The sequence below is a fragment of the candidate division Zixibacteria bacterium HGW-Zixibacteria-1 genome, from assembly GCA_002838945.1.
In the GTDB taxonomy this organism is placed as follows: Bacteria; Zixibacteria; MSB-5A5; order GN15; family PGXB01; genus PGXB01.
Genome location: PGXB01000013.1, coordinates 1 through 81,250 on the forward strand (window position 1 = coordinate 1; position 81,250 = coordinate 81,250).

Below are 81,250 nucleotides of genomic sequence, written 5' to 3' on the forward strand. Positions count from 1 at the left end.
GTCATTCTACGCTGAATTATCTCAGCCCGGTTGACTTCGAACGGTTAAACCAACAACCTTATTTAATTGTCCAATAAAACAGGGCAAGATCAAATCCCCTGCCTTTGACCCGAAGGGTCGAAGGTCACGAGTGAAGCCCATGAGCATAGCGAATGGGTTAAGCGAGTGAGGTTTCGACATCCTGACCAATAGATCCGGTTCCGAATGAGTCATCAGACGAATGAGAAATCCGAAATTATCGCTTAATAAGCCTGATTAATATAAAAATCAACAATCCTAATGTTGATCCTAAATAAATCCAACGGATATATTTTCTCCCCTCAACATCGCCGGCTTTCAATAATCTGATCGAGGAATAGACAATTGCCGAATCCATGACAACGAACGGTATTAAATAAATGGTTGAAAACCAATTCATTATGATGGGAATGCTCGTTAGGAAAACAACCAGAAAGAATATATAAATACTTATTCTGAGAGCCGTATCGCGCCCATATTTAATGGCAATTGAATTCGAATGTATAAGAGTATCTCCATGTATATCCATTGCATCAGCAGCAATTTCTTCTCCAAGATCTATCAGTGCGGCAATTATGGAAAAAAACAAGACAATTTTATTAAACGGCAATCCGACTGAAACCCCTCCATAAATAAATGTCATTCCGACCGAAAAACTTACCATAATATTCCCAAGTAATCCGGTCCTTTTAAATCTCCAGTTATAAAGAAATCCAACAATAAATAAAACGATTGAGCATAATAGTGCAATTATACTGATCAAATAACCGAAGATAAGACCAATGAATAAAATAATTATTGAAAGTAATAGAGCTTCCGACGGCGTAACCAGACCCGCGGGAATCGGCCTGTCGGGAGCATTTACTTTATCGGTCTCAACATCGAAATAATCGTTTAATACTAATATTGAAGCAGAAACAAAAAATACCGCTCCGAAACCAAGTATTGTTTGGGAAAGGGAGGCAAATTTCCCCAATGCAAACAATTGCCCCATAACCACGCACACTCCGGCCGAGAATGGCAGTTCAAATCGGAATAATCCTGCAAGACCCTTGATTTTAGCCATAAACATCATATCACTTTACCTAATTCCAATTTCAGCCCAAAACCCAAAAATCGGCCGAATACTGTATGTCCAAATAATAATAACCCGGTTAATGTTGATTAATCCAGTTTAAAAAACAAAGTTCCAGTAGAGAAGGAGTTTCCGTCGAAGATCCCGCGTTTCGCGGGGGACTCCTGCCATCCTTTACTGCAAATAGTCCTATTTGACAAAATCACTACCACTTTGATGGTAAATTGGGCACCGGGGGGTATTATAGAGGAGTCTTTCTTTTATTATGGCTATATATGCGTCACAAATACGGATTGTCCTCTGGGTAGCCGCGCCAAATTTATTTGGGGCGGGTTTTCTCACTAGCAATTATACCCTAATTGGGGCAGACCATTTTTTTACCGGGGAATAACTTTTGAAATTTTTTAAAAACGCAAAAACAAAGCCGATTCCGTGCAACCGAAAGGAAACAAACAAAGTGCATGGAAAATTATCGTCAAAATCGGCCTCATAATCACATTTAAACAGGGTGGCCTTCGCAAAATAAAGAAACCCGCCCATGACGGGCGGGTTTCGATGCGGGATGTGACATCCCTGTCCAGGGCTTAGCTGTCCTTGCTATGATGAACCTGATGTCGAAACCTGCCTCGCTGCGCTCGGCATCTTCGGCCCCTAAAGGGGCCGAAGACAGGGGATTTCGACCTTCTCAATCACCCCTGCTTGCGTTTGTTCGAGAAAAAGTCCATGAAAACATAATTGCCCAGGTCCTGCGGCGAGGCGAAATACGCCCGCCCCTTGTTGAGCTCGGTCAATTGCATGACAAAATCCTGAAGGTAATGATCCTCGGCAATCATGAAAGTGGTGATCGGAATTATTTTCTTGCGGCATATAACCGCCTCATCGAGTGTCCGGTTGACAATCATTGGATCGAGCCCCATCGGGTTCTGGTAAGTACTGCCGTCGCGGCGCTTGATCATCGACGGTTTCCCGTCGGTAATCATGAATATTTGCTTGTTGGCGTTTTTCTTGCGCAGGAGAATGTTACGCGCCATCTGCAGCCCGGCTTTGGTGTTGGTCAGGTACGGCCCGACCGACAGGTACGGCAGGTCTTTGATCTGTACTTCCTCGGCATCATTGCCGAAGGTTACGATATTGAGGCTGTCTTTCGGGAAACGGGTCGTTATCATCTCGGTGAAAGCCATCGCCACCTGCTTGGCGGGGGTGATACGGTCCTCGCCGTACAGAATCATCGAATGCGAAATATCGATCAATATCACCGTTGCGGCGCTGGTGGTTTTGGAAGTGTCATACACATCGAGATCGGATTCGGACAGATCCATGCCCAGCGAGCCGGAACGGGAAATCGAATTGAGGAGCGAACCGGTGATATCCAGATTGCGCATATCATCACCGAAACCATATTTCCTTTTTTCGGGGAGAATCTCTTCGGATTCACCGCCGCTGAAACGGGTATGATGTCCGCCCGGGCCGGAGTTGCGAAGGTTATCGAAAACATAATCGAAAGCATCCTTGCGCAGGCCGCGTTCCCCTTTGGCGGTCAGCACCGAGCCGTCTGTATCGGTATGAATCAGGCTCTCTTTCTCGAGTCGGCGGCGGAACTCTTCCGGATCGAAATCCTCGGGAATATAGCCCATGTCGCGGAGCCGTTCCATTACTTTGAGCGCTTTCTCGACATCGCCGCTGACCTGAAGGAGGATATAATTGAATATTGCCATCAGGTTCCGGAGCGATTTCAGTTTATCGAAAAAGGCGCTGTCGAGCCTGGAGTAAATATATCGCACGCTTAACCCCTGAGGATGTTTTCCAGCATGTCGGCATAGATAAACTTGTTATCCGGCGACTCTTTGGCGATGACATTCGAACGGTGCAATCCTTCGAGAATCAGTTCCATGGCCAGGTACGTTTCAGGCTCATCCTTCGGCTTGTAGTATTTCTGTGCCAGTTTTTTGAGGCCGACAATCTGGTCGAGGCTTGCTCGGTAATCTTCATTCGACATCTCGTCCGATATTTCGAGGTGCTTGCCGGAGGCGAAGAAATCCTGCACCGGTTCATAAATGTTTTCATCGACGATCGTATCATTGCCGCGCTTGCGTTCGCTCCGGGGAGGCGGGAAGGTGCGGTCGAAGGCGTTCTTGACGGCGCTGCCGATAAGGTTTACGGCCAGGGTGGTCGGACCCTCGAGTTCCCCTTCATAGACCAGCTCGATCTTGCCGACGATGGAGGCGATAAGAGAATACAGGTCGCAGATGCGCGGGAAAAGCTCTGTTTCGTTGTTGATGGCGGCACGCCGTTCGATATTCGACAGCAGGTTTTCATAGGCCGATATCGATAATCTGGCCGAGACACCTGATGTCTGATCGACATATTCGCTGTTGCGGGCCTCGAAGGAAATTTCCTCGATAATATCGCGGATCACTTCCGGTACGTCGATTTTGGAGGTCCGCTCCGACCAGGCTTCCTGAGCGGTGATTCGTTTGGCATCCTCGAGGCTGTCGGGGTAATGCGTATTAATCTGCGATGCAATACGATCTTTGAGCGGCGTAATAATATTGCCGCGGTTGGTATAGTCTTCGGGATTGGCCGTGAAAACCAGGAGCATGTCAAGCGGGATACGAATCGGAAAGCCGCGAATCTGGATATCGTTTTCCTCGAGAATATTCAACAGCGAAACCTGAATACGGGGCTGCAGGTCGGGCAGTTCATTGATGGCAAAGATGCCGCGATTGGTGCGGGGAACTATACCCCAATGGATAACGTCTTCATCCGAGAGGTCGAGCCGCTCGCGGACCGCTTTGATCGGGTCGATGTCGCCGATCAGATCGGCCACCGAAACATCGGGTGTGGCCAGTTTTTCGTGATAGCGTTCGGACCGGTGAAGCCATTCGATTTCGAGGTTATCACCCGTTTCGGAAGCCAGATTCTTGTATTTCGATGAAATGGGCTGAAACGGATTCTCATTGAGCAGGCTGCCTTTGATGACAGGAATATATTCATCCAGCAGGGACATTAACTCCCTGAGAATTCTGGTCTTAGCCTGTCCGCGAAGACCGAGGAGGATAAAATCGTGACGGGACAAAATGGCATTCTCGATCTGCGGCAGGACGGTCCGGTCATAGCCGATTATTCCGGGAAAGCGTTTCCGGCCGGATTTGATCATTTCAATCAGGTTTTTGCGAAGCTCGTCTTTGACGGAGAGCGGTTTATAGCCTGCTTTTTTCAGGCCGCCGAGAGTCTTTATGTCTTTCATATTTCCCTTACTGTTTATTTTCATTTTGTTATACGCATATTCGGAAACAAGAAATAAGGGAGAAAGTTCTCAATTTACGGACTGATTAAGTCTAAATAAGGGTTTATAAAAAATGCGGGTGTCGAAGGTTTCGACACCCGCACCTCAAGGTAGTAGTAAATGATGCCTTATGGCATTTATCGCTTCAGCAAATCGCTGACTTAATTCGCATACGAAACCAGTTCGTACCGTTTCATCTTGGCCCGAAACGTCGATTCATGAATCGACAGCAGTCGCGCCGCTTCGGACTTATTGCCGCCGGAGGCGATAAGGGCCTGGATAAGCAGTTGCTTCTCGAATTGGTCGACCTGCTCAAACAGCGAATGTGATTCCTGATCATTCCCGGTTTCAAAAAATGATCGGGACAGTTCCACAATCGAGCCCTCTTTGGCCATCGATGCCAGCACTGACAACTGTTTGACCTTATTCTCCATCTGCCTGATATTGCCCGGCCAGTCGAAATTCACGAACATCCGGATCAGTTCGCTTTCCGGTTTCTGGCCGTCGGGCAGAAGACCGAATTTGCTCATGAAGAGTTCGAGCAGATATGGTATATCTTCACGGCGCTCTCTCAGCGGCGGCAGTTCGAAGGTTATGCCGGCCAGCCGGTAATAGAGATCCTGGCGGAAGGTGCCATTTTCGACCATTTCAAAGAGATTTCGGTTGGTCGCCGCAATGAGAATAATGTCGAGCGGAAATTCCCTGGCCGTGCCCAGCGGCCTGAGTTTCTTCGTTTCAAGTATACTGAGAAGTTTCGCCTGGAGCGAAAGCGGCAATTCGCCGATTTCATCCAGCAGCAAAACTCCTTTATCAGCCGCCAGGAAAAGCCCCTGCCGGTTTTCTTCTGCTCCCGTAAAGGCGCCTTTCCGATAACCGAACAACTCCGACTCGATCAGCGTATCCGGGACGGCGGCGCAATTGACGGCGACAAAGGGTCCATCCGGCCTTATGATGGAATGAAAATATTTGGCCAGATGATCCTTGCCGGTTCCCGTTTCACCGGTCAACAGAATAGGCAGATCGCTGTTTCCCAGCAGTTTCAATTGAGTGGTTATCTCTTTCATTCTGGCATTTCTGGTCGGGAATTCCGGCACATCGGTCATGATGTCACCCGCCGTATGAAGAGAGGACCGGTCGGTCAGTTCGAGGCTGCCGATCAGTTTTTGAATCTTCAACGCCTTTTCGGTAATGCCGCAGATAGTGTACAGCTCTTCGGCCCGGCACAGGTACATGATTCTCTGATTCAATCCGAAGGCGGTGGAATTTCCTGCGGAAGCCAGACTATCGGCCAGTTCAAACCGCGCCCGACATTCTTCCAGAGTCGAGATCGAATTGATAAAGGCATCTTTAGCCTTCTGTCCGTTTTCCAGATAGACGTGGCATCGGGCCTGGATTCTCTGCAAGGCTCCAATCTCGACCGAATCCTCGAGTTTTTTCATGACGATCATAGCCTTGTTGGCTAATTGAAGCGCTTTGCGGTACTGACCGCTCTTGAGTGCCACTTTGGCCAGATGACGCAGCGGGCGGGCCGCCAGAAGTGAATCGGGAGCAATCTTGGAGGCCCCGGCGGCCGCTTTTGACAGAAGCGATTCCGATTCGGCCGTCCGTCCTGTCCTGTGCATCAGTTCTCCGGCATAAGTCAGATAAATGATTTTCTCTTTGGGCATATTATTTTTTTCGATGTACTCCCGGCCCTGTTCGAGAGCCGCTTCCGCTTCTTTATAATACGCCTGCTGGATTTTGACGTATCCCAGGGAGAGATAAGCTTTACCCAGCTCGACTTCATCACCGAGCTCTTTGGAAAGCTCGATATTGAAACGGATATTCTCGGCCGCCTGATTAAGTTTGCCCATAAGAGTATAGACACGGCCGATATTGCCGAAGAGATAGGCCAGTTTTTGGTTATCATTTTCTATTTTGGCATATTCGACTGCCTCTAGCAGGCATTTCAGCGAGCTGTTGAACTCGCCCTTGCGAAAATGAATAGCGGCAAGGCGGTTAAGGGCCGTGCCTGCTTTGGTCAGGTTGTCACTTCGTCTGAACATTGATTCCGCGTCACGGAACGCTTTTTCGGCTTCACGGAATTTACCCATTTCTCTTAGTGTATCGCCCAGAATGATGTAGCATTCTGCGGCTTCGACCGTTTCTCCGATTTCACGGGAGAAAATATTAATGGCCGTCCTGATTAATGTGAGAGCTTTGGGTAAGTTATCCGATGAGCCATAAGCCTGCGCTCCAAGACGCAGAATGATACCGTTTTCCAGATCCGACTTGTTTTCCCAGATATCCCGAATCGAATCGAAATACCTGCAAGCGGCCTGGAAATCCCGGCGAGCCGTCATACCTTCGAGGTATTTTCGACAACTCCGGCGGTATTCCATTTCTGCGTTTTCGAGTTGGCCCATATTATCTTACCCCTCTCCCATCAGTGCTGTTTCCGACCTGATTTTCGTTAAAGGTACCGGGAAGAAGCGATTCGCTTTTTTGCCCGGAATCGGAGCTTCTATCGAAGTAAAAATCAGGAACCCAGATAATGCGGATCAGGTCAAGGAAGAAGATTCCGCCGGAATTAAGGGTTCCGCCGGACTGGCTGGTTCTGTTGACACTTCCGCCACCATTGGGATCGACTTCTCCGCCCCACGGATGGTCATCACCTTGATAGATAATGGGGATTTCAATTCTCTGCGGGTCGTAAAACCCGCTGACCGGCGGTGCAAAAAACAAAAAGACCAGCACCGCCAGAAACGGCAAGAATTTGAGCGATTTCATTTTACTACTCCTTGATTGAGTTTAAAACATCTATTCTAACACCATAGAATATACTGCTTCTTATAGTATGAGGGGTAAAATTGGTCTAGAGCCGAGGTGGTCACTCACTCTAATAAAATTTACATAATTTAATCCACCTTGTCAAGTGTTTTTTGTTATTGTACAACAGGTTAATAACTTAAAGATATTTTCAAAGCATGTGCGAAAACGATAAATTCCGCCCATAAAAAAAAGCGGCCGGAGCCGCCTTTTTTATAAATAAGAAATATTATTTCTTATTTTCTGTTTTTTCTTTTGTTTTGAAAAGCAATGTCCTGTTTTGCTCATGACTGTCGGCCAGCAGCAACGTCCGCAGATCGGGCCATAGTCCGGGTTCGATATCAATCCGAGAAATGTATATTTCCCGTTTGACATCAAGCCGGTTATCATCCTGCTTTACACTCATGGCAAAGCCGCCCGCTTTATTTTCTACTTTTATTTCCGAGGGAAGATAAACCGAGACCATGTCATTCAATTTGATTCTCAGTTCGATACTGCAACGCATCAGGCATTGCAGGCTCACGGGTGACATGCGTGTGGCTTCATAAAGCAAAATATCGGCCGGCAGATGGTCATAAAGGCCGCCGGCAGGGTTGCCGATTTTAAGAGGCAGTCGCTCGAAGTCGTCCTTTTCCGGTTTTTTCATGCCGAATTCAAATCCGGCGGTGACATTGAAGATATCGAAGCGGTTGAAACTGTAGTCGGTTACCTCAGCGCCATCGATCAAACCGCTCATTACCTCATTGAGAAAATCCGCGGCTTCACTATCCAATCCCTCCATCCGTTCGAATACATTCAGGCAGTTGTCGGTGTAAAAAAATCCCTTTCCGGTTATGGAATCGCCGGTCGAATCAATGTCCAGGTCGATGATAATTTCCATGCGGCTGTACTCACTGGATCCCCTGATTCGTATAACCGGTTTTTCATCGGTTCCTGGCGACCAGATGGTTCTTCCGGTAATTTGCGCTAGGCCTCTTTGCAGAACGCTTTCCTCGGGGTCATAGTACGCTTCAATATCCGGCCCGGAAACCCAGACACCAATATTACCCAGGCGGGCCAATGATGGCACGGTGTTTTCAATTACACCGAATTCATTGCTGATGAAAACGGGAAGGGCGGTCAGTCCCGCTTTATTGAAAAGCGCCGCCGCCAGGACGGCCCGATCGAGCCGATGACCATAAGCGGAGCTATAAACGCTTATGGCTGCCCGAGGCGAAGCCGGCCAGAATTTATCGGAGTAATTGATGAAGGAAGTTCTCTCGCCGATAAAGGCCGCAATCAGGCTCGCTTTCTCCGGGCCGGTCCGGCTGTCGCGCAGTAGCGAGTCCAGCGATGTGGTGAGAGAGCTGTCGATGACCTGCGCCAGCCCAAAGGAACCTTTTATATAATTTCCAAGTGTGGTCCAATCCGGCCAGGTGGACCAGATTATATGAGGAGTATACCGGGCGGGATCATCGGTATGGGGAACCGGCAGGGCCGGAAGCGGCCCCATGGTCCAGCTAAGGGTCTCATATTTCCCATCTTCCGATAAGCCTTTTTCCGGATCCGGGACGCCGGGCGATGAATAAACAGGTCGAACTTCATCCTTCGGCATGGCCAAGCTGAAGCGCGACTTCACCACCGGATGTTCTTTGGCGAAAAGCCACATTCCTTCAGTGCCGCCGCGGAATGATCTGTTGTCTTCGATTGTGTACGATACTTCGAGAATACACGGAATTTCGATTCCGTTATGCAACAGCATCATTTCCCGCATATTGGCATAAGCATAAGCCGGCCTGAGCTGAGACGGGAGCGTTTCCACGATGCCGGTTTCTCCGGTTTCCCACCATTGATTATCGCGCCATGTCCTGAGTGCATTAACTTTGAAGGTGCAGTTATCATGATCGTACGGGATACGGTGATCGCCGTAAGTCTCGACCCCGATATCGGTCCCGATCCTGATAATTCGATGCACCGTGATGATCAGGCGATGGTCGCTTGTCCATTGATTGGAGATTTCGTCCAGCAGTATGACGGCGTCATATTTGGTGAGATCAAATTCTTTTTCGGCGGCGGCCAGGAGTTGCGCGATATCATCCTCACCGGTGATGGATTGCTGCGCAAGAACGGGAGCGCCTGACAAGGTGATTGTCACGGTCGCGATAACCAGCAGGTACAATTTAATCGTTTTCATCGGGCGCCTCCTTTCTCGGCACGGAAGACCGTTTTGGCATAGTCTTTGGCTTCCTTGACCGCCTTTAAGAAACCACCATATCCGTCGGGTGGAATCTGTCGTCGTCGAATTTCGATATTCTGGGAAATTTGCAGTCCTTTGGCGGTCATCTCGCCGGTTCCTTTGAAGTAGGCATAAGTCTCGTCGATCACCTCGCTGCTTTTCGGCTCGGCGACACTGTAGCCGCGCGGCAGATGAATTGTCTCGGTGCCGTTAATCATCTGGGTGAAGTAAAAGAAAACATCATCGTGGCGCTCATCCGGCCAGTCATAATTGCCGCCGCGGTACAGCAGCCGGTTGTTCTGGACCACGGTCATCATCGGACTGATGAATTCCAGCCCGCCGTCGATGGGGAAGGCAAAATCGGGGATTCGATAATTGATTCGCCACCACATCGGTTTTTTGAAATCGTGCGGGTCGCCGTGATCGTACTTGATGATTTCGATGCGATCGCTGACCGCGCTGAATAATCTGGCCATGCTCTTATCCAGATCATAACGCGGATACCAGACCAGCATGCCCCGCAAATAATAATCACCGGCGCCGTCACCGCTGAGCCGCAGACTTCCTTCCAGCGTACCGTCAGGGAGAAGCGTCGCATCATTCTGTACTTTGAGGGGCGACTCACCGGGCGGGCTGTAGGCTATGCGGCTGAGCGTTTCGCCCTGCGGGGAGCCGATCAGGTAGTGTTGCTCGGTTTCGAGCTTGCTCCAGATGTCTTTGTCATTGGGCACCCAGGTTGGATCATACATGACGAATGACCCATCCTTCATCCGAAGCGCCACGACGCAGTGATTGAACTGGTCGGCCGGGATATCCTCGATCCTGCTTCCGGCCATGGTCATGGCGCCGTATGAGTCCAGTCCGGCGGCACGCATCATGGTAATAAGCATCCCGGCAATGTCCTTGCACACACCGCTGCGCTGTTCGAAAATCATGGCTCCCGGATGCAGGGTATAGCCTTCGCCTTTGCCCATTGTCTGGCCGCTGTAGCGGATATTCTGGGCCACCCAGTGGACCAACTCGAATGCCTTTTCCTCTCCGGTACCATTAATGACACCGGCTTCGCTTAGAATCTCATCGACTTTAGCCTTGATGGCGTCGTTGTACTCGAATTGGCTCTCGTTGACGTCAAAAAACCAGCGACTCTTGGCTTCCCAGTTTTCGACAGTGGCGATCACCACTTTTGTCAGCAGGTCGGTTTCATCGGGACGGTAACGCTCCGGCTCCCGGGCCGGAACATTTTTTGTCCACCACGAATAAGTGGTCGTGTCTTTGACGTAGCCGGTGTGGCTGTACATCGGGCCGTTATAAACCTGGGAGTGTATTCTTTTGCCGGCCGGCATTTTCAGAATATATTTTTTTTCGACAATCGGTTTGGCGGATTCGAAAAGGACAATATCGAAATATTCACCCGGCATGGGCGGTGTGAATTTTTCATCACCGGAAGCGTTTTCATCGGCCGACTGATCATCAAGCAACGCGTAGGAAAAACCCTTCTTCTTCATTCTTACTTCGACACCATCGCCGATATGAAGGCGCGGAAGCTGGATGCTTTTGATTCGGTCCGACCAGTAGATAGCGCTCTGCGGCGCGGGAAGATCTTTCAAAGACTGGAGGCCCACTTTTATGGTGCTGTCGTTCCGAAGGATATTTATTTCCTCTATTTCAACCATATTGGTCAGCGGCTCATAGCCCCAGGTGAGCACCGCCAGTTCCAGACATCCCTTTTCCGTCAATATTTTATACAAAATATAGCTATCCGTATAAGTGATTCCCGATTCATTAATGGTATTAACGGTCTGATCATAAACAATGGCATAGGCGGCGCTGTCGAAATCGGCCGCGACACCGGCATTTTGAATACGATCGAAGGCGGTCGGCGGCGGGGTGTCGCCGGGTGGAAGCGGGGCGGAACCGGTTGAATCCGCATGAATTATGGGGACGCAGAAAAGAGCCATAAGCAGCAATATGGTCAGTTTCATAAGCTTCTCCTCAAATGCCGGAATGGGGGCAAATGTTTTTGGCCTTATATGGCCGGTTTGCGAGATAATATGATAGCAAAATTATATACAACAACGGTTTCCCTTTTTCGTCAATAATATATGAGATTATGTCGCATTTTTGAATTAAAAGCTAACAAAGATGGCGTTTTTTTTCAAGACCTTTAACCCGAATTTATTTCCGGGCTGTTTCCCGGACATATATATTTGTAAGAATCACAATCATGCCGTAAATTATATCAAATGACTTGTTCCGGTTGAAGCGATATAACATGAAGGCGGTGTGTATAGAAAAGGCCATGAAAGCAATATCTGCACTAACCCTGCTGCTTGTGATATTCGCGATTGTCCCCGCCCCGCAGGCAATGCAGGGAATTACCTCACCAAAAAATAATCCCGATTCTCCCAGTCGAGTAATTGTGAAATTTTCCCCGAATTCGGGCCTGAATTTCTCGACCGGCAAAAGCGGCGCTGCGGTGTCAGGATTGGCGGCTATCGATGAAATCAACCGGCGCTTACGGATTAAGGATATAAAACCGCTGTTGAAAAAAGTGGCCGTGGCTTCCGGCGAACGGCGTTTCGACAATGTCTTCCTTCTGACCGTCCCGCCCGGTGTCAGCGCCGAAACAGCCGCGGCCGAGTATGCCGCTCTGCCCGGTGTGGAATATGCCGAGCCCGATTATGAGGCCGAGCTTCATGCCATTACCAACGACACCTATTTGTCGCATCAGTGGGGTTTACACAACTATGGCCAGGGGCATTACTTAATTATCCGCAATCCCGGTTATGAAAACGATAAAATGGTCATTGTCTTTGGCAAGCCTGAAGCCGATATCAAGGCGGCTGATGTCATTGTCAACCCGCCCGACAATACGGTGACCACGGTTGTTGCGATTATCGATACCGGAGTGGATACCGATCATCCCGATCTGGAAGGGAAGATGTGGAACAATCCGAGAGAAATTCCCGATAACGGTATCGACGACGACAACAACGGTTATATCGATGATATTTTTGGCTGGGATTTTTCAACGTCAAATGAGTTTTTTGAAGCCGACATGGAGGATAATGACCCGACCGATTATTTCGGACACGGCACCCATTGCGCCGGCATTGTGGCGGCAACCGAGAATAACGGCATCGGTATCGCCGGAACGTCGCCGAATACAAAAATAATGGCTTTGAAAATTTTTCCGACCGCGCTGACTTCGAAGATGGCCCGTGCCGTGATCTATGCCGCGGATAACGGCGCCGATGTGGTCAGCATGAGTTTCGGGCTGCCGTACCGAAGCTATCTATTGGAAGAGGCGGTCTCCTATGCCTATGAAAAGGGCGTCGTCCTCTGTGCATCATCCGGCAACAGTGGAACCGAAGAGTACAACTATCCGGCGGCTTTTGACAAAACGATCGCCATCGGCGCCAGCAATGATTCCGATTTTGTCGCCTACTTTTCGACCATCGGGGATCATATCGATATCGTCGCCCCCGGACTGGCTATCCTTTCGCTGCGGGCCGACACCACCGATATGTATCAGGACGACGAACCGTGGGTGCATATCGTCGGCGAGGATTATTATCTGGCCTCCGGCACCAGCATGTCATGCCCGATGGCCGCAGGTGTCGCGGCTTATCTGAGATCGGTTTCGTCCGGTCTGATTCCCGAAAAAGTGAGAGAGATCATGCAAGCGGCGGCCGATGATATAGTTGATCCTTACGGTCAGGGTCTGAATTTGCCCGGGCCCGATATTTACAGCGGATATGGCCGCATCAATCTCATGCAAACGCTGGCCATCGCTCCCAAAGTGCGGGCCTATATCAATGCCCCGGAAATCGGTGAAATTATCAGCGGAGCTGTGGATATTACGGGAAGCGCCGATGGAGACGATTTTGTTTCTTACTCTCTGGAATACGGAGCCGGCGCCAATCCAACGGAGTACAATACTATTTCAAGTTCCTTCGATCCGGTAACCGACGGACCGCTGGCGGTATGGGATACCGACGGTATCTCGGGCCGTTATTCCATAAAATTGAAAGTCGGCGAATATAACGAATACAAGAGGAGCATTTTTATTGCCAATGAAGCTATGGCGCGAATCAGGTATCCGGAAGAGGGCGATACCCTGTCGAATATCGTCAATATAGTGGCCGATGCCTATTCGACCGACTTCAGTCATCTGGTGCTGGATTATGGCAGTGGAACCTCGCCGACCTCCTGGACGGAAATTGTTACTGTAACGGCGCCCGCTTCGGGCGATGTTATTGCCGGCTGGCTGGTGGAGTCGCTTCCGGAGGGTCAGTACACCCTGCGCCTGTCGGTTTATTCCACCACCAAACTTGAGATGCAGACCGAACTACATGTAAACATTCGTTCGATTTTTTCTTCGGAAAATGCCTGGAAATTAAAAATTGACGCAGATGTTGCACTGCTGGCCAATTATGGTGATATTGATAATGACGACATAAACGAAATTATCCTGGGGACAACCGAGGGCGTAAAAATATTCGAACCCGACGGCACCCCGGATAACACCAGCCCGGCCGTAAATATCGCCAATAATTTTATAGTGCCGCCCGCAGTCGGCCGCCTTGATAATGATAATATCGAAGATTTTGTCGTTGTCGGCGCCGATCCCGCCCGACTGTACGGTTTTCGGTCCGGCGGCGCCGATTTTGAATATCCCTTGAATTCCCCGCCGAATATTGAAGACTATTCCGGGATGGAATATGATTTTACGACGCTTTTTCTAAAAGACATCGACGGCGACGGCCGCGATGAAATTCATCTGGTCATCGTGGACCGGTTCGGGGCGGTCACTTATATGTTTGATGCCGAATCGGGATTGACGCAGATATTCAGCGGAGTATCGATGCATCTGCCGATGGATATGAATGATGACGGGCAGGATGAGCTTTATCAATACCTCAATACAACCGGTATGATCAGACAACTGGATCTTGACGGGAATGTTGTGGCGAATACCGCGCCTATGTTGAATGGGAAGCGCTTCTATTGCAGGGGATTGACCGCTTACGATATAGATAATGACGATCGCCCGGAACTGATCGCGTCGGGCTTTTACACCGAAACCGGATACTGGTTGTATGCCTATGACGAAAATCTTGTCCTCAAACCGGGCTGGCCGCATCCGATGGGTATCGATGATTTTATTGTTCCGACGGTTCCCATATTCGGGGATATTGACGGAGACGGTGCGCCGGAGTACTTTTGCGCCGATTTCGATGTCAGTTACAGTTATGTACATGCCTGGAACCTGGATGGTTCCGCTTTTGTACCGGGTAATCCCGATGGATTTTTTACGATAATTCCCCGTCCCGGCCGAATCAACATGCTTGTCCTGAGTGATGTCAACAATGACGGCCGGGCGGATATCATTGCCTGTACCAATGATGATTTGTTTTTCACGTACCGCGTGCAGCGTATTTACGCCTGGGATCTGTCGGGCGATTTAATCGGCGGATTCCCGATTATTACCGCCCCCGAAATACCTTTGAGTTCGGGGAGCAGCTTCCGATTTATCCCGACGCTTGGAGATATCGACAAAAACGGTTATATCGACCTGGTGATGCCCGCCGCCGACAGTTCATTGATTTTTATGGATTTCGTCGGCATGTCATACGATTCGGCAAATTCTCTGGCGCCGGTCTGGAGATATAATCGCCGCCTGAACGGTATCGGTCAATATGTCGAATCACCGGTGACGGTCAATGACGGGCAAAACGGACGGCCCGGAGAATTCCGGCTCGGACAGAATTATCCCAACCCCTTCAATCCCGATACGCGGATCGAGTTTGCGCTGCCGGCAAAGGGGCATGTGACAATCAGTATTTATGATATTCTGGGTCGAAAGGTAAAGACGCTGCTGGATGAAACAATCCCGGCCGGCAGTCATGCGATTGACTGGAATGGTCAAGATGATGAAGGAAATTCTCTGCCATCAGGGATATATCTGTACGGCATAAAGGCCGGGGAATACAATCTGGCGAGAAAGATGGTGCTGATTAAATGATGACGAGGCGGAAGGAATCATATATGCACGGACCCTTGCGCAATCTTGCTGTTGCTATACTGTTGATTGTATGTACGGCGAGCCTGGTTTCGGCGCTTCCGCCGCGGTACACACCGCGGATCAGTTCCGCCGCCGGATATGAGAATTATGACCTGCGGACATTTTACGATGTCAATAATCTGCTGATGTTTGTTACCAATTCTGGTTCGCTGGCCATGGATCAGACACTGTTATTCGGGCGGGCCGAAGGTTTCTATTATCCGTTTGCCGGTGATACCAGCGAAATCAGCAGCGGTGTTCTCGACAAAACCGTGGTCTATGCGGCGGGCCTGGTCCTTGCCGGAAAAGTTGACGGGCAAATCAGAACCGCCGTGGCGATGTACGACAACCCGGAGTTTGTGCCGGGTCCGATGGAGGAAGGAAGCTGCCTGCCGTTTCAGGAATCATTCAAGGTGTACAAAATCGACGGAAACTCCGCTCCGGGTGAATATGATTATGACAACTGGCCGGATTCATTGGGCGCTCCGGTCGATACCGAAGGTAACCCGCTTCTGATCGGGGCCCAGACTCTCTGGACGGTTTTCAATGATGCCGATCCGGGACTGCATGATAATTATTACGGGGGCGGCACGGAACCGCTGGGTATCGAGGTGCAGCAGACGGTATGGGGTTACGATACGCCCGAGGAGGAAAACTTCCTTTATCTCAAGTACAAATTTTATAACCGGGGGCCGAATATCATCGACAGCTTTTACATAAATTTATGGGCCGATCCCGATATAGGCGGGGCCAATGATGATTTGATCGGCTGCGATACGGTGCATGATATTTTCTTCGGGTTCAACGGCGATATGTACAGTTATGTCTATGACACTATCCCGGCCGCCTGGGGGGGAAAAGTCATCGCCGGGCCGGTGGTCGAATCACCGGGGGATACCGCCCAATTTGACGGTGTGTCGATGCCCGATTATAAAAATATCGGAATGTCGTCTTTTATAAGCTACATGAACGGCACCGAGCCGGATACACCGGAGGAGCTGTTGCTTTATGCCCGCGGGTGGGACGGCTTTAACGGTGTTCCGCTGGTGAACCCGTTCACCGGCGATACCGTGACATATTTTGCCTGCGGCGATCCGCTCTCACGGCGGGGTTATATCGACGATGAACAGGGTGACAAACGAATCATGGTCGGCTTCGGGCCGTTTACTTTCAATCCGGGCGACAGCCAGCAGGTTGTCTTCAAGCTGGCCGCCTATGCCGAGCGCGATAATTTCTTCTCGCTCTCGGTCCTCAGGCATCTGCTCGACTCGAACATCGCCATCGACTCGGTCATGGATACGATAAATTATGTTGCCGCCGATTCGGCGCAGATTATTATCGAGAATTCGGGCCTGGATCGGGTGGCTTTTTATCCGCTGAAAGAGCGGTGGCTGTCATCGTACAGCTGGGGCGGGAATTTCTACTATGGCGGGGCCGACTATGCCTCGGAATTTTTCGGAAGTGCGCTTGATTTTAACATCGTCCCCGATTCGTTTCATTCGGTCGAGGTGCGTTTCTCGAATATCGTGAAGCAAAAGGCCTATCGGTATGATAAAGGGCCGGAGTCGGCGTACTCGTATGCCGGCTATTATGATGTCCCGTTCACCGTCTGGGATATCGACAACGACCGCCAGCTTAATGCCGCTTTTGTGGAGTACTATCTTTCGGATGTTTATGATTCCACCTGGAGTCCCGGACTGGTCGAGGACAAGGGGGGTTGGGAATGGCTGGTGATTTTCAATTCCGACTACTCCGGGGAGAACCCGGTCAACAGCGGCGGATACGATTATACCACCGTCTCACTTCTCGATAACCCCGACTCGCTGGATATTCTGTATTTCTTCTGGCCCGGTCTGGAACAGACGGACGATATGTCCCGCCTCAAGGATGGACAGAAGTTAATCTTTACCGGGCAATTTTTGAATCCGATGGGCCCGGTCGATACCCTGCAGTTTCCGACGGTCGAAATCGGGAGCACTATTGACCAGCCGATTACGGTCAAAACTTATGCCGATGGCCCGACGTTTCTGGCCGTCGAAGCCTCCGACCCCGGCGCCTTTCAGGTGTCGAGCCCCGTGCTTCGCTTTATTGAGTTTGACCAGGCGCGGATTTCGATCAGTTTTACACCGTACCGGGAGGGAGAGTATAATGAGTACCTGTATGTGGTGGATTCAGTAACCAATAAAGTCATTCACACGGTCAGCCTATGCGGCAAAACGCATCTCTATACATCGGTCGCAGAAAACAATGTAACGCTTCCGGACAGGTTCTTGCTGTTGCAGAATTACCCCAATCCCTTCAATCCGGCCACGACTATCGAATACAGTCTTCCGGCGCGGGCTCATGTCAATCTGAGCATATTTAATATTCTTGGCCGGAAGGTAATAACACTGGTCGATGAGGCCCGCGGCGCCGGGACTCACCGTGTAATATGGGACGGGGCCAATTATGCCGGCAACAATGTGGCCAGCGGCATTTATTTCTATCGCATGGAAGCCGGCGAATATATCGAGACGCGAAAAATGCTGTTGATAAAATAGGTTATATTTTCTAATCTTCCATTATGAATAAAGAACCAATTAGTCTGACCCCGGCAGCAGAGGGTGATATTCAGTTGATTCGGGCGCTGCTTGAACAAAACGGCCTGCCCGGGCAGGATATTGACGACAAAATCGGCTGTCTCTTCATGGCTTATCACGGTTCGGAACTGGTCGGAATCGGCGGGATGGAAATTTACGGGCGGTACGGTCTGCTGCGGTCGTTGGTGACACTGGATAAATTCCGCGGCGGGGGATATGGTAAGATAATCACGCAGCAATTGCTTGACCATGCCAGGGCTGAAGGCTTGTCCGCAGTGTATCTTCTGACCACCACGGCGGCGAAGTTTTTCGAGAAGATGGGCTTTGATTATATCGAGCGAGCGGCGGTGCCGGAGCCGATCGCGAACACGACCGAATTCACCAGCCTATGTCCCGACTCGGCCGATTGCATGATGCTGAAATTGCGACCATAGCCAGCTCAATTAGTTTGAACATTCTTTTATAAAATAAGACTTGCTAATCGAATATCCATAAATTATATAACTATTATGAGAATAGCATTTTTATTTGGAGCCGGGATTTCTACGCCACTGGGCGTGTCTTCGACCATTGAAATCACAAAAGAAGTCATGAGTGGGAAATGTATTACGACTCATACTGAGGAGAATGTATCACAATACATTAAGCTACTTAAATTATTAAAGATTGAAGTAGAAAATTATTATTCAAATCAAAATCAGTATGAAGCCAACTATGAAGACTTATATTATATGGCAAGTCAAATTAGAGATTCCAAATCCAAAGAGTATGATAATCCTGCAATAGCAGCATTATATGACAGAATTAATCGGTTAATAAAGCCCATTCTTAATGAGAAACCTGGAGATGCTCAAATTAATATGAATTTAGGCAATCTGGCAAAAGAGACTACAAATTATATTGCAGACATTGTCTGGCATTTATTGAAACGACATAAGAATGAGGTAAATCATTTAAATTGCCTCGCCGGAGCATATCGGGATACCGATATAAGTAAGATTGATATATTTACATTAAATCATGATTTAATGATAGAGGCATTTTTAGATAAGAGTGGCATTTCTTATATTGATGGATTCAGCGAAAGGACTAATGATGTTAGATATTGGAATCCAAATCTGTATGATGGTGATGATTTTAAGATAAACCTTTTTAAGCTACATGGATCAATAAATTGGTTTCTTTGTCGCCCGAATATGGGATCAATTTATGACGACAATGCTTGCTTAATTTCCGGCAGAGACCCCTATTTGTTAATGGATATAGTGTGTGATTATCGACCCCTAATATTAATAGGCCGATTTAATAAAATGCTAGAGTACTCTAGGTGGATCTATTCAGAATTGTATTGCATTTTTCATAATGTGTTAAAGACAGCTGTAAATATAATAGTCTCCGGGTACAGTTTTGGCGATAAAGGAATAAACAATCGTTTGATAGAATGGATGCGTTCATCTCGTCAAAATAGACTTGTAGTTATCCACCCGAAGCCGAAAGACATTGAAGATAAGGCACGGCCTTACTTCGCGAATCGATGGGACGATTTTGTTTCTTCCCACAAAATAGTTTTCATAAAAAAAGGGATTCAAGACACATCTTGGTTAGATATACAAAACCTCCCACAAATAAGAAAATAGCAATTTCAATTATCCGTAGACTGCCTTGATAGATTGTCTACTTCCCTCGGTGGGGCGTTCTTGACGTACTTCTCCAGCCAGCGGTCGGACTCCCAGAGAACGTGCATGATAGACTCCCTCGCACGATAGCTGTGACTTTCGTAAGGAAGCATCACCAGCCGCACCGTCGCGCCGTAGCCCTTGAGTGCATTATAGAAACGCTCACTTTGCATCGGGTACGTTCCGGAATTGTTGTCGAGTTCGCCGTGAACAAGCAGGATCGGCTCATTGATACTGTCCACATGCATGAACGGCGACATTTCATAATAAGTCTCGGGCGATTCCCATAAGGTCCGGTCCTCATTCTGAAAACCGAACGGTGTCAGCGTGCGGTTATAGGCGCCGGAGCGCGCCAGACCGGCCCGGAACAGATCGGAATGGGCCAGCAGGTTGGCGGCCATAAAGGCGCCGTAGGAGTGCCCGCCGACAGCGATTCGGTTACGGTCGGCGACACCGCGCCGGACGACTTCATCGACGGCAGCCCTGGCATCGGCCACCAGTTGTTCGACGAAGGAATCATTGGGTTCTTCGTCGCCTTCGCCCACGATCGGCATACCGGCATCATCAAGTATCGCATAGCCGCGGGTCACCCAGAGGATGGGCGACCACCAGCCGACGCGAATAAAACGATAGGGTGAATCGGTCACCTGCCCGGCGGCATCGGCGCTTTTGAATTCTGTCGGGTACGCCCACATGAGCATCGGCAGGGGACCGCTCTCCGGCGTGTATCCGGCCGGAAGATATAACGTGGCGGTCAGGGAAAGCCCGTCCTCGCGCGCATACCGAATCTGCTCCTTTTGAATCTCCATCAATTGCGGTGTCGGGTTCGGGAAGAAGGTTATTTGCTCGAGTTTCGCATTATCGAGATCACGCACGAAAGCATTGGGCGGTTCCGTAATCGATTCCCGCATGGTCAAAATTTTCGAATCACCGGGATCGGGCAGGTCCAGGACCGTTTCATAGTACGGGGCCTCCGACTGCCACAGCCGCGTCTTTTCTTTGGTCACCAGATTCAATTTATCCAAAAAAGGCCGGTCTCCCTCGGGCGAGCCGCCTTCGCCGGTCAGGAACATGCTTTTGCCGTCTTTGCTCAGGAGGAGCACTTCTTTACCGGCCTCATTGTTATGGGTCATGGGTGTTCCGGGGTGATGGTAGCGATCCTCACGGGAATAATCGAAAATAAGCTCCGGATCGACTCTCATGGAACCGGGCGCGAAGGCCCAGGCTTTTATATTTCGCGTTTTCCACCATTTTTCATAAATAATGGCCAGGTCGTCACTGCTCCAGATTATGAAATTATATCTGAAATTGAGGGCAAAAAGCGGAATCGGATTCCCTTTAAAGGGTGCCACCAGTGTGTATATCTGGTCCCTTACCTCCGCTTCCAGACGCGGGTCGCCGTTATCGAGAGCCTCGGCCCAATAAAGCATGGCTGCCTCATCGCTGCGCCAATTGATATCCCTTGGCCCGGTCCGGACAGCATCGCTGACCGTTGGAATATTTTCGGCCAGCGGCTGATCGACGACTTTGCGGACAACCGTGCCTTCCAGATTCCAAACCTCCACCAGCCGGGGAAAACGTGAAATCGGCACCGTATAGGAAAACGGGCGGTGAATAGTTTCCACCAGAATGTACTGACCGTCAGGCGACGGTTCCGCCCCGGCAATCATTCCGGATCGGCCGATGTTCCGCATTTCGCCATCCAGTGAAATTATGGTGAGCTGGCATTGTAGAAAATATTCGAGAAGAGCCTCATCATGACTGTTCATGAGAAGGTCGGCATAGGTCACAGCGGGCGCGATTTCACCGTCGTTTTGCCGAATGACCGGGCCGGAAGGTACCGGGGATGCTTCCGGAGCGTCACCCCGGTCGGGGGGTATAATTTTGCATATAAGAGTTCTGCTGTCAGGATGCCAGTAGTAGGGACTGCCGTAGATATCATTGAGATAAAATTGCCCGAGCCGCATAGCTATTGCTTTATCTATGTCGGCGACCCATAACTCGATGCCCTCCGGTGAGGTATTCGTAAAGGCTATTTTTTGGCCGTCGGGCGACCACGAAAAATTACCGATACGAGCTTTTTCCGGCAGACCGGCCAATTCTTTATCATCAAGACTGGCTATTTTTTTGAAAGTAATCCCGGTGTAGTAAGAAATCCGGCTTGGCCCGCTTACCTTCGGGTCGATGCGAAGACCGGCCAGGCGTAATTCCGGCAGTGCCAACTCCTCGATCGAAGGGTATCCCGGCCGATCCAGAATTGCCATCCATTCCCCGTCCGGGCCAATCGATATTCGGGGTGTGGGGGGGGCATCAATCAGGGCCGCAATTTCATCGGGGGGCATTTGGTACACCGGCTCCGACAGTGAGTTATCCTGCGCGGCAGCGGTCAGGCAGATAAGCATCAATAAAATCAGGAAAGATATAGATCCGAATTTGGGCGTAAAACGACCCGGAAAATAGAAATGATTCATTTTTGACTCCCTTCGCACCTGGAAATATGGCAGACTACCTCCTTAGATTAACATTTTGACCGATTTTCGTCAAGTAATTAGAGAATTTTTGTTTTTATGAACAGTCAGTCGAAAAGCATCTTATTAAGTTATGTTGCAGGGGAGAAGCTAAGCAAATCCGGCAATTATGCATGAGACGGGATTTTATTTTTATCCAGCTCTTTTCTTATGGCCAGACCAAGTTGTTTTAACGTATAGGGCTTTTTGATATATTGTCCGGCCCCAAGTTCCATAGTCTGGCTGACCCGTTCGGTGGCCGAGAAGCCGCTGACGATAACAGCCTTCTGCGAAGGGTGATATTTAAGGATACTACCATAAGTATCAAGGCCGTCAAAATCCTTCTCCATGATCATGTCGAGTATAATAATATCGACACTGTGTTTACTCAGATACTTGATCGCTTCGCGGCCGTTATTGACGGTGGTCACGGCGTACCCCAGTGACGAAAGCAATTCCCGGGCGATTTCGCGCTGTTCCGCGACATCATCGATTACCAGGATCGTTTCGGTCCCGCCGATAGTATCCTGGGCGTCATGGTGCCTCTCGACTTGGGTGGTGCAAAGGGGGAAATACAGAATAAACTCGGTTCCCACTCCGACCGTTGAATTGACGTCATAATAACCCCGGTGATCCTTGACGATTCCGTAGACGACCGATAATCCAAGACCGCTGCCGCTGCTGCCCATTTCTTTCTTGGAGTAATAAGGCTCGAAAATATATTTGAGATTTTTCTCTTCGATTCCGATACCGGTATCGCGGACCCGGACAATGATATAATCACCCTTTTCGATAGTGGAGAGACCGCCGTACAGCTTGTCCAGCCTGGCCTGACCGGTTTTGATGGTCAGTTTCCCGCCTGAGGTCATGGCATCAAAAGCGTTTATGACCAGGTTCATGATTACTTTAAGAAGGTGGGGCGTCGATCCCGAAATGCATCCGATATCTCTATCGAGCGCAGTTTCCAGAAGGATATTGGGATTCCGGGATTTCAGTTCGGCCAGATTGGCGGATTCCAGATATGATTCGATGACTTCGTTAATATCGGTAGGTTTCATTTCATAGCGGCCGCGGCGCGCCAGGGTGAGCAAATCCTGTATAACATCGGCCGCTTCACGGGCCGATTTGCCGAGCATCGCAATCTGTTTTCGGGCCGGAGAATCGGGCGGTAATTTCATCAGGATCATCTCGGGGTAGGCGACCAGCGGCCCCAGAATATTATTCAAATCATGCGCCACGCCACCGGCCAGAATAGCGAGTGACTCCATTCGCTGGGCCCGTTCCAACTGATCCTTGAGTTTTTGCCTTTCCTCTTTTTCTATTTTACGCTCGGTAACATCCGAAAACAGGCCGATTGCCCCTTCAACATTTCCATAGGTATCCTGGTATGGAGTCACCGAAATATAGAGGTGTCGTATCTGATTGTCCCTGCGCCGGATGGAAAATTCATATTTACTGGTAATGCCATTTTTTCTTTTTCCGGTCTCCGCAAGAATCTTGTTGAAATCCTCCGGCAAAATTATCTGCCTGAGGTTGATGCCGATCAATTCCTCGAGAGTATATCCGAATATCTTACAGGCGGCGGAATTGGCAAAAAGAATATTCTCATCGAAATCGACAATTGCCATGCCCTCGGTGATAGTTTCCACCAGACTCCGATACCGACGCTCGGACCTTTTCAGGAGTTCTTCGGCTCGTTTGAGCTCGGTAATGTCCCGTACGAAGGCCCACATACCGGTCGGTTTTCCGGAAGCATCCTTTAACAGGTACGTTCGCAGCTCGACCGGAAATATGGTCCCGTCTTTTCGCCGGTATTCCTTTTCGTAATTTTCCGAATAGCCATTGGTCAGGACCTGTTTGTTGATTATGCCGGCCTCTGCCGCATGCCACTTGGGCGGAGTGATATCATTGTATGAAAGATTGGAAATTTCCTCTTTGGAATAACCGAGCATTTTTCTAAAGGCCGGATTGCACTCAACTATTCGGCCATCCATATTGACCGTGGCGGCGCCGTCACGCAGGTTTTCATAAAGGTTGGAATAATTATTGATGGCCCTGTTGAGAGCCTCAAGCGTCTCTTTGTGATCGGTGATATTTATGACACTGCCTTCGACAAAACCTTTTTCAGGATAGGCTCGGGCCGATAGAAGCACCGTTCTTTTCAATCCATCACGAAGCGTAAGATGCGCCTCATAACGATCAACCTGACCGTCTTCTTTAAGCATTTTGAGCAACTGCTGTCTTTCTTCAGCAGGATAAAAATCGGTTGATCTATATTTGCCTATCAGGTCCGATTCGCTTTCAAAGCCAAGCGCATTAACGGCGGCCAAATTGGCCTTTAGAAATATTCCCTCTTTAATACTGGTTCGCCACCAGCCAATCATGGATGATTCGTAAAGATGGCGATAGCTCTTTTCGCTTTCAATTAAAGCCTGTTCGGCTTTCTTCTGGCTGGTGATATCCTGGGTCAGTTCCAGGGCGCCGATTATCGATGTGTCTTTGCCGCGAATCGGGTAGCTGCGAATATTCCAGTATCTCCCGTCCGGAGTCTTGATTTCACTTTTTGAAGGTCGGCCCGATTTTAGCGCTTCTACTACCGGACAGCCGGCGCAGGGGATATCACGTTGATGCCAGATTTCATAACATTTGCGGCCGATCAGGTCGGATCTTTCGGTGGTGACTGATTGTCCGGACGCCTTATTGGCCCAGACAATGCGCATATTAAGATCTTGAATAGTAATAAGTTCGGAAATGTTATCCAAAATCTCAATGGTGTCAGGGAAAAAATCGCTGAATATGTCGAGTTTTTTTGATTCCATATCCATATAATTCGGCCAATATCTATATATTTCAGCCGGGTCAAAATTGTCCCGAATGCTCTTTTTATCGTCCAAAATCTTTAAAAATTAACAGCTTAGAATGATTGAAAGACTTCCGTGGTACAAGAAAAGCCCTGAATCTTTATGAAGATTCAGGGCCTTTTTCGGGATTAACAGCTATTTGTTATTCTATTCTTTTGTCATGCATTTTTGCTTGGATTTCTTTAATTCTCTTCTCGGCCAGGAAAAATAATATACCAGTAAACCCAGACCGGCGGCTACCAGCATTATTCCGATGGCGGTTTCGGCCGGTATATAGTCGGACGCCAGGCGCATAAGAACCATGGCAATGCCCAGGAAGGTAAGGACAATACCCCATTTGAGTGAAGAGGGCAGAAAGCGGTCGGCCCCGTCCTGGAAAAACTTCTTAACTTCCTCGCCCACAAGGCCTTTCTCAATCAGTCTTTTCCGCGTATAATGATCCAGAATCACTCTTAACATCATATACATGACCGGAAAAATGACAAATACCGGCGCAACATCAGCTAATCTTTCGAGTGGTGTCATCTTCGTTAAACCTCCGGGTTAAATATTTTCTTTCTTGTTCATCAAATTAGACCGGATTATTATTATTATGTTGCAGTAAAAACCGGCGGATTAAGTAACATTTTTCCAGAAATCCGGTCTTATTAATCAGGAAGATAATGTGGAAGACACGGCAGCAATAATCCAGAGGATACTGTCCGGTGACAATCGAGCCTTTGAAAGAGTGATAAATGACCACCAAAGGCTGGTAAATCACATTGTTTACAGGATGGTATCCAATCCGGGGGACCGGGAAGATGTTTGTCAGGATATTTTTATGAAAGTTTACCAGAATCTGGTCGGATTTAGACTGGACTCGAAACTTTCGACCTGGATTGCCAGAATTGCATATAACAGATGTATTGATTATCTTAATAAGAACAGAGTGCCGGTAATTGATGAGGAATTCGATGAGGCGATTGCGGAGATCACCGATGAGTCAGCGACACCGGAGAAAAAGCTGATGGAGGCGAACTTATCGAGTCTGTTGCAGGAGGAAATAAATCATCTTTCGGTGCAGTTCCGAACAATCGTAACTTTGTATCATCTCGATGAACTCAGTTATGCCGAAATCGGCGATGTGATGTCGATACCCGAAGGGACCGTCAAGAATTATCTTTTTCGGGCGAGAAAGTTATTAAGAGAGAGGCTGACAGCCAAATATACAGAGGAGGAGTTTCGGCCGTGAAACATTTGACTGATGATGAAATCCAGGGATATCTCGACGGCGATTTACCCGGCCGCCGGAAGGAATGTGCGGCTCATCTGGAAATCTGCCCTGACTGTCGGCTGAGACTCGACCAATATAGAGCAATTGCCGCGGAGTTGAAAATCGATCGAATCCCGGCGCTGTCGCCGAATTTTACAGCATCAGTAATGGCCGGCATAGGGCCCGAAAAACCGGTCACGATATTTCCAAAGGCGACTGTCTGGCTGTCGTATGCCGCCCTGTTTATTTTCGGTATTGCGGTTTCGATATATTTTATGGGGACATCCGCAGTTAAGCAAATGGTACTGGCGCTGGCTCCATCAAACATGACGGAGCCGTCATTTATTTCCACATATAAAAGTTACCTGGCCGGGCTGGACATCGATATCTCACTGATTCTTACCGTGGCGCTGGTGCTGGTCGTGATTGCCCTGATCGATCAGATGATTCGCAGGCGCCAGCATAAGCCGATATCTTTCATGATCTGATCACGCCGTTACTTGATAAAGACATTAAGCGCGGTATTGAATTGCCCCACGAAAAAAAGCGCATCTTCGGAACCGACTTCATTCAGTTTCTTGACCGCCTCGCCCAGTTTGTCGCGCCCTTTCTCATCGCCCGATATGATCATGGTCACCCCGATAAATCCCTCCGCCAGAAGTTCATTGAGCCGGTTGCCGGCGCTGATGGCATACTTTCTTGATTTGTCGAAAGCATCCAGCGCCTGGTCATATTGTTGGGTTGCGATCAGTTGCGCCCCCAGACCCCAATAAGCGATTGATATCGCCTCATCACCATTATTAAGCTCGTGCACCAGCCGCACATTCAACCGGGCGGCATCCAGCCCGACCAGAATATCCTGATGCGTGATAACATATCCCTTTTCATCCCAGCCGGGCCAGGTGAATGAGGCCAGGTTGTATGACATCTTTTTGGCGGACTCTTTGAGTGCGGCCGCTTCCTCAGGGTTTTCCTGCTTTATCCGTTCCGCTTCTGTCAGGCAGTACTGAAGTCCGGCGCGGGCGATAGAGACAACATCGGGAATCGATTTTGCCTTCCAGTAAAAATCGAGGACCAGCTTTTCGTAAACCTTGGCGACTTCTTCCGGTTTGCCGAGCGACTGAACATAAGTCACCGCCCCGAAAAAATTCTGATCTTCAATCAGCGTTTTGACCTTCTCGTAGGTCCTGATCCGGGTCGAATCTTCATCCTGCAGTGCCATTCCTGAACTCCATGAAAGTATTAATACAGCAAGCGCATATAGAGAAACATGAATGATCTTTGCTCCAGCCATAATGTCTCCTTTTGATTTATTTGTATAACGTAAGAAATGAGAGGGGTGATTGAGCCGATAATGCCCGAAACCGTTTAAAAAATCCTTTTCAGAAACCCATCCGCTTCAATAAGTTTCTCTTCCGCTTCATCACGCGAGACAGATAATTTTTTCATCACGATGGCCGTTTTGACCGAGTCACCGGCTTCTTTGAGCAGCCGGTCCGCCTCGTCATAATCGATTCCCAGAAAATCCATCAAAATCTTGCGGGAGCGGGATTCGAGCTTTTCCGACCGGGCCTTGAGATCGACCATAAGGTTGCCATAAGTCTTGCCAAGCAGGATCATGGCGGCGGTGGTGATCATGTTGAGCGTCATCTTTTGGGCAGTTCCGGATTTCATCCGCGTCGATCCGGTAATGGCTTCGGCACCCACCGGAAGCTCAATTAAGATATCCGGCTTTATCTTCAAAATATCGGTTTTATTGCAAACAATCAGAGCGGTGCGGCATCCTTGGGATATGGCATACTCCACTCCGGCAAGAGTGTACGGGGTTCTGACAGAAGCGGCAATGCCGATCACAAAATCAGACTTATCCAGCCTGATACGGTCGAGATCCTCCACCGCCCAGTCGGTATGATCCTCGGCGCCTTCTATGGAAAGAAGGAGCGTGTCATAACCGCCGGAGATAAGGCCGACCACCTGCGAGGGATCGGTGCCGAAAGTGGGCGGACATTCGGCGGCATCGAGCACGCCCAGCCGCCCCGATGTGCCGGCGCCGATATATATGATTCGCCCGCCGTTCTTAAGAGCTGCCGCGGCCGTCTCGGCGGCAACGGCAATCTGCGGAAGCGTCTTCTCCACCACCTGGGCCACTTTTTTATCTTCATTGTTGATTTTACGGACAATCTCGAGCGGCGGCAGGGTATCGATTTCAACCGTGTCGGGATTGACCTGCTCGGTTCCCAGTCGCGAGAGGATGTCGATCAAATCTTTTCTGGCATCGGAATTCATTTGCAGAACAATATCGCAATTCTTAATGGAGATGCAAAGATTAAAAATGAATAAACGAGAGCTTACTCGAGGGCGACATGAATCGAGTCATGGGGGGTGACAACAATGGCCCCGAAACGTCCGGTCAGGCGTAATTTCGAAATATTGTTGTTCAGGCCGTCCGGAATGACCGTGGGAAGCAGGTAATCATTGGACGGTGAGCCGGAATAACTGCACACATAAACATAGTACCATCCGGTATCAAGGGCGCTGTATAGCTGAAAGGCGTCCCGGGGAATTGTAACCGAAGCGGTCCCGGTAGTGACAAAATCGGAATATCCGGCCGTTGTATAAGCCGAATCCTTGAGAACGACACTGAAAAAGTACCCGTCTCCGCCAAGCGCCAGGCTCCATATAATCGGAACCGGATCACCGCCGTTGTTGATGCGGTCATCGGGAAGTTGGATGGAGGTTATCTGGAAATTACCGGGAATGGTGAATTGTATTGCCTCGTTCAGCCAGGGGAGATCCTTGGCCCTGAGAGTATAAGTCCCTGCGGGAAGTACTGAAGCCAACTTTTCAAATGCATATATTTCACCAAGGCTGTCATAATCGAGCGTGTCGGTACCTATAGAGAGAATTGCCTTGGAGTAGAGACTATCGTCCTTTTCCATGTAAATAATAGTCTGGGCCGAATCGAGGTCGAGATTTTTAATCAGCCCGCCGCTGAGGAAATATTTACTGGAAGTGGCACCATCGGTGACACCGCCGTCGCATCCCATATTGGGCACCAGCAAAAGCAGGACGATTAATATCTGAAATATACCCGTTTTATTCATATCATTCTATACTTCGGTATTTTATGTCAATAAGTTAAGTATAATTTTCGGGCTTCAATTTAACCAGAGAAAAAGCAACAATATTCAAAATTATATAATAATAATTATCATTACAAAAAAATTTCTCTACTAAAATTGGTTCAAATATTCACATGTTTGCTTTGTAAGTCACAGAATAGCAATAGGTAAGATTAGCTTACAGGTCTTTTTAATTGCAAAATCCCATTTGTTTATGTAGATTAGAATTGAGGGATTAGCCGGTTTGAAAAAATAAGCGTATAAACTGTAGAATCATGTATTTAATAATGATGCAGGACATAGGATTAATTAATTTGAATTCCCAAAAGGGGAACAAGAGTGGTGCCGGAAATGTTATACAACTTGAGTGTAACGATTGTCCGGCCCTGCGAAGGTTTAAGGATTATTAATGAGCAGCCGGCAATCAGAAGAAGCAAGAAACAAGGAAAGATTCGAAAAAGAGGCGTTGGTTCATATCGAATCGCTCTTTAGAACCGCCTTGCGGATGACAAAGAACGAGGGTGATGCCGACGATCTTGTTCAGGAGACTTTCCTCAAAGCGTGGCGTTTCTGGGATAAGTTCCAGGAAGGTTCTAACTGCCGGGCGTGGTTGTTCAAGATAATGACCAATATCTTTATCAACAACTACCGCGCCAAAGCATGGACGCCACAGACGATTGACCTCGAAGATGTTGATGATGATTTCCTTTTCGGTCAATTGTCCGCGCTGGGTCCTTCCGATGATCCCGAGAAGCATTTTTTCAACAAGGTATTTGACGATGATGTTAAGAAGGCGATTGAAGAGCTTCCGGAAGACTTTCGACTGGTTGTGGTGCTTTCCTTCCTTGAAGGATTTAGTTATCAGGAGATCGCTGATATCGTTAACCTTAACATTGGCACAGTTAAATCCCGTTTACACCGGGGGCGGAAACTCCTTCAAAAGTCATTATGGGAGTATGCGGTGAAAAATGGTTTTGTTAAGGAAGCAGCTAAATGACATGTGAAGAAGCGCTCAGGTTGCTCTATGAAGTAATTGATAAAGAAGCCAGTGACTACGATGTAAAGAGAGTCGAAGAACATCTGCATAAATGCAAGGATTGCATGTCTCGTTATCAATTCGAGGAGATGTTCAAGGCGTTTGTCTCGGAAAAGGCTTCTGCAAAATCAAAATCCGACCGGTTAAAATCAAGTATATTAAGATCCATCGAAGTATCCCACCGGCACCCGCGCCGGGCGCCGGGCGGTCATTTCCGCTTCGGGCTGGTTCTTGCCGCCGCGGCCGTGGCGCTCGTGTTTTGCGTTGTCGCGGCTTTCTCCGGGGCCAAATACTATCGGCACAAAGTCAATGTATATCCTCTTGAAAAAATACATATGGACAGTTCCGCCGGAATTATCAATGCCTCGGCATTGTCGATAGCCGATGTTGTCTCGGCCCGGAACTATCTCGCCAATGACATGCATTATAATTTCAACGGCGGATTCTCCGGTTTCAGCCTGGTCGGGGCCGGATTCAAGGATCTGTCGGGTCATCGGTTCGTCCACCTGAAGTACCTGACGGGCGATGATTATATTTCGCTCTTTATCGGGAAAGCGGGCGATGTCAATCTTCCCGACTTCGAGAAGGTTACAGGTTCCGGATTGGTATATTTCAAACATATCTGCCGGGATTGCCAGGTTATTTACTGGATAAGAAATGACACGATATCGATTGCCGTCACCGAAAACAAGAATATCGATCTGTCGGTTCTGGTACCTTATCTGGATTCCATTTAATAAATAAAAATAAGTTGCCAATCATTTTCCAAATTCTTTATCTTGGAAGTGTGTAAAAGGTTATTATGATTGGTAAAAAAGCATATTTATTTTTATTTATAATATTTTTTGTCTTTATTTCTTATCACCAGGTATTATCTCAGACCCGCCTGAAAGATTCATCCGTCCATGAAATCTCCGTGGCGGTTTCGACCAATCGATTCGACGATGCCGTAACCCGGTCGCAGAGAATCATCGATAGTGAACCGGCCAACCCGGTCGGGTACTTTCTTCTCGGGGCGCTTGAGCAGACACTTTCGGAAGAGTTCCGGAGTGATGGCTATAATAAAGAAATCGACAGTCTTCTGACGCTGGCCATCGAGCGAAGCGATGAGATGAAGGATCTCGAACCGGATAATTCTGAACTGTATTTCATATCCGGGGCGTCATATGGATACCGCGCTATTCACCGCGCCTTTCACGGTCATTGGTTTAAGGCTTTCCGCGATGGTTTGAAATGCAGTTCGCACCTCGGCCGGTCCCTGGAACTGGACAGCACCTATTATGATGCTTACTGGGGAATGGGATCGTACCTGTACTATCGGACCATCAAAGCCAGGGATTTTCTATGGCTGCCGTTCATATCCGACCAGAGGGAAGAGGGAATGACCATGATAAAAGAGGCCATTGCCAACGGTCAGCTGGCGGGGCAGCTTGCGCGCGAATCGTTTTTGAGAATATATTGGACGGAAGAAAGATATGATGATCTGGTCAACCTGGCCGATTCGCTTTATGCGGGACTTCCCGAGGACGCCTATATTCTTATCTATTATGTCGAGGGTCTTTTGGGGCTGGATCGGCTTGACGAGGCCGAAATGAAGATAAATGAATTGAAGACGGCGTGGAAGAACTCGCCTTATTATGATATATCGGGTGCGTTAGAAGGAGATTTCCTGGCGGCTCGACTGGCTCATAAAAGGGGCGAAACCGAAACAGCGAATAAGCTGCTTGAACAAATTCTGAGTCGGAAGGATCTTTGTGACTCCAATGCTTATTTTCGCGAGACCTATGATAAAGCCAAAGCTTTTCACAAAAAAATCAGATGAATTTTATTTTTAATTTTGCCTTTCTATTGGCCGCCGGTGTCTCATCGCTGCAGTCTCCCGAAAAAATCGAATTAATCTTAAGAAGCCAGGAAGCTGTTTTCAACTGCCGGTGGGCGGCGGCCGACAGCATTATCACCGAATTATCCCGCCTTGATGCGGCTGATCCGGCCGGATTGCTTTTTCGTGCGGCCGCATTGCAGGTCGAGATGACCGACAGGGAAGAGAATCTCTACGGTAATCGATTTCTCGCTTTGTGTGACAGCGTCAAAAGTCTGGCGGAAGAAAAGCTGACAAATTGCAGCTCCCGCGATTCGGCGCTGTGTTATTTATATATCGGCCACCAGGACGCCTACCACTCATTATGGGAGTCGCGTTTCCGGTCCAATTTCTCCGCCGTCAAGCTCGGTATGAAGGCCAAAGGCGCCTACCAAAATGGGCTTAAGGCTGATTCCACCCTTTATGATTTGTATGTCGGTCTGGGGACCTATCATTATTGGAAGTCGGTGAAATCGGGTATCCTGCGGTCGGCGGGATTGTTCAAAGACGAGCGGGAGAAGGGCATAGATGAAATAGAAACGGCGGTCGATTCCTCGCTTTTTTCCAAAGACGCCGCCCGGTCGGCCCTTATATGGATTATGATCGATCGCAAGGATTATGATTCGGCGCTCGCTCTGGCGCAGTCGCTGTATAAAAAATACCCGGAAGGCAAAACTTTTCTCTGGCCTCAGGCTGAAGCCTTTATCGAGTCGGGGCGCTTTGAAGAGGCCGCACAGGTTTATTCGCGTCTTCGCTTGTCCCTGCTGGAAGAACCCGGCAATTACTATAACCTGATCGAATGTTCTTACCAGCTTCACAAGGCGCTGACTGAAATCGGCGACAAAGACAATATGAAAAATATCATAAACGATATTCGGGCGAATTATGAAAACATCCCCAGGGAAACCAAAAGAGTGCAAAAGCAAAAACTTGGTTATTTGCTGAAACAGGAAGATTAATGTTTTGCTTCCCTGATTGAATTGTATAATTGGCATTGAATTATGAATGATAAGCGTAAAGAAACGGAAATAAAGCTGACGGCTGAAGTTTCCTGTGCCGGCTGAGCCTCGAAACTGGGGCCAAAGTTTTTGGCCGAAGTTTTGATGGAATTGCCGGTGGAAACGAACCCCAATCTGCTGGTTGGTTTCAACAAGGCGGATGATGCCGGTATTTATAAGATTAATGACCGGCAGGCACTGGTCCAGACGGTCGATTTTTTCCCGCCGATTGTCGATGATCCGTATGCCTTCGGACAAATTGCCGCCGCCAATGCTCTGTCGGATATTTATGCCATGGGTGGGACACCGCTGACGGCCCTGAATATTGTCGGTTTTCCGGCCGGGATGGATCCAAAAATTCTGACCGAGATTCTTCGCGGCGGCTCGGACAAAATTCATGAAGCCGGGGCCGCCGTGGTCGGCGGACATTCCATCAAAGATAAGGAACTTAAGTACGGGGTGGCCTGTACCGGAATTATCGACATCGATAAAATTATTAAAAATGACGGGGCCAAGCCGGGCGACATTTTATTTCTGACCAAACCTCTTGGAACCGGAATCATTGCCACCGCCATCAAGCAGAACCGCGCCTCGCCGCTCGATATCAGCACCGTTACCGCCCAAATGGCCCAATTAAACAAACCGGCGGCCGAGCTGATGGTGAAACACCAAGCGCATGCCGCCACCGATATTACCGGCTTCGGGCTACTTGGCCATGCTTTCGAGATGGCCGATGCTTCCGGGGTCACGATCGAATTCGACTATTCCTGTCTGCCGCTGCTTCCGAATGCCGTCGCTTTTGCCCGCGCCGGGGCCCTGACCGGCGGAGCCTCCGCCAACCGAGATTATCTGAGCGATAAGGCGAAAATCAGCGCAGCATTGAAAATGGAAGAAACCGATATATTATTCGACGCCCAGACATCCGGCGGGCTCCTGATTGCTTTCGCCGAAAGCCCGGCGGCTGCTTTTAAAGATGAGGCTGTTAAGGCCGGCATTGAGGTATGGCAAATCGGCCGCGTCGTCGAAAAAGCGGACCCGGCCATATTAGTGAAGTAATCTTACAACTTGCCAATAAATTTTAGATCGTTATCTTCTATGGTTAATGGCCGTATCGATTCAACATAACGATAAATATCGCATAGCTGTCTGGCTGTTTGTTGCAGTCGTAAGCATTATCGGCCTGTACCTTTGGGTTGACGATCTTGATGCCGACCCGCCGATGTATTTCGACGGCCAAAGCCAGTCGCTCTCTACCGATCCGCATCATTATTCATATTTCGCCAGAAACAAGATTCTTTTCGATAAATGGGAGCTGTTCGACACCGGCCAATGGCGGGTTTTCGAGGTTACCCTGATTTCGGCCTTCAGTTATATTCTCTTTTCATTTTTCGGTATCAGCCGCACAATCGCCAATATACCGGGTCTGTTTTCCATCCTGGCCGCAATCTTTATCTTTCTGGCCGCCCTCCGGAAATATCTCAAACCGTGGGCATTGGCGGTCATTCTGATATTGCTCTTATTCAATAAGGTACTTTTTGTTTACGGGCGGCTGCCATATACCGAAAACGGCATGATCCTGATATTGGCCCTGTTGTATTATGTCTTTGTTCATTACCGGGACCAGTCATGGGGCATTCTCTCGATGGGCGTTTTAATCGCTTTAGCGGCTTTTGCCGGGAAAATTTTCGGCATCATCATCGCCGTACCGGTCATTATCTGCCTCTGGATCGAAAATAAACCGGATCGCATTAAAAATATCGCCGGCTTGTCGCTGTCATCGCTGGCCGTGGCCATTCTCTGGATATTGATATTCTATGGCGGCAATCTGGGGCATTTCTATGACTATTACCGGTCCCAGACCGTCGGGCTGTACGGCTTCCCGGATGCTTTCAAATCGCCGGTCACTTTTTTCGAGAAACTGATAAATTTCGGCAACGATTCCCGTTTCTTTTTCCATGCGCCGGTCGTCGGACTGGCCGGCTTTGTAGCGCTGGCAAGTTCGATCGTCTTCTTGACAAAGAATAAAATGAAAGAAAACATGCCTCTGTTGTTTTTGATAATCTGGTTTACAGCCGGACTGCTGTTCTTTATGCCCGAAAATTACCGCCCGCTAAGATATATATATATGCTTTACCTGCCGTTGGCTGGGATGTTCGGCCTGCTGTTGTCTTCTTCGTTTCAAAATGAATATGGTACTAATAATAAAAAGAACTATTTCCGGTATGTGTTGATGTTTTTCCTGATTTGGATACTGCTGGAACAACTGGCTTTCAACATTTTCTATATCGGGCTTTATGGCACCATGTCCGATCCAATGGTTATTTACTCATTACCGCCGGCCGTTTTGATCACCTACCTTGTATTCAGGTTCGATTTACTGAGAATCGTCAGAAGCAGGCTGTTTATTGGGATTATCGCGGTTGTCTCGGTGCTGGCGGTCTTTATTAATTTCGGTCTGCCGTATCGTGATTGGCAGCAGCAAAAATCTTTCAATATCAAAGAGGCCGGGGAGGATCTCGCGCAGATTTTGGGCGAGAATGCGGTTATCTGCGGCCCGATGGCGCCGTCCCTGCTGCTTGAGAACAATCTCAAGGGTTCCATCTATGCGGTTGGTGTCTCGGATCAGGATCCGCGCTTTTTCCGAAAGAACCCAATCACGCATTTTGCCATTGATGCCGATGCCTCAGGAATGATTCTTGATAAATATGAGGAGCTGACTTCAGCCATCACGACCGCATTGTACTGGATTCGAGACGGCAAAATCGTGATAGTCAACATCAGTCACCTTACCGGCAACAAAGAGGCGGCTCGATATCAGCCGACCGATTATGAAATCGCGCGAATCTTTATGCAGGATAAGGTTTATGACAGCGCCCTATACTATATGGAGCGTTTCACGGCCAAATATCCGGGCAACAAATCGGCGCTTAAGTCTTTGGGTGATCTATATCCGCTTAATGGCCGCCCCGACAAGGCCATGGCGCTGCTTCAGAGGGCGGACTCGCTGTATCCGCGTGACTTTTCGGTCAAATTTGCGCTGGCCATGTATTATCAGAGACGATTCGTGGCTTCCGGTGATGACAGGTTCCGTCATTTGGCGCGCCAGACATATGAGCAAGTCGTCGCTATGAATCCTTATCAGGCCGATGAGGTGACCGAAATTACCCGCTGGATCGCCAGTTTGAAGCAATAAATTATCATTACCGATTCATAGTACAAATTTAATAAAAATTTTACATTTAAATTAAACCTTTTGGCTGCGTAAATTGTTTAAAGCAACAGAGGGTCAAATAAGTGCCCCGCGGATTTGGCTGACCGGACTTTCAGGGCTTCCTCGGCCGGTAACCCGCCAAAAAATGTTTTTGTTGACATTGATTTTATAAAAAAGGTATTCTCGATTAGAGGTAATCTATTATGGAAATCGCTCTATTTTATTCGAAAGAGAATTCTGACCACCTTAAGGCGGCTAATCTCGTCAAAAGGGCGGTGAGGAACCTCGGCATCTCCGCTATGATTACCGAGCGCGATACGCTTACGCCTGACCCCAGGATCGTCATCAATGGTTTCGACCTTGTCAATTTAATAGAGCAGCCAGGGAAAGGCAGCGGAGCAAAGTTTTCTTATGATTCGGTTTTGAAGGCGCTTGAGAGCACCGCCTGGTAGAATTCTTACATTACGTTTTAAATCGATACAACCATATTGGGGCTATACGTCTGTTTGACGTTACAGGTCTGCCCGGTATCTGTCCCTCAGAGAACGGATTGATCGCGATTTGTACCGAGCGGTACGTAAAAAAACAAATAACATAATTCCCGCCTAATCCTAATCTGTTGTAGTCCAATAGCTTGATGTCTAACTCCGGCATTGGCACAAAGTTTGTATGTAAGATTGGTGTTTGATGAGAACCTAGATGAAAAGAGGAGCAATGAAATTAAGAAACCTTTTACTTGCGGCACTGATTCTCAGCCTGGTCGGGTTTCTTGCCGGATGCGGTGAGGACAGCACCTCGCCATCCGACGATGATCTGCTGACGATTGCCGATGAATTCGGTGGCTATACGCCGACCGATGAACAGGCGGCCTTCGGCGATCCTGTTTTGCTGGATGATATGGACGCAGACAAAATTTATGACGACGAACTGCTGGCTTCGCCGGCGGTCGATTCCATTATCGATGAATCGATCGCGGGGGCCTATGCGCTTCGTATTGTCTGGGGATCGCTTCGGTATGATTCGACCATAACCGAAATTACCGACTGGTCCGGTTCGCTGACGGTCAGTCGGGGGGCTGAGATTGTCCGACGGACAATCAGGTTCGAGGATGGCCAGGATTATATTCTCGATCGCACCGACCGGACCTTGATCGAGTGGGTCTCGCTGACCACGGTCCACTTCGATGGCATTTTTGTCAACATCTATATTCCTCCGGTCGTGACCGATGATTCGGCCATGATCGCGGAAGAGCCGGTGACGGTGACCTTCGAGACCGGGCCGCTTATGGTCAGTTTCAGTACCGACCAGCTTCCCGCGCTCGATACCGTTTTCTATCTCGAGGATTCGGTCAATGCGGTCGCTTTCCACGGCTTCAAAGTGGAGCCGATGGGTTGTCCGAACGGATTTCTTGACGGCCGCTGGGGAACTGACACGACCGGCCTGGGCGTTTTCAACGGCCGCTGGATCGCTTCCAACGGCATGCTGGCCGGGTATATCCATGGCGAATGGGGCCAGGACAGCGCCGGCGCCAATTATTTTGTCGGAAAATATATCGATATCAACGGCCAGTTCGAGGGCCTTCTGAAAGGCACCTATCGCTGGATGCCTTTCGGCAACATGAATGGTCTTCAGAACGGCCGGGTTCCTTGCCACGGCGGCGGCAAATTTTACGGACATTTCTATGATGCCGAACGTAACCCGATCGGGGTCCTCAAAGGGCGCTTCCGCCTGCCGAAGGACAACACCGATGGCGACATGGGTTATTTCTTCGGACGCTGGAAAAAATTCTGTTCGTCTGTTGCCACGGTCAACGATGGCATGGAGGAGCAGTAGTGTACCTCTCTTAGGTGGTTTGTGCATAGAGAGAGGGCCGGGTTCGTTTACGCAACCCGGCCCGCTATTTTTGTACGAGAGGCAATGGTTTTAAACAAAGTTAGGAATAACCTACCTTGACTAAAACGGCAAATCATCTTCATCGTCCACTTTATTTTGCTTCGCAATATCCTGAATTATTTCCGATACTCCAAACGCCCCACTAACTTGGGAATTTCTTCTATGGGCAGCAACCATACGTGCGATTTGTTCAGGCGTAAAGGAATCAATCCCCGAAATTAGCCGCCCGATCGCAATTGAGGCAAGGTACGATGTTGACTTCTCCAGAGCCACAACTAAACCTTCCCGCATTTGAAAGCCTGTGGAGTCATTTTTAACAAGAGCATTCACAATTTTAGGCGCTAAAGATTCTATTTCGTTAAAATTTCCCGGCAATGCTTGGTGAGCTCCAAGAAAACCGTAAGGATTAATATCTATGCGAATCGGAATAATCATGAATCCCCTTCCGAGAGCAAACCCGACTTCCTGATCTGTCCATTTACTATTATGAAAATCTTGTGTAAGTAGCGCTGCTAAGGCGTGCATTGAACACAACGCCTTCTTGATTTCAAGCTGCCATTCAACAGTAGGTTTAATATCTTCATGGGCAACAAATGACGAAATACCGTATATATGCAATTCCTGTTTTAATCTTGAAACGGCAGTCCTATGCGCTGAGACATGGCTTATAAATAATCTCAACATTCCCGGTTCCCATAAATGCTTTCCTTTTTGTTCAGCCTCATTGTGATCACTAATAAAACTGGTAGGCTCTATAATTGGCGCAACAACAACATTACTGATATGGTCTCTTTCAGCCGTCCGCAAAATAGATTGTGCCGTTTGTGTTATAGTCTTCTGAATTTCTTCTAATTTCAAATCGACTTCGGCAAAGAGCTCCATTGGTATGTGCAGATATAAAGTATATAGATAAATTCCGCCGTTCCAATTATCATAGTCAGTCTGCTCTATTTGTGCGGAGGCAGCTTTTAATATTTCTACAATATTATTTTTACGTTGCTTTTGGAAATATTTGGTAAGTGCAGAGATAACTACTTCTGTGCTCTCTGGAAATGGGACTTCCGCCATTGCATTATTAAGAGAATATTCGGTACCAACAAGAATTCGGCGGGCAGAGAATACCGGAGCACCTGAAATTCTGGTTTTTTCTACTATTTCCCACCCATCCTCCCCAAGATATTTATTGAATATTTTCACCAGACTTGAGACTTCATCGGTATCTGGCCTTACAATAGGGTTCACTATTTCGCAAAGAAATCTTAAGAAATCGTCATCATTCCCATACAAGAGATTGAAGCGCTTATCATAAAATATCCAATTATCTTCCCAATCGTGATTACTTACTCGATGCTGCACTATGTCTTCATGCGCATTCTTAAAACGGTGATCTTCTGATGGCAGTTTTTCCAAATCAAAAAGCTTTGTCAGGAAACCAAGCTCCTCCAATCGGCCATTCCAGGAAATTTTTTGATTTTGTAAAGCATCAAAGATATTTCGGCGGGTTACTTCAGAAATTTTCATTTTGGTTTTCCTGAATCAAACTTGCTATTGTCGATCCTTATCTCACTCTTCAGAAACATTGGCAGTCTGAGTACGTCGGGTTTCTCGCTTATTCGCCGGCACTCATGCGCTCGGAACACCGACCTACTTTTGCTTCTCCAAATGTCTTAATATTTCCCAGCGATCATTTATCTTATCCTGGTCAATATCCAATCTTAATCGCCTGGGTTTTATTTTGCTGCCGGCTTCGGGCAATCGTGAGGAGTATTTATTTTCCGGCAATCCGTCAGTGCTTCGACAAAAATATCTAAGATTGTTATCATCATCGAAAATCATCGAGCATCCTATTGCCTGTGTAAGGTGGTTGTTATCAAACTCGCCATTTTGCATTAAAATAAGAGTGATTCTATGCTCGTCCCTGAATGACATGGGCACGATTTTAACGACGTAAAGAATCTCTTGCCCCTTATAAAAGGGAGGACTTAATTTATCCGGTGGGATCGGCAATGTCAGACCAAAGGTATGCAGATCGATCCTGCAGCCTTCCGGAATATCTTTATTAGCCTTCAAATCGAAAAGGATTGTCGAAGTGTCTCCGATTTTGGGTAGTGGAGCGACCATGATTTCATACTCGAAAGACTCTTGTCCTCGTTGTTCCGGAAATAACTTGAAAAATACTGAATCTTTCGAGAAAAATGAGACGCGGGCATTTTCACAAGTCCTTTCAATATCATACCTTTTGGGTCCCAAATAGTGAATTGTGCCATCTTCATCAATGCACCACTGTAACGAAATACCTTTGAGATAGTTGCTGGGCAATAAATATCCCTCATGACCCTGATAATAAAATGTTATATCCCAATTGCCCGAGACCAGCGGCATAAATTCAAATGACCCGGTATATATCTGTCCCCGGTAATGTGGCCCCGGCCATACAAACAACGTATCACCTAAGACCTGTACGACATTATCATAATAATAGAGCCTGAGAGCCCAATCCTCTTTGGCAAATGCGCTTTCAGGCAATTCCTTAATTACTTCTAATGTGTAGCCAACCTTTACACGTTTATTTGGTTCGGGAATGTCGCGAATGGTAAATGTTCCCGTAAATACCGACGAGCGAGTGTCGGACCACACCGGGGCTCTGGTTACATCTACGGTAAATTGCCGACTAATCTGCGAATTTGCAGTGGCAGCAAAAAAAAGTAGAAGTAAGATCGGGATATTATATTTCATATATATTTTGTGCGTTATAGATCCTCCGGGCCACACAGTTTTATTGCTACAATGTGGCTCCGTGGGTTTTCGCCATGGAATCACTCAATGATGTATTGACCCACTTATGAAAGATAGATTATTTAGAAAAATTGGCAAGGGAAAAAGTGTTTCGGCGGCAGGTCACACGCTCACATCGGCTCGCGCCCTTCATTTCGTTCAGGGTCTACGACAAGACCTGCCGCAACTTTGAAAGCTTAAATTTGCATCCAATAAACTGTTATCGGCGGGTTTGTAACCCGCCGGGCGATTGTCTAAAAACCGTCCCCTACACAAAATCACCACCACTTTGTTGTTAATTCCGGCCGAGGGGTATTATAGAGGAGTATGAATATTATTATGGCTATAGGTGCGTCAAAAACACGGTTTTTCCATGCCTCATTTAGGACAGATATTTTCTCCACGGGGGAATAAGTTTTGAATTATTTTAAAAACGCAAAAACAAACCCAATTCCGTGTAATCGAATGAAAATAAATATAGTACAAGGAAATATTTATGAAATATGGCATCGCCAAAACATCAATTTGATGGTAATTTGTTACGCAATGGTATATGTAATTAATAAATGGCCGCACACTACCCCAAAATGCCGGCGGTCTTTTATTTTGTGGACAATGCTTCCACTATGCCATTATCTTAATTGCGGGAAACAGGCAAGGTTTGGAATGTTTAACCGGAGAATTGATATATGAAATGGGTAACACGTTCTCATGTCCATGTCGACCGGGTGGCGTGCCCGTGGCTGATAATTCGATTCGTTGATTCCGACGCGGAGTTCCTCTTCGTGGCGAAATCGCAAATTGAAGACATGGTCAAAAAGGAAGGAGCCATTCCGTTCGATGCTCCCGGTGTGGAACTGGGTCATCATGACGGCAAATGTTCCTTCGAAGCCATCATTGAAAAGTATGGTTTGACCGACAAGGCGCTATTAAGAATGGCAAAAATCATCCATGCCGCGGATACCGACCAGCTTGCCAGCGATCCGCTTGCCGCCGGCTATGAAGCGATAGCGGTCGGCTACAGTCTTCGCTTTCCGGATGATCTGGAAAATCTTGACCATCAATTCGAGGTGCTCGATGCCCTCTATGCCTGGTGCCGTCTTGATGCGGCCAAAAACGGATGACCCGCGGGTTAAACCAGTCTAAAATGGGCGGGCGCACACACGGATGCGCCCCTACTCAATTTATAAGCTGAAATCTATGTCTCTACTCGGCTTTATTTCCACCATAAATAAAACGCCGGCAAATGACGCTGCGTCCTTTCTGCGACACTCGCCGGCCATACGCTGAGGACGACGCCCCCCCTCAGGATAAACCGACGGCTGGGCCGGATCATCGAAGAACATCATCCTCACCTATAAGAGTAAATTGAAGCCTAAAAAATACAAGTGGATGATAAATAATTCGAAAAAGATTAACTATAGATTAAATATTCGTTAGAACGAAATTGATTAATCAACGGATAGTCTTTTAAGATCGACCGGATGTCGCCGATTGTCGAATATTTCGCATATATCGGGCGATACATGTCCGGTTTCGTGCAACCGGGCAAAATGTTCCCGGCAAACTGCATCCATGAAGGTTTCAAAATTATCACGGAACCGTGCGACAGAAAACCTGATGGCATTGTCGCGGATTACATAAGGATTGAACGGCCGAAAATGCTCGAACTGCCTGACCGCATCGACAATCGAAGCGCTGTCCTGCCGGTGGAAAAATATTCCGGTGACACCATCGATAACCGTTTCCCTAGCGCCGCCCGCTTTATAGGCAATTACCGGTGTCCCGCAAGCCTGCGCCTCGATTGGGAGAATGCCAAAATCCTCCTCGGCGGCAAAGACGAAGGCTTTGGCCCTCTGCAGGTAATCTTTCAAGACTGCCGTAGGCTGGAAGCCGAGAAATTCGACATTATCGGAAGCCTTGCTTTTTATCTTGGCAAATTCCGGCCCGTCACCGATGACGATCAGTTTTTTGTCCGGCATTTTGGAGAAGGCTTCGACAATGATATCAATTTTTTTGTAGGGCACCATCCGCGAGGCGGTCAGATAGAAATCTTCCTTTTGCGTGTGGACGGCGAAGTTGTCCACATCGACCGGTGGATAGATAACATCCGCTTCGCGGCCATACACTTTTTTGATTCGCCGCCGGATATAATCGGAAATGGCAATAAACCGATCAACCCCGTTAGCGGTCCGGTAATCCCACAACCGTATCCGGTGGAGAATAAACCGTGCCAGCCAGCTTTTAAGACCCCTGGTCAGGCCGGATTCTCTTAAGTATTGATGGGTCAGATCCCAGGCATAACGCATGGGGGAGTAGCACATGCAAACATGAAGCTGATCCGGGCCGGTGATGACCCCTTTGGCGACGGCATGACTGCTGGAAATGATAAGATCATAACCGGACAGGTCGAACTGCTCGACGGCAAAAGGCATCAGCGGCAGATATGAACGGTATTTTGTTTTCGCTTTGGGGAGCATTTGAATGAATGATGTCTTTACTTCTTTATTCTTAATGAATCCTTTCAGATGATCCGGCAGAAACTCTACCTGCGCATAGAGATCGGCGTGCGGGAACAGGTTGAGCATCTGCTCGACCACCCGCTCCGAGCCGGAATAATCGACGAACCATTCGTGGACTATGGCCACTCTCAAATGACTGAAATCGAATCCGGATTCGGTACTCATCGGGCAGTTTCCTTCTCTTTGGCAGGATCATTGCCCGTTTTCAATTCGGACGCGGTCAATTGTTCGATTATTTCAGGCGGTCTCTTCAGGGTGATTTTGTCGCGGCGAACATGCTTTTTCTTCAGCGGCATATCGCCGAAATCTTCGGGAGCAACCTTGTGCCAGTGGTGCAGTGAGCTTTCGAAGGTGTATCTGAAATAAAAGCCTTTTTCCATCAGGGCGCCGGGGATAATATGCGTCGGAGTGGCCGCCTTCTTGACTCTGACCGGATGAATCGGATTGCGAAATCCCAGAATCTTCTGAATGGTTTTAGAAACCGGCAGCAGAATCCAGAGCGGTATCGGCAGTACCAGCGCATTGGTGCCGTTGAACCGTTTTATCACATCGACCACTTCGGCGAGCGGCTGGGTCGGGGTTTCGACATAATTGTAGCAGAAAAAATCACGGTTTATGCCCATGGTAAAATCGATGCTGTCGAGAAAACCGTAAATGTAGCCGTACGATTTATATATTCCGGGAGAGCCGGGGAAAGCAAAATAGCCTTTTTTAATGGCCCGAATCATCCGCATGATATTGCCCGGATCACCGGGACCATAGAGCACACCCGGTCGGGAGATGATCAATCTTCGATGTGGATAGGCCCGTTGCCACATCTCATGAATCAATTCGGCGGGATATTTGGAGCCGCCATACGGGGTGGAGGGCTGTATCGGCGAAAATTCATCGGTGGGGCCGGTGGTCGGCCCATAAACCGAAATGCTGCTGGTGAAATAGATACTGTCACAGCCGACCGCATCGGCATAGGCGCAGACATTATGCGCACCCTTTAGATTGGTTTCGAAATATTCTTCGCGAATATGTCCCGGCTCGCGGTGCACCGCCGCCAGATTAAAAATCCATTCCGGCCGGAAATTAATTAATTCGACCGGGATGGATTTGCGGACATCGGTGAATGAGGTCGAGATGCCGGGTTGGCCGGCAAGAATGCTTGGCCTGATGTCGGCCAGATGAACATGGTCGAATCTTTGGGTTTTTAGCAGATGCTGCGCCAGATGTGTCCCGACAAAACCGGCGCCGCCGAAAATAACACAGCTTCTCATGCTTCGATCTCTTCCCTGAGAGCAAGCCGCCGGCGAATAACATCCGGCAGTTTGAAATTGATTTCGGTTTTCAGTCCCTTTTTTGCGGCGGTGTCTGTTGCTATTATCCAGAACGCAGCCAGGAATAATGTCAGGAAGCCGGTCAGAAAAGTAGTGATCATTCGACGCGGGCCCGATTTCAAGGTCGGCAGGGAAGGATTATCCAGAATGCGCACGATCGGAACATCTTTTTGAACATCGAGCCGGGCCAGTTCGTACTGCTCGAGAACCAGCATGTAAGTTTTCGATTTTATTTCCACTTCGCGCTTAAGCTGCATCAGGTTTTTCAAAATTTCCGGATCGGAGGTCATATCCCAGTCACGGTTGACGGTCTGGTATTCCTGAAGCTTTTCTTCGGACTTCCTGAGTTGTTGCTCGCGGTCGGCCACCTCGCGTTCAAGATAGCGGACATTGTCCTTGGCCTGAGAGCGGCGTTTGTGGAGATTGAATAATTCCAGCTCTTCCAAATAGCGGCTTAGTATTGCCTTTGAAAGTCGGGGATATTTGGTTTCCACCGACAGACTGATCACTCCCGTTTTCTTATCCATTTCGAACGATGAAATGTTGGACAACGCCCGTCTGAGCTTTTCCGGGTTGTCCTGATTGAAATATTCGGGGAGGGTCAGTTGCATGACCTGATCGTTATGAACGAACGAGTATTCGCCGGCCAGGACGGCATCAACCACCGTCCGCGATGTCAGAATGGTCGGAAACAGTTCCGAAGAGTTCTCATCCTGCGACATGAAACCATCAAGACCGGCCAGACTTTTCAATTGAGCCATTTTGTCGACTTTGCCGGAGGGAAGAATCGAAGCGGTGGAACGGAATTGATTGGGCATAATGAAAACAATAACCGCGGTGAGGATCATGACTGAAAGAACACACCCGCCAATTAGCTTTTTTCTCGCAAGCAACAGGCGGATTATTTCTATCAGGTTGATTTCACCGGTTTGGTTTTGCCCGGTTTCCGTTTCGCCGTTGTTCTCATCCCTGAGTCCGGCGTTTTTAAGCGTAATTTTTCTATTCTGCATTAGCTACTCCATTAGCTCAACACCTTTTGTTTATGCAACAGCCGTGCCGAAGAAAACAGTGATGTTATTATATTGTCTTGCAACACCTTGCGATGATTGAGGTAATGCCAGATGACTATATTACATATAAAGAAGGAAATTTATTCTTTGGCAGGGTGGAAAAAATTTCGAAAATAAGCCGGGGGTTGCCGGACTAATCGGATGGTTTATCGAGGCTTAGGATTGCTTCAAGAAGTTCCGAGGCTGATTTATTCCAGTCGAATTTTTGCGCATGCAGTAAACCATTTTCTATCAAGTTTTGGCCAAGAACATTGTCTGACAAAATCATGTCCATCTTCTCGGCGATGTCGGCAGGGTCATACGGATTGAAATAAAGCGCCGCCTTGCCGCACACTTCAGGCAATGATCCGGCGTTCGAAACAGCACACGGGCAGCCGCAGGCCATGGCTTCCAGCGGCGGCAGTCCGAAGCCCTCGTACAGCGAGGGGTAAACGAACAGCCGCGCTTCTTGGTAAAGCTCGATTAATCGATCGTCATCGATATATCCGGTAAATTCTATACGTTTACTGTCATCAAGCATCTTATGCAATTTATTATCCGCAAAAATGCTGCTTGAACTGCCGGCGATTACAAGTTTCAGATTATGGCTTTTCAAGTGATTGAAAGCCTTGACCAGTCGGATGAAATTTTTCCTCGGTTCCAGCGAGGCCACGCACAGAATATAATCCTCAGGCGATATATTTTGTTCATCTGATATGGCACTTTGAAATTGCTGCCCCACGCCGCAGTAAATGACTATGATTTTATCGTGGTCGATTCCAAAAAGATCCGCTATTTCACTTTTGGAAAAGTTGCTGTCCGAAAAAATGATTCGTGATGATTTCGCCACGCGCGGTATGAGCAGTTTATAGGCAGCCGCGAATTTCCATGAATACCATTCAGGATGGCGCAGCGGGGCGGTATCATGAATGGTCGCCACTTTATTTTTAGAAGCAACAGGGGCGGTGTTGGCCAGATTGATTAGAATTTTCCCGGACGCATGCTTTTTCATGTACATCGGAAGTTCGTACTGCTCCCATAAATATCCGGTGAAACGCCCGATGACTTTTGCCTTCAATTGTTCTGCAATGTCCTTATGAATGATATTTTTCGGTGCGACAAATTTGATATCGGGATGAATTTCTTTAAGCGCCAGCGACATCTCGATAGCGTGGCGCTGGACGCCGGTCAGCCGCTGAGTCAGAAAACGCGCATTAACTATCACCGTTGTCACCTCTGTCCCACAAAGCCAGCAAAAAGCCGAGGCAGATCATCAGGGTGGGTGATTCGATGACATTCAAAGTCGCTCCATAGGAGAAAAATATCAGGGCAAATGTAAGGAAGAATACACTTTTTCGATCATTAATCTTCATGGATATGATTTTGAAGAATAGAATTCCCAAAATCATCAACAGAATAATAATTCCGAAATCGACCAGCAGATAAACATAAACATTGTCGGCGGCATTGTACAGCTCCGGCTCGAAATATTTTTGCGATGCCCCGATTCCGCCCAGGCCGCGGCCGGTGAAATACATGTACCCGTCGGATAGTAATTTATAGGCATCGGGCCACATGATTTCCATGCGCTCCACATATGAGGCCGATATGGCCGCCATGATGAGATCATCGGAGCTGAGATAGCCGGTTACCGTTTTGGGTGAGGTGACCGCCAGGACCGGTGGTATGACACCGTAGAGCAAAACCAGAACCAGAAGAACCTTGATGACAAACCCGGCTACACGGTTGAAACGGCTTGTGGCGGCGGTCGCTTTCTTCAGGAAATAATAAAACAGGATCAATATCAGGAAGGCAAAGATCGATGACTTGGCGGTGGTCAGGATGATGCCGATGAAAGACAAGAATAGAAAAATTCTATCAAGGATTTTCCAGCTTCCTGCAAGAAGACTTTTTCCGTATACATTCGCGGCCAGATACATCGCCGAAAGACAGACCAGCAGGATGGCGGTTTCATATGAGACCCGTCCAAAGCCGGACAGACGCGGCAGGTCCAGCGTCCACCATGAAATCGACCCCGGGATGATGACTCCATATGCTTCATACTCGAACCCGATCCAGGGCAGATCAAACAGCAGTTCCAGAAGAAGCCCGAACAGAATAAGCGGTACAAAAAGACGGTACAGGCCGATGAAAAACTCTTTCTTCAAGCCCAGGGTGTAGACAGCCATGAAACCGACAAAAAATGTGAGGACGATTTTCATCCCGAAAGCGGTTTGCATGGGAGACAGGCCGTTAATCAGGCCGACCACAACGCCGTACAGGACAAGGGTCAGTGAAGCCAGCATCAGCTTGTTCATTCTTGCCGTCACGGTCGCTTCAAGAGCGAACGAGACAAAAATCCCGATCAGGAGGATGTCCTTGAGATAAACCAGAAAAGGGGCCCCGGCATTGAAGAATATGTATCGCAGCGGCGCTTCGAAAACGATAAAACCGAACCAGACATAGAGTACTTTTTCGGTGAGATTTTTCATCGAATCACCTGCGAGTAAACATCCGTATATCGGCCGACGACCTTGTCTATGTGGAATATTTCGGCCTTTTCACGGCAGGCGGGTGACAGCGCCCGCGCCAGGCCGGGATCGGAAATAAATTTATCGATTTTACTCTCCAGGTCACCTTCAAGGGATGGATCGAACACGTAGCCGGTTTTACCGTTATCGACCGTCTCCGGGACTCCGCCCATGGAGGTGGCGATAACCGGAAGGCCATGGGAATAGGCTTCGATTTTGATCCTGGAAAAAGCGTCGTCGCACAATGATGGAATAATGGCGACGTCGATTTCGCAGTATATCCCTTCCGGCTTTTTAAATCCCATAAACTCAATGTTATCACTCTTATAACGCTCAATCAACATTTTTTCGTATGCTTCGGTGATTCCCCGGCCGAATATTTTCAGTTTCGCCGGGTTGTTTTTCATCGACGCAAATCGCCTTATCAAATATTCCGTCCCTTTGATCGGGGCCAGCAGACCAATAATGCCGAAAGTGACAACATTGCTGTCATTCCTATCGGAAGCGGGCGTGTCGGCCGAGTCGGAGGGATTGTATATATGTGTCGCTATTTTGGCATCAGGGAAATAGTCTCGCTTTCGATGTTTTTCCAGAATAAAGCGGCTGACACCGACGACGGCATCGACAAGACCGGAATACCTTTTGCGCGGCGACGACAACATTCGGCAACGCAGGCACTGTTTGGAGCAATTTTTATCATTTCGGTACATGGTCGAGTTGGGGCACAGAAGATAATGATCCCGGATGGTATGGACGATCGGAACATTCGACTTTCGAGCGGCCTTCCATACCGCGACCGAAAAGCCGGCCAGGTTATTGGTGTGAATCACATCCGGTTTTTCCGAGTTAATTATGTGAGTCAGCTTCGATACTGCAAACGGATTATATGAGTCGATCAGATGCCAGAGCGGTTTTTTATATGCCGGCTGTTGTTTGGCGGTGCGCATCCAGTACATGTTGGGAATCTTCAGGTAATAAACTTTGATGCCATTGACAAAATCGATTTGCTCCCGGTCGGCGGTCGAGACAATGACCGGCTCCATGCCGGCTCTTTTCAGCCCTTCGGCCAGAAGCTGGAGCGAGCGTTCCGCCCCGCCGGTGACATGGGGATAATAGAGACTGTTAACGATCAGGATTTTTTTCATACTAACCAAGCGACGAGCCATTTCTAAGATTTGATATTCTTGATATAATATTTAATAAGGCGGAGCGCTCCTCTTCATCAAGAATTACGATGTATGCCAAATATAGTGTAGCGCTGACAAAGATAATTGCCGCACTGGCCATCAAAAGGATATTGGGGATTAAAGAGATTAAGTAAGATACAGCCACGATAGCAGACATCCATAAATATATCGATCTATCCAGTACCTTTGTTGATGCCTCCGAGAATGGTTTCAAACGCTCGATTAATATTATGAGAATTATCATTTCAATAATGAGATGTGATGTCCAAACGATGGCTACACCCAAAATGCCAAGATTTCTTGTCATCAGGAAAACAGCAGTCAAATAAAGCGGCAACTCCAATAGTAGAAGTTTTGCGGTGATGTCGGGACGACCGAGGGCCTGAATGGCATTAAGTGGAACTCTGCCGACCGAGGAAAAAAGAACACCTGCGGCAAGAATTTGCAGGACAAGTGAAGATTGATCAGCGAATTCTTCACTTAGCCACAACTGCAAAAATGGTTTTGCGAAAATAATCAGAGCAATTACCAACGGAGTCATTACGATAAGAATATATTTTATGGCCTGTTTATGCAGTCTTACCAGTTTTTTTTCATTGGCCGCGGCATAAGCGCTGAATGCAGGGAAAATAACCCCCAAAATGCCTATTGGAATGACAAATGATCTCGTTATCATATCATAGGGAGTAACATAATAAGTCACCGCCGTCATGGTAAGAATTGAACCAATGAAGAATCGATCAAGATTCCCCATCATTGGAGCGATTATGTTACTAATACTCAACCACCCGCCGAAACGCATTAGCATCCCAACCATGCCTTTGTCTTGCGGCGATGGGGGAGATGATTTTTCCAGATATTTCCAGCAATAATATGAATAAAACATTAATGAAATGGCCTTGCTGATAACCAGCATACCGACGATAGGATATAGGTTATGAGAAAAAGGAAGTACAATGATTGGCGCCAACAACGTGGCCAGGCTGGATGGTATCTTTATGGCATTGATAACCCCGAATTTCTGCTGGGCCTCAAGAACACCCTTTGTCCCCGCTATAAGGAGGACTAGCGGTATTGAAACGGATAACAAGTAAAATGCCTGTCGAGATTCTTCGATCAAATCAGGGGGGATATTCAGGAGTACGGTAACCATCCAACCAGTTAGAAAGAAAACTATGGCACCAGCAATTATGCCAAATAGTAGTAACAGGATTAAGGATGTTGTAACAAGCCTTCTTATGACGTGATATTCACCTCGTGCGGCATACTCAGCTACAAATTTTGTTGTCGCCCGCCCGATCCCCATATCAAACAAACTGAAATAACCAATCACCATCCACGCAATGGTCAGTATCCCGAATCGATCGGTCCCAAGCGCTTTGACCAGTATGGGAATTGTTATCAGTGCCACCGGTATCGGCGATATATAACCGATCAAATTATAAATTGTGTTGCGAGCGAGATGGCTGCCGTCGAAGTAGAATGGTTTTATTCCCGGTATGGATTTTTTTGATCCGTCATTCATTTTTAATAATACCTGTAATTGCTGACAGTCTGATCAAACGCCCGGGGCAGGAAGATATATTTGTGGTCAACATCTTCATCCGTGAACATATACCGGGATCCGGATTATATCGGATATCCCATTTGACAAATATAAGAATAAACCGGCATCCATGCCTTAATGTTAATTTTATTATTATATGTTTATTGGATTAAAGTCAACCAGTATAATATCCGTTTTACCGGCCCAGTTCGGCCTCAAGGGCGGGGATGAGAGAGTCAAGCAGGTAGGTCGGAGGGGTCTGTTCCCGGTACTTTTTGAAAATCTCCAGCGCCTCTTCCTTTTTGGCCCGGCTGTCCTGCTCGGCCAGAACCCTGGCAAGATTTATCCAACTGGAAATATTGTCCGGGTTGATATTGATACTTTTTCGGAAGTTTTCCTCGGCCCTATCAAGATTATCCAGGGCGACAAAATTGACGGCAATATTGGCATAACCTTCCGACGACGGTCCGAATCTTTTCAGCGCCTCCATCAGCGTTTCGTTGGATTCCTCGAATTTTCCCAATTGCGACAGCGACCGTGACAGATATAAATAGTAATCCCTGTTCTCGGGGTCATCGTCTATAATCAGTTTGCAGTATTTGACCGCCATGAACATATCCCCGTTGCGATAGTTTAATTCGGCCAGCCGGGGCCAGTACATTTTCTCGTTGTCACCGGTGGCGACCATGACGGCAATGGCGTTAATGGCGTCGGTGTAATCGCCGAAGGTCGGGGCCAATTCAATAATTTCCTTATTTATTTCACGGTCGCGTACATTCAGCACCTTAGCTCTTCTGAGATAAACATAGGCGGAATCATAAAGATCGAATTTCTTGTAACTGAGACCAAGGTTGTAAAGCAGATCGCGGTCCGAAGGCTGCATTTTCAGGGCCTCCCTGAAAATATTGATGGCTTTGCTATAGTCGCCGGCATCAAGGGCCTTCAGCCCTTCAAGTTTTAATTGCCCTGCATCACCGCTTTTTTCACCACATCCGGCGAAGATAATCATCGCTATTAAAATAAGAGCGGTGGCAAATATGAATTTCCATTTTGGCATCACTGCGTATAATAGGTAAAAACGGCTTGATTTTCAAGTCTGATTAACTCATTTTGGACGGCATGAAGATTTTCACGACCTGTTTATTGATTCTGTTCATGTTTTCTCTGCACCCGGTTGCCCGGGAAACTCTGACTCCCCTCCAAAAGGGGAAACTGCTGATTAATATCAAATATAACGAAATAATCTCCGGCCCCGAATATAACACCGAAAATCTCGACCAAAGCCTGAGAAACCATCTCGACTTTTATCTCTGGAGCCGCGGCTGGGATTTCGAATTCGTTCCGAAAGATGCCGCCGGAAAGATTGATTCTGTCATAAAAGCGGGCGCGGTGTCGGGAGCGCAGTATCTCTTGAATATAGATGTGACGCCAACATTCAAAACAGCGAAAGTCCGGACAAACTCTGATACGGGCAATAAGAAAATCAAATATGGCGGTTTTCTCGAGCTCGAGCTGGCCGTTTCTTTAAAAAATCTGACTTCAGGCCAAATGTGGCCGGAAAGCCGGAATGTTACCTGCGAGAGCAGAAAAGAATGGGTCAGGGATGGCGACGGCTTTCTGTCATCCGATCAGACTCTGCCCGAACCGCCGGACTATGTCATAATGAGAGCGCTTTCCGAAGCACTCGAGTTTCTTCCTGTCTCTGAGCCGGTGATTCTTTATTCCAAGCAGGATATTCCTCTTTACATGATTCTCAATACCGCCGCCGCCGATCAGTGGGATAATAAGGACGTCAGTGATGTTCGTCTGGCGCTGGCTTATGCTTCGAGGTCCCTTCAAAGGCAATTCGGTATCGGCTTAAGGCCGGTCGGCTTCGGCCGTTTGATGGATGATTCGGTTTCGTTCGAAGGCATTCAGCGTTTTTTCAACCTGTTGCTCAAAACCGAACCGAAGCGGCCCGATACTTTTACCATTGCCGTCTTTGACCCTGTTCATCCCGAAGACTTTTTCAAGCGGGTGCAGCCGTCACGGATCGGATTGTCGGACCTTGGCCGACATTTCTCGCTGGTTTCCCGTTTACAGCCTCCCAATGAAGATGTCGCAAAATGGATTTCCTGTATGAACGGGCAACTGCTGTTGCATGAGATAGGTCACCTTATGGGAGCCATTCATGTTTCCGACCTGCATTCGATCATGAATCCGGTTACCGCCTGGGTTGCTTCGGATCAGTTCGATATCCTTAATCGGCGCATAATCGAAGCGCGGCGGCCGGCCGGTTTCTCTAACGGAAATGTTAAAGATTATCTCAAACTTATTGCCGATGCTCTTGATAATTCCGGCTATGGACTGGCGGACTATCCGGCCGTGTATTTCAGCTACATTAATATAAATCGTTTCATGTTGCAGCGAGATACCTTTGGCGAAGATGGAGTGGGGCAGTCGATACCGTACGCAGTGGCCGGTATGCAAATGTATCTCATAAAAAATCTTGAATCAGCCCGCGACAATTTCTATAAGGCGCTGGTCCGCGATACTTCGCAGGCATCAATCCAGTATTATTTATCAAAAGTCACCTCCGGTAAGCTGTCGGAGCTGCATTTGAAAAAAGCGGCCGAGATGGGCTATTACCGGGCCATTAATGAGCTGAGTCGAGCAGGCCAACCTATCATGCTGGATTAAAACAACTTGCGAAAGTTGCCGTAATTCGGAACAATCGGACACATTTTTGCTTATTGACAAATGGTAATACAATGTAATATCCTGCGTTTGATAATAATCGAATTGTAAAAAAAAGAGTTTTTCAGGTGAAGAGAAATAAAAAAGAAATTGTGACATTTAAGGCTGATGAATCGCTGCTGGAAGCCATGAAAGATATTCCCAATCGCTCCGAATTCATCCGTTCAGCGGTGATGCATGCGCTCGACTCGGTTTGTCCGCTCTGCAATGGGACCGGTATTCTGACCCCCAATCAAAGGGATCACTGGAAAGAATTCACGAACGGTCATCGGGTTGAGGAATGCCATGACTGCCACGAAAGGCATCTTGTCTGCGAACACCAGAATGAAAATGGCACGGAATAACTTCCGGGGTAGTAAATTGAAACGGCTACAAGAAATAAATCGAGCCAGGCATATATTTTCTATTACTTCGGCTATGCTGCTATTGTCGATTTTGTCGCCTGCCTCAGGACACGCCGTTGATAATCAGAAGCTTCATACGTTTGTCAGCATTTTGCCCCAGGCATATTTTGTCGAGCGCATCGGCGGTGAATATGTGGATATCGAAGTAATGGTCGCTCCCGGTCAATCGCCCGAGACTTATGCGCCGACCCCGCGACAGATGTCCGACCTGGATCATGCCGAAGTTTATTTTGCCATCGGCCTTCCTTTTGAAAACCAGTTGTTGCGCAAGATCAGGGAGATATTCAGGGATCTTGACATTGTCGGTACCCAGAATGGAATAGCGTTAAGAGCGATGGAATCTCATGGGGAAGTGCATGAAGGGCATGAGCATGAGGCCGGCGCCTCTGATCCGCATGTCTGGTTGGACCCGATTGCGGTAAAAACAATTTCGAAAAATATATGCGATGAATTGACAAAACTCGATCCGGCACATCAGCCATATTATGAGAAAAATCTAACAATATTCCAGGCCGAATTGGACAGTATAAACGCGGCCATTACAGGCAGATTGGAGCCATACAAAGGGCGCCACATTTTTGTTTTTCATCCGGTTTACGGTTATTTTGCCGACCGCTATGGTTTGGAACAGACGGCGGTGGAAATAGAGGGCAAGGAGCCGAGCGCCAAACAGTTGGCTTCGTTTATCGACATGGCCCGGGCCGACAGTGTCACGGTCATTTTTGTTCAGCCGCAGTTCTCGACCAAAACGGCCGAGACAATTGCCTCTGCCATCGGCGGGACAGTGATAAAAGTCGATCCCCTGTCGCGCGATTACCTGAATAATCTGGGAAATATCGCCGACCGGCTGGCGGAAGGATTGGGGGGCAAATGAGCAAAAATCAGGTGGTCCGAATCGAAAATTTGACTTTCTCATATGACGGCGTCCCGGTTCTGGAAAGTGTCAATCTTACGATTGATGAAAATGATTTTGTCTGGGTGGTTGGTCCCAACGGCGGCGGCAAAACGACCCTGGTTAAACTGATTTTGGGTTTGTTGCAGCCCCGTTCCGGCAAAGTCGAGGTTTTCGGACGGCATCCGGCTGAAGTGCGCTCCCGAATCGGTTATATGTCTCAATTCGCGCGACTCGATCCTCAATTCCCGATAAATGTCATCGATGTGGTCCTGATGGGACGTTTGGGAAATGACCGGCGGTTGGGGCCATTCCGCAAAAGTGACCGGGAAATCGCCGAAAGCGTCCTTGATGAAGTCGGGCTGCTGGATTTAAGCCGGAAATCGTTTTCGTCGCTTTCGGGCGGCCAGCAGAGGCGGGTTTTGATTGCCCGGGCGCTGGCGGTGGAGCCGGAGTTGCTCATTCTGGATGAACCGACGGCCAATCTTGACTTGCTGGTCGAAAAAGAGCTGTATGATCTTCTCCGCATATTGAATTCCCGGCTGACCATTATCATGGTTTCGCACGACCCGGCTTTTGTGAGCGATAATGTCGAACGAGTGGTATGCGTCAAACGCAAAGTTTCGGAGCATCCGACCTGCGAACTGGAGGGGAATTTTATCGGTGAATTGTTCGGCGGGGAGATGCGCCTGGTTCGGCACGACAAACATATCGGAAAGAGGAAAAACGGTGGGTGAGTTTATTGATGCCCTCATGCATCATTCCTTCCTGCAGTATGCCCTTCTGACCGGGCTGCTGGCCAGTGTGGCCTGCGGCATTGTCGGGACCTATGTCGTAACACGCCGGATCACCTATATCGGCGGCGGAATCGCTCATTCCATTCTCGGGGGCATGGGCGTGGCATATTTTCTTTCGGTGGCCTATCGGTGGAACGGCTTGAAGCCCATGTATGGGGCGATTATTGCGGCCCTGCTGGCGGCAATAATAATCGGGCTGGTCAGTTTGAAATCCCGCCAGCGGGAGGATACAGTCATCAGTTCCATTTGGGCCATCGGGATGGCGGTCGGGGTTATCTTTATTTCCCGAACACCCGGCTATAATCAGGATCTGATGAGCTACCTGTTCGGCAATATATTAATGGTGACCCATTCCGATTTGTGGCTGATTGCCGGCCTGGATGCTCTCGTTATAGTGATCGGGATACTTTTTTATAATCAATTCACGGCAGTCTGTTTCGATGAGGAATTCGCCCGGGTACGGGGTTTGAATGTCTCATTTTATTATCTTTTGCTTTTATGTCTGACTGCCCTGACGGTGGTAATACTGGTCACGGTGGTCGGAATCGTCATGGTCATTGCGCTGCTGACGCTTCCGGTCGCGGTGGCGGGGCATTTTACGCGAACCATGTGGGGGACGATGATCCTGGCGACGATTTTGTCGATTGTTTTTGTCGTAACCGGTCTGGCGGTAAGCTACGGCCCGAATCTTCCGGCCGGCGCGACCGTTATCCTTATCGCGGGTCTGGCGTATCTGCTGGTGGCGGTTGGAGCGGGGATTTATCGATCAGGCCGGAGAACATAGAATCGGCAATTCTATAATATTTTCAGTTTAATTTGACCCGTCAAAAAATTGCTCAAAAACGGCTTTTGGCGCGTCTCTACCAAAAGAGAGGTAAAAACTGCTGAAATGTAGGGTTTATTCGCTTCAAAAAAAGCCGACGAGGGCTTGACAAACCGGTCGGATTATAGTAATTTTTCTGAACTTTTTGGCTGCATTTTGTTTGGCAGGCCGGGAGTTATGAAAATTGGTAAACACCGGGCATTGATGATTGGCTGGGTGTCCGGAGAAGGTCGAAAAAAGTTGTTCAGTTTTTTTAATATGGAGATGCGAATGGGAGTTTTGAGGTTTTTTGCCTATTGTCTTATGCTTATCGTGTTGATATTACCCAGCGCCTTCGGCAGCGGGTTTACGTATGACGGACTGGGCGCTAAGGCAAGAGGTATGGGTGGGGCATTTAGAGCCCTGGCCGATGATTGGTCGGCGGCGTATTATAATCCGGCCGGGTATAATCTTATTCCGGACAATTACATTGCCGGGAACCTGGCCATTTTTGAAAATCGCTATACGGCGATTACCGATATCACCTGGGATGGGTATGAGTCCGGATTTTATAACGGTATTGAGCTTTATAACGAACATGAGGTCCTGAATGTGCCTCAGGGCGCGATTGTGGCCCGTTTGCCGTTGCCGGTCCTGGGCGAGACCATGACGGGCTTTTCCATAATGCAGATTTTCGACCAGAATCAAAGCTGGGAGATGTTCGCCAATATACCCGTTTACAGCACGGCGGCGATTTCTCCGAAGCAGTTCTACAATAATCTTGATGTCGTTGCCTTTCAGGTCACTGCGGCCAAAGGCTTTAAAGAGGATAAACTATCGATCGGCGTCGGCCTGTCGCTTCTCAGAGGCGACCTGGCGTATAACAGCATGATTATCCATGATAATCCTTATGCTTATGTCGATGATCCCGACCTGTCGCAGATTGCCGATCGTCCTTACGACAAGATCCCGGAGTGGTATCACAATGACGGCCGCGGCTGGGGCTTCGGCTATCGGGCCGGAATGCTTTATCATTTTAATGATAATTTGAATCTCGGCCTGACCTTTTCCGGCCAGAGTTCGATCACTATAAGCGGAAAATCGGAATTCCTTTACTATCTCGGCAGCAATCCCAGTCTGGCCGAGAACTATTTCGATACGACAGAAGAGAGATATTTTCTGGAAGGTAATATCATCGACATAACCGCCGATTTCGAGACCACTCTCAAGACACCCAATTCGGTCGGTGCCGGCATTGCTTATACGCTGAACGAAAAGCTGACTCTGGCGGTGGACGGCGAGTATATCTTCTGGTCGCAGTTCGAAGGTTTTGAATTTACATATACCAATTATGTGGGACTCCCGCGTGCAAACTTTACCCGGGCCAATGCATTGATGACGGGTGATATTACGGTTCCGATCGAATGGGATGACGCCGGGCGAATGATGGTCGGCGCCGACTATAAGGTCAACAGCTATGCCGACCTTCGGGCCGGTTTTTCGGTCGATCAAACGGCGCTGAAAGAAGACACCTTTATACCGCAATTCATCGATTTGAATACGAAGTACAACTATAGTATCGGTCTGGGGGTGGAAATCGGTTTCTGGCACCTTGATTTTGCGACCACCTATACGCATCACAAAGATCTCAATGTGCCGAATATGACCGATGTCGACGGCGATGGACTTATGGACAATATCTCGGCCTTCTACAAAGCCGACAGCTACCAGACAGTTCTTGGTATATCTTACAGATTTTAGGAGGGCCAGTAATGTTTAGAAAATTTGGTATAGTTCTCATGATTCTTACTGCCGCCCTTCTTTTCTTCGGCTGCAGTGAGCGCGAATCGAATATAGTGAAACCTGATCCCAATATCCGCAATGGTTTCACCGGCGTTTACACGCATCCGGGTGGTCACCTTGAGTCCGACTACCTGTCTTTCACCATGTTCACTCCGGTCCGCAAGGTTCCGAGTATCAACCTGAAAGTCTATGTCCCGCCAAACTATGCTGCGACGGGTACTAAATATCCGGTTCTCTACCTGCTATCGCCTTTCCGCGGGAATGATTTTTATTATATCAACCACGGACTGGTGGCTATTGCCGACAAGATGATTCTCGAAGGTACCATCAAGCCGATGGTCATTGTCTGTATCGACGGTTCGGCCGGCTACGGCGGCGTTTTCTATGGAGACAACTGGTTCAGCGGCAAATATGCCGAGGCGATTGGCTCCATTACGGGCAATTCATTTGAAGGCTCGATCGTCGATTATATCGACGGCGTATATAATACTCTTGATTCCACGCGCGCTAACCGCGCCATCTCCGGTTTTGAGATGGGCGGCTATGGGGCGATGCGAATCGCGGCTATGTTCCCGGATAATTTCTCCTCGGTCAGTGCCATCTCGGCCCCGCTCGATTTTGACGGCGCCGGCGGCACCGGCGGTTTTGTGCCGCTCTTCAAGCAGGTAATTCGGAATGCATCTCCGCTGGGCAACAGCTTTATCTCGATGGCCCAGTATCGTGATCTGGATACCGCTTACACCAATCCACTCCGCACCATGGTTATGGCAGCATCATGCGCCTTTTCGCCGCATCTGGATTTCGACAATGTCGTAACTCTTAATCCGCCGACCGCGCTCGATACCTTCTTTGTCCAGGATACTCTGACTTATCTCAACCCCGAAGGCGGCATCAAGTTCCACCTGCCGTTCGATACCGCCGGTAATATCCGCCAGGTCGTCTGGAACATGTGGCTGGATAACAATATGTCGTCGATTATCGAGGCGAACCCGGGATGTTTCGATGATATGGCCATCAAGCTGTTCACGACAAACGACGACGAATACGGTTTCAATGTTCAGACATACAATTTTGCGAGCTGGCTCCAGGGCCACCTGAATATGCGCGGTATTTCCAGTGATATGACACCGGATAATTATGAAGGTTACGAAGATTATGAAGCCGCCCGCGGGCGATTCCTTTATGATATCCTGCCAGTGATCCTGAAATTCCACTCCGACAATTTCCCGGATCCTGACTGAGATTTTTATCAATGTTTCGTATATTTACCGGAAGAGGCCGAAATCCTCTTCCGGTTTTTTATTAACAGATAAGGATATAGTATGGAATATGATTTAATATCGATCGGGGCCCACCCGGATGATGTCGAGGTCGGAACCGGCGGGGTCCTGATTGATCTCAACAAGCGCGGTTATAAAACCGGTATCGTTTATCTGACGCATGGCGAGATGGGCACCGGCGGCACGCCGGAAATCCGGGCCGAAGAGTCGATCAACGCCGCCAGAGTGCTCGGCTCCGATCTGATAGAAACATTTGACTGGGGTGACTGCAAGCTGTTCGATACCTATGAAAGACGTACCGAGCTGGCCAACCTTATCCGTAAATACAAGCCGAAAATTATCCTGGCTCCGTATCCCTGTGTCGGTCACGGCAAGCGGCAGTCGCATGCCGACCATGTCGCGGCCGGGCAGATAGTCATCAATGCCGCCAATTATGCCACCTTGATAAAGATGCCGGTCGAAGGGGAGGTTCATCGCACCCAGCGTGTTTTTCATTATTTTCTGCCGCCCGGCCTGACGCCCAATTTCGTTGTCGATATCACCGAACATTTCGAACAATGGATCGAGGCGCTCAAATGCCATAAGTCGCAGTTCCTGAACCCCGAAAAAACGCGCGATTATATCTGGTCGCTGGAATCGATGGCGCGCGCCTTCGGACAGCAGGCCGGATGCAAGTATGGCCAGGGCTTCTATAATGTCGAACCGACGCGGATTGTTGATCTGTTCGATTTGGTGAAGTGAGTCATCTTACTATAAAAGTCAAAGACAAGGCCGGACTATAAATATCCGGCCTTTTGTATAATAATGAAAGGTGTCTTTAAAACTGTGTCCAGCAGACCGGTTTCTGATCCACCAGGAACAGACGATTGACCGTGTCCAGATGTTTCATGTCCGAGATCTCGGTCAGGCCGTAATCATAAAGCGACCTGAAATCCACACATCCCATAAGCATCGAGGAGAACTCGGCAATATCCATTTCGATCCCGACATGGAAGGCGCCCTTGTTTTTCAAAGCCGGCCGGCCATCGGCAAAATGCACAATATAATCCCCGGCGTTTTGGGGCAGGAAGCTGTCGCGGATGGCTATTTTAAGTTTAACATTCTGCCCGTTAAAATTATGTCCGGCCAGTACTGCGAACAGCCCGTTCATATCGATAATTCGATACATCAGACCGACGCCTTGGATGTTGCTTTCATGGTACACCGGGGCGGTCAAGTTTTGAGAATTATTGCGCGGATCGAACGGGAGGAAGTGGAAATTATCGTCGAGAAGATTAAATACCACGGCGTTGATTTGATCGGCCTGGGTGTGCAGAAAGGCCATCATTTCCATAAGAGCGTCGCGGTTTTCGTAAATAATCTGCTCGATTATAATATCATTGAGAATGAAATTGTCTTTCTTGAGGTTTTTGAATGAAAAGGCCATATAGCCGAGAATATTCTTTCCGCTCTTATATCCAACCATCCGCAGGTTGCGTCTTTCAAAACCGGGCAGTTCATGTTTCATCCGTTTCATCATTCCATGCGTTTTGGCGGCAAAGCGATTGTAACAGGCTTCCATGGCCGGGAAATCCCTGTTGGTCAGAAAGCAAATATGTTCGCGGGTTTTGCCGCGCGGCAGATCAGCCGGTCTGATACTGTATTGACTCAACTTGGGACCGTAGCCGTATCCCATTTTCCGATAAAAATCGGGACGGAACGGATACAGCGCCGTCATGCTAGCGCCCTTTTCAAGATAATGCTGATGGAAAAATTCGATCAGTTCCTTGCACACCCGCTCCTTTTTATGATTCAAATCGACCGCCACCAGACCGACACCGCCGACCGTGATACCGGTTTCGAACAAAGTCATATCAAAATCGAACAGGCGCATGCCGCCCACCAGCTCTTTGTCGCGAAACAGGCCGTATGACCTGATCTTAGGATCATTTCTTTCCAGCGTAAGGAGTCTTTCGCGGACGCGCTTTTTGTCTTCATCGGTATTCGGGATGCCCATCCCGGGGTAGGCATTGGCGACGATGTCAATAAACTCCGCATAGCGCCCCGCAGTTATTCTTTTTATCGGGCTCATAATTCTATTCTCTCCATGAATTGATTCCTCGGCAGCATTTATTTTTTTAAATCTGAGATCACACGGCTTTCAACCCAGTAAATATTCGCCTGCCCATTGACGATACCATCCAATGTTTCTATGATACCGTTGTACTTACGCCTGGCAGATGAATAGGCGCTAAGCTGGCTGCGGCTGCTGGTAAAAAAGAAAAACCGGCCATCGGGTGAAACATAAGGACAATAATCCAACGTCGGTGAATTGATAGCTTCACCCATATTGACGGCTTTGGTCCAGGTATCGTTATCAGACTTAAAACTCACATACAGGTCGCCGCCGCCCATATCATCGTCGCGGCCGTACGAGGTAAATATGATATAACTTTCATCGGGCGCGATAAAGGCGTTGAATTCATAAGTATCGCCATTATTAATCGAATCGTTCAGCTTTTCCGGCGGTTGATATTGCCCGTCGATCAATCGGCTGCGGTAGATATCTTCGGTTTTTTCGTACTCGGCCGTAAAGTAAATGGTTCCATCGGCGGTAAGTGAAGGATAAAATTCGTCCTTATCGGTATTGATGGGCGCGCCGAGATTAACCGGCCTGCTCCATCCTGTTTCCTCTTTCTCGACATACCAGATATCATAATCCTTCGGTTCGCCGGAGTCTCCTGTCGGCCGGTTCGAGACAAAATACAACCGGTTGCCGTCGGGCGAAAAGGCCGGTTCGAGATCGCTGTAGTTTCCCGAGAACGATGCGACTTCCGGCAAAGTCCAACGGCCGTTTTCCTGCTTAAGGCAGACCATGGCGTTGATCGGACGGGCGGACAACGTAAAATAGAATTCATTCCCATCCGGCGAGAAAGCGGCATCACGCTCGTTGAAACGGGTCGATACCAGACCGGGAGCGAAGATTTGAATGGTCTGTTGCGGCTCGGTTTGCCCGAGATATTTCCCGGCAAGTTTTGGTGCGGTATCATCTATTTTTTTAATGCACCCAGCCGAAAACAATAATATAAATATGCTTATACCAAGTTTCGCGGATTTAATAATAAACAATTTAACCTCCGATCATGACATATTCCCGAAGTCCGATAATATATTACCACGCCGACTTCATGGATACAAGCAAAAAAGCCATCAGATATAATACGGCTCCCAGAAGCAGGGCTGCGTTGAATCCATAAGCAAAAGCGGCCAGAACAATCAAGGTCGATCCCAGGACCGAACCGGCGCCATTGACCGCAAAGCCCCAGTCAATCAGTTCCTTTACCCTCAAGGTTCCTTTCGGGAACGGCATGCCCATAAAGAAGCCGAGAGGGCAGATCAGAAGCATTGCAGTAATGATTCTCGGGACAATGGTCAGATGACCGAGTTGATATGTCAGGTTTCGGAAAAGAAATATATCAAGAAGAATCCAGATAATTATTCCGGCAAATGGAACCAGATTGCTGACTTTATCGGCGAAACGACTCCCGATACCGGAGCAGACGAGAAGTGTCAATAGGATGGCAATGATGCTGTAAACCGAAGGCCCGATAAAGAGCGTATATTTCTGGATAAGGATTATTTCCACCGCCATAAAGGCCATCCCGATCAGGAAGAAGTACAGCCAGGGTGCTATTCGCAATTTGGAACCGGCCTTCAAGTACGGTATCAGGTTTAAAGGGATAATTATGGCAATCACCACCAGAAGGATGATGCCGATAATTATTTTTGACAGGGGGAATCCGAGGAATTCATAGGGCAGCACTTTTTCGAGATTTTCGCTTGTAAAGTTTTTCCATAAACCCATCTGGGCCACGAATGGCTGATTGTCGGTGCTGGGCGAGATATCGATTACGGCCGAGTCGGTCTCATTTTCCCAGCCGTTCAGGACAATCCGGTTGATAAGGTTATCTTTGGTGGAATCGGGCGCAGGATAAAGAAGATGAATATATTCATAAACCTCGGGGGTTAACTCGCCGAAGGCATTGTTGCGGATATCGTCGGTCAGCGGCTGTTTCGAAAGAAGAATCATATTGCGCCGCATCTGCGGCAGATCGTACACCGCAAAATGCGCGGTAACATCTTCGACTCCTTGTTTCTTGAGGGCGTTCTTTAGCTCACTCACAAGCCGCGGCATGTAGAACTGATGCTCCATCATCATGAAGCCGCTGTCGGAAAGCGATTTCCAGTAGTCCTCGAAAGCCTCGGTGGTAAACAGGTAGTTTTCGGCCAGGGCAAAGGCGCCTGAAGCCAGCGCCGCCCAGGTGTTGGAACTCAGCGAATAGATGACGTCGAATTTATTTTCAAAACGCTGCACATAGGCGCGGGCATCTTCGGTCGCGACTGTCACGCGCGGATCATCATATATATGCCCCGAATATTCCGCCAGTTCACCCGCGAGCATCATCTGATTTATATGCGGGTTGACTTCGACAGCATGAACTTCGGTTGCTCCGTGCTGCAAGGCTTGCAATACATCAACCCCGCCGCCGGATCCCAGCGAGAGAAAGGTTCAGGAGTCGAATCGTTTGATAAGATTGCCGACATCGATACCGAATTCGAAAAGCTCCGAGTCAGGTTTGTTCCAGCTGCCATCGAACGGATACACCGGCGAGTTGGCGACATTGTCGATGTTAATTCCGCGATAGCCCGCCGGAAAGTCATAGACTTTGATTTTGGACATAGCGTCCCAGTGCCGATAAACAATCGGCGCGCGTTCCTCGCGCTGCATCTCGAGCAAATTTTCCGAATATGATGTCATAACCAGGGCGCCTGCCGCCAGTAACAGCGGAAGAAGCCTCAGCCATTTCCGGGCCGCCATCAACGAGGCCAGGAAAATCGGAATCGAACACAAAAAAGTGGCTACCGGCGTGCCCCACCGATTCATGAGCAGCACCGCCACGGCCACGCCGATTCCGGCGCCGATCAGATCGGCCATATATAAGCGGGGCATATCATAATGAAATTTCTTGAACAAGATCGCTAATCCAATGCCGCCAAAATAAAATGCCGAACTCAGCAGGGCAACGGTAATGACAAGTTTGCCGACCATACCCCAGCTGCTGAAAAGCTCCGAAAAACGCATTCCGAGCCTAAAAACCAGAGGCGGCCCGATTATGGCCATCAGGCCGGCCAGGGATAAAATCAGCCCAAGGCTGTCCCGGTGCCCGATGGATGGAATCAACCTGAGTGTCAGGGCTCCCAGCCCGAGGCCGAGAATGGCCAGCGATAGAATCAAAAAGGCGAAAGTATAAAAAAATTCCGCCGAAAAAATCCGCGTCCAGATTATTTCAAGCGCGATAAGGGTAATCGACATAAATGCAATGATTAAATACTTACTGCCTCTCACAATAATATCTCCCGTATCTAAAATGTTGTCGATTCTGTATGGCAATGAGAAAGGGTCTTTGGATGAGCAAATCAAACATGTATATGATTACGTCAATAGACCTTGAAGGTTTCGCCATATTCAACGGCCCGGTTCGATCAATCTCTGAAATAATAGGACATAAATTGTATTGTATATCAAATAGATGTTACATTTACCAAAAAGCCTATTGACGGCCTGTCGCAATAAACTATATTTGATAATAGGGTATTGTATCGGAGTTTTCACGTAGTGTATGCCGGTTCTATCGGGCATCATTCGCTTATCCGGCGTTATTTAGTAAGTTATTTGAATCATTTATTATCAAGGAGGAGCTATGGGTACCTTTACCGGCAAAGGCAAAATGTATGAAGTCGATGAGAATGACTTTTTGCTCGATTCGGGCGGGTGGGATGAAGGTTTCGCCGAAATGATGGCGGATAAATTGGGCATGACCCACGGTCTGACAAAAGAGCAATGGGATGTGATCAGGTACATTCGAAAGAGCTTCAATGAGAATGGCCGCTGCCCCCTTGTCTATGAGACCTGCCGGCAGAATGGCCTTAACCTGAGGGAATTAAAAAGGCTGTTTCCGACCGGCTATCTTCGCGGCGCCTGCCGTCTGGCGGGAATAACATATCGGGAAGGTTACCTCGGACAGGCCTATCTGCCGAAAACCGCTGATGACTTGAATATTATCTCGGCCTCGAAAAAATATCGGGTCGATGTGCGCGGTTTTCTGATCGACCCCAATGACTGGGATGAGTATTATGCCGCGCACCGGGCCTATGATGCCAAGATTCCGGGCGGCCAGCTGACCGAAAAACACTGGGACATCCTGCATTATCTTCGCAATTACTACAAGGAGAATAATGATATCCCGACGGTTTATCAGACTTGCGAGGATAACAAGATCGAATTGAGCGAGCTCGAAACGCTGTTCCCCGATGGTTATCACCGGGGCGCGGTAAAGATCGCCGGTCTGCGCGTGCGATAATCAAATTTGATTGTACCTTACAATGACAGGCGTGATTCAGTCGGATACGAACGATATCCCCAGCGCCTGCATCAGTCCGGTCATGCCTTCGGTCGCTTTGGCACGGATGAATATGTCCGAAATACGATCGGTATAATTGGACGGCTCGACATTGATTTCCAGTATCGAGGTTCCGTTGCTCTTGGCCAGCGGCGGGATCAATGCCGCCGGCATCACTTCACCGGTGGTGCCGATTAGAATAAAGAGATCCGACATTTGCGCTTCCAGAACCGCCTTGGAATAAACTTCCTGAGGAACGGTCTCGCCGAAAAAGACAAAATCCGGTTTCAAGAGGCCGCCGCATTGACGACAGCAGGGGGGAAGCTCATCGAGATTGATCTGCGATACATGATACCGCCCGGCGCAATTGTCACAGATCAGGTACTGTGAATTGCCGTGGAACTCATATACTTCTTTGCTTCCGGCCGCTTGATGGAGATTGTCGATATTTTGCGTGATGACGGTCTGGAGTATTTCTTTCTTTTCCAGTTCGGCCAGGGCCAGATGTGCGGCATTGGGTCTGGCACTGCCGAAAAAATCATAAAATATTTCCTTGATGACCGGCCATGATTTAGCCGGATGCGCCCGGAAATAATTTATCTCCAGGTAGCCCGGGTCGTACTTCTCCCATAATCCGCCCTCGCCGCGGAAGGGCGGGATACCACTCTCGACCGAAATCCCCGCACCGGTAAAAGCGGTGATTCTTTGGGAACTCCTGACCAGTTCGGCCGCCTGATTGAAAATACTCATGATATCGACGTCGATGAAAAATTATGGATTTACGATGATTCTCGACTGACCTTTCGGCAGGACCTTGCCAATAACGGCCGCATGCGCGATACCATTGTCGGTCAGTGTTCTGATTAAATCATCCGCCTTATTCCCCGCGGCCGATATCAGCAATCCGCCGGAAGTCTGGGCATCATTCAAAATCAGCTGCATGATCTCGGAAATTTTTGAATCATACTTTACATTGGGTGCGGTAAAGGCGAAATTGTCGCGCGTCCCTCCGGGGATAACGCCCGACACCGCCAGGTCCATGGTTCCGGGCAGAAGCGGCACCGAGCCGGCGCCGATCACGGCCGTCTTATCCGATCCGGCCATCATTTCCATCAAATGTCCCAGCAGGCCGAAACCGGTTATATCGGTGGCGGCATTGACTCCGACCGATTGCATGGCCTCGGCGGCGGCTTTATTCAACGCTGTCATGGTCTCCACCAGCGTCTTTTCATGCGCCTTTTCCAGCAAACCCTGTTTCATGGCGGTCGAGAGAATTCCGGTGCCGATCGGTTTGGTCAAAATCAACACATCACCTTCCTGGGCGGTCCGGTTAGTGACGATACGCGCCGGATCGATCAGCCCGGTCACGGCGAGGCCGTATTTCGGCTCGGTGTCATCGACCGTATGTCCGCCGATGATGGCAATTCCCGCCTCGTCGGCGACCGCCTGCGCCCCGGCAAGCATTTTTTCCAGGACTTCCATCGGCAGACGGTTGCTCGGGAAACCGACCACATTGAGAGCGAAAATCGGCCTTCCGCCCATGGCATATATATCGCTGAGCGAATTGGCGGCGGCAATGGCCCCGAACTGAAACGGATCATCCACAATCGGCGTGAAAAAATCAACCGTCTGCACGATGGCGGTTTTATCGTCGATACGATATACCGCGGCATCATCCGATGTATCGGTTCCGACCAGAATATTGGCATCATGCGGCGCCGGCATCTTTCTGAGGATCTCCTCGAGAAGCTGCGGCCGCAATTTACAGGCACATCCCAGGCCATGCGTGTATTGAGTTAATTTGATTTCACCCGCGGCCGCTGTGACAATGGCCGCCCCGGTCGGCTGAAGTCGCTGCACGACGGAAATGATTTCTTCGATGGTACGATCGATCTCATCCGCGGTCGTGAACCGGCCGATCGAAAAGCGAATGGTCCCCATGGCGTACTCAAGCGGAACCTTCATGGCCTGCAGGACACTGGAGACATCGATATTGTCGCTATGGCAGGCGGCACCGGCCGAGGCCGCGACTCCCTTCAACTCCGAGAGAATGGTATTGGCTTCCAGCCCTCTGAAACTGATACTGGCGGTGTTGGGCAGACGCCTGTCGTAATGACCATTGATTTTTATATCCGGATATTTTTGTTTGATGCCGTTCTCCAGCCGATCGCGCAGTTTTTTCAGATGCGGCTGATGTTTCTCCAGTTCCGCCTCGACCAATTCGCAGGCTTTGCCCAGGCCGACCATCTCAATCACATTCTCGGTTCCGGCCCGTTTATTCATCTCATGGTCGGCGCCATGCACCTGCTTCTCGAGTTTGATGCCGGACCTGATGTACAGCGCGCCGATGCCCTTGGGCGCATACAGTTTGTGTCCGGCAATCGAAAGCAGATCGACATCGAGCTCATCGACTCGCACCGGCACCTTGCCGATCGACTGGGCGCAGTCGGAATGAAACAGGATACCGTGCCTGTGGGCAATTCCGGCCAGTTCGGCGATCGGTTCGATCGTGCCCACTTCGTTATTGGCATGCATGATGGTCACCAGGATCGTCTGCGGCGTGATGGCATCCTCGAGCCGGGCGGGATCGACCAGGCCATATTCATCCACCGGTAAATAAGTGACCCGACAGCCGGATTCTTCGAGATATTTGCAGACCTCGGTAACCGCTGGGTGTTCAATCGCCGACGTTATGATATGATTGCCTTTGTCGCGATAGGCCCGCGCCACCCCTTTGATGGCATAATTGTTCGATTCCGAACCGCCGCTGGTAAATATGATTTCATAGGCGTTGCACCCGAGCATCAAAGCGATCTGTTTTCGGGCGGTTTCGACCGCCTTTTTAGCGGTAATGCCATAGTCATGACTGCTGGACGGGTTGCCGAAATGTTCGTGGATATAGGGAAGCATCGCCTCGGCCACCCGCGGGTCAATCGGCGTGGTCGCATTGTAATCAAGATATATCGGTTTCATAGTACGTCTCTATCCCTGCCGGTACAGGAAGCCGAATGTATGATATGCCGTCTATCGGGCTCTCATACCGGCGATTTTGACCGCGCCCCGGTGATAACCGTCGGGGAACAGCTTCTCCAGTTCTTCGATGGTTATACGGCCGGCCTCGCAGGTCTCATAGACGGTGGGAACCGTCCCGGTATCCTGGAACGATTGGCGCAGGTATTCGATTATTTTCCAGTGCTTCTCGGTCAGTTCGGCCGGAATTTTCATCTCGAAAGCCTTGAACAGGGCGAAATGCTCGTCCCATTCATCCGGGTCGATCAAAAAGCCGCGCACATCGACATTGTAGGTCTTGTTAATCGGGATCGGTTCAATATCCTCGGCGGTGGCCAAAAGCCAGGAATGCCCGATATAGCCCTCTTTATAAGTCACACCGGCCAGCTTGCAGGCGCAGCGAAGATAACCGGTTGGAAAAAGCTCTTTTAAATCGGCCAAATTTAAATTGTTGACCCGGCAGGTTTTATAGACGACCGGGCACATCCCGGTGTTGGTGAGCGAATCATGAATGTAGTGAATTATGTGCCAATGGTCGTCGGTCAGGCCGCCCTCGACACCACACCCGGCCGCCATGCCCTCGGCGAAATCCTCATCCCAGGTCTTGAAATCGGCCAGAAAGCCGTCGTCATCGACTTTGTATTCTTTGTCTTTATACTTAAATGTAGCCATAGCAACTCCCATCCTTGACTTTATATATATTTCAAAAAGCCAAACGCTTTACCTTTTCAGTTATAGAAAGATAATTAATTCCGGTCGGTTTGGCAAGGTTTGGGGGGGAGTAAAAAGTGGGACTATTAAACATTCAGGTCGCCAAATAATGTGTTTTGACCAAAAGATGTCATCTTGCTCTTTAATAAGATTACTCCTGCGTCAAAGTAAAATTCAAATAGCATTGACTTTTTTGATAAAATCCATTTTCTATAAAAGGTAAAATGAGGTGATTACGGATTAGCTTTTTCTAATATTTATATTGACTTGTGGTAGAAAGATAAATAAATTTAAAAGAGTTCGGCATCTTGATTTGCAATTTAGATAAAAACATGAATATGGATTTGTATGTGTTAGTTGATGTAGTTGTACTGTTATAGTATGGACAATAGGCAACAATATTAGATATATGAAAAGTAGATTTTTAGTATCCATAAATCCCGAATTACTTCGCTGGGCGAGAGAATCTATTGGCCTTAGTCAAAGTGAGGCAGCCCAAAAAATAAATAGAATTTCCGTAGGGAAATTGGCGTCATGGGAAAAGGGCGAATCATCCCCATCAATAATCCAGCTTCGTAAAATTTCAGATGTTTACAAAAGACCACTTGCAGCATTTTATCTACAAAGCCCGCCAAAGGACTTTCGTATAATTCAAGACTATAGATTATCACCCTTTAAAACAAATATTGAGGCTTCACCTGAATTGTTGTTATCCACGCGTAATGCTGAGTTAAAGAGAGAAGAGGCAATAGAGATTGCAGAAGTCTTGGGTAATAAAATTCAGATATTTAATAAAACTACGACAATGGAGTCAGATATTGATAATTTGGCAAATGAAATTAGGAAATATCTAAATATTGATATTGAGATTCAGAAAAAATGGCGAAACAGCTACATTGCATTTAAGAATTGGAAAAATGTATTGGAGAGCAAAGATATTTTGATCTTTCAGACCAGCGGCATATCAGAACAAGAAATGAGTGGTTTTTCAATAAGCGCAACACAATACCCCGTGATCTCGGTTAATGGCAGAAATGCCTATAGTAGACGAGTGTTTACACTATTTCATGAATTTTGTCATTTACTACTGAAAAATGGTGGAGTATGTGATTTAGTGGAATTCAGAAAAATGGGAACGGCAAATCAACAGATAGAGAGTTTTTGTAATCGATTTTCGGGTGCATTTCTGATGCCTGCTGCATCCTTGTCAAGCGAAAATATCGTCCAAATGCATGGTACATCCACGAAATGGAAAGACATTGAGTTACAGCAATTGGCCACTATGTACAGTGTAAGTCGTGAAGTAGTCCTACGTAGATTAGTAGAATTGCGGATGTCTACTATTGATTTTTATTTCGACAAACTTCAGGAATACAGTGAACAATACAAAAGAAAAGAATCGGGTGAAAGTGGTGGCTATCTTGATTATTTCAGAAGACCCATAATTAACTTTGGCAGAAATTATGTTGCTCTCGTCCTTGAAGCATATTATGAAAGGTTCATTACTGCAAGTTCATTATCGGATTACCTCGGGGTCCGATTGAAGCATTTGTCAGATATTGAGAATGAAATATGGAAATAACTGCCAAATATTGTTTTGACACAAGTGCATTTATAGAACCTTGGAATACATTTTATCCAATGGAACAATTCCCTTTGCTTTGGAGTAACATTGAGTCATTGATGTTGGAACAAGTGATTGTTTCACCTTTGGAAGTATATTTCGAAATTAATAAAAAGGACGATAGTCTATTCGAATGGATAAAAAACAAAAAGTCATTATTCCTTGATTTGAATAGTGAAATTGAAATATCGGTAAAATTGATAATGAGCAGGTTTCCGAAATTAGTCGATGAAAGGAAAAATAAATCTGTGGCAGATCCCTTTGTTATTGCGCTTGCTCATGTAACAGGGACAAAAGTCGTAACCTTTGAAAAAGGTGGTACAGATAGTAGACCCAAGATACCAAATGTCTGCAGAGATTTGGCAGTTGACTGTATTGGTTTTATCGACTTTATCCGCAATGAACAATGGGTATTTTAGCAATAAGATATCCTATTGGCATAATTCCAAATTACCACTTGCCATCCCGGATCAGCCGGTCGAGCACCTCGGCCACGAATTCCGGTTTGACCTTGCCGCCGGTGATATCGATCGCGCCCAGAAGTTTGCCATCGGCGCCGGTAATCTCGATATAGACATCCCTGACCGCGTCAGAATTGTGATAGACCGGTTTGACATAGTCGGTCGGACGGATTTCATGCGAATGCGGGTTTGACCGTTTGTCTTCACCGGGCGCTTCCTGTTGCTCCATGCGGTTCCATATAATCAACCGCTGATCATAGTTGGAGCCGACTGTGACCGTATACCGCTTTTGGGCCCCGGGTTTGATGAGAATAGTGCCCTCGGCGACCGGGCCGCCGGCTATCTGATGCCCCAGCGTTCCCAGTTCTTCACCAACTTGATCAAGATATTCGCGGTAGTACTGCTCGTTGGCCAGTTCGGAAGTGAATTCCTTTTTAAGCTGTGTAAAGGCAAAACTTGTGTCGGCGGAAAGTGTATCCATACCAAGATCAATCACCCACACTTGAACCTTGCCGGTCTCCGGCGCCATCATGGAATGCATGACTTTGGGGTTGCAGCCGCAGGCAATGACAAAAGCTAATCCCAGTATCAACATAGCACATGATTTGTTAAATATCCCGGTTCTGCCACGAATCATGACATACCCCTCATATCAAAATATTGATTGATCCCGCATTAGAATGCGCCTGATGATGCAATTGAATTGTTCAGTTTATCGGCGCCGGAATATGGCGCCGATAAAGATAATTAATCGATTACATAATTATGACCAACTTGCCGATCTGGCTGCCATATTCCGATTCGACCGACCAGTAATAGATCCCCGAGACAACCGCCTGCGTATTGCGCGTGATTAAATCCCAGCGCTCATGCATGGCGCGCGGCGAATCCTTGGGATAGTCATGCTCTATTTCGCGGATAATATCGCCGTCGATGCTGAAAATCCGGATGGTGCATTTATTCGGCAGGTTGGTAAAGTGTATCGACCGGGTTCGTTCCCCGATCAGCCCTTCCTGAGGGATCAGGGTGCCGCCAAAGACCGAATCGACATAGTCGCGCCCTTCGAAACCGTTACCGGCATAGTTTCCGTCGATCCGGTAAGGATTGGGATAGACGACGACATTGAGTTTCTGATTTTCAATGGCGCTGTTGTCGTTCAGGGCATACTCGGCGACATAGTTCTTGTGAGGCGGCGTTTCCAGCGAGGCCAGACCGCTGCTCGGCGAACCATAATCGAAAGCCGTGACCGCAACATAGTACAAACGTGATGGAAGCAGATACGTGATGCTGAATTCATATTCGAAATACCGGAACAGGCCCTCCTCCGTCAGTTCCTCGGGATAATGAACCCGGGCGGTGTCGAGGTTGAGGGTCGTCGGGTATGGTTCCTCGGGATAAACCTTGTGAATGCCGTTCGGATCAGTGAGATCATCGGCGTTCCAATCCTGCTTTGAGAAATAGAAAACGGAATCACCCCAGATAAAATGATTGTCGATATCATAGATATTGGGGTCGAGACCGTCACCATATAATATCTTGAGCGAATCAAGATAGTAGGGAGGATCCTTTAATTCCCAGACATTCCTCCGGCTGTTCCAGACATGTTTATTGTAATCCTCGACATCAAACGAGGCAATCACATAGAAATCGGAAGCTATCGGCGACAGCGACATATATACCCGGTATCCTTCGAAATCGATAATATTGCTGAAGACATCTTTTTCCGTCTCGGAGCGGAAGCCGTTCCACCGTATCCTCAATTCCCCCTGGTTGAACTCATTGACACTCGGATATACCATGCTTCTCACGGTATCTTTATTCTCATCGATTATCCACATTTCGGGCGCGGGAGGCGGCGCGGCGCCGCGGAAGTCGGGAACGCGGTCGCCCTCATAATAAATGGTGTCGGCATCAAGATATACCACTCTTGGCTCGATTACCAGCGGGTCGAGGCTGGTAGTGTCATAGACAATGGTGGAATCATAGGCGCAGATACGGTACTTGCCGCGGTATCCGTCTCCGTCGGTATCGACGCCCGGATTATCATAGATCCATGCCGCCCACATCGAGTTAATGCCCAGGTCACTGAAGTCCAATTGATTGTAAAACGGGTATGGATCATTGGCGTCGAATAGATTCATAAAGGCGTTGCAATTGGTGTGCAGATCCTCTCCTCCGATATAGGCAAAACTCATCGGGAGTACCTCGCCCGGGTCGATATCAAACGGCCCGCATGACAGCAAATAGCGGGTGTCGAAGCCATCGGCGAAATCATACGCCTGAGGTCCTCTCGGGAGCCAGCCGGCGGCGGTATTATCGACCGCGCTGAAAAGTTGATCATAGTCGAATTCGCCATGGCGCATGATATAATATTTATTCTTGTCGCCTTCGGGCGTGCCCAGGAAGCCGCCGAAATCTCGGAACGGATCATCAAGCGTGCCCGCTTTGCGGGGACCGAAATCCATCGGCGCGGCGCCGTTGGAAATCCACCAGTTGAAAGCATAATCGAGCGAATCGGACGGGGTGCGAATGACACGTATGCCGGTGACTGCGGTCACCGCGGCGGTCGAATAAGGGCAGGGCGAATCCATGTCGCGGCCGTCGTTGTCGGCAATATAGGCAATGTTGATGGTATCCAGGAAACCGCACCCCTGTGGGGAGGGGATATCGAGCTTGAAACCGCAGATGTCATCATCATATCCTTCACCGTTTTCACCCATCTGCACATCGGCGTCGACATAAAAACCCATATATACTTGTTCCAGTGTCCTGCGGCTTATATTCTTGATGGAGTAGTCGAACAGGACAAAATCCTCGGCATACGAATAACTCCAGGCATAGCTTCTCTGGGTGACTTCGATACCGAGCGGAATATGCGGCCGCCCGTCCCGTGTATCAATATCGACATGCTGGGGATTGGTAACGGTATCCGTATACATGGCAATATAATCCTGCTCGGATATTGCCTCCGGATCTTTATTGAGAAGCGAATGATAAATTATTCTTCCGCGCGGCTCGGGATCGGGCCAGAGTTCCTTGGTTCCCGACCAGCCGTCGGCCCCGACCGAAACGAGCGTGTCACGGCCGATTACGGCGCCAATCCAGAAGGCCCCCGCGAAAAGATAACTCGCCTGCCCCGGGTAAGGATATATGCATGACGGGGCGTCACCGCCAAAAGGATCGCTGGCGCCGGATATAAAACCTTTGCCGAAGTGCCCCTGATTGGTAACGGTTATTCCGATCCGGCCGATCTTGTGGCAGGCGACTGTTACAAATGGTTCATCAGCCGATATCTTTCCGACAAAATTGGACTGTTCGGACAGGTCGTATTTCGCCCGCCCGAATGTCAGAACCGGGGCGGCTGTGAATAACAATACTATGATTGAATATTTTAGAAATTTTTTCATAAGGCAAACATCTGTATATTTTGATAGCTCATTTCTTCTCCGACGGACAGACAATTTATACTCCAACCGCCTGTAATATTATCCGGTTTGTGCAGATATATAATTTAAGCTATTTTCCCCGCAAATGCAAGCCCGTAAGACAATTCGGCGTGCACATCAAAGGACAATTTCGGTATTTATCGGGCTATTGACTCCTTAACGAAATACGACTGATTCTCAGAATCCTTTTCACCTCTATGAAATATTGACGCCGCAGAATAAAATATGTTGAGAAATAATCGGCGTGCCGGGGCCGACCATCTTTCCAAATTGAGACCTAATATATTGCAAGGCAATGAATTGATTGTCCGTCGGGCCAAATTTTTAACGGGTATTACACGGAACTTTTGGTAAATAAAAATGTTTTAATTAAACAAATACACCTGAATTTGTGGAAAAAGAATCGTATCAGTGTGAATGATTCACTATTAATGGGACTATGGAATCTTCATCATATATCAGGAAATTAACACGACCTTAAAAAGGTCTCATGTCATAGGAAAGGACTGCTGAATGCGAATGGAACGATTGGTAATGCTGGTAATCTCCGCCGTTATTATCCTGACTATTCCCGGTATGGCTGCGGCTGAAGGATCAATGTCGGTAAAGGGCATCGGCCCCCGCCTGGGATTGGGTATAAATCCGGATCAATTTGTCGTCGGAGTTCAGGCGAGTATGGGCCAAATATTTAAAGTAGCGCGCCTGGCGCCGAGTATCGATGTTGGATTCGGCGATCATGTCACCGACGTTACTTTTAATGCCGACTTGCAGTTGACATTACTCAAGCCCCCTAAATCGACGGCTTCCTTTTACGGCCTGGTCGGTCCGACCCTGATATATCTTGATCCCGACTTCGGAGACAGCAACACCGAAATCGGCATCAGTATCGGGGGCGGGTTGAAAATTCCAATGGGAGAAAGCAGCCTTTATAATCTGGAAGCCCGTGTCGGTCTGGGCGATATTCCGGATTTCAAACTTATGCTCGGCGTCTATTTCGGCGGAGCCTCAAAGAAAGACAAGTCATAATCAATATATAATTAACTCAGGACCGGCATTTAATTGGTTCGGTCTTTTTAAGAAACATTATGCATTTCGAAAACGAGAAAAAAAGCGGCTTTTCGGCCAAAGCCATCATTGTCGCGATAGCAGTTTTGATCATATTGATCATATTTCTTCAGAATACCGGAGTCGTGACCTTCCGGTTGTTTTTCTGGAGTTTCAGCATGTCTCAGATTCTGCTGTTGCCGTTGATCTTTTTGGTCGGCTTTGTCGCCGGTTTTATAACGAATCTGGTTTTGTCGCGGAAGAAATCGGAATAGCTCCGGCCTTTACAAGGGCCGTTATCTCTTTCGATTTCCGGGCAATATCTGGCGTCCGACGGACAGCCATTTCAATATCGAATATCCCATAAACTGTATCATGATGGGGAAGCTCTTCTCTTTGGGTTCATGGAAAGTCATGATAAAAAATGCCGCTATCAGCCGCATCAGGCCCGATATGACAAAGAGAATATGGTAATTTACGATGGTTTGCCCCATAATCGGCCAGTGGATATGATGCCAGCTTTCGGCCAGGATTCCACCTATTATAGATGACATAAAGAAGGCCAGCCCGGTAACAACCGAGAACATGGCCAGGTATATGGTCCGGCCCTTCCTGGGGCTGTTGGCTATCGGTATATTGAAGGCGGCCAGGTTGAAGCCGGCCCAGAGCGCGCCGGAATATACAGCCTCAAAAGCCAGAATTCCCAGGTGCCCCGGGCGTGGGACAAGCCAGAGCATGGGAACAACGGCGATGCCGAAAGCGCAGAAGACCGCCACCGGTTTGCTGCCGAAGCGGTCAATCAGAATTCCCCATGGTTTATTCAATAATATCGCGGCCAGCGCGGCGACACTCGAGTATATCGAGATCAGGGTAAAACTCATGTCGAGATTAATAAGCATGTGCGGTGCAAAAAATGAGGCGGAAATACCGAGGGCAAAATTCCAGTAGAAAAATATTTTTATCAGATAGGTAAAATTCCGGTCCTTCAGAGGGGATAAAAAGTAGGACCAGCTGACATCGGTCTTAATTGTCTCGGGTGGCCGGTCGGGTAATCTGTTGAGCAGAATTACTGCTGCCAGGGCAAACAGACAACCGGCCGCGATAATTACCGCGAAGCCGCTGTTTTCACGGTCTATCGCCCTGAATTCGTCGAGGATTATACCGCCGAGAATAGTCGCCGTCATGGTGGCAATGGCCACCGCGGCGCTTCGGTTTCCCAGATATCGCCCTCGAATCTTCTCCGGAACCAGGTCGGCTATCCATGATAACCACCCGGCGGTTGCCAGCATGGTGGCGATATTGGAAATGATAACGATTAAAATCATCGCCTCCAGCCGCCAATTTCCGGCGAAAAATATTACCGGAAGCATCAGCCACCAGATTTGCCGCGCGACGGCTGAATTCCAGACCGCCATCCTCTTTCTCTGGCCGGTTCGATCCGAAAAATAGGCCGAGACTATCTGCGCCGATTGAGCCAGAAAGGGAATTGCGGCCAGCAGACCGATATGAAAATCATTGGCTCCGAATAAAAGGGCCAGACCGGTAAGAAAAGCCCCACCGGTGACGGTGATAAAAACGGTTGCGAAAGCTCCTTCCACCGATAAGAAAAGAAGCTGCTTTCTTACAAGAGTGGTCCCGTTATGATCTAAAAAAGTACCGTTTGTTTCCAAGCTGCCGTTCCGTCTATTTCATATGAATCCGCATTAACCACACAACACAACCATCATGGCATGGGAAAATGATACCAAAGGTCGTCGAAGTCAAGAAGAGTATTTTTTTATTCCTCTCGAAATTGCCAATTACGGTTTTATGATCCGATCAATAATCTCCCTGTCATCCGGCAGGAGTTCGGCATCGACCAAACGGGGGACAAGCTCCCGCCAGGATTCATCAATCAGGAAAACCTGCTTGAAAATGGGCAGCGAACTTTCGACTTCACCGGCTGTAACCAGGGTTGCGGCATACCAGAAAAGCACTTCCGGATTTCCGGGGGCCATCTCCGAAGCCTTCATATATTCCTCTTTGGCCCTTACGAAATCCTTTTCGGTGATGTATATGTCACCTTTATCCATATGCTCGTAGGCGCGCGAGATATTCAGCAATCGCCGCAGTTCTACCAGCGGTTCGGGTGAATCATCGACGCGGATATCAATCAGTCGATCTTTCCACGGCATCCCGGTCGGGGTGCCCGAGACGACCACCATCGCCGCCGACTGTTTGCCCCGAATATCGCCGCCCTCATTTTGCGCCGCTTCGAGGGCGGCCATCATTTTGTCGGCCAAATCACCCTCACTGTTTTCGAAAGCTTTTGCCATAGCCGGCCAAACCGTTGCATTGCGCATTAAATTGGTCTGAACCGAGTAATTTTTGCCGATCAAATGCCCCGCTTCGGCGATGCATTTGCCTCCGGTATGAGTCGCGACAACGCCGTTTTTATCAATCATGGCCACCTGCCTGACAGCATTATCCGGGTCGGAGACCAGAAGACCTTCCAATGCCTGCTCGGCCGATTTTCCATTGCGCATCATGGCCAGCCCCAGCGGGCCGTACGAAAACTCGACCAGTGATTGAGTCGCGACCGCCCCGATCCCCGGCTCCAGCCAGATAACATCACCTACCTTGAACCAATGCGATTGTACTGCCGCACCGAACTGCCCGGTGGCCGAATCATAACAGACAATTGAAAAGGTATTGACCGGCCGGATGGGGAGATCCCTTTGATCCTGAGCGAACCCGCCGACTGATATTATTAACATCAGCAGGCATGTTATGAAAAATCGTCGCATAAAAGCTCCTTTCGAATTGCTATAAAGAAGGATATCAATGTCATGATTCTTATCGCTTGCTTGGAACATCTCCGGTTCGGAGCATGTATTCCACATATTCCTCGACCGTCATCCGTGGACGGTATAATTCATTCCAATCGGATTCGCTTTCAAGTTTCTCGGCATACTTGGTACAGTACTCGAAGAGTTTTGAAAGGTCTTTAAACTGTGGTTTAAACAGACCGCCTGCTTTCAAGACAAACAAGGGGATATGGATAATCTTCATGGCCGACTTATAGGCCAGGATAAATTTCTCAGCGGCCTGGTCGAAGGTGAGCGGGGTTGATCCCTGGGCATTAAAAGTGCGATTGACGAGATTTTTTCTGAAAGCTTCGGCGACCATCCGGCCATAATCATCACCCGCAATCCAGTAAATTGGGTGCGGAGGGCGGCCCATGATGGCCAGTCTGTTGCCCTGTACAAAAAGCGGCAGCGATTCATGGAACCAGCTCGGGCGGAAAATAATATAGGGGTGGCCGGATCCCTTGATCAGTTCCTCCGCTTCATATTTCTGGTCGGCATCGAGCCACCACCCGTCGGTCGGTCTGACGCCCAAACCACTCAGCTTGGAAATAACAATATCATCACGGTCGGCCAGCGCCTCGATGACATTTTTGGTGCCGTCGAGTTCGGGCCGGAAGGCGGCCTTGTGCCGCAAGGTGGCCAGATTGAGATAGACAATATCGGCGCCGACAGCGGCCCGGCGAATGGAGTCTATATTTGTAAGGTCCCCTTCGACAATTTCGGTCTCGGACGGAAGCAGCGCGGCAGCTTTGGCTTTATCACGAGCCATGGTCCTGACGGCGAAACCTTCCTTGAGAAGCCGCCTGACCACCGGTCTTCCCAGCATCCCATGCCCGCCGATGATAAGGATTTTTTTCATAATTCCCTTCTCCTGAAAAGTGCATTTTACAATCTATACGGTGTTGATATTTTGAAAGCAAGGAGGAATTGGAGCGAGACTGGCCAGATTTGTGAACAGCTAGGGTAGGCAAGAATTCTACAAATCTAGTCAAAAAGAAATAAAAAAGGATATAGGAAATAAAAAAAATCTATTTTTATCTTGACAATTTTGGCGTTTTGGCGATTATAAGAATAATCCGCTTATGCGGAGGTGGATGGTGAACGCCATCGGGCCCGTAAGGGCCTTTTTATTTATATGAATTTTTTCCCAAAGATTTTTCCATGATGTTGATAGTATTTCTTCTGTAATATTTCAATTACATTTTTAGCAAAGGGGGCAATATTTTTGGATAATAAATTTTGCTCGAATAAGATTTCATTCCTACTTGGATGAGCAAGAATATCGGCGAGTTGTAAGCCTGAGATATTATTTGCTTTTGGTTTTATTTTTAGTTTTTTACTGGTCAGTCTACTCTGAAATCTGTCGGGATCGACAAAGTCTGTACCCTGCTGCCATAATCCCTCAAAAGAATGCTTTAATCTTGTATCCTCTTTGCCACCCCTGGACTCAGCCATGACATGAAGTTCCCCCGATTTAGTGGACACGGAGAAAGGATACTATTATTATGATTCTTTCTCATCCTGAGTCCCGAAGGACAGGAGGTGTTCAGATGTT

General features: G+C 48.3%; 65 protein-coding genes. 28 read left to right on the plus strand and 37 right to left on the minus strand.

The window, feature by feature from the left end; translation table 11 throughout:
* Positions 1-235: 235 nt before the first annotated feature.
* The 8 genes from CVT49_06790 to CVT49_06825 all read right to left on the minus strand — a co-directional run bounded on the left by CVT49_06790 (position 236) and on the right by CVT49_06825 (position 11,384).
* Positions 236-1,090, minus strand: coding sequence for a prenyltransferase (locus tag CVT49_06790; protein ID PKK83781.1), 855 nt, complete (start codon positions 1,088-1,090; stop codon positions 236-238).
* A gap of 351 nt (positions 1,091-1,441) precedes the next feature.
* On the minus strand, positions 1,442-1,633 hold the full coding sequence (locus CVT49_06795) for a hypothetical protein (protein PKK83721.1): 192 nt from the start codon (positions 1,631-1,633) through the stop codon (positions 1,442-1,444).
* Positions 1,634-1,782: 149 nt separating this feature from the next.
* A complete protein-coding gene (locus CVT49_06800) occupies positions 1,783-2,874 on the minus strand; it encodes a hypothetical protein (GenBank protein PKK83722.1) in 1,092 nt (363 codons plus the stop codon).
* Between the two features lie 2 nt (positions 2,875-2,876).
* Positions 2,877-4,364: a magnesium chelatase gene (locus CVT49_06805; GenBank protein PKK83723.1), complete on the minus strand. Its 1,488-nt coding sequence runs from the start codon at positions 4,362-4,364 to the stop codon at positions 2,877-2,879.
* 176 nt (positions 4,365-4,540) lie between these two features.
* Positions 4,541-6,784, minus strand: coding sequence for a hypothetical protein (locus CVT49_06810; GenBank protein PKK83724.1), 2,244 nt, complete (start codon positions 6,782-6,784; stop codon positions 4,541-4,543).
* Between the two features lies 1 nt (position 6,785).
* Positions 6,786-7,148 (minus strand): hypothetical protein, encoded by a 363-nt coding sequence (locus CVT49_06815; protein PKK83725.1) that lies wholly within the window; start codon positions 7,146-7,148, stop codon positions 6,786-6,788.
* A 268-nt stretch (positions 7,149-7,416) separates the two neighbouring features.
* A complete protein-coding gene (locus CVT49_06820; protein ID PKK83726.1) occupies positions 7,417-9,360 on the minus strand; it encodes a hypothetical protein in 1,944 nt (647 codons plus the stop codon).
* The gene (locus tag CVT49_06825) at positions 9,357-11,384 is read right to left on the minus strand and encodes a hypothetical protein (GenBank protein PKK83727.1); all 2,028 of its coding nucleotides are present in this window, start codon (positions 11,382-11,384) and stop codon (positions 9,357-9,359) included. Before CVT49_06825 ends, CVT49_06820 begins: the two co-directional genes overlap by 4 nt.
* 290 nt (positions 11,385-11,674) lie before the next feature.
* On the opposite strand from CVT49_06825, the gene CVT49_06830 reads away from it, so the two are divergent.
* The 4 genes from CVT49_06830 (at position 11,675) to CVT49_06845 (ending at position 19,685) form a co-directional block, all read left to right on the plus strand.
* Complete coding sequence (locus CVT49_06830) at positions 11,675-15,430, plus strand: hypothetical protein (protein ID PKK83728.1); 3,756 nt, start codon at positions 11,675-11,677, stop codon at positions 15,428-15,430.
* Positions 15,427-18,009 carry a hypothetical protein gene (locus CVT49_06835; GenBank protein ID PKK83729.1) on the plus strand — a complete coding sequence of 861 codons (2,583 nt, stop codon included), beginning with the start codon at positions 15,427-15,429 and terminating at the stop codon, positions 18,007-18,009. The genes CVT49_06830 and CVT49_06835 overlap by 4 nt, the downstream gene beginning before the upstream one ends.
* 23 nt (positions 18,010-18,032) lie before the next feature.
* Positions 18,033-18,482 (plus strand): GNAT family N-acetyltransferase, encoded by a 450-nt coding sequence (locus CVT49_06840; GenBank protein ID PKK83730.1) that lies wholly within the window; start codon positions 18,033-18,035, stop codon positions 18,480-18,482.
* Positions 18,483-18,557: 75 nt separating this feature from the next.
* Positions 18,558-19,685, plus strand: a complete 1,128-nt coding sequence (locus CVT49_06845) for a hypothetical protein (protein PKK83731.1) — start codon at positions 18,558-18,560, stop codon at positions 19,683-19,685.
* A 5-nt stretch (positions 19,686-19,690) separates the two neighbouring features.
* Here the strand turns inward: CVT49_06845 and CVT49_06850 are convergent, their stop codons facing one another.
* The 3 genes from CVT49_06850 to CVT49_06860 all read right to left on the minus strand — a co-directional run bounded on the left by CVT49_06850 (position 19,691) and on the right by CVT49_06860 (position 25,617).
* Positions 19,691-22,126 carry a S9 family peptidase gene (locus tag CVT49_06850; GenBank protein ID PKK83782.1) on the minus strand — a complete coding sequence of 812 codons (2,436 nt, stop codon included), beginning with the start codon at positions 22,124-22,126 and terminating at the stop codon, positions 19,691-19,693.
* A 233-nt stretch (positions 22,127-22,359) separates the two neighbouring features.
* Positions 22,360-25,125 (minus strand): hypothetical protein, encoded by a 2,766-nt coding sequence (locus tag CVT49_06855; GenBank protein PKK83732.1) that lies wholly within the window; start codon positions 25,123-25,125, stop codon positions 22,360-22,362.
* Between the two features lie 114 nt (positions 25,126-25,239).
* Entirely contained in the window at positions 25,240-25,617 is a 378-nt protein-coding gene (locus CVT49_06860; protein ID PKK83733.1) for a hypothetical protein, read from the minus strand.
* Between the two features lie 121 nt (positions 25,618-25,738).
* Between CVT49_06860 and CVT49_06865 the strand changes: the two genes are divergently transcribed.
* Together CVT49_06865 and CVT49_06870 are read left to right on the plus strand one after the other, a co-directional pair.
* Positions 25,739-26,323 carry an RNA polymerase subunit sigma-24 gene (locus tag CVT49_06865; protein ID PKK83734.1) on the plus strand — a complete coding sequence of 195 codons (585 nt, stop codon included), beginning with the start codon at positions 25,739-25,741 and terminating at the stop codon, positions 26,321-26,323.
* Positions 26,320-26,832 (plus strand): hypothetical protein, encoded by a 513-nt coding sequence (locus tag CVT49_06870; GenBank protein PKK83735.1) that lies wholly within the window; start codon positions 26,320-26,322, stop codon positions 26,830-26,832. Before CVT49_06865 ends, CVT49_06870 begins: the two co-directional genes overlap by 4 nt.
* Positions 26,833-26,840: 8 nt before the next feature.
* Here CVT49_06870 and CVT49_06875 read toward each other — a convergent pair whose 3' ends face one another.
* From CVT49_06875 to CVT49_06885, 3 genes are all read right to left on the minus strand, one after another.
* Complete coding sequence (locus tag CVT49_06875) at positions 26,841-27,566, minus strand: hypothetical protein (GenBank protein PKK83736.1); 726 nt, start codon at positions 27,564-27,566, stop codon at positions 26,841-26,843.
* Positions 27,567-27,712: 146 nt separating this feature from the next.
* The gene (murQ, locus tag CVT49_06880) at positions 27,713-28,630 is read right to left on the minus strand and encodes an N-acetylmuramic acid 6-phosphate etherase (protein PKK83737.1); all 918 of its coding nucleotides are present in this window, start codon (positions 28,628-28,630) and stop codon (positions 27,713-27,715) included.
* Positions 28,631-28,692: 62 nt separating this feature from the next.
* Positions 28,693-29,448: a hypothetical protein gene (locus CVT49_06885; protein PKK83738.1), complete on the minus strand. Its 756-nt coding sequence runs from the start codon at positions 29,446-29,448 to the stop codon at positions 28,693-28,695.
* A 427-nt stretch (positions 29,449-29,875) separates the two neighbouring features.
* On the opposite strand from CVT49_06885, the gene CVT49_06890 reads away from it, so the two are divergent.
* The 8 genes from CVT49_06890 to CVT49_06925 all read left to right on the plus strand — a co-directional run bounded on the left by CVT49_06890 (position 29,876) and on the right by CVT49_06925 (position 38,402).
* The gene (locus tag CVT49_06890) at positions 29,876-30,463 is read left to right on the plus strand and encodes an RNA polymerase subunit sigma-24 (protein PKK83739.1); all 588 of its coding nucleotides are present in this window, start codon (positions 29,876-29,878) and stop codon (positions 30,461-30,463) included.
* Entirely contained in the window at positions 30,460-31,239 is a 780-nt protein-coding gene (locus tag CVT49_06895; GenBank protein ID PKK83740.1) for a hypothetical protein, read from the plus strand. The genes CVT49_06890 and CVT49_06895 overlap by 4 nt, the downstream gene beginning before the upstream one ends.
* 65 nt (positions 31,240-31,304) lie before the next feature.
* A complete protein-coding gene (locus CVT49_06900; protein ID PKK83741.1) occupies positions 31,305-32,324 on the plus strand; it encodes a hypothetical protein in 1,020 nt (339 codons plus the stop codon).
* Positions 32,321-33,319, plus strand: coding sequence for a hypothetical protein (locus CVT49_06905; GenBank protein ID PKK83742.1), 999 nt, complete (start codon positions 32,321-32,323; stop codon positions 33,317-33,319). Before CVT49_06900 ends, CVT49_06905 begins: the two co-directional genes overlap by 4 nt.
* A 42-nt stretch (positions 33,320-33,361) precedes the next feature.
* Entirely contained in the window at positions 33,362-34,414 is a 1,053-nt protein-coding gene (selD, locus tag CVT49_06910; GenBank protein ID PKK83743.1) for a selenide, water dikinase SelD, read from the plus strand.
* Positions 34,415-34,460: 46 nt separating this feature from the next.
* Positions 34,461-36,551 carry a hypothetical protein gene (locus CVT49_06915; GenBank protein ID PKK83744.1) on the plus strand — a complete coding sequence of 697 codons (2,091 nt, stop codon included), beginning with the start codon at positions 34,461-34,463 and terminating at the stop codon, positions 36,549-36,551.
* A gap of 221 nt (positions 36,552-36,772) precedes the next feature.
* Entirely contained in the window at positions 36,773-37,021 is a 249-nt protein-coding gene (locus CVT49_06920) for a hypothetical protein (GenBank protein ID PKK83745.1), read from the plus strand.
* A 262-nt stretch (positions 37,022-37,283) separates the two neighbouring features.
* Positions 37,284-38,402: a hypothetical protein gene (locus CVT49_06925; protein ID PKK83746.1), complete on the plus strand. Its 1,119-nt coding sequence runs from the start codon at positions 37,284-37,286 to the stop codon at positions 38,400-38,402.
* Positions 38,403-38,522: 120 nt separating this feature from the next.
* Here CVT49_06925 and CVT49_06930 read toward each other — a convergent pair whose 3' ends face one another.
* Positions 38,523-39,983: a hypothetical protein gene (locus CVT49_06930; GenBank protein PKK83747.1), complete on the minus strand. Its 1,461-nt coding sequence runs from the start codon at positions 39,981-39,983 to the stop codon at positions 38,523-38,525.
* A gap of 123 nt (positions 39,984-40,106) precedes the next feature.
* The gene (locus CVT49_06935) at positions 40,107-41,198 is read right to left on the minus strand and encodes a hypothetical protein (GenBank protein PKK83748.1); all 1,092 of its coding nucleotides are present in this window, start codon (positions 41,196-41,198) and stop codon (positions 40,107-40,109) included.
* Between the two features lie 728 nt (positions 41,199-41,926).
* Between CVT49_06935 and CVT49_06940 the strand changes: the two genes are divergently transcribed.
* Complete coding sequence (locus CVT49_06940; protein ID PKK83749.1) at positions 41,927-42,361, plus strand: chromate resistance protein; 435 nt, start codon at positions 41,927-41,929, stop codon at positions 42,359-42,361.
* 327 nt (positions 42,362-42,688) lie between these two features.
* On the opposite strand, the gene CVT49_06945 is transcribed toward CVT49_06940, so the two are convergent.
* From CVT49_06945 to CVT49_06980, 8 genes are all read right to left on the minus strand, one after another.
* Entirely contained in the window at positions 42,689-43,891 is a 1,203-nt protein-coding gene (locus CVT49_06945; protein ID PKK83783.1) for a glycosyl transferase family 1, read from the minus strand.
* A 29-nt stretch (positions 43,892-43,920) separates the two neighbouring features.
* On the minus strand, positions 43,921-45,024 hold the full coding sequence (locus CVT49_06950; protein PKK83750.1) for an NAD(P)-dependent oxidoreductase: 1,104 nt from the start codon (positions 45,022-45,024) through the stop codon (positions 43,921-43,923).
* Entirely contained in the window at positions 45,021-46,094 is a 1,074-nt protein-coding gene (locus CVT49_06955) for a hypothetical protein (GenBank protein PKK83751.1), read from the minus strand. Before CVT49_06955 ends, CVT49_06950 begins: the two co-directional genes overlap by 4 nt.
* A 193-nt stretch (positions 46,095-46,287) precedes the next feature.
* Positions 46,288-47,358, minus strand: a complete 1,071-nt coding sequence (locus CVT49_06960; GenBank protein ID PKK83752.1) for a glycosyltransferase family 1 protein — start codon at positions 47,356-47,358, stop codon at positions 46,288-46,290.
* Positions 47,348-48,625 carry a hypothetical protein gene (locus CVT49_06965; GenBank protein PKK83753.1) on the minus strand — a complete coding sequence of 426 codons (1,278 nt, stop codon included), beginning with the start codon at positions 48,623-48,625 and terminating at the stop codon, positions 47,348-47,350. The genes CVT49_06960 and CVT49_06965 overlap by 11 nt, the downstream gene beginning before the upstream one ends.
* The gene (locus CVT49_06970) at positions 48,622-49,830 is read right to left on the minus strand and encodes a glycosyltransferase (protein PKK83754.1); all 1,209 of its coding nucleotides are present in this window, start codon (positions 49,828-49,830) and stop codon (positions 48,622-48,624) included. The genes CVT49_06965 and CVT49_06970 overlap by 4 nt, the downstream gene beginning before the upstream one ends.
* A complete protein-coding gene (locus CVT49_06975) occupies positions 49,811-51,376 on the minus strand; it encodes a hypothetical protein (protein ID PKK83755.1) in 1,566 nt (521 codons plus the stop codon). Before CVT49_06975 ends, CVT49_06970 begins: the two co-directional genes overlap by 20 nt.
* Before the next feature lie 217 nt (positions 51,377-51,593).
* Entirely contained in the window at positions 51,594-52,454 is an 861-nt protein-coding gene (locus CVT49_06980) for a hypothetical protein (protein PKK83756.1), read from the minus strand.
* Between the two features lie 62 nt (positions 52,455-52,516).
* Here CVT49_06980 and CVT49_06985 point away from each other — a divergent pair, with 62 nt between their 5' ends.
* From CVT49_06985 to bshB1, 8 genes are all read left to right on the plus strand, one after another.
* Positions 52,517-54,076, plus strand: coding sequence for a hypothetical protein (locus CVT49_06985; protein PKK83757.1), 1,560 nt, complete (start codon positions 52,517-52,519; stop codon positions 54,074-54,076).
* Between the two features lie 125 nt (positions 54,077-54,201).
* Entirely contained in the window at positions 54,202-54,477 is a 276-nt protein-coding gene (locus CVT49_06990) for a hypothetical protein (protein ID PKK83758.1), read from the plus strand.
* Positions 54,419-55,411 carry an ABC transporter substrate-binding protein gene (locus CVT49_06995; protein PKK83759.1) on the plus strand — a complete coding sequence of 331 codons (993 nt, stop codon included), beginning with the start codon at positions 54,419-54,421 and terminating at the stop codon, positions 55,409-55,411. Before CVT49_06990 ends, CVT49_06995 begins: the two co-directional genes overlap by 59 nt.
* The gene (locus CVT49_07000; protein ID PKK83760.1) at positions 55,408-56,166 is read left to right on the plus strand and encodes an ABC transporter; all 759 of its coding nucleotides are present in this window, start codon (positions 55,408-55,410) and stop codon (positions 56,164-56,166) included. Before CVT49_06995 ends, CVT49_07000 begins: the two co-directional genes overlap by 4 nt.
* Positions 56,167-56,182: 16 nt before the next feature.
* Positions 56,183-57,010, plus strand: coding sequence for a hypothetical protein (locus CVT49_07005; GenBank protein ID PKK83784.1), 828 nt, complete (start codon positions 56,183-56,185; stop codon positions 57,008-57,010).
* Between the two features lie 216 nt (positions 57,011-57,226).
* On the plus strand, positions 57,227-58,789 hold the full coding sequence (locus tag CVT49_07010; GenBank protein PKK83761.1) for a hypothetical protein: 1,563 nt from the start codon (positions 57,227-57,229) through the stop codon (positions 58,787-58,789).
* Positions 58,790-58,800: 11 nt separating this feature from the next.
* Positions 58,801-60,072, plus strand: a complete 1,272-nt coding sequence (locus CVT49_07015; GenBank protein ID PKK83762.1) for a hypothetical protein — start codon at positions 58,801-58,803, stop codon at positions 60,070-60,072.
* Between the two features lie 81 nt (positions 60,073-60,153).
* A complete protein-coding gene (bshB1, locus tag CVT49_07020; protein PKK83763.1) occupies positions 60,154-60,852 on the plus strand; it encodes a bacillithiol biosynthesis deacetylase BshB1 in 699 nt (232 codons plus the stop codon).
* 76 nt (positions 60,853-60,928) lie between these two features.
* Here bshB1 and CVT49_07025 read toward each other — a convergent pair whose 3' ends face one another.
* Genes CVT49_07025 through CVT49_07040 form a run of 4 tightly spaced genes read right to left on the minus strand, consistent with a single transcriptional unit; the run spans position 60,929 to position 65,464 of the window.
* The gene (locus CVT49_07025; protein ID PKK83764.1) at positions 60,929-62,182 is read right to left on the minus strand and encodes a GNAT family N-acetyltransferase; all 1,254 of its coding nucleotides are present in this window, start codon (positions 62,180-62,182) and stop codon (positions 60,929-60,931) included.
* A gap of 38 nt (positions 62,183-62,220) precedes the next feature.
* Entirely contained in the window at positions 62,221-63,219 is a 999-nt protein-coding gene (locus CVT49_07030) for a hypothetical protein (GenBank protein ID PKK83765.1), read from the minus strand.
* A gap of 43 nt (positions 63,220-63,262) precedes the next feature.
* The gene (locus CVT49_07035) at positions 63,263-64,621 is read right to left on the minus strand and encodes a hypothetical protein (protein ID PKK83766.1); all 1,359 of its coding nucleotides are present in this window, start codon (positions 64,619-64,621) and stop codon (positions 63,263-63,265) included.
* Positions 64,622-64,660: 39 nt separating this feature from the next.
* Positions 64,661-65,464: a hypothetical protein gene (locus CVT49_07040; protein ID PKK83767.1), complete on the minus strand. Its 804-nt coding sequence runs from the start codon at positions 65,462-65,464 to the stop codon at positions 64,661-64,663.
* 388 nt (positions 65,465-65,852) lie between these two features.
* Here CVT49_07040 and CVT49_07045 point away from each other — a divergent pair, with 388 nt between their 5' ends.
* Positions 65,853-66,512: a sulfurtransferase TusE gene (locus CVT49_07045; protein PKK83768.1), complete on the plus strand. Its 660-nt coding sequence runs from the start codon at positions 65,853-65,855 to the stop codon at positions 66,510-66,512.
* A gap of 36 nt (positions 66,513-66,548) precedes the next feature.
* On the opposite strand, the gene CVT49_07050 is transcribed toward CVT49_07045, so the two are convergent.
* The 3 genes from CVT49_07050 to CVT49_07060 are packed head-to-tail and all read right to left on the minus strand — an operon-like array spanning position 66,549 to position 70,244.
* Entirely contained in the window at positions 66,549-67,301 is a 753-nt protein-coding gene (locus tag CVT49_07050) for an RNA polymerase subunit sigma (GenBank protein ID PKK83769.1), read from the minus strand.
* 21 nt (positions 67,302-67,322) lie between these two features.
* Entirely contained in the window at positions 67,323-69,524 is a 2,202-nt protein-coding gene (locus CVT49_07055; GenBank protein PKK83770.1) for a selenide, water dikinase SelD, read from the minus strand.
* Between the two features lie 51 nt (positions 69,525-69,575).
* Positions 69,576-70,244, minus strand: a complete 669-nt coding sequence (locus CVT49_07060; GenBank protein PKK83771.1) for a sulfurtransferase TusE — start codon at positions 70,242-70,244, stop codon at positions 69,576-69,578.
* 436 nt (positions 70,245-70,680) lie between these two features.
* Here CVT49_07060 and CVT49_07065 point away from each other — a divergent pair, with 436 nt between their 5' ends.
* Both CVT49_07065 and CVT49_07070 read left to right on the plus strand, forming a co-directional pair.
* The gene (locus tag CVT49_07065; GenBank protein PKK83772.1) at positions 70,681-71,853 is read left to right on the plus strand and encodes a hypothetical protein; all 1,173 of its coding nucleotides are present in this window, start codon (positions 70,681-70,683) and stop codon (positions 71,851-71,853) included.
* Positions 71,844-72,314 carry a DUF4411 domain-containing protein gene (locus tag CVT49_07070; GenBank protein PKK83773.1) on the plus strand — a complete coding sequence of 157 codons (471 nt, stop codon included), beginning with the start codon at positions 71,844-71,846 and terminating at the stop codon, positions 72,312-72,314. Before CVT49_07065 ends, CVT49_07070 begins: the two co-directional genes overlap by 10 nt.
* 31 nt (positions 72,315-72,345) lie before the next feature.
* On the opposite strand, the gene CVT49_07075 is transcribed toward CVT49_07070, so the two are convergent.
* Both CVT49_07075 and CVT49_07080 read right to left on the minus strand, forming a co-directional pair.
* Positions 72,346-72,993, minus strand: coding sequence for a hypothetical protein (locus CVT49_07075; GenBank protein PKK83774.1), 648 nt, complete (start codon positions 72,991-72,993; stop codon positions 72,346-72,348).
* A gap of 118 nt (positions 72,994-73,111) precedes the next feature.
* On the minus strand, positions 73,112-75,763 hold the full coding sequence (locus CVT49_07080) for a hypothetical protein (protein ID PKK83775.1): 2,652 nt from the start codon (positions 75,761-75,763) through the stop codon (positions 73,112-73,114).
* A gap of 552 nt (positions 75,764-76,315) precedes the next feature.
* On the opposite strand from CVT49_07080, the gene CVT49_07085 reads away from it, so the two are divergent.
* Positions 76,316-76,828 (plus strand): hypothetical protein, encoded by a 513-nt coding sequence (locus CVT49_07085; protein PKK83776.1) that lies wholly within the window; start codon positions 76,316-76,318, stop codon positions 76,826-76,828.
* Positions 76,829-76,887: 59 nt separating this feature from the next.
* Positions 76,888-77,121, plus strand: coding sequence for a hypothetical protein (locus CVT49_07090; protein PKK83777.1), 234 nt, complete (start codon positions 76,888-76,890; stop codon positions 77,119-77,121).
* 21 nt (positions 77,122-77,142) lie between these two features.
* On the opposite strand, the gene CVT49_07095 is transcribed toward CVT49_07090, so the two are convergent.
* The 4 genes from CVT49_07095 to CVT49_07110 all read right to left on the minus strand — a co-directional run bounded on the left by CVT49_07095 (position 77,143) and on the right by CVT49_07110 (position 81,150).
* Positions 77,143-78,516: a hypothetical protein gene (locus tag CVT49_07095; GenBank protein PKK83778.1), complete on the minus strand. Its 1,374-nt coding sequence runs from the start codon at positions 78,514-78,516 to the stop codon at positions 77,143-77,145.
* 129 nt (positions 78,517-78,645) lie between these two features.
* On the minus strand, positions 78,646-79,632 hold the full coding sequence (locus CVT49_07100; GenBank protein PKK83785.1) for a Zn-dependent protease: 987 nt from the start codon (positions 79,630-79,632) through the stop codon (positions 78,646-78,648).
* Between the two features lie 49 nt (positions 79,633-79,681).
* A complete protein-coding gene (locus CVT49_07105) occupies positions 79,682-80,554 on the minus strand; it encodes a hypothetical protein (protein ID PKK83779.1) in 873 nt (290 codons plus the stop codon).
* 272 nt (positions 80,555-80,826) lie between these two features.
* Positions 80,827-81,150 carry a hypothetical protein gene (locus tag CVT49_07110; protein PKK83780.1) on the minus strand — a complete coding sequence of 108 codons (324 nt, stop codon included), beginning with the start codon at positions 81,148-81,150 and terminating at the stop codon, positions 80,827-80,829.
* Between the last annotated feature and the right edge of the window lie 100 nt (positions 81,151-81,250).

Bases quoted from the DNA above. Each gene is read 5' to 3' on its own strand.
- CVT49_06790 (PKK83781.1), bottom strand. From the start codon at position 1,090: ATGTTTATGGCTAAAATCAAGGGTCTTGCAGGATTATTCCGATTTGAA.
- CVT49_06795 (PKK83721.1), bottom strand. From the start codon at position 1,633: ATGGGCGGGTTTCTTTATTTTGCGAAGGCCACCCTGTTTAAATGTGAT.
- CVT49_06805 (PKK83723.1), bottom strand. From the start codon at position 4,364: ATGAAAATAAACAGTAAGGGAAATATGAAAGACATAAAGACTCTCGGC.
- CVT49_06810 (PKK83724.1), bottom strand. From the start codon at position 6,784: ATGGGCCAACTCGAAAACGCAGAAATGGAATACCGCCGGAGTTGTCGA.
- CVT49_06815 (PKK83725.1), bottom strand. From the start codon at position 7,148: ATGAAATCGCTCAAATTCTTGCCGTTTCTGGCGGTGCTGGTCTTTTTG.
- CVT49_06820 (PKK83726.1), bottom strand. From the start codon at position 9,360: ATGAAAACGATTAAATTGTACCTGCTGGTTATCGCGACCGTGACAATC.
- CVT49_06825 (PKK83727.1), bottom strand. From the start codon at position 11,384: ATGAAACTGACCATATTGCTGCTTATGGCTCTTTTCTGCGTCCCCATA.
- CVT49_06830 (PKK83728.1), top strand. From the start codon at position 11,675: ATGAAGGCGGTGTGTATAGAAAAGGCCATGAAAGCAATATCTGCACTA.
- CVT49_06835 (PKK83729.1), top strand. From the start codon at position 15,427: ATGATGACGAGGCGGAAGGAATCATATATGCACGGACCCTTGCGCAAT.
- CVT49_06840 (PKK83730.1), top strand. From the start codon at position 18,033: ATGAATAAAGAACCAATTAGTCTGACCCCGGCAGCAGAGGGTGATATT.
- CVT49_06845 (PKK83731.1), top strand. From the start codon at position 18,558: ATGAGAATAGCATTTTTATTTGGAGCCGGGATTTCTACGCCACTGGGC.
- CVT49_06850 (PKK83782.1), bottom strand. From the start codon at position 22,126: ATGCTTATCTGCCTGACCGCTGCCGCGCAGGATAACTCACTGTCGGAG.
- CVT49_06860 (PKK83733.1), bottom strand. From the start codon at position 25,617: ATGACACCACTCGAAAGATTAGCTGATGTTGCGCCGGTATTTGTCATT.
- CVT49_06875 (PKK83736.1), bottom strand. From the start codon at position 27,566: ATGGCACTGCAGGATGAAGATTCGACCCGGATCAGGACCTACGAGAAG.
- murQ (PKK83737.1), bottom strand. From the start codon at position 28,630: ATGAATTCCGATGCCAGAAAAGATTTGATCGACATCCTCTCGCGACTG.
- CVT49_06885 (PKK83738.1), bottom strand. From the start codon at position 29,448: ATGAATAAAACGGGTATATTTCAGATATTAATCGTCCTGCTTTTGCTG.
- CVT49_06890 (PKK83739.1), top strand. From the start codon at position 29,876: ATGAGCAGCCGGCAATCAGAAGAAGCAAGAAACAAGGAAAGATTCGAA.
- CVT49_06895 (PKK83740.1), top strand. From the start codon at position 30,460: ATGACATGTGAAGAAGCGCTCAGGTTGCTCTATGAAGTAATTGATAAA.
- CVT49_06900 (PKK83741.1), top strand. From the start codon at position 31,305: ATGATTGGTAAAAAAGCATATTTATTTTTATTTATAATATTTTTTGTC.
- CVT49_06905 (PKK83742.1), top strand. From the start codon at position 32,321: ATGAATTTTATTTTTAATTTTGCCTTTCTATTGGCCGCCGGTGTCTCA.
- CVT49_06915 (PKK83744.1), top strand. From the start codon at position 34,461: ATGGCCGTATCGATTCAACATAACGATAAATATCGCATAGCTGTCTGG.
- CVT49_06920 (PKK83745.1), top strand. From the start codon at position 36,773: ATGGAAATCGCTCTATTTTATTCGAAAGAGAATTCTGACCACCTTAAG.
- CVT49_06925 (PKK83746.1), top strand. From the start codon at position 37,284: ATGAAATTAAGAAACCTTTTACTTGCGGCACTGATTCTCAGCCTGGTC.
- CVT49_06930 (PKK83747.1), bottom strand. From the start codon at position 39,983: ATGAAAATTTCTGAAGTAACCCGCCGAAATATCTTTGATGCTTTACAA.
- CVT49_06935 (PKK83748.1), bottom strand. From the start codon at position 41,198: ATGAAATATAATATCCCGATCTTACTTCTACTTTTTTTTGCTGCCACT.
- CVT49_06940 (PKK83749.1), top strand. From the start codon at position 41,927: ATGAAATGGGTAACACGTTCTCATGTCCATGTCGACCGGGTGGCGTGC.
- CVT49_06950 (PKK83750.1), bottom strand. From the start codon at position 45,024: ATGAGAAGCTGTGTTATTTTCGGCGGCGCCGGTTTTGTCGGGACACAT.
- CVT49_06955 (PKK83751.1), bottom strand. From the start codon at position 46,094: ATGCAGAATAGAAAAATTACGCTTAAAAACGCCGGACTCAGGGATGAG.
- CVT49_06965 (PKK83753.1), bottom strand. From the start codon at position 48,625: ATGAAAAATCTCACCGAAAAAGTACTCTATGTCTGGTTCGGTTTTATC.
- CVT49_06970 (PKK83754.1), bottom strand. From the start codon at position 49,830: ATGGCTCGTCGCTTGGTTAGTATGAAAAAAATCCTGATCGTTAACAGT.
- CVT49_06975 (PKK83755.1), bottom strand. From the start codon at position 51,376: ATGAATGACGGATCAAAAAAATCCATACCGGGAATAAAACCATTCTAC.
- CVT49_06980 (PKK83756.1), bottom strand. From the start codon at position 52,454: ATGCCAAAATGGAAATTCATATTTGCCACCGCTCTTATTTTAATAGCG.
- CVT49_06985 (PKK83757.1), top strand. From the start codon at position 52,517: ATGAAGATTTTCACGACCTGTTTATTGATTCTGTTCATGTTTTCTCTG.
- CVT49_06995 (PKK83759.1), top strand. From the start codon at position 54,419: ATGACTGCCACGAAAGGCATCTTGTCTGCGAACACCAGAATGAAAATG.
- CVT49_07000 (PKK83760.1), top strand. From the start codon at position 55,408: ATGAGCAAAAATCAGGTGGTCCGAATCGAAAATTTGACTTTCTCATAT.
- CVT49_07005 (PKK83784.1), top strand. From the start codon at position 56,183: ATGCATCATTCCTTCCTGCAGTATGCCCTTCTGACCGGGCTGCTGGCC.
- CVT49_07010 (PKK83761.1), top strand. From the start codon at position 57,227: ATGAAAATTGGTAAACACCGGGCATTGATGATTGGCTGGGTGTCCGGA.
- CVT49_07015 (PKK83762.1), top strand. From the start codon at position 58,801: ATGTTTAGAAAATTTGGTATAGTTCTCATGATTCTTACTGCCGCCCTT.
- bshB1 (PKK83763.1), top strand. From the start codon at position 60,154: ATGGAATATGATTTAATATCGATCGGGGCCCACCCGGATGATGTCGAG.
- CVT49_07025 (PKK83764.1), bottom strand. From the start codon at position 62,182: ATGAGCCCGATAAAAAGAATAACTGCGGGGCGCTATGCGGAGTTTATT.
- CVT49_07040 (PKK83767.1), bottom strand. From the start codon at position 65,464: ATGTCGATTACCCTTATCGCGCTTGAAATAATCTGGACGCGGATTTTT.
- CVT49_07045 (PKK83768.1), top strand. From the start codon at position 65,853: ATGGGTACCTTTACCGGCAAAGGCAAAATGTATGAAGTCGATGAGAAT.
- CVT49_07050 (PKK83769.1), bottom strand. From the start codon at position 67,301: ATGAGTATTTTCAATCAGGCGGCCGAACTGGTCAGGAGTTCCCAAAGA.
- CVT49_07055 (PKK83770.1), bottom strand. From the start codon at position 69,524: ATGAAACCGATATATCTTGATTACAATGCGACCACGCCGATTGACCCG.
- CVT49_07060 (PKK83771.1), bottom strand. From the start codon at position 70,244: ATGGGAGTTGCTATGGCTACATTTAAGTATAAAGACAAAGAATACAAA.
- CVT49_07065 (PKK83772.1), top strand. From the start codon at position 70,681: ATGAAAAGTAGATTTTTAGTATCCATAAATCCCGAATTACTTCGCTGG.
- CVT49_07070 (PKK83773.1), top strand. From the start codon at position 71,844: ATGGAAATAACTGCCAAATATTGTTTTGACACAAGTGCATTTATAGAA.
- CVT49_07075 (PKK83774.1), bottom strand. From the start codon at position 72,993: ATGATTCGTGGCAGAACCGGGATATTTAACAAATCATGTGCTATGTTG.
- CVT49_07080 (PKK83775.1), bottom strand. From the start codon at position 75,763: ATGAAAAAATTTCTAAAATATTCAATCATAGTATTGTTATTCACAGCC.
- CVT49_07085 (PKK83776.1), top strand. From the start codon at position 76,316: ATGCGAATGGAACGATTGGTAATGCTGGTAATCTCCGCCGTTATTATC.
- CVT49_07090 (PKK83777.1), top strand. From the start codon at position 76,888: ATGCATTTCGAAAACGAGAAAAAAAGCGGCTTTTCGGCCAAAGCCATC.
- CVT49_07100 (PKK83785.1), bottom strand. From the start codon at position 79,632: ATGCGACGATTTTTCATAACATGCCTGCTGATGTTAATAATATCAGTC.
- CVT49_07105 (PKK83779.1), bottom strand. From the start codon at position 80,554: ATGAAAAAAATCCTTATCATCGGCGGGCATGGGATGCTGGGAAGACCG.
- CVT49_07110 (PKK83780.1), bottom strand. From the start codon at position 81,150: ATGGCTGAGTCCAGGGGTGGCAAAGAGGATACAAGATTAAAGCATTCT.